The sequence below is a fragment of the Ureibacillus chungkukjangi genome (genome assembly GCF_044795995.1).
Taxonomy (GTDB): Bacteria; Bacillota; Bacilli; order Bacillales_A; family Planococcaceae; genus Ureibacillus; species Ureibacillus chungkukjangi.
Genome location: NZ_CP085009.1, coordinates 2,321,513 through 2,436,855, shown reverse-complemented (window position 1 = coordinate 2,436,855; position 115,343 = coordinate 2,321,513). Strand labels below are relative to the sequence as shown.

118 protein-coding genes, 2 pseudogenes, 2 riboswitches and 1 other annotated feature (2 of these 123 running past the window's edge) are annotated in these 115,343 nt (G+C 36.2%); of the genes and pseudogenes, 98 read left to right on the top strand and 22 right to left on the bottom strand.

The window, feature by feature from the left end:
* The 24 genes from lepA to recO form a co-directional block, all read left to right on the top strand.
* A protein-coding gene (lepA, locus tag LG296_RS12100) for a translation elongation factor 4 (protein WP_107935390.1) crosses the window boundary here: on the top strand, window positions 1-1,244 show its 3' portion. Its footprint begins 595 nt before the window's first position; only the last 1,244 of its 1,839 coding nucleotides appear in the window; the start codon falls outside the window, past its left edge; its stop codon occupies window positions 1,242-1,244.
* A gap of 431 nt (window positions 1,245-1,675) precedes the next feature.
* Window positions 1,676-2,002 (top strand): hypothetical protein, encoded by a 327-nt coding sequence (locus LG296_RS12095; protein ID WP_107935391.1) that lies wholly within the window; start codon window positions 1,676-1,678, stop codon window positions 2,000-2,002.
* Window positions 2,003-2,160: 158 nt separating this feature from the next.
* Window positions 2,161-3,303, top strand: a complete 1,143-nt coding sequence (gene hemW / locus LG296_RS12090) for a radical SAM family heme chaperone HemW (RefSeq protein WP_107935392.1) — start codon at window positions 2,161-2,163, stop codon at window positions 3,301-3,303.
* A gap of 93 nt (window positions 3,304-3,396) precedes the next feature.
* The gene (gene hrcA, locus LG296_RS12085) at window positions 3,397-4,431 is read left to right on the top strand and encodes a heat-inducible transcriptional repressor HrcA (RefSeq protein WP_107935393.1); all 1,035 of its coding nucleotides are present in this window, start codon (window positions 3,397-3,399) and stop codon (window positions 4,429-4,431) included.
* A 13-nt stretch (window positions 4,432-4,444) separates the two neighbouring features.
* On the top strand, window positions 4,445-5,014 hold the full coding sequence (gene grpE, locus LG296_RS12080) for a nucleotide exchange factor GrpE (protein ID WP_107935394.1): 570 nt from the start codon (window positions 4,445-4,447) through the stop codon (window positions 5,012-5,014).
* A gap of 66 nt (window positions 5,015-5,080) precedes the next feature.
* Complete coding sequence (gene dnaK / locus LG296_RS12075) at window positions 5,081-6,913, top strand: molecular chaperone DnaK (RefSeq protein ID WP_107935395.1); 1,833 nt, start codon at window positions 5,081-5,083, stop codon at window positions 6,911-6,913.
* Window positions 6,914-7,167: 254 nt separating this feature from the next.
* The gene (dnaJ, locus tag LG296_RS12070) at window positions 7,168-8,286 is read left to right on the top strand and encodes a molecular chaperone DnaJ (RefSeq protein WP_107935396.1); all 1,119 of its coding nucleotides are present in this window, start codon (window positions 7,168-7,170) and stop codon (window positions 8,284-8,286) included.
* An 85-nt stretch (window positions 8,287-8,371) separates the two neighbouring features.
* The gene (gene prmA / locus LG296_RS12065) at window positions 8,372-9,310 is read left to right on the top strand and encodes a 50S ribosomal protein L11 methyltransferase (RefSeq protein ID WP_107935462.1); all 939 of its coding nucleotides are present in this window, start codon (window positions 8,372-8,374) and stop codon (window positions 9,308-9,310) included.
* A 67-nt stretch (window positions 9,311-9,377) separates the two neighbouring features.
* Window positions 9,378-10,121, top strand: coding sequence for a 16S rRNA (uracil(1498)-N(3))-methyltransferase (locus LG296_RS12060; protein WP_107935397.1), 744 nt, complete (start codon window positions 9,378-9,380; stop codon window positions 10,119-10,121).
* A gap of 15 nt (window positions 10,122-10,136) precedes the next feature.
* On the top strand, window positions 10,137-11,474 hold the full coding sequence (gene mtaB, locus LG296_RS12055; RefSeq protein WP_107935398.1) for a tRNA (N(6)-L-threonylcarbamoyladenosine(37)-C(2))-methylthiotransferase MtaB: 1,338 nt from the start codon (window positions 10,137-10,139) through the stop codon (window positions 11,472-11,474).
* 230 nt (window positions 11,475-11,704) lie between these two features.
* Window positions 11,705-12,373, top strand: coding sequence for a deoxyribose-phosphate aldolase (gene deoC, locus LG296_RS12050; RefSeq protein ID WP_107935399.1), 669 nt, complete (start codon window positions 11,705-11,707; stop codon window positions 12,371-12,373).
* A 110-nt stretch (window positions 12,374-12,483) separates the two neighbouring features.
* Complete coding sequence (gene rpsU / locus LG296_RS12045; protein ID WP_004227078.1) at window positions 12,484-12,657, top strand: 30S ribosomal protein S21; 174 nt, start codon at window positions 12,484-12,486, stop codon at window positions 12,655-12,657.
* A 395-nt stretch (window positions 12,658-13,052) separates the two neighbouring features.
* Window positions 13,053-14,384: a nodulation protein NfeD gene (locus tag LG296_RS12040; RefSeq protein WP_107935400.1), complete on the top strand. Its 1,332-nt coding sequence runs from the start codon at window positions 13,053-13,055 to the stop codon at window positions 14,382-14,384.
* Window positions 14,381-15,379 carry a flotillin-like protein FloA gene (gene floA / locus LG296_RS12035; protein ID WP_107935401.1) on the top strand — a complete coding sequence of 333 codons (999 nt, stop codon included), beginning with the start codon at window positions 14,381-14,383 and terminating at the stop codon, window positions 15,377-15,379. The genes LG296_RS12040 and floA overlap by 4 nt, the downstream gene beginning before the upstream one ends.
* Before the next feature lie 40 nt (window positions 15,380-15,419).
* Entirely contained in the window at window positions 15,420-15,911 is a 492-nt protein-coding gene (locus LG296_RS12030) for a hypothetical protein (protein ID WP_107935402.1), read from the top strand.
* A 98-nt stretch (window positions 15,912-16,009) separates the two neighbouring features.
* Window positions 16,010-16,252, top strand: coding sequence for a hypothetical protein (locus LG296_RS12025; RefSeq protein ID WP_107935403.1), 243 nt, complete (start codon window positions 16,010-16,012; stop codon window positions 16,250-16,252).
* Window positions 16,252-17,376 carry a sporulation protein YqfD gene (locus LG296_RS12020; protein ID WP_107935404.1) on the top strand — a complete coding sequence of 375 codons (1,125 nt, stop codon included), beginning with the start codon at window positions 16,252-16,254 and terminating at the stop codon, window positions 17,374-17,376. Before LG296_RS12025 ends, LG296_RS12020 begins: the two co-directional genes overlap by 1 nt.
* A gap of 3 nt (window positions 17,377-17,379) precedes the next feature.
* Window positions 17,380-18,336 carry a PhoH family protein gene (locus LG296_RS12015; RefSeq protein WP_107935405.1) on the top strand — a complete coding sequence of 319 codons (957 nt, stop codon included), beginning with the start codon at window positions 17,380-17,382 and terminating at the stop codon, window positions 18,334-18,336.
* Between the two features lie 146 nt (window positions 18,337-18,482).
* Window positions 18,483-20,606, top strand: coding sequence for an HD family phosphohydrolase (locus LG296_RS12010; protein ID WP_404426998.1), 2,124 nt, complete (start codon window positions 18,483-18,485; stop codon window positions 20,604-20,606).
* 15 nt (window positions 20,607-20,621) lie between these two features.
* Window positions 20,622-21,107 carry an rRNA maturation RNase YbeY gene (ybeY, locus tag LG296_RS12005; RefSeq protein ID WP_107935406.1) on the top strand — a complete coding sequence of 162 codons (486 nt, stop codon included), beginning with the start codon at window positions 20,622-20,624 and terminating at the stop codon, window positions 21,105-21,107.
* Window positions 21,094-21,444, top strand: a complete 351-nt coding sequence (locus LG296_RS12000; protein WP_107935407.1) for a diacylglycerol kinase family protein — start codon at window positions 21,094-21,096, stop codon at window positions 21,442-21,444. Before ybeY ends, LG296_RS12000 begins: the two co-directional genes overlap by 14 nt.
* Window positions 21,445-21,553: 109 nt before the next feature.
* Window positions 21,554-21,976, top strand: a complete 423-nt coding sequence (locus LG296_RS11995; protein ID WP_181418080.1) for a cytidine deaminase — start codon at window positions 21,554-21,556, stop codon at window positions 21,974-21,976.
* Window positions 21,954-22,868, top strand: a complete 915-nt coding sequence (gene era / locus LG296_RS11990) for a GTPase Era (protein ID WP_107935408.1) — start codon at window positions 21,954-21,956, stop codon at window positions 22,866-22,868. Before LG296_RS11995 ends, era begins: the two co-directional genes overlap by 23 nt.
* Before the next feature lie 183 nt (window positions 22,869-23,051).
* Window positions 23,052-23,831: a DNA repair protein RecO gene (gene recO / locus LG296_RS11985; protein ID WP_107935409.1), complete on the top strand. Its 780-nt coding sequence runs from the start codon at window positions 23,052-23,054 to the stop codon at window positions 23,829-23,831.
* Between the two features lie 2 nt (window positions 23,832-23,833).
* Here the strand turns inward: recO and LG296_RS11980 are convergent, their stop codons facing one another.
* Complete coding sequence (locus LG296_RS11980) at window positions 23,834-24,307, bottom strand: hypothetical protein (protein ID WP_107935410.1); 474 nt, start codon at window positions 24,305-24,307, stop codon at window positions 23,834-23,836.
* 692 nt (window positions 24,308-24,999) lie between these two features.
* The gene (locus LG296_RS11975; protein ID WP_107935411.1) at window positions 25,000-26,388 is read right to left on the bottom strand and encodes a glycine--tRNA ligase; all 1,389 of its coding nucleotides are present in this window, start codon (window positions 26,386-26,388) and stop codon (window positions 25,000-25,002) included.
* A gap of 399 nt (window positions 26,389-26,787) precedes the next feature.
* On the opposite strand from LG296_RS11975, the gene LG296_RS11970 reads away from it, so the two are divergent.
* The 10 genes and pseudogenes from LG296_RS11970 to LG296_RS11925 all read left to right on the top strand — a co-directional run bounded on the left by LG296_RS11970 (window position 26,788) and on the right by LG296_RS11925 (window position 35,332).
* Window positions 26,788-27,426 carry a helix-turn-helix transcriptional regulator gene (locus tag LG296_RS11970; protein ID WP_107935465.1) on the top strand — a complete coding sequence of 213 codons (639 nt, stop codon included), beginning with the start codon at window positions 26,788-26,790 and terminating at the stop codon, window positions 27,424-27,426.
* A gap of 11 nt (window positions 27,427-27,437) precedes the next feature.
* Window positions 27,438-28,253: a pyruvate, water dikinase regulatory protein gene (locus tag LG296_RS11965; protein WP_107935412.1), complete on the top strand. Its 816-nt coding sequence runs from the start codon at window positions 27,438-27,440 to the stop codon at window positions 28,251-28,253.
* A gap of 319 nt (window positions 28,254-28,572) precedes the next feature.
* The gene (gene dnaG, locus LG296_RS11960) at window positions 28,573-30,393 is read left to right on the top strand and encodes a DNA primase (RefSeq protein ID WP_107935413.1); all 1,821 of its coding nucleotides are present in this window, start codon (window positions 28,573-28,575) and stop codon (window positions 30,391-30,393) included.
* Window positions 30,394-30,425: 32 nt separating this feature from the next.
* A complete protein-coding gene (rpoD, locus tag LG296_RS11955) occupies window positions 30,426-31,553 on the top strand; it encodes an RNA polymerase sigma factor RpoD (RefSeq protein WP_107935414.1) in 1,128 nt (375 codons plus the stop codon).
* Window positions 31,554-31,745: 192 nt separating this feature from the next.
* Window positions 31,746-32,306: a hypothetical protein gene (locus LG296_RS11950; protein ID WP_107935415.1), complete on the top strand. Its 561-nt coding sequence runs from the start codon at window positions 31,746-31,748 to the stop codon at window positions 32,304-32,306.
* A gap of 2 nt (window positions 32,307-32,308) precedes the next feature.
* Window positions 32,309-32,621 (top strand): annotated as a pseudogene (locus tag LG296_RS11945) (acyl-CoA dehydrogenase family protein); the annotation flags it as partial.
* Window positions 32,622-32,767: 146 nt separating this feature from the next.
* Window positions 32,768-33,133 carry a c-type cytochrome gene (locus LG296_RS11940; protein WP_404426997.1) on the top strand — a complete coding sequence of 122 codons (366 nt, stop codon included), beginning with the start codon at window positions 32,768-32,770 and terminating at the stop codon, window positions 33,131-33,133.
* A gap of 149 nt (window positions 33,134-33,282) precedes the next feature.
* Window positions 33,283-33,990, top strand: coding sequence for a tRNA (adenine(22)-N(1))-methyltransferase TrmK (locus LG296_RS11935; protein ID WP_251399118.1), 708 nt, complete (start codon window positions 33,283-33,285; stop codon window positions 33,988-33,990).
* Window positions 33,977-35,098: a Nif3-like dinuclear metal center hexameric protein gene (locus LG296_RS11930; RefSeq protein ID WP_404426996.1), complete on the top strand. Its 1,122-nt coding sequence runs from the start codon at window positions 33,977-33,979 to the stop codon at window positions 35,096-35,098. The genes LG296_RS11935 and LG296_RS11930 overlap by 14 nt, the downstream gene beginning before the upstream one ends.
* A gap of 30 nt (window positions 35,099-35,128) precedes the next feature.
* A complete protein-coding gene (locus tag LG296_RS11925; RefSeq protein ID WP_404426995.1) occupies window positions 35,129-35,332 on the top strand; it encodes a hypothetical protein in 204 nt (67 codons plus the stop codon).
* 602 nt (window positions 35,333-35,934) lie between these two features.
* On the opposite strand, the gene LG296_RS11920 is transcribed toward LG296_RS11925, so the two are convergent.
* Together LG296_RS11920 and LG296_RS11915 are read right to left on the bottom strand one after the other, a co-directional pair.
* Entirely contained in the window at window positions 35,935-37,191 is a 1,257-nt protein-coding gene (locus tag LG296_RS11920; RefSeq protein WP_251399110.1) for a dicarboxylate/amino acid:cation symporter, read from the bottom strand.
* Between the two features lie 288 nt (window positions 37,192-37,479).
* Window positions 37,480-38,505, bottom strand: a complete 1,026-nt coding sequence (locus tag LG296_RS11915) for a DctP family TRAP transporter solute-binding subunit (protein ID WP_181418081.1) — start codon at window positions 38,503-38,505, stop codon at window positions 37,480-37,482.
* A gap of 110 nt (window positions 38,506-38,615) precedes the next feature.
* On the opposite strand from LG296_RS11915, the gene LG296_RS11910 reads away from it, so the two are divergent.
* The 7 genes from LG296_RS11910 (at window position 38,616) to dacB (ending at window position 47,569) form a co-directional block, all read left to right on the top strand.
* Entirely contained in the window at window positions 38,616-40,214 is a 1,599-nt protein-coding gene (locus tag LG296_RS11910) for a sensor histidine kinase (RefSeq protein ID WP_107935423.1), read from the top strand.
* 14 nt (window positions 40,215-40,228) lie between these two features.
* Window positions 40,229-40,930 carry a response regulator gene (locus tag LG296_RS11905; protein WP_107935424.1) on the top strand — a complete coding sequence of 234 codons (702 nt, stop codon included), beginning with the start codon at window positions 40,229-40,231 and terminating at the stop codon, window positions 40,928-40,930.
* Between the two features lie 215 nt (window positions 40,931-41,145).
* Window positions 41,146-41,805, top strand: coding sequence for a YqfQ family protein (locus tag LG296_RS11900; protein ID WP_248283779.1), 660 nt, complete (start codon window positions 41,146-41,148; stop codon window positions 41,803-41,805).
* A gap of 84 nt (window positions 41,806-41,889) precedes the next feature.
* A complete protein-coding gene (locus tag LG296_RS11895) occupies window positions 41,890-42,858 on the top strand; it encodes a 4-hydroxy-3-methylbut-2-enyl diphosphate reductase (protein WP_107935425.1) in 969 nt (322 codons plus the stop codon).
* 268 nt (window positions 42,859-43,126) lie between these two features.
* Entirely contained in the window at window positions 43,127-44,425 is a 1,299-nt protein-coding gene (locus LG296_RS11890) for a DEAD/DEAH box helicase (RefSeq protein ID WP_107935426.1), read from the top strand.
* Between the two features lie 127 nt (window positions 44,426-44,552).
* On the top strand, window positions 44,553-45,440 hold the full coding sequence (locus tag LG296_RS11885; RefSeq protein WP_107935427.1) for a deoxyribonuclease IV: 888 nt from the start codon (window positions 44,553-44,555) through the stop codon (window positions 45,438-45,440).
* A gap of 695 nt (window positions 45,441-46,135) precedes the next feature.
* Window positions 46,136-47,569 (top strand): D-alanyl-D-alanine carboxypeptidase/D-alanyl-D-alanine-endopeptidase, encoded by a 1,434-nt coding sequence (gene dacB / locus LG296_RS11880; protein WP_107935428.1) that lies wholly within the window; start codon window positions 46,136-46,138, stop codon window positions 47,567-47,569.
* A gap of 94 nt (window positions 47,570-47,663) precedes the next feature.
* Here dacB and LG296_RS11875 read toward each other — a convergent pair whose 3' ends face one another.
* Complete coding sequence (locus LG296_RS11875; RefSeq protein WP_107935429.1) at window positions 47,664-47,906, bottom strand: endonuclease IV; 243 nt, start codon at window positions 47,904-47,906, stop codon at window positions 47,664-47,666.
* Window positions 47,907-48,051: 145 nt separating this feature from the next.
* On the opposite strand from LG296_RS11875, the gene LG296_RS11870 reads away from it, so the two are divergent.
* From LG296_RS11870 to LG296_RS11820, 11 genes are all read left to right on the top strand, one after another.
* Entirely contained in the window at window positions 48,052-48,798 is a 747-nt protein-coding gene (locus LG296_RS11870; protein ID WP_107935430.1) for a metal ABC transporter ATP-binding protein, read from the top strand.
* Between the two features lie 15 nt (window positions 48,799-48,813).
* Window positions 48,814-49,677 carry a metal ABC transporter permease gene (locus LG296_RS11865; protein ID WP_107935431.1) on the top strand — a complete coding sequence of 288 codons (864 nt, stop codon included), beginning with the start codon at window positions 48,814-48,816 and terminating at the stop codon, window positions 49,675-49,677.
* Complete coding sequence (locus LG296_RS11860; protein WP_107935432.1) at window positions 49,674-50,084, top strand: Fur family transcriptional regulator; 411 nt, start codon at window positions 49,674-49,676, stop codon at window positions 50,082-50,084. Before LG296_RS11865 ends, LG296_RS11860 begins: the two co-directional genes overlap by 4 nt.
* Window positions 50,085-50,156: 72 nt before the next feature.
* Window positions 50,157-50,334: riboswitch (cobalamin riboswitch) on the top strand.
* Between the two features lie 160 nt (window positions 50,335-50,494).
* Complete coding sequence (locus LG296_RS11855; RefSeq protein WP_107935467.1) at window positions 50,495-51,046, top strand: hypothetical protein; 552 nt, start codon at window positions 50,495-50,497, stop codon at window positions 51,044-51,046.
* Window positions 51,043-51,984 (top strand): ABC transporter substrate-binding protein, encoded by a 942-nt coding sequence (locus LG296_RS11850; RefSeq protein WP_107935433.1) that lies wholly within the window; start codon window positions 51,043-51,045, stop codon window positions 51,982-51,984. Before LG296_RS11855 ends, LG296_RS11850 begins: the two co-directional genes overlap by 4 nt.
* Before the next feature lie 66 nt (window positions 51,985-52,050).
* Window positions 52,051-52,617 carry a bifunctional adenosylcobinamide kinase/adenosylcobinamide-phosphate guanylyltransferase gene (locus LG296_RS11845; RefSeq protein ID WP_107935434.1) on the top strand — a complete coding sequence of 189 codons (567 nt, stop codon included), beginning with the start codon at window positions 52,051-52,053 and terminating at the stop codon, window positions 52,615-52,617.
* Between the two features lie 11 nt (window positions 52,618-52,628).
* Window positions 52,629-53,402 (top strand): adenosylcobinamide-GDP ribazoletransferase, encoded by a 774-nt coding sequence (cobS, locus tag LG296_RS11840; RefSeq protein WP_107935435.1) that lies wholly within the window; start codon window positions 52,629-52,631, stop codon window positions 53,400-53,402.
* Window positions 53,375-53,974 carry a histidine phosphatase family protein gene (locus tag LG296_RS11835; protein WP_107935436.1) on the top strand — a complete coding sequence of 200 codons (600 nt, stop codon included), beginning with the start codon at window positions 53,375-53,377 and terminating at the stop codon, window positions 53,972-53,974. The genes cobS and LG296_RS11835 overlap by 28 nt, the downstream gene beginning before the upstream one ends.
* Window positions 53,926-54,345: a bifunctional adenosylcobinamide kinase/adenosylcobinamide-phosphate guanylyltransferase gene (locus LG296_RS11830; protein ID WP_107935437.1), complete on the top strand. Its 420-nt coding sequence runs from the start codon at window positions 53,926-53,928 to the stop codon at window positions 54,343-54,345. Before LG296_RS11835 ends, LG296_RS11830 begins: the two co-directional genes overlap by 49 nt.
* Complete coding sequence (locus LG296_RS11825) at window positions 54,346-54,840, top strand: ECF transporter S component (protein ID WP_107935438.1); 495 nt, start codon at window positions 54,346-54,348, stop codon at window positions 54,838-54,840.
* Window positions 54,837-55,514, top strand: coding sequence for a hypothetical protein (locus LG296_RS11820; RefSeq protein WP_107935439.1), 678 nt, complete (start codon window positions 54,837-54,839; stop codon window positions 55,512-55,514). The genes LG296_RS11825 and LG296_RS11820 overlap by 4 nt, the downstream gene beginning before the upstream one ends.
* Window positions 55,515-55,581: 67 nt before the next feature.
* Here the strand turns inward: LG296_RS11820 and LG296_RS11815 are convergent, their stop codons facing one another.
* Window positions 55,582-56,193, bottom strand: coding sequence for a hypothetical protein (locus tag LG296_RS11815; protein ID WP_107935440.1), 612 nt, complete (start codon window positions 56,191-56,193; stop codon window positions 55,582-55,584).
* A gap of 211 nt (window positions 56,194-56,404) precedes the next feature.
* Window positions 56,405-57,787: an L-cystine transporter gene (locus LG296_RS11810; RefSeq protein WP_107935441.1), complete on the bottom strand. Its 1,383-nt coding sequence runs from the start codon at window positions 57,785-57,787 to the stop codon at window positions 56,405-56,407.
* Window positions 57,788-58,052: 265 nt separating this feature from the next.
* On the opposite strand from LG296_RS11810, the gene LG296_RS11805 reads away from it, so the two are divergent.
* On the top strand, window positions 58,053-58,703 hold the full coding sequence (locus LG296_RS11805) for an alpha/beta hydrolase (protein ID WP_107935442.1): 651 nt from the start codon (window positions 58,053-58,055) through the stop codon (window positions 58,701-58,703).
* A gap of 36 nt (window positions 58,704-58,739) precedes the next feature.
* Here LG296_RS11805 and LG296_RS11800 read toward each other — a convergent pair whose 3' ends face one another.
* The 5 genes from LG296_RS11800 to LG296_RS11780 form a co-directional block, all read right to left on the bottom strand.
* Window positions 58,740-60,914 carry a GGDEF domain-containing phosphodiesterase gene (locus LG296_RS11800; protein ID WP_107935443.1) on the bottom strand — a complete coding sequence of 725 codons (2,175 nt, stop codon included), beginning with the start codon at window positions 60,912-60,914 and terminating at the stop codon, window positions 58,740-58,742.
* A gap of 596 nt (window positions 60,915-61,510) precedes the next feature.
* Window positions 61,511-62,089 (bottom strand): hypothetical protein, encoded by a 579-nt coding sequence (locus tag LG296_RS11795; protein WP_107935444.1) that lies wholly within the window; start codon window positions 62,087-62,089, stop codon window positions 61,511-61,513.
* A gap of 17 nt (window positions 62,090-62,106) precedes the next feature.
* The gene (gene ispG, locus LG296_RS11790; RefSeq protein ID WP_107935445.1) at window positions 62,107-63,216 is read right to left on the bottom strand and encodes a flavodoxin-dependent (E)-4-hydroxy-3-methylbut-2-enyl-diphosphate synthase; all 1,110 of its coding nucleotides are present in this window, start codon (window positions 63,214-63,216) and stop codon (window positions 62,107-62,109) included.
* A gap of 110 nt (window positions 63,217-63,326) precedes the next feature.
* Complete coding sequence (locus LG296_RS11785) at window positions 63,327-63,662, bottom strand: hypothetical protein (protein ID WP_107935446.1); 336 nt, start codon at window positions 63,660-63,662, stop codon at window positions 63,327-63,329.
* A gap of 49 nt (window positions 63,663-63,711) precedes the next feature.
* Entirely contained in the window at window positions 63,712-64,224 is a 513-nt protein-coding gene (locus tag LG296_RS11780) for a DUF1189 family protein (protein WP_107935447.1), read from the bottom strand.
* A gap of 152 nt (window positions 64,225-64,376) precedes the next feature.
* Here LG296_RS11780 and LG296_RS11775 point away from each other — a divergent pair, with 152 nt between their 5' ends.
* From LG296_RS11775 to LG296_RS11690, 18 genes are all read left to right on the top strand, one after another.
* Window positions 64,377-64,856 (top strand): DUF456 domain-containing protein, encoded by a 480-nt coding sequence (locus LG296_RS11775; RefSeq protein ID WP_107935448.1) that lies wholly within the window; start codon window positions 64,377-64,379, stop codon window positions 64,854-64,856.
* A gap of 150 nt (window positions 64,857-65,006) precedes the next feature.
* Window positions 65,007-65,612, top strand: coding sequence for a superoxide dismutase (locus LG296_RS11770; protein ID WP_107935449.1), 606 nt, complete (start codon window positions 65,007-65,009; stop codon window positions 65,610-65,612).
* 224 nt (window positions 65,613-65,836) lie between these two features.
* Complete coding sequence (locus tag LG296_RS11765) at window positions 65,837-66,388, top strand: hypothetical protein (protein ID WP_107935450.1); 552 nt, start codon at window positions 65,837-65,839, stop codon at window positions 66,386-66,388.
* Between the two features lie 87 nt (window positions 66,389-66,475).
* Window positions 66,476-66,664 carry a hypothetical protein gene (locus LG296_RS11760; RefSeq protein ID WP_107935451.1) on the top strand — a complete coding sequence of 63 codons (189 nt, stop codon included), beginning with the start codon at window positions 66,476-66,478 and terminating at the stop codon, window positions 66,662-66,664.
* Between the two features lie 179 nt (window positions 66,665-66,843).
* Window positions 66,844-67,725, top strand: a complete 882-nt coding sequence (locus tag LG296_RS11755) for a patatin-like phospholipase family protein (RefSeq protein WP_251401788.1) — start codon at window positions 66,844-66,846, stop codon at window positions 67,723-67,725.
* Between the two features lie 217 nt (window positions 67,726-67,942).
* Window positions 67,943-69,280, top strand: coding sequence for a M48 family metallopeptidase (locus tag LG296_RS11750; protein WP_404426994.1), 1,338 nt, complete (start codon window positions 67,943-67,945; stop codon window positions 69,278-69,280).
* 275 nt (window positions 69,281-69,555) lie between these two features.
* A complete protein-coding gene (locus tag LG296_RS11745; protein WP_251401781.1) occupies window positions 69,556-70,653 on the top strand; it encodes a 5-methyltetrahydropteroyltriglutamate--homocysteine S-methyltransferase in 1,098 nt (365 codons plus the stop codon).
* Window positions 70,654-70,901: 248 nt separating this feature from the next.
* Window positions 70,902-73,115 carry a peptidoglycan D,D-transpeptidase FtsI family protein gene (locus LG296_RS11740; RefSeq protein WP_404426993.1) on the top strand — a complete coding sequence of 738 codons (2,214 nt, stop codon included), beginning with the start codon at window positions 70,902-70,904 and terminating at the stop codon, window positions 73,113-73,115.
* Between the two features lie 230 nt (window positions 73,116-73,345).
* Window positions 73,346-74,326 carry a PstS family phosphate ABC transporter substrate-binding protein gene (locus LG296_RS11735; protein WP_251401779.1) on the top strand — a complete coding sequence of 327 codons (981 nt, stop codon included), beginning with the start codon at window positions 73,346-73,348 and terminating at the stop codon, window positions 74,324-74,326.
* A 92-nt stretch (window positions 74,327-74,418) separates the two neighbouring features.
* Window positions 74,419-75,366: a phosphate ABC transporter permease subunit PstC gene (gene pstC, locus LG296_RS11730; RefSeq protein WP_107935458.1), complete on the top strand. Its 948-nt coding sequence runs from the start codon at window positions 74,419-74,421 to the stop codon at window positions 75,364-75,366.
* 1 nt (window position 75,367) lies between these two features.
* Complete coding sequence (pstA, locus tag LG296_RS11725) at window positions 75,368-76,246, top strand: phosphate ABC transporter permease PstA (RefSeq protein WP_251401777.1); 879 nt, start codon at window positions 75,368-75,370, stop codon at window positions 76,244-76,246.
* Between the two features lie 106 nt (window positions 76,247-76,352).
* The gene (pstB, locus tag LG296_RS11720) at window positions 76,353-77,117 is read left to right on the top strand and encodes a phosphate ABC transporter ATP-binding protein PstB (protein WP_404427987.1); all 765 of its coding nucleotides are present in this window, start codon (window positions 76,353-76,355) and stop codon (window positions 77,115-77,117) included.
* A 20-nt stretch (window positions 77,118-77,137) separates the two neighbouring features.
* Window positions 77,138-77,815 (top strand): phosphate signaling complex protein PhoU, encoded by a 678-nt coding sequence (gene phoU, locus LG296_RS11715; RefSeq protein WP_404426992.1) that lies wholly within the window; start codon window positions 77,138-77,140, stop codon window positions 77,813-77,815.
* Window positions 77,816-77,920: 105 nt separating this feature from the next.
* Window positions 77,921-78,141 (top strand) — a binding site (T-box leader).
* A gap of 97 nt (window positions 78,142-78,238) precedes the next feature.
* Complete coding sequence (gene trpE / locus LG296_RS11710) at window positions 78,239-79,627, top strand: anthranilate synthase component I (RefSeq protein WP_404426991.1); 1,389 nt, start codon at window positions 78,239-78,241, stop codon at window positions 79,625-79,627.
* Window positions 79,624-80,208, top strand: coding sequence for an anthranilate synthase component II (locus LG296_RS11705; protein WP_404426990.1), 585 nt, complete (start codon window positions 79,624-79,626; stop codon window positions 80,206-80,208). Before trpE ends, LG296_RS11705 begins: the two co-directional genes overlap by 4 nt.
* A 26-nt stretch (window positions 80,209-80,234) precedes the next feature.
* The gene (locus tag LG296_RS11700; RefSeq protein WP_181418097.1) at window positions 80,235-80,591 is read left to right on the top strand and encodes a DUF5071 domain-containing protein; all 357 of its coding nucleotides are present in this window, start codon (window positions 80,235-80,237) and stop codon (window positions 80,589-80,591) included.
* Window positions 80,592-80,686: 95 nt separating this feature from the next.
* Window positions 80,687-81,112: a sigma-70 family RNA polymerase sigma factor gene (locus tag LG296_RS11695; protein ID WP_235867691.1), complete on the top strand. Its 426-nt coding sequence runs from the start codon at window positions 80,687-80,689 to the stop codon at window positions 81,110-81,112.
* An 82-nt stretch (window positions 81,113-81,194) separates the two neighbouring features.
* Window positions 81,195-82,064, top strand: a complete 870-nt coding sequence (locus LG296_RS11690; RefSeq protein WP_107934802.1) for a hypothetical protein — start codon at window positions 81,195-81,197, stop codon at window positions 82,062-82,064.
* Window positions 82,065-82,157: 93 nt separating this feature from the next.
* Here LG296_RS11690 and LG296_RS11685 read toward each other — a convergent pair whose 3' ends face one another.
* Complete coding sequence (locus LG296_RS11685; protein WP_107934803.1) at window positions 82,158-82,628, bottom strand: glutathione peroxidase; 471 nt, start codon at window positions 82,626-82,628, stop codon at window positions 82,158-82,160.
* The gene (locus LG296_RS11680; protein ID WP_107934804.1) at window positions 82,625-83,860 is read right to left on the bottom strand and encodes an MFS transporter; all 1,236 of its coding nucleotides are present in this window, start codon (window positions 83,858-83,860) and stop codon (window positions 82,625-82,627) included. Before LG296_RS11680 ends, LG296_RS11685 begins: the two co-directional genes overlap by 4 nt.
* A 130-nt stretch (window positions 83,861-83,990) precedes the next feature.
* On the opposite strand from LG296_RS11680, the gene LG296_RS11675 reads away from it, so the two are divergent.
* Entirely contained in the window at window positions 83,991-84,890 is a 900-nt protein-coding gene (locus LG296_RS11675) for a LysR family transcriptional regulator (protein ID WP_107934805.1), read from the top strand.
* Window positions 84,891-84,946: 56 nt separating this feature from the next.
* On the opposite strand, the gene LG296_RS11670 is transcribed toward LG296_RS11675, so the two are convergent.
* Window positions 84,947-85,462: a hypothetical protein gene (locus LG296_RS11670; protein WP_107934806.1), complete on the bottom strand. Its 516-nt coding sequence runs from the start codon at window positions 85,460-85,462 to the stop codon at window positions 84,947-84,949.
* Entirely contained in the window at window positions 85,459-85,884 is a 426-nt protein-coding gene (locus LG296_RS11665; RefSeq protein WP_107934807.1) for a hypothetical protein, read from the bottom strand. The genes LG296_RS11670 and LG296_RS11665 overlap by 4 nt, the downstream gene beginning before the upstream one ends.
* Window positions 85,885-86,044: 160 nt before the next feature.
* On the opposite strand from LG296_RS11665, the gene rpmG reads away from it, so the two are divergent.
* The 4 genes from rpmG (at window position 86,045) to LG296_RS11645 (ending at window position 89,362) form a co-directional block, all read left to right on the top strand.
* Window positions 86,045-86,194: a 50S ribosomal protein L33 gene (rpmG, locus tag LG296_RS11660; RefSeq protein WP_008408521.1), complete on the top strand. Its 150-nt coding sequence runs from the start codon at window positions 86,045-86,047 to the stop codon at window positions 86,192-86,194.
* A 77-nt stretch (window positions 86,195-86,271) separates the two neighbouring features.
* Window positions 86,272-86,859, top strand: a complete 588-nt coding sequence (locus tag LG296_RS11655) for a 5-formyltetrahydrofolate cyclo-ligase (RefSeq protein WP_107934808.1) — start codon at window positions 86,272-86,274, stop codon at window positions 86,857-86,859.
* The gene (locus LG296_RS11650) at window positions 86,856-87,068 is read left to right on the top strand and encodes a YqgQ family protein (protein WP_107934809.1); all 213 of its coding nucleotides are present in this window, start codon (window positions 86,856-86,858) and stop codon (window positions 87,066-87,068) included. The genes LG296_RS11655 and LG296_RS11650 overlap by 4 nt, the downstream gene beginning before the upstream one ends.
* A gap of 386 nt (window positions 87,069-87,454) precedes the next feature.
* Window positions 87,455-89,362, top strand: a complete 1,908-nt coding sequence (locus LG296_RS11645; RefSeq protein WP_107934810.1) for an LTA synthase family protein — start codon at window positions 87,455-87,457, stop codon at window positions 89,360-89,362.
* Window positions 89,363-89,460: 98 nt separating this feature from the next.
* On the opposite strand, the gene LG296_RS11640 is transcribed toward LG296_RS11645, so the two are convergent.
* Window positions 89,461-89,643 (bottom strand): DUF2759 domain-containing protein, encoded by a 183-nt coding sequence (locus LG296_RS11640; RefSeq protein ID WP_107934811.1) that lies wholly within the window; start codon window positions 89,641-89,643, stop codon window positions 89,461-89,463.
* A 166-nt stretch (window positions 89,644-89,809) separates the two neighbouring features.
* Here LG296_RS11640 and LG296_RS11635 point away from each other — a divergent pair, with 166 nt between their 5' ends.
* Window positions 89,810-90,454 carry an MBL fold metallo-hydrolase gene (locus LG296_RS11635; protein WP_107934812.1) on the top strand — a complete coding sequence of 215 codons (645 nt, stop codon included), beginning with the start codon at window positions 89,810-89,812 and terminating at the stop codon, window positions 90,452-90,454.
* Window positions 90,455-90,550: 96 nt separating this feature from the next.
* Here the strand turns inward: LG296_RS11635 and LG296_RS11630 are convergent, their stop codons facing one another.
* The gene (locus LG296_RS11630; protein WP_107934813.1) at window positions 90,551-90,793 is read right to left on the bottom strand and encodes a DUF2626 family protein; all 243 of its coding nucleotides are present in this window, start codon (window positions 90,791-90,793) and stop codon (window positions 90,551-90,553) included.
* 116 nt (window positions 90,794-90,909) lie between these two features.
* Complete coding sequence (locus LG296_RS11625; RefSeq protein WP_107934814.1) at window positions 90,910-91,617, bottom strand: metalloregulator ArsR/SmtB family transcription factor; 708 nt, start codon at window positions 91,615-91,617, stop codon at window positions 90,910-90,912.
* 291 nt (window positions 91,618-91,908) lie between these two features.
* Between LG296_RS11625 and comGA the strand changes: the two genes are divergently transcribed.
* The 10 genes from comGA to gcvPB all read left to right on the top strand — a co-directional run bounded on the left by comGA (window position 91,909) and on the right by gcvPB (window position 100,665).
* Complete coding sequence (gene comGA / locus LG296_RS11620) at window positions 91,909-92,922, top strand: competence type IV pilus ATPase ComGA (protein WP_107934815.1); 1,014 nt, start codon at window positions 91,909-91,911, stop codon at window positions 92,920-92,922.
* The gene (gene comGB, locus LG296_RS11615; RefSeq protein WP_107934816.1) at window positions 92,903-93,970 is read left to right on the top strand and encodes a competence type IV pilus assembly protein ComGB; all 1,068 of its coding nucleotides are present in this window, start codon (window positions 92,903-92,905) and stop codon (window positions 93,968-93,970) included. The genes comGA and comGB overlap by 20 nt, the downstream gene beginning before the upstream one ends.
* 55 nt (window positions 93,971-94,025) lie before the next feature.
* Window positions 94,026-94,313 (top strand): competence type IV pilus major pilin ComGC, encoded by a 288-nt coding sequence (gene comGC / locus LG296_RS11610; protein ID WP_404427986.1) that lies wholly within the window; start codon window positions 94,026-94,028, stop codon window positions 94,311-94,313.
* Entirely contained in the window at window positions 94,303-94,779 is a 477-nt protein-coding gene (locus LG296_RS11605; RefSeq protein WP_146223225.1) for a prepilin-type N-terminal cleavage/methylation domain-containing protein, read from the top strand. Before comGC ends, LG296_RS11605 begins: the two co-directional genes overlap by 11 nt.
* A 25-nt stretch (window positions 94,780-94,804) precedes the next feature.
* Window positions 94,805-95,077 carry a hypothetical protein gene (locus LG296_RS11600; RefSeq protein ID WP_215534993.1) on the top strand — a complete coding sequence of 91 codons (273 nt, stop codon included), beginning with the start codon at window positions 94,805-94,807 and terminating at the stop codon, window positions 95,075-95,077.
* A complete protein-coding gene (comGF, locus tag LG296_RS11595) occupies window positions 95,053-95,511 on the top strand; it encodes a competence type IV pilus minor pilin ComGF (protein ID WP_107934820.1) in 459 nt (152 codons plus the stop codon). Before LG296_RS11600 ends, comGF begins: the two co-directional genes overlap by 25 nt.
* 204 nt (window positions 95,512-95,715) lie before the next feature.
* Complete coding sequence (locus LG296_RS11590) at window positions 95,716-96,228, top strand: shikimate kinase (protein ID WP_107934822.1); 513 nt, start codon at window positions 95,716-95,718, stop codon at window positions 96,226-96,228.
* Window positions 96,229-96,360: 132 nt separating this feature from the next.
* A riboswitch (glycine riboswitch) is annotated at window positions 96,361-96,454 on the top strand.
* A 275-nt stretch (window positions 96,455-96,729) separates the two neighbouring features.
* On the top strand, window positions 96,730-97,833 hold the full coding sequence (gene gcvT / locus LG296_RS11585; RefSeq protein ID WP_107934823.1) for a glycine cleavage system aminomethyltransferase GcvT: 1,104 nt from the start codon (window positions 96,730-96,732) through the stop codon (window positions 97,831-97,833).
* A gap of 23 nt (window positions 97,834-97,856) precedes the next feature.
* Complete coding sequence (gene gcvPA / locus LG296_RS11580) at window positions 97,857-99,203, top strand: aminomethyl-transferring glycine dehydrogenase subunit GcvPA (protein WP_107934824.1); 1,347 nt, start codon at window positions 97,857-97,859, stop codon at window positions 99,201-99,203.
* Window positions 99,196-100,665: an aminomethyl-transferring glycine dehydrogenase subunit GcvPB gene (gene gcvPB / locus LG296_RS11575; protein WP_107934825.1), complete on the top strand. Its 1,470-nt coding sequence runs from the start codon at window positions 99,196-99,198 to the stop codon at window positions 100,663-100,665. The genes gcvPA and gcvPB overlap by 8 nt, the downstream gene beginning before the upstream one ends.
* Window positions 100,666-101,030: 365 nt before the next feature.
* Here the strand turns inward: gcvPB and LG296_RS11570 are convergent, their stop codons facing one another.
* Window positions 101,031-101,414 (bottom strand): rhodanese-like domain-containing protein, encoded by a 384-nt coding sequence (locus LG296_RS11570; protein WP_107934826.1) that lies wholly within the window; start codon window positions 101,412-101,414, stop codon window positions 101,031-101,033.
* Window positions 101,415-101,520: 106 nt separating this feature from the next.
* Between LG296_RS11570 and LG296_RS11565 the strand changes: the two genes are divergently transcribed.
* The 7 genes and pseudogenes from LG296_RS11565 to LG296_RS11535 all read left to right on the top strand — a co-directional run bounded on the left by LG296_RS11565 (window position 101,521) and on the right by LG296_RS11535 (window position 110,497).
* Complete coding sequence (locus LG296_RS11565; protein ID WP_107934827.1) at window positions 101,521-102,354, top strand: biotin/lipoate A/B protein ligase family protein; 834 nt, start codon at window positions 101,521-101,523, stop codon at window positions 102,352-102,354.
* 239 nt (window positions 102,355-102,593) lie between these two features.
* Complete coding sequence (locus LG296_RS11560) at window positions 102,594-105,167, top strand: vitamin B12-dependent ribonucleotide reductase (RefSeq protein ID WP_107934828.1); 2,574 nt, start codon at window positions 102,594-102,596, stop codon at window positions 105,165-105,167.
* A gap of 146 nt (window positions 105,168-105,313) precedes the next feature.
* A pseudogene (locus tag LG296_RS11555) lies at window positions 105,314-105,575 on the top strand (hypothetical protein); the annotation flags it as partial.
* Window positions 105,576-105,850: 275 nt separating this feature from the next.
* Window positions 105,851-107,959: an MMPL family transporter gene (locus tag LG296_RS11550; RefSeq protein WP_107934829.1), complete on the top strand. Its 2,109-nt coding sequence runs from the start codon at window positions 105,851-105,853 to the stop codon at window positions 107,957-107,959.
* A 69-nt stretch (window positions 107,960-108,028) separates the two neighbouring features.
* On the top strand, window positions 108,029-108,700 hold the full coding sequence (locus tag LG296_RS11545; protein WP_107934830.1) for a response regulator transcription factor: 672 nt from the start codon (window positions 108,029-108,031) through the stop codon (window positions 108,698-108,700).
* Window positions 108,697-110,079: a cell wall metabolism sensor histidine kinase WalK gene (locus tag LG296_RS11540; RefSeq protein ID WP_107934831.1), complete on the top strand. Its 1,383-nt coding sequence runs from the start codon at window positions 108,697-108,699 to the stop codon at window positions 110,077-110,079. Before LG296_RS11545 ends, LG296_RS11540 begins: the two co-directional genes overlap by 4 nt.
* A 16-nt stretch (window positions 110,080-110,095) precedes the next feature.
* Window positions 110,096-110,497, top strand: coding sequence for a hypothetical protein (locus LG296_RS11535; RefSeq protein ID WP_107934832.1), 402 nt, complete (start codon window positions 110,096-110,098; stop codon window positions 110,495-110,497).
* Window positions 110,498-110,935: 438 nt separating this feature from the next.
* On the opposite strand, the gene LG296_RS11530 is transcribed toward LG296_RS11535, so the two are convergent.
* Entirely contained in the window at window positions 110,936-111,700 is a 765-nt protein-coding gene (locus LG296_RS11530; RefSeq protein ID WP_107934833.1) for a TSUP family transporter, read from the bottom strand.
* Window positions 111,701-111,828: 128 nt separating this feature from the next.
* Window positions 111,829-112,713: a DUF1385 domain-containing protein gene (locus LG296_RS11525; protein ID WP_181418106.1), complete on the bottom strand. Its 885-nt coding sequence runs from the start codon at window positions 112,711-112,713 to the stop codon at window positions 111,829-111,831.
* 183 nt (window positions 112,714-112,896) lie between these two features.
* On the opposite strand from LG296_RS11525, the gene LG296_RS11520 reads away from it, so the two are divergent.
* From LG296_RS11520 to efp, 4 genes are all read left to right on the top strand, one after another.
* Window positions 112,897-113,349: a hypothetical protein gene (locus LG296_RS11520; RefSeq protein ID WP_107934837.1), complete on the top strand. Its 453-nt coding sequence runs from the start codon at window positions 112,897-112,899 to the stop codon at window positions 113,347-113,349.
* A 120-nt stretch (window positions 113,350-113,469) separates the two neighbouring features.
* Window positions 113,470-113,898 (top strand): type II 3-dehydroquinate dehydratase, encoded by a 429-nt coding sequence (gene aroQ, locus LG296_RS11515; protein WP_107934838.1) that lies wholly within the window; start codon window positions 113,470-113,472, stop codon window positions 113,896-113,898.
* A gap of 15 nt (window positions 113,899-113,913) precedes the next feature.
* The gene (locus LG296_RS11510; protein ID WP_107934839.1) at window positions 113,914-114,975 is read left to right on the top strand and encodes a Xaa-Pro peptidase family protein; all 1,062 of its coding nucleotides are present in this window, start codon (window positions 113,914-113,916) and stop codon (window positions 114,973-114,975) included.
* A gap of 15 nt (window positions 114,976-114,990) precedes the next feature.
* A protein-coding gene (gene efp / locus LG296_RS11505) for an elongation factor P (protein ID WP_107934840.1) crosses the window boundary here: on the top strand, window positions 114,991-115,343 show its 5' portion. The gene runs 205 nt beyond the window's last position; the window shows 353 of its 558 coding nt (coding positions 1-353); it begins with the start codon at window positions 114,991-114,993; its stop codon lies off the right edge, out of view.

The following is a 115,343-nucleotide window of genomic DNA, read 5'->3' as shown; positions in this document are numbered from 1 at the left end:
CATTGCAAGCGCTAATTTTTGACTCTGTTTATGATGCCTATAAAGGTGTAATCATTTCAATTCGTATTGTAAATGGAACAGTAAAACCTGGTGATAAAATTCGCATGATGGCAACAGGAGCCGAGTTTGAAGTTATTGAAGTTGGAGTGCATACACCGAAATCAGTACCTCAAGCTGAGCTTACTGTAGGGGATGTAGGTTATTTAACTGCCTCTATCAAAAATGTTGGAGATACACGAGTAGGGGATACAGTAACATTTGCTAGCCGACCTGCCGAAACTCCGCTAGAAGGGTATCGTAAGTTAAACCCTATGGTATATTGCGGTCTTTATCCAATTGATACTGCTCGCTATAACGATTTACGCGAAGCATTAGAGAAATTGGAGCTTAATGACTCTGCATTGCAATATGAACCAGAAACGTCTCAAGCACTAGGCTTCGGTTTCCGTTGTGGATTCTTAGGACTTCTGCATATGGAAATCATTCAAGAGCGTATTGAGCGAGAATTTAATATTGACCTAATTACAACTGCTCCCTCTGTTATTTATGATGTTCACTTAACAGATGGAGAGATTATTAAAGTGGACAACCCTTCAATGATGCCAGATCCACAAAAAATTGACCGCATTGAAGAGCCTTATGTAAAAGCAACGATTATGGTGCCAAATGATTACGTAGGGGCGGTAATGGAGCTTTGCCAAATGAAACGTGGTAACTTCATGACAATGGATTATATTGATACAAGTCGTGTAAGTATTATTTATGAAATGCCACTTTCGGAAATTGTTTACGATTTCTTCGACTACTTAAAATCAAATACAAAGGGCTATGCTTCATTTGATTATGAGTTAATCGGCTATAAACCATCTAAGCTAGTGAAGATGGACATTCTATTAAATGCAGAGCAAGTAGATGCATTAAGCTTTATCGTACACCGTGACTTTGCATATGAGCGTGGTAAAGTAATCGTTGAGAAGTTAAAGGAGTTAATTCCTCGTCAACAATTCGAGGTACCAATTCAAGCTGCAATCGGTCAAAAAATCGTGGCACGTTCAACGATTAAAGCGATGCGTAAAAATGTACTTGCGAAATGTTACGGCGGTGACATCTCACGTAAGCGTAAACTTCTTGATAAGCAAAAAGAAGGTAAAAAGCGTATGAAGCAAGTAGGTTCTGTAGAGGTTCCTCAAGAAGCCTTCATGGCCGTATTGAAAATGGATGATAATAACAACAACAAGAAATAACTGATAGTGAAAAGATGAGTTGCAACTAATTACAGTGCAACTCGTTTTTTTTTACATATTAGAAGTTGGAAGTTGCGACTCTAAAGGACGTGAAAAATATATACAATAATTGTATGTTATATGTTAATATGGGTTAAAATAACAATATTTAAATTAATTTACAAAGGTAAAAAGTTGTATAAAAGTTAAATATTACCAACTTTACAGATTATCTTCTTTTTTAGAGGATAATCTGTTTTTTATTGCAACAATATTTCATATATTGCAAAGAAACTGAAAAAAACGTTTAATTATTGCTCTTTGAGAATCGTAAAACCCATAGTAGAATTTATCTAATAAATCTAATCGAGCCACCTTTATTTGTTAATTATTGGTATTTATATCAAGGGTTTAAGCTTCATATGAAAAACAGCGAAGGAGATGTATTTTAAATGAACAATATAGTAGAGGTAGCAATTCCTGAATGGTTTGAGTATGATGAATTAGTTGCACTGTCAACCATTATTAATGAACAAGATGCAACCGTTGGGGTATTATTAGCAGGAGATAATTTGGATATGCAAAGACCGTATAGTCCGGTTGTAAGAGTTTACTTAATAACATTACAAAACGGAAAATATGAGTTTGCAAAGGAAATGAGTGCACTATCGTTCCATTCGAAGGAAGAAGCTATTAGCTTTACTACGAAGTTTTCAAATTACTCAGCAATTGAACTATTTGTAGATTTATATAAACAACAAATAAATATTGCCATTTAAAAAAAATTTTTGAGGTCTGGTCTAAATCAGGTCTCTTTTTTTGTTCCTAATATTCAGGAAGTCTCTTATTTCTCATAATTAGTACCCTAAAATTGAATTTTTACTATGAAAGGGTACAATAGAGAGATACGATATTTCTTAAGAAAGAAGGGATTTTAATGGCTCGAGGTGTCTACATACATATTCCTTTCTGTCATCAAATTTGTAATTATTGTGATTTCAATAAAGTTTATTTTAAAAATCAACCAGTAGATGAATATATAGAAGCAGTTGGCAGGGAAATTGAAATGGCTGTTAGAAAAACGCCTGAACAATTCCAAAACCTTGAAACCATCTTTTTAGGTGGTGGGACACCAACTGCACTTACTGCAAATCAGATAACAAGGCTTTTACATCACATAAATACCCTATTACCAACGAAGCAGCTTGTGGAATTTAGCTCTGAAGCTAACCCTGATGAATTATCAGTAGATAAACTAGAGGCTTTGAGGAGCGGCGGAGTCAATCGTTTAAGCATGGGTGTCCAATCTTTTGACCAGAAGCTTCTAGAAAAAATAGGACGAACTCATACAAATGAACATGTTTTCCAAACCATTCAACAAGCAAAAAGAGTTGGCTTTGACAATATTAGCATTGACCTGATGTACGGGCTGCCAGGTCAAACGATGGAACAATGGGAAGACACTTTAGAAAAAGCTTTAGAGTTAGATCTTCCTCACTATTCAGCTTACTCTCTTATTGTTGAACCAAAAACTATTTTTTACATTCAGTATGCAAAGGGAAAACTAAACTTACCTACTGAAGATCTTGAAGCGGATATGTACGATCTTTTGATGCGCCGAATGAAAGAAAAAGAAAAGATACAATATGAAATAAGTAATTTTGCGATAGATGGCCACAACTCAACACATAATAAAATTTATTGGGATAATGATGAGTACGCGGGCTTTGGAGCGGGTGCACATGGTTACATGTCAGGGATACGTTATTCAAATCATGCACCTATTAAAAAATACATTGAAACGATTAATAATAATGATCAGCCTATCCTTCATAAACACGAGGTAACAAACGAAGAAAAATGTGAAGAGCAAATGTTTTTGGGCTTACGAAAAAATGAAGGGGTATCCTTTGAAACGTTTGAAACAAAGTTTGGAGTCTCTATGAAAGAGCTTTATGGGAAAGAAATAGCTAAGCTTGCTTTAGAAGGTCTGATTATCGAGGATGAAAAAGGTGTAAGACTAAGTCGCAAGGGTCGCTTTGTTGGCAATGAAATATTTCAACAATTTTTATTAGGATAATAGAGCGATTCCGTTGACATCATATTTGAGATTTGATAATTTATTAATAGTATTAGCACTCCCTCTTAATGAGTGCTAACAGAGGTGATGACAATGTTAACGAATCGACAGTTACAAATATTGCAAGTAATCGTTGATGATTTTGTTACTTCAGCTCAACCAGTAGGATCACGCCAAATTTCAAAAAAGGAATGGATAACAACTAGTCCAGCTACAATCCGAAATGAGATGGCTGATTTAGAGGAGCTTGGTTTTATAGAAAAAACACATACCTCTTCAGGGCGTGTCCCATCTGAGAAGGGATATCGATTTTATGTGGATCATTTACTACAACCGATCTCTATGTCTGCCCGAGAAATTGGCTTATTTCAATCTGTTTTTAAAAATCAAATTGTAGAAATGGAACAAGTAATACGTGAATCTGCTAACATTTTGTCTGACTTAACTTCTTATACAACGATTTTACTTGGACCAAATGTAAGTAAACATCGCGTTAAAAGATTTCAAATTGTTCCTCTATCTGAACAAACAGCAGTAGCAATTATTGTTACGGATAATGGACATGTAGAGAATCGAACAATTACACTCCCACAAGGCTTTGTTCCATCGGATATTGAAAAAACAATAAATATTTTAAACGAACGTTTAGTGGGTGTTTCATTATTAGAGCTACAAAGTAGGCTAGAATTAGAAACGTTTAACGTTTTAAGGCAGCATGTAAACACAGCAGATTCTTTTATCCAATCCTTGAGAAATGTTGCTACCTTCCAAAATGAAGGGAAAATTTATTTTGGTGGAAAAACAAATATGTTCAACCAACCAGAATTCCATGATTTAAATAAAGTTCGTGCACTTATGGAAATGATGGAAAAGGAAAGCCAAGTAATTTCTTTGTTCCAGCATGAAGACGCAGGGATTCATATTCGAATTGGTTCAGAAAATAACCATTTAGTAATGGATGATTTAAGTGTAATTACAGCGTCCTACTCTATTGGGAATGATCAAGAGGGATCAATTGCAATTATTGGTCCTAAAAGAATGGATTATCAGCGTGTTGTGTCGCTTATTGATGTGATGCGAAGTGGGCTTTCAGGTGCACTTTCAAATAAAGTAAATGATGGGTTATAAGGAGGAAACAAACGTGTCTGAAACTACAGAAAACAAAGAGCAACTAGAAGAAGTAAATGAGCAAGCAAATGAAGCAGAAACGAACGGCACAGAAACAAACGAGCAGGTAGAGCTTTCCGTAGAAGAGCAGTTAAATGTGAAGGTTTCGGAGCTTGAAGCAAAGTTGCAAGAAGAAGAGAGTCGTTACTTACGTCTACGTGCAGACTTCGATAATATGCGACGTCGCGCCCAATTAGATCGTGAAGCGGCTGAAAAATATCGAGCTCAAAAGCTTCTAACAGAACTTTTACCTGTTATCGACAATTTAGACCGTGCACTACAGGTTGAAGTAAATTCAGATGATGCTGTTTCTCTATATAAAGGTATTGAAATGGTTTACAAAACGCTGATTGAGGCAACAAAACAAGAGGGCTTAGAACTAATCCCTGCAGAAGGGGAAGTATTCGACCCGAATGTACATCAAGCTGTAATGCAAGAAGCGGATTCTGAAAAAGAAACTGGAATTGTGTTAAGAGAGCTTCAAAAAGGCTATAAATTAAAAGATCGCGTATTACGACCATCAATGGTTTCAGTAAACGAATAAAACAAAAAATTAATTAGTGAAAAACACCCTTTACGTGTTTTAAATAATTAGGAGGCAAAATTTAAAATGAGCAAAATTATTGGTATTGACTTAGGTACAACAAACTCTTGTGTAGCAGTCCTAGAAGGCGGCGAACCAAAAGTAATTCCAAATCCTGAAGGTAACCGTACAACTCCTTCAGTGGTTTCATTTAAAAATGGTGAAAAACAAGTAGGGGAAGTGGCAAAACGCCAATCAATTACTAACCCTAATACTATTTTATCTATTAAATCTAAAATGGGTACTTCAGAAAAAGTAACTGTTGAAGGTAAAGATTACACACCTCAAGAAGTATCGGCGATGATTTTACAATACTTAAAGGGATATGCAGAAGATTACTTAGGAGAAACAGTAACTAAGGCTGTAATTACAGTTCCAGCTTACTTTAACGATGCTCAACGTCAAGCAACAAAAGACGCTGGTAAAATTGCTGGTCTAGAGGTTGAACGTATTATTAACGAACCAACAGCTGCTGCTCTTGCTTATGGTTTAGACAAACAAGACCAAGACCAAAAAATTCTAGTATTTGACCTTGGTGGTGGTACTTTCGACGTTTCGATCCTTGAATTAGGTGATGGAGTATTTGAAGTACTTGCAACTGCTGGTGATAACAAGCTTGGTGGAGATGACTTCGACCAAAAGGTTATCGATTTCTTAGTAGAAGAGTTCAGAAAAGAAAACGGTGTTGATTTATCAAAAGATAAAATGGCAATGCAACGTTTAAAAGATGCAGCTGAGAAAGCGAAAAAAGATTTATCGGGTGTTACATCAACTCAAATTTCATTACCATTCATTACTGCAGGAGCAGATGGTCCTCTTCACTTAGAGGTTAACTTGTCTCGTGCAAAATTCGATGAAATCACACGTGATTTAGTAGAACGTACGATTATCCCAACTCGTCAAGCTCTTAAGGATGCTGGTCTAAGTGCATCTGAATTAGATAAAGTAATTCTTGTTGGTGGTTCAACTCGTATTCCAGCAGTACAAGATGCTGTGAAAAAAGAAACAAACCAAGATCCACACCGTGGAGTTAACCCTGATGAAGTAGTAGCTATGGGTGCTGCAGTTCAAGGTGGTGTATTAACAGGTGATGTGAAAGATATCGTATTACTTGATGTAACACCTCTATCACTTGGTATTGAAACAATGGGTAGCGTGTTTACAAAACTTATCGAACGTAACACAACAATTCCAACTTCAAAATCACAAGTGTTCTCAACTGCTGCAGATAACCAACCTGCTGTAGACATTCACGTTTTACAAGGTGAGCGTCCAATGGCTGCAGATAACAAAACTTTAGGTCGTTTCCAATTAGCAGATATTCCACCAGCACCACGTGGTGTACCTCAAATCGAAGTAACATTCGATATTGATAAAAATGGTATCGTATCTGTTAAAGCAAAAGACTTAGGAACTCAAAAAGAACAAACAATCGTAATCCAATCTGACTCTGGGTTAACAGATGAAGATATCGATCGTATGGTTAAAGAGGCAGAAGCAAATGCTGAGGCCGATGCTAAACGTAAAGAAGAAGCAGAACTTCGTAATGAAGCAGACCAATTAGTTTTCCAAGTCGATAAAACAATCACTGATCTTGGTGAGCAAATCAGTGAAGATGAGAAAAAATCAGTAGAAGATGCTAAAGAAGAATTGAAAAAGGCATTAGAAGCTGGTGAAATCGAAGGAATTAAAACTTCTAAAGAAAAACTAGAAGGTGTTTTACAGCCTTTAGTTATGAAAGTATATGAGCAAGCTGCAGCTGCTGCACAAGCTGCTCAAGGTGAAGCAGAAGCAGGTCCAGATAAAAAAGATGACGGCGTTGTAGATGCTGACTTTGAAGAAGTAAAAGACGATAAATAAGATTTAACAATCGTTTATAAAAGAAACATGAAAAAGTCAAAGCCGAACATTACGGACTTTGACTTTTTCAGCGAATAGGAATATAAGTTCTAAATATATTCATCAAAAGATATACATCAACTCGACCTATTTGAGTCGGGTTGTGTTTTTCTAACAACGACAATTGTAAAAGTCAGTTAAATAATTAAACTTCATATACAGTATTATGCGAACATGCTAAAATATACGTTATGAAAAAGAGCGGAGTGTGACCGATGAGTAAACGCGATTACTATGAAGTGCTTGGCGTAAGTAAAAGCGCAAGCAAAGATGAAATAAAGAAAGCCTATCGCAAACTTTCTAAGCAGTATCATCCGGATATTAATAAAGAAGCTGGGGCGGATGATAAATTTAAAGAGATTGCAGAGGCCTATGAAGTCCTTAGCGATGATTCAAAACGTTCACAATACGATCAATTCGGTCATGAAGGACCAAACCAAGGTGGATTTGGTGGCTTCGGCGGATCTGGTTTTGGCGGCTTTGAAGATATTTTCAGCTCATTCTTTGGAGGCGGTGGACGTCGTTCTGATCCGAATGCACCAAGAAAAGGTGATGATCTTCAGTACAGAATGAATATCTCTTTTGAGGATGCTGTTTTTGGTAAGCAAACAGAAATTGAAATACCAAAGGACGAAACTTGTGATACTTGTAGCGGATCAGGGGCTAAGCCTGGCACAAGCTCAAAAACATGTACTACATGTAATGGTGTAGGTGAAGTCAATCAAGCTGTAGAAACACCATTTGGGCGTATGGTAAACCGTCGTACATGTAACACTTGTCGCGGTACTGGTAAAATCATTCCAGAAAAATGTAATACATGTCACGGAACTGGTACGGTACAAAAACGCAAGAAAATTAAAGTAACGATACCAGCAGGTGTTGACGATGGTCAGCAATTACGTGTGACAGGTCAAGGTGAACCAGGCATCAATGGGGGTCCAGCAGGGGATTTATATATCGTCTTTAATGTAAAAAATCATGAATACTTCGAACGTGATGGCGATGATATTTACTATGAGCTTAAGTTAACATTCCCGCAGGCAGCTCTTGGTGATGATATTGAAGTCCCGACAATTCATGGAAAAGTTAAGCTGAAAATTCCGGCAGGTACACAATCAGGTGCTCAATTCCGTATTAAAGACAAAGGTGTTAAGAATGTTCATGGTTACGGTACAGGTCATCAATATGTCATTGTTAAAGTAATGACACCTTCTAAGCTAACAGAGAAACAAAAGCAACTATTACGTGATTTTGCAGAAATTAGTGGCGATATTCCAGAAGAACAAAGTAGTTCATTATTTGATAAAATCAAAAAGACATTAAAAGGTGAGTAATTTAACAATAGAGTCCGCATTTATGGACACTAACACTAATATTATTTGAACCTTGGTAACAAAATTTTAGAGGAGCTGATTGCAAGTGAAATGGACAGAATTGTCGGTTTTAACAACAAACGAAGCGGTTGAAGCGATTTCAAATATTTATCACGAAGCTGGCGCAAGTGGTGTTGTCATAGAAGATTCAACAGAAATGGAGAAAGAAAGAGTAGATCAATTTGGTGAAATTTATGATTTGAACCCAAATGATTTTCCGAAAAGTGGGGTAATCGTAAAAGCATATTTACCGGTATCTAGTTTTTTAGCAGAAACTGTTGAAGAAATTAAACTTGCAATCGCGAATCTAGAAAATTTTGATATTAATGTTGGTGAAAATGTATTCACAATGTCTGAGGTGCACGAGGAAGACTGGGCAACTGCTTGGAAGCAATACTATCATCCGGTGAAAATTTCGGAAAGATTTACAATTGTTCCTACTTGGGAAGAATACACTCCGGTAAACACTGACGAGCTGATTATTGAGCTAGATCCAGGTATGGCATTCGGTACTGGTACACATCCTACAACTGTCATGTGTTTACAAGCATTAGAAAAGGTTGTCAAAGAAGGTAATTCAGTCGTGGATGTTGGAACCGGCTCTGGTGTACTAGCTATTGCTGCTGCAATGCTAGGCGCTGAGAAAGTACATGCTCTTGATTTAGATGCAGTTGCAGTGAAATCTGCATTTGAAAACATTGTACATAACAAAGTACAAGATATCGCAACGGTACATCAAGGGAATCTACTCGACACAGTTTCAGAACCAGCGGATGTAGTCGTAGCGAATATTTTAGCAGAGATTATTATGACCTTTACAGATGATGCCTTTTCAATCGTTAAACCCGGAGGACTTTATGTAACTTCTGGTATAATTAATGCGAAAAAAGAGGATGTAAAAAAAGCGCTAGTGGGTTCAGGCTTTATTATTGAAGAAGTATTAATGATGGAGGATTGGGTTGCCATCATTGCACGACGACCATAAACAAGAAGGAGTTGTCCCAATAATCAGGGGCAACTCCTTGTCTTTTATAAAAATTTGGAGGTACATTATGCAACGATATTTTGTACATGAACCCTTTAATGAATTAAGTGAATTAACAATTTCAGGAGAAAACGCACGTCATATTTCTAAAGTAATGCGCATGGACAGTGGTGATCAAATTGTCGTTGTTCATGCTGATACAGCCTTTATATGTCAAATCGTTTCAGTTGGACAAGAGGTAATTGTCAAACAAACTGGAGAAACAATTCCATCTTCTGAAATGCCTATCAAAGTAGACATTGCTTGCGGATTACCGAAAGGGGATAAGCTGGAGTTAATCTCCCAAAAAGGAACCGAGCTAGGTATGCACGCACTGATTCCATTTACTGCAGAACGTTCGATTGTCAAATGGGACGAAAAAAAGGGTGAAAAAAAGACGGAGCGATTACAAAAAATTGCACAAGAGGCCGCAGAACAATCGCATAGAACTCATGTTCCTGAAATTTCTAATCCTAAAAGCTTTAAACAGTTACTTTCAATTGTTTCAAACTACGATGCTGTATATATTGCTGATGAAGAAGATGCAAAGCAAGAAAATCGCACAAGATTTGCAGATAAATTAAAAAAAGTGTATGATAATGAATCGAAGTCGATTTTATTAATTTTCGGTCCTGAGGGCGGTATTTCAAGGAACGAAGCTCAAAGCCTACTCGAGGCTGGAGCAGAAACAATGTCTCTTGGACCAAGAATATTACGAGCAGAAACAGCGCCATTATATGCGTTAGCTGCTATATCATATGAATTTGAATGAAAGAGGTGTTAGCCAGTGTCAACGGTGGCTTTTCATACTTTAGGCTGTAAAGTAAACCATTATGAAACTGAAAGTATTTGGCAGCTTTTTAAAGAACAAGGATATGAACGTACTGAATTTGAAAAACAAGCAGATGTTTATGTAATAAATACATGTACAGTAACGAACACAGGTGATAAGAAATCTCGCCAGGTGATTCGTCGTGCAGTTCGTCAAAATCCAGATGCAGTAATTTGTGTTACAGGATGCTATGCACAAACATCGCCAGCTGAAATAATGGCGATTCCAGGTGTTGATATTGTTGTAGGAACACAAGATCGTCAAAAAATGTTGGGATACATCGAACAATATAAAGTGGAGCGACAGCCGATTAATGCGGTAGGAAACATTATGAAAAATCGTGTTTACGAGGAATTAGATGTTCCTTACTTCACAGATCGTACGCGTGCTTCCTTAAAAATTCAAGAAGGCTGTAATAACTTCTGTACCTTCTGTATTATTCCTTGGGCTCGTGGTTTAATGCGTTCACGTGATCCACAAGAGGTTATTCGTCAAGCTCAAAAACTAGTAGATGCTGGGTATCTAGAAATTGTGTTAACTGGTATTCATACAGGTGGATATGGACAAGATTTCAAAGATTACAATTTAGCACAGTTACTGCGTGACCTTGAAGCCAATGTAAAAGGGTTAAAGAGATTACGTATTTCTTCAATTGAAGCTTCACAATTAACTGATGAAGTAATTGAAGTTCTAAAAAACTCGAATATAGTGGTACGTCATTTACATATTCCGATTCAATCTGGGTCAGATACAGTGTTAAAGCGTATGCGCCGTAAATATACTATGGACTTCTTTGCAGAACGTCTAGAACGTTTAAACGAGGCACTTCCTGACCTAGCGATTACATCAGATGTAATTGTAGGGTTCCCAGGTGAAACAGAAGAAGAATTCATGGAAACTTATAACTTTATTGCAAAACATAAATTTGCAGAGCTACATGTTTTCCCATATTCGAAACGTACTGGTACACCAGCAGCAAGAATGGAAGATCAGGTTGATGAAGACGTTAAAAACGAACGTGTACATCGATTAATTACTTTAAACGACCAACTAGCTAAAGAATATGCTTCTCGTTTTGAAGGAGAAGTACTAGAGGTTATCCCAGAAGAACACTACAGAGAAGAATCAGAAAAGGAAAATCTGATTGTAGGATACAGTGATAATTATTTACGTGTTGTGTTTGAAGGTACTGAAGAAATGATCGGTAAACTTGTAAAAGTAAAAGTACAAAAAGTGGGCTATCCATATAATGAGGGCCAATTTGTACGTGTATTAGAAGAACAAGTTCAATAATGGAAAAAACGGCAGAATCTTTGATGGTTTTGTCGTTTTTTTATATTTTAAATTACTAGAAAAAGTTGAGAACGTTAATATGTGAATAAAAAGTATAAAGCAAGGAAAAGTAATGTGTAATGCTTGTTAGTTGATAGTTTGTTGAAATTATCTGTCATTTCACAATATTTTACTTTAATGGTATTATGGAAGAGGTACGTACAACTAAAGAAGAAGAAGGAGTAATTTTCATGACTCAAAATTACGCTGCAATGATTGATCATACTTTATTAAAAGCTGAAACAACAAAAGCTCAAATTGAAAAAATTTGTGAGGAAGCACTAAAGTACGAATTCGCTTCTGTTTGTGTTAATCCAACCTGGGTTAAAAATGCAAGTGAATTATTAACTGGTTCTAAAGTTAAAGTTTGTACAGTTATTGGTTTCCCATTAGGCGCAACTACTCCACAAGTTAAAGCATTCGAAACAACAAATGCTATTGAAAACGGCGCTGGAGAAATCGATATGGTTATCAATATTGGTGCATTAAAGGATGCTAATTATGATTTAGTTCTAGAAGATATTAAAGCAGTTGTAACAGCTGCAAATGGTACTTTAGTAAAAGTAATTATTGAAGCTTCTCTTTTAACTGATGAGGAAAAAGTAAAAGCTTGTGAATTATCTGTACAAGCTGGAGCTGACTTCGTTAAAACTTCAACTGGATTTTCAACAGGTGGCGCAACTGCCGAGGATATAGCATTAATGAGAAAAACAGTAGGGCCAGAAATTGGTGTAAAAGCTTCTGGTGGTGTTAGAAGTCTTGAGGATATGCAACAAATGGTTGAAGCAGGAGCAACGCGTATTGGTGCAAGTTCTGGTGTAGCAATTATGAATGGATTAATTTCAGATTCCAATTATTAATTTTAATAAATTCTATTGACTGTACTTGTACAATACGATATAATTCTTTAGTACACAACTAACATATGTTGATTGTGTATTGACGTGTGTTCGGAGGGAGGGAAAGAGAGATGTCAAAAACTGTCGTTAGAAAAAACGAATCGCTTGAAGATGCTCTTCGCCGCTTCAAACGTACTGTATCTAAAAGTGGTACTATTCAGGAAGTAAGAAAACGCGAATTTTACGAAAAACCAAGCGTAAAACGTAAAAAGAAATCAGAAGCTGCACGTAAACGTAAGTGGTAATTTCCTAACAAATCCCTACGTTCATAACACGCAATTTTATGATTCATCAAGGTAAAAACTGATATACCCTAGTATTTGCTTAGCAAATACTAGGGTATTTTGCATTTCATCCTAAAAACAATCTAGAGATATTATGGACAATAAGTACGTTTTTATTAATAGAATTTTCAGGAGTATTTTTTTATACGGGTATGTTGTTCTTCATGAGCTTAAGTAGCTTAATTGAAAATGTATTACTGCATCAGTCCTATTTAATGTGAATTTTGTGTAAAATAAAAATATGTAAAAATTATCGTTTTTTTGAAACTTTATCATTACTCATCCGTAAATTAATTAGAACTTTATTCAGGTAAGGTTTATACCTAAAATCAATTGCCACAAAAAGGAGGATAGAGATGAGAAAAACGAAAACATTCAGCTGGATCCTTTTATGTTTGATTTCCTTTTTGTTGCTTTTGCCGAGTCTTTCAGCAGTAGCAAGTGGAAAGGTGTATCATATTCCACTTGAAAATGAAGTGGAGGATGGGTTAAAGGCGTTTATTGAAAGAGCTTTTGAGGAGGCTACGGAAGAAGGCGCTAAGACCATTATTTTAGAAATACATACACCAGGCGGTTATGTTACATCAGCACAAGAAATTGGTAAAATAATTGCTAATTCGCCAATTGAAGTTATTGCCTTCGTAAATTCGAAAGCGTTATCAGCTGGAGCCTACTTAGCTTTAAACGCGAACAAAATTTATATGGTACCAAGTGCTACAATAGGAGCAGCAGCGATTATTGATAGTACTGGGAATGCAGCAGATGAAAAAAGTAATAGTTACTGGATTGCTGCTATGGAAGCTGCAGCAGAATCTCATGGAAAAAATCCCAAATACGCAAGAGCTATGGCTGATAAAACAGTCGATTTGCCAGAATATCGAGCGCCAGAAGGGAAATTGCTTACATTATCTGCACAAGAAGCATTAGAAGTTAAATATTCAAATGGGACTGTTTCGAATTTGAATGAACTGCTCGAAGAACTTCAGCTATCAAATAACGAAGTTGTTTCAATGGAACCGACAATTGCAGAAAAGCTTGCACGTTTTATCACCAATCCAATGGTGGTAACGCTACTTTTATCAATTGGTTTATTTGGATTAGTATTGGAATTGTTTTCTCCTGGATTTGGAATACCGGGGCTCATTGGACTATCTTCATTTGGATTATTTTTCTTTGGTCATACAGTAGCTGGCTTTGCCGGATATGAATCTGTATTGTTCTTTATAATTGGTTTGGCTTTACTTATTGCTGAATTGTTTGTGCCGGGAGGAATAGTAGGTATAATTGGTGGTGCGCTAATGATAATCGGTTTATTATTTGCTGGGGAAAGTGTGGTGCATATGGCTTATTCCATTTTAATCGCTGTATTTATTGCAATAATAGGAATGGTGATCTTGATGAAATTCTTTGGAAAAAATCTTCACGTCTTTAATAAGCTGATTTTACGAGATGCTACGACAACTGAAGAAGGCTACGTTTCAAATGTGAATCGTATTGAGTTATTAGGTAAAATAGGCGATACTATTACGCCACTACGCCCATCAGGAACAATTATTGTGGGTAATGAAAGAATTGATGCAGTTTCAGAGGGAAGCTACATTGAGGCTAATAAGAAAGTAGAAGTAATTCAAGTAGAAGGATCACGAATCATTGTGAGAGAAACGAAAAAAGGAGTGGAACAAATATGATTTTTGATGCAGCAGCTATTAGTTTAATCGTAACAATTGTTTTAATCATTATCGTATTATCGGTAATTTTAACAATTGTACCAGTAGCGCTATGGATTAGTGCTATTGCAGCAGGTGTACGCGTTAGTATCTTCACGTTAATTGGGATGAGATTACGTCGAGTTATACCTGCTCGAATTGTGAATCCTTTAATAAAGGCGCACAAAGCAGGTTTAGATGTTTCAATCAATCAGCTAGAGTCTCACTATTTAGCTGGCGGTAATGTTGACCGAGTTGTAAATGCATTAATCGCGGCTCAGCGTGCAAATATCGAGTTATCATTTGAACGCGCAGCAGCAATTGATTTAGCAGGACGTGACGTTTTAGAGGCAGTACAAATGTCTGTAAATCCAAAGGTAATCGAAACACCATTTATCGCTGGTGTTGCCATTAACGGTATTGAAGTAAAAGCGAAAGCTAGAATTACAGTACGTGCTAACCTAGATCGTTTAGTTGGTGGTGCTGGTGAAGATACGATTATTGCTCGTGTAGGTGAGGGGATTGTATCTACAATCGGTTCTTCTGAGAGCCATTCTAAAGTATTAGAAAACCCAGATCTTATTTCTCAAACAGTTCTTTCAAAAGGATTAGACTCAGGTACTGCCTTTGAAATCCTATCGATTGATATCGCGGATGTAGATGTGGGTAAAAACATTGGGGCTGAATTACAAATTGAACAGGCACAGGCCGATAAAAATATTGCGCAAGCAAAAGCTGAAGAACGCCGCGCAATGGCCGTAGCCAATGAGCAAGAAATGGTTGCAAAAGTCCAAGAGATGAAAGCGAAAGTTGTAGAGGCTGAGGCTGAAGTACCTTTAGCGATGGCTGAAGCACTACGTAACGGAAACTTCGGTATTATGGACTATATGAACTATAATAACCTTAAAGCTGATACTTCAATGAGAGATTCAATCGCAAAGGTTACAACTGATAAACCAGATTCAAACCAAAAATAATTGCGGGGTACACACCTGAAGAAGGGAGTGTGAAGCTGGGATGGAAGGTATAATCATGATGGCGGTTTTGTTTATCATTAGTTCCATTTTAAATGGTGCTAAAAAGAAACAACAAAATTCAAAAGAAATGCCGCCATTTAATAATCAACCAACAAAGCAAAAATTTGAGTTGCCAAAACAAACTGAAATTAGAAAATCACTTGAGGACTTTGCGAGTGAAGTGTTTCAGCAATTAAATGATAAAGCTCAACCCATTCAAACAACTCCTCCTAAAGATCCGGAGCCTAAAAAGGTAGCCGAACATATCAAAGAGGAAGTTGTAGCCGAACGAGCAACACTGAATACGAGACCAATCTTTGATGGTAATCGATCTTCTAATCGTGGTTCAGCTATCAAAACTAAGTCTTCAAAACCATCCGATGAAATCACGCAAGGTGAAATCGGAAGTATCGTACCGACAACTAGAAGTGCATTAGTGCAGGCAATTATAACAACTGAAATACTAGGTCCTCCAAAAGCAAAGCAAAGGTAAACGACCTAGTGAAAATAGTTTTATAAAAACTGCATTGAAATTTATACATGCCCTCCTTTCTCAAAGCATATACTTTGGCGAAAGGGGGGCATTTTTAATTGAAAAAATTATTCCAAGCAGATCCATTAATTGAAATAGTAAATAGCAGTCAGCTAAGATTAATTGGAACATATAAATTTTTAGAAGCGTCAGAACAACATTGTTCCTTTATATATGAAGACTTTTCAATTTTAATAAAAGCAAATCGTGTACATATAGATGTATTGAAAGAGGTAGAATTTATAATACATGTAGAAACTTTGTTATCAATTGAAATGAAAAGACAGGTGAATGATCGATAATGAAAAATTTTGATAATCGCCCTGTTGAAATTCATATAAGCCGAACTAGTGGAGCCCATGCCTTTATACAAAGCCTGCATTCAAAAGGTGTGAAGATTAAAAACCTTAAACACCTCGAAAATGAAATTCGATTTGAAATGGTAAGAAAAGATTTAAAAGTATTAAGAGAGATTCGAAAAAAATACCGCGTAAAAGTAAAAATTCGTTACCTGCAGGTGTCTCGAATCTTTCAGAAGAACAGTTGGACAGCTATTGGACTACTGTTACTTATTTTAATCCCTGTTATCTCCTCGCAATTTGTTTGGGATATAGATGTAGAAGCAGAAACTCCTGAACTAAGGGTTGCGGTTGAAAAAGTAATCAAGGAAAAACTTTCCTTAGATAAACCTACGATGAAAGGGCGTGTGCAATCTGATTTTGAGATACGACAATCAATAATGGAGGAGTTAAGAGATTTATCTTGGGTGCATATACTAAAAACAGGTAGTAGTATGACAATTGTACCTCAGCTTGCCCCGATTACCGATAACAAGGATAATACGACAGATGCAAAGAATCATTTAATTGCCACAAAGAGCGGAGTAATTACCAATTTCGAAATTTCTAGTGGGGAACGTCGTGTTTTACCGAATACAACAGTATATAAAGGGGATACACTTGTATCAGGAGTAATCACAGTTGGCGAACGGTCGGTTGTGGTAGGTGCTGCTGGAGAAGTGTTTGCTGACTACTGGCTCGAAACAGAATTTTCTATTCCAAAGAAAATTCAATTGGTTTCAGCAAGTAGTAGGGAATGGACATTTGATTTCAAAATAAATGATGAAAAGGAGCAAGGAAAATCGTTTCAAAAGGTCGATTTACCGGAGTGGCTTTCAAGATTTATCGAAATCAAAAAGACTCAAAAGTACATCACGGTTACGGAAGAGATCTCAGAAGAACAAATCGAGTCGTTTATCTTGCCTCTATTGCACGAAAAAATCTTAAAATCTTTGCCTCCCAAAACCATTATAAAAAAGGAAAACATTTTGCACGTTTCATTCGATGATGATAAAGTGAAAGGGAAAGTCCTATTTTTGGTAAATGAAAATATTGCAAAAAACTACCCAATTGACCAAGGAGACTGATTTATGTCAGAACAATTATCAGAATTACAAGTTGAAAATCCAAATGAAGCAGTAATGCTACTTGGAATGAGCGATGCTAATTTAAAGCTAATTGAAGAAACATTTAACGTTCAAATTATCACTCGTGGTGAAGTGATTCAAATTGCAGGTAGCGAACCACAAAAACAACATGCAAAAGATTTAGTGCATGCTCTTTTAAAAGTGATACGTAAAGGTGTTAATATCGATTTGCGTGATGTAGCTACAGCAATTGAAATGGTGAATAAAGGGACTATTGAATATTTTGCAGAGTTATATGAAGAAGAAATAGCAAGAAATTATAAAGGTAAGCCGATTCGCGCAAAAACGATTGGACAACGAGAGTACATAAGAGCCATTCGTCATCAAGATCTCGTGTTCGGTATCGGTCCTGCAGGGACAGGGAAAACGTATATTGCGGTTGTCATGGCAACACAAGCATTAAAGAATGGTCATGTAAAACGAATCATTTTAACAAGACCAGCTGTAGAGGCTGGAGAATCTTTAGGATTTTTACCGGGAGATTTAAAGGAAAAGGTTGACCCTTACCTAAGACCGCTTTATGATGCGTTGCATGATATTTACGGACAAGAACAAACGCAAAGACTCATCGAGCGTGGAACAATTGAAATTGCGCCTCTTGCATACATGCGTGGGCGAACGTTAGATGATGCTTTTGTCATTTTAGACGAAGCTCAAAATACAACGCATATGCAGATGAAAATGTTCTTAACTCGTTTAGGCTTTGGTTCTAAAATGGTTATCACAGGTGACAAAACTCAAATAGATTTACCAAAAAATACGGAATCAGGGTTAATTATTGCTGAACGTAGCTTGAAATATTTAAAAGATATTCATTTCCAAATTCTTGAGGCTGGTGACGTTGTTCGTCATCCACTTGTTGCTAAAATTATTCAGTCTTATACTGATCAAGAACTATAAGTTTTCGCTTGGAAATTCTATTTATAGTGTGAAAATATGTAAATGTGTACGTTTAACGTGCACATTTTTTATTTTTTAGTAAGATTTCATGAAATAATATTCATAAATTGGTAAACTAGTACATATAGACATTTGGGGGTGCGCAAGTGGAAAAGCACTTTAATAATTTACTTAACATGATTAGTTTTCGAACTTTATTAATAGTTGTTTTATTAATTACTGGTTTTCTGCAATTCTTTTTAATGCTTGGAAACATACGAAGTACTACATATGATATTCAAGCTTTCCAACTCGCTCCAGAAACAATTCGTGCAGTGAAGACAATTGAGGATACCGTGAAAACTGAACAGGAACGGGATCAGGCAGAAAATGCCGTTGAATCTGTTTATTTGTTCAATGAAGAAACCGCGGAGCATCGTTCTGCACTGGTAACATCGATTTTTGATATTATTCGGGACGTTCGGAAGGAAGTAAAGCTTAATGAAGAACAAACGCCTGTAACTATCGAGAATCATATCAGTCAATTACGAGAAAAACTAAAAGATATAATGGAAAGTCAAACACTGCTAATTTTTACAAATAGCCAGCTACAATCCATGCTAGTAGCAACTGATGCAGAATTAAAGGCGGCTGAAAGCTTTCTAGTTAAAGAAATAAAAACTATGCTAGAGGAGCCTATCCGAACAGAAAATGTAGCTATAAAGCGTGCTGAGATTGAAACGCAAATTCGTCAGCAAAGTTCCATTGATGAAGAAATTTTAAGTGCAATTATTATAATTGGACGAGCTGCTATAATAGAAACGGAAGTTTTAGACGAGATTCGTACAAGAGAGCAGGTTCTAAAAGCTCGTGAAGAGGTAGATCCTACTCGTATTTTACAAGGTCAAATTATTGTTCAAGAAGGAGAGCTTATTGACCGTGAAGTATTTAGACAATTAGAGCTCCTTGGATTATTAAATAACCAGACATCGACTAAGCCTGTAATAGGGCTAACAATTCTAGTGATTCTACAAATGGCCTTTATGTACATTCTTTTTAATTTTTCGGAGATGGAGCTGCAAAATAAGCGCAAGGCTCTATTTGTAACAGCTATTGTTTATTCCTTTGCAATTATACTCATGAAGGTCATCAGCTTGCTTTCAGATCAGTTTGATGCAACTATTGCTTTTTTATATCCGACTGCACTAGCAACGATGCTAGTACGTCTTTTAGCAAATGAAAAAGCGGCAGTTTTAGTTACGATTTTAACAGCAGCTTCAGCGGGAGTGATTTTCCATGAAGGCTATTCAGCTGTGCTGCAAATGGATATTGTGCTGTATATAATCTTTGGTGGACTTTCTAGTGTCTTCTTTATGAGAAGCATGGAAAAAAGATCCCATCTGCTTAAAGCTTGTGGTATAGTGTCCATTTTCAACTTATTATTTATCGCGTTTTATTTATTAATGTCACAAACGAATTATGACCTATTTGAATTGTTATTTTATGCTGTAGCTGGAATTGCGTCTGGTATTTTATCGGGTGCTTTAACAATGGGATTATTGCCATTCTTTGAATCAGCATTTGGATTATTGTCGACAATGAGACTAATCGAATTATCAAATCCCAACCATCCATTATTGAAGAAATTATTAACCGAGACACCGGGTACTTATCATCATAGTGTTATGGTAGCAAATCTAGCAGAAGCTGGCTGTGAAGCAATCGGCGCAGATGGTTTACTAGCGAGAGTTGCTTGTTATTATCACGATATTGGGAAAACACGAAGACCAGCCTTTTTCATAGAAAACCAAATGTCTGGCATCAACCCACATGATTCCTTACCCCCTGAAAGAAGTGCGGAAATTATCATCGCACATACTACCGATGGGGCTCAGTTATTAGAGAAACACAAAATGCCAAAGGAAATTGTGGACATCACTTTACAGCATCACGGTACAAGCACTTTGAAATTCTTTCTTCATAAGGCAAAGGAAGATGGGAAAGAAGTGGATGAGAAGGTATTTAGTTACCCAGGGCCGAAGCCGCAAACTAAAGAGGCAGCTGTAATAAGTATTGCAGATAGTGTAGAAGCAGCTGTTCGTTCAATGAAGCAGCCGAACTCGGAAAAAATTCAACAGTTGGTACACTCTATCATTCAAAGCCGTGTACAAGAACATCAATTTGATGAGTGTGACGTCTCGATTAAAGAGTTGAAAATTATTGAAAAGGTTCTTTGTGAGACTTTAAACGGAATCTTTCATTCAAGAATTGAATATCCAAAAGAAGGATAAATATAGGAGGCACTAATGCTTAATATTGATTTTTTAGACGAAACAAACGAAGTGAAGGATACACATCTTGAATTAGTTGAAAAGCTACTACAACATGCTGCTAGCCATCTTGAAATTGAGGACAGTAGTGAAGTATCCATTACCTTTGTAACAAATGAAAAAATTCACGAAATCAATCGAGAATATCGAGATAAAGACCAACCTACGGACGTAATTTCCTTTGCTCTTGAGGAATTGGGAGAAGGAGAGATTGAAATTGTGGGAGAAGGAATCCCTAGAATTTTAGGAGATATCATCATTTCAACTGATCGTACTAAAGAACAAGCTGCTGATTTTGGGCACTCCTTTGAAAGAGAATTAGGATTTTTAGCTGTTCATGGATTTTTACACTTATTAGGCTACGATCATATGACAGAAGAGGATGAGAAAGTCATGTTTGGAAAACAAGACGACATTCTAACTTCTTTTGGCTTAGGTCGTGATTCAAATGGACGTCCATAGATTACTCAAATCCTTTGGGTATGCTTTTTATGGAATATGGACTGCATTAAGAGAGCAAAATATGCGCATCCATTTTATAAGTGCACTGATTGTCATTATTGCAGCCCTGCTTACAGGTCTCACATTAGGTGAATGGTTAATAATAATAATGGCCATTACGCTTGTTATTGGGACCGAAATGATTAACACTGCGATTGAAACTTTAGTTGATCTAGCTTCTCCAGATATTCATCCTCTTGCTAAGCAAGCGAAGGATGTAGCAGCAGGTGCAGTACTTGTATTTGCGATAGCAAGTGTTATAATCGGATTACTTATTTTTCTACCAAAATGGTTCTAGATTATCTAGTAAATCTTAAATTACTATGATGTAATCATGATTTAGACATAAACAGCCATACATGAAGGTTGAAATCATTAAGGGATTTTTTGAAGGAGTGAAGTATTTTATGACAGTGAATATGAAGGATTTAATTGAACAATCAAAGGTTGCAAGAGAGACTGCTTATGTACCGTATTCTAAATTTCAAGTAGGTGCAGCTTTACTTACTGAGGATGGTAAAGTCTATCATGGTTGCAACATTGAAAATTCTAGCTTTGGACTAACGAACTGTGCAGAAAGAACGGCTATTTTTAAAGCGGTTTCTGAAGGCAATAAGAAGTTCAAAGCCATTGCTGTGGTTGCTGATACGGTAGGTCCTTGTTCACCTTGTGGAGCATGCAGACAGGTTATTTCAGAATTCTGTGCACCAGATATGCCAGTATACCTAACAAACCTAAATGGAGATGTACAACAAACGACAGTGCGCGAGCTTTTACCAGGCGCCTTTACACCGGAGGATTTAGATAATGCAGGAAAACAAAAGCTTTAAATCAGGATTTATCTCAATTATTGGACGACCTAATGTAGGAAAGTCAACTTTCTTGAACCGTGTGATTGGTCAAAAAATAGCAATTATGTCAGATAAACCACAAACAACACGTAATAAAATACAGGGCGTTTTAACTCGTGATGCCTCTCAAATGGTTTTCATCGATACTCCAGGTATTCATAAGCCGAAGCATAAATTAGGCGAATTCATGATTAAAGTATCTAAAAACACATTACGTGAAGTGGATATCATAATGTTCATGGTAAATGCTGAACAAGGAATAGGGAAGGGTGACGAGTTCATTTTAGAGCTTTTAGAGGGTACGAAAACACCTGTATTCCTAGTTGTTAATAAGATTGATCAAATTCATCCTGATGAATTAATTCAAACAATTGATTCATATAAAGGGAAATTCCCGTTTGCTGAAATTGTTCCAATTTCTGCTCTGCAAGGAAATAACGTTGACCAGCTGCTAGAAACAATTGATAAATATTTACCAGAAGGTCCACAATATTATCCAGCTGATCAGGTAACGGATCATCCAGAGCGATTTATCATCTCTGAAATGATTCGTGAAAAAGTACTTCACCTAACAAGAGAAGAAATTCCTCATTCAATTGCGGTAGTAATCGATAAGATTAAACGTGATGAAGAAAACGAAAATATGATTCGCGTACAAGCAACGATTATGGTAGAGCGTGATTCACAAAAAGGTATCGTTATCGGCAAGCGTGGCGCCCTACTAAAAGAAGTAGGTACACAGGCGCGTAAGGATATCGAAATGCTTCTTGGCTCTAAAGTATTCTTAGAGCTTTGGGTAAAGGTACAAAAGGATTGGCGCAACAAATCTGCTCACCTACGTGACTTTGGCTATCGTGAAGATGAATATTAAATAAGTGAAAAGACAAGCTGTTTGAGTGCAGTTTGTCTTTTTTTTAGAAGTGTTAAAATCCCGAGTGGTCTTCATGACGATTAAATACTATTTTATTTCTGTTAAAGCGATCAATAGCGTAAATCTTAAACGGGTAATGTATAATAGAACCATAGTAAAAAGTTGAAGGAAGTGCAGTGCCAAATGTTAAATAAATGGGAAGGCATTGTTTTAAAGTCTCGGGCCTACGGGGAGTCAAATAAAATTGTTACCCTTATGACGAGAGAAGCCGGGAAGGTAACTGTAATGGCTAGGGGGGCGAAAAAGCCAACAAGTCGTTTAGCGGGAGTTACTCAAACCTTTATGCATGGTATGTACATGGTGCAAAGATCGTCTGGCATGGGGACGCTCCAGCAAGGGGAGCATTTAGCCTCGATGCGCCATATTCAAACAGATATAATTGCGACAGCTTATGCAAGCTATATAGTAGAGCTTGTTGATAGACTAGTAGATGAGGGACCAGAACCATTCGCATTTGAGGTGCTTTTACAAGCGCTTAATGCTATTGAGGAAGAACATGATCCAGAAGCCATTAGCTTATTTGTGGACTGGAAGCTGCTACCTTATGCAGGAGTTCAACCAATTTTAAATGCTTGTTCATCATGCGGTTCCTTTGATGGGGAGTTTGCATTTTCCTTTTCGCAGGGTGGTTTCTTATGCCATCGTTGCTTCCACCAGGATCCGTATATCATCCGATTATCACCTACACAGTTAAAGCTAATTCGAATGTTTTATACAGTGCCGATTGACCAAATCGGTAAGCTGGATTTAAAAAAGGGGACAAAACAGTTTATTAAAAAGATAGTGACCACTATTTATGAAGAGCAAACAGGTATCCGTTTAAAATCCCGCTCTTTTATTGAACAATTGGAAAGAACCCCGTTATTGACGAGAAGAACAAATAGTGATGAACCTACAGATTAAGGCTATAAAATTTTTCGGATAATACTCAACACGTCTTCTTTAACGGCCTGCCAAAATAATTGGGAGGATTGATTGGAAAATCGTCCTTCCTTAAATAATACATAGTTTTCGTGGATATAATGGATTTCTTCATAATGAAAGTGAAGTCGGTGGTTCATTTGAGTCATATCGATATTTAACTCCATATAGCCATCTACAAGAGCTTGCAGGTCGCTTGCTTGTTTACGCAACTGGTCGTGAGTTTGTGAGTGAAATTGGCCCAGCTTTAACTGTAGGTTTCCCTGAGTTCTATGCCATTCTAGGGCGCTATTAAGGGATTCGAGTTTAGTGTTTGCTGTATATAAAATATGGTGTTGTGAGTAGTGTGCGGGCAATTCTTTATTCAATAATTCACGTACGAGGATTAACAGCTTTTCTGCAGGGCAAATTTCTAGCTTTTCCTTCTTGGGTTGTTTAAATAAAACCTGAAAGAACATCAATCCCACCTCGATTTTTCCTTTAATTATAATCTAAATTTTCTAATAAATCATCTGTGGAATGACCGAAATGAACAAAAAAGACAAAAATATACTTATACATCTCTTAAATACGCTCGCACTTTTATTTGTGTGGGTTTTTTTATATTTCGAACTATAGTTAAATAGCTAAGAAAGATTTTGCGTAGGTGCATGCAGAAAATTAGCTTTTTTGATTGAAAATTAATAATGTTTTTTTTAGTTTTTTTGAAGTGGCTAGATTATTGAAGAAAGTGGCTAGATTCTTAAAACAAACATAAAAAGGGGATACTCCAAAAATCAGTAAAACTGCTTTTGGAGTATCCCTTTGTATTTTTTGCTTTGAAGTTGCTTTTCGATATATTGCTATTACGCCAGTCTAAAGACTTGCACCTGACGCAAGCTTTCGGCACAGAGCCCGTATATTTTCTTGATTAATTTAATTTAGAATTGTAAGTGCTTTTCGATATAAGCTTTTACGTCAGTGATAGGCATACGGACTTGCACCTGTCGCAAGCTTTCGGCACAGAGTCCGTATATTTTCTTGATTAATTTAATTTAGAATTGAATGTGTTTTTCGATATAAGATTTTACGTCTGCGATAGGCATACGGACTTGCACCTGTCGCAAGCTTTCGGTGCAGAACTCGCATATCTTTTGAAAAGTATACTTTCTTAGAACTGTAGATGTTTTTCAATATAAGCTTTAACTTCTGCGATAGGCATGCGAGTTTGCTCCATGCTGTCGCGGTGGCGTACTGTTACTTGGCCGTCTTCTTTTGAATCGAAATCGTATGTGATGCAGAATGGTGTACCGATTTCGTCTTGGCGGCGGTAGCGTTTACCGATTGATTGCGACTCATCATAATCAACAGGGAAGGATTTGCGTAATTCAGCCCATACTTCGCCTGCATCGTCTGCCAATTTTTTAGATAATGGTAATACTGCTGCTTTAAATGGTGCTAGAGCAGGGTGGAAGCGTAATACTGTACGAGAGTCGCCACCTTCAAGCTCTTCTTCATCATAAGCATCACATAAGAATGCTAATGTTACTCGGTCAGCTCCTAGTGATGGTTCGATACAATATGGTACATAACGTTCGTTAGTAAGTGGATCGATGTATGTGAAGTCTTCACCAGAGTGTTCCATATGCTGTTTTAAATCAAAATCTGTACGGTCTGCAATACCCCATAGCTCACCCCAGCCGAATGGGAAGCGGAATTCGATATCAGAAGTTGCATTAGAATAGTGTGATAACTCATCATCTTCGTGGTCGCGTAGACGCATGCTATCTTCTTTCATGCCTAAGTTTAATAACCAATTTTTACAGAATTCTTTCCAATATTGATGCCATTCTAAATCTTCACCTGGCTTACAGAAGAATTCTAATTCCATTTGCTCGAATTCACGAGTACGAAATGTAAAGTTACCTGGTGTAATTTCGTTACGGAATGATTTCCCGATTTGTGCTATACCAAATGGAGTACGTTTACGCATTGAACGTTGTACATTTTTAAAGTTAACGAAAATACCCTGTGCTGTTTCTGGACGAAGGAAAATTTCATTTGTTGAGCTTTCTGTTACACCTTGGAATGTTTTAAACATAAGGTTGAATTGACGGATATCTGTAAAGTCGTTTTTACCACATTCTGGACAAGTTACAGATAGTTCCTCCATTTTAGCTTTCATTTGATCGAAGCTCATACCATCGACGATAATTTCTTTACCTGTTTTTTCTAATGAAGCATCTTCAATTAGTTTATCTGCACGGTGGCGTGCTTTACATGATTTACAGTCAATCATAGGATCGTTGAAGTTTCCAACGTGTCCAGAAGCTACCCATGCACGAGGATTCATAAGGATTGCTGCGTCAAGACCAACATTGTGTTCAGATTCTTGAACGAATTTTAACCACCATGCTTTTTTTACGTTGTTTTTTAGTTCCACACCAAGGGGACCATAATCCCAAGTGTTTGCAAGTCCTCCGTAGATTTCAGAGCCAGGGAAGACAAATCCGCGGTGTTTTGCTAAGCTTACGATTGTTTCCATAGATTTTTCTGCCATATAAATTCCTCCTAATGTAAATAAAAATATAAAAGCACCCGTCTCCGGGCTTTGTGCCCGGGGACGAGTGCGTATGTATACACCCGCGGTTCCACCCCGCTTGATTGTCGGCTAAAGTAAAGCGCATCATTTTGCGTCGCTAACTGTTAACTAACAATCCTCTTTTAGAAAATTGGCTCAAGGGTGCCGTTTCTCTTTTCGTGTAGGCTTTCACCATTTCCTACTCGCTTTTTTGAAAAGATACTTATTTTTCCTCTCATTGCCTATATGAACTTCTATCGATATTTTATGCTATTCACTCGAACTGTGTCAATATTGTAGCTTTTCATTCATTTCTTCGCAAATGTTCTGAAATTAGTATATAATATTTAAAGAAAAGTATAACACTATTTGAAGCGGGTGAGTCCAATCGAACTCAATAAACGTCAAGACACGATTCTGCAAATCGTAAAAGAAAATGGCCCAATCACAGGTGAACAAATTGCAGAGCGTTTAAATTTGACTCGGGCTACTCTACGTCCAGATTTAGCAATCTTAACGATGGCTGGATTTTTAGATGCTAGGCCACGTGTTGGATACTTCTATTCAGGGAAAAAAACAATGACTACGGCAAGTGAATCTATGATGAACTTGAAGGTAGGGGATTTCCAATCACTGCCTGTAGTAGTAGCAGAAAATATGACGGTATATGATGCCATTGTCCAATTGTTCTTAGAGGATGTTGGAACTTTATTTGTTGTTGATGAAAAGTCGCATCTCCAGGGAGTTTTATCTAGAAAAGATTTGTTAAGAACAAGTATTGGTACACAAGAACTGACAAAAATACCAGTGCATATTATAATGTCAAGAATGCCTAACATAGTATATTGTAAAAAATCAGATTCACTAATCGGGGCTGCAAAGAAATTAATTGACCGTCAAGTTGATTCTCTCCCAGTTGTAAATGAGACAGAGAATGGTTTAGAGATAGTTGGGCGTTTAACAAAAACAAGCGTAACGAAAGCGTTTATTTCATTAGCTGAGACCCATGATTTATAAGGAGTGCTATTTTGAAAAATTTAAAAGTATTCGTTGTATCTGATTCAGTAGGGGAAACAGGTGAACAGGTTGTTAAAGCAGCAGTTTCTCAATTTCGTCCAAACTTTGATAATACTGTAATTCGAAAGTTTCCTAATATTGAAAATAACGATCATATTGAAAAAATTGTTGAAATTGCTAAAGAACAAGATGCAATTATTGTTTTTACGTTAGTTGAAGAAAAAATGAGAAATTTTATGATGGATAGCTGTAAACAAGTTGGGGTCCAATGGATTGATTTGTTAGGTCCGATTATTAATCTTTTTGAAGAAAAGATTGGTGAACAGCCGAGGGAAGAACCAGGGTTAGTTCATAAGCTTGATGCGGATTATTTTAAAAAAATTGAGGCTGTAGAATTTGCAGTGAAGTATGATGATGGACGAGATCCTCGAGGATTACTATTAGCTGATGTAGTATTAGTAGGTGTATCCCGAACATCAAAAACACCTCTTTCACAATACTTAGCCCATAAACGTTATAAAGTGGCAAATGTTCCTCTAGTGCCAGAAATTAATCCACCTGAGGAATTATTCTTGGTTGATCCCAAAAAATGCTTTGGTTTAGTAATCTCTACAGATAAACTAAATGTTATTCGAAAGGAAAGACTTATAGCATTAGGCTTAAATGATGATGCGATTTATGCCAAGCCTTCTCGAATTGAACAGGAGATCGAACATTTTAATAAAGTGGTCGAAAGAATAGGATGTTCAGTAGTTGATGTAACAAATAAAGCTGTTGAAGAAACAGCAAATGTTATTATGGAAAAAATTGAACAAAACAAGAACTAATAAAGAGCCACCTCTGCTAAAAATTATGTAGAGGAGGTTTTTTTTCGTGGTCTTTGTGAATACATATTAGAGGTTAGTAAATTTTTTGTGAAAAAACACCGTATTCTTAAAGGGAAGTCTCCTAAAATGGATAATAAAGCATTTTTTTTTAATAAAAAAGTGGAAATTTTCGTCTATTTGTTTTATAATGAGAAAATTGTGGTAAAAATATTAACAAGAGAAATCTTTGAGCAAAAAAACAATTTTTTTGTCGGAAAATAGAGGATTTTTTAAATTTATCTCGAATTGTGTTATTTAGCAACTGAAGTTGGTGATTTATATGACCGGGAAAATACCTGAAGAGATGATAGAACAAATTCGTTCTCAATCCGATATAGTCGATGTAATTAGCGATTATATGCAGCTAACAAAAAGAGGACGTAACTGGTTTGGATTATGTCCATTTCACGGTGAAAATACTCCTTCGTTTTCAGTGTCTCAGGATAAGCAAATTTTTCATTGTTTTGGGTGTAAAGCAGGTGGTAATGCAATTACCTTTGTAATGGATATAGAAAACATTACATTTCCTGATGCTGTAGTTAAACTTGGAAACCGCGTTGGAATCAATTTAGATTTCCAAAGCAACAGTATATCCAAGGAAAACCAAGCTTATTCCAAAAAAGAAGAAAAAATGCTTGAGGCGCACGAATTTACTGCCGATTATTTCCATCATGTATTGATGAATACAGAAGAAGGGGAAGAGGCATTAAATTACTTGCTAAAAAGAGGATTTACAAAGGAACATATCGAAACGAATGGTATAGGATGGTCTTTACCAGGGTGGGATACTTTGTCAGTTTTGCTAAAAAGAAAAGGGTTTGATTTAGAGGAAATGGCTGAATGCGGACTCATCATAAAGCGCGAAAATGACCATACTTATTTTGATCGTTTTCGAGGAAGAGTCATGTTTCCAATACGGGACGAAAATGGAAAGGTAATTGCATTTTCAGGACGTATTATTGATTCGGTAGATGAAGCGAAGTATTTAAACAGTCCAGAATCACCTATTTTTCACAAAAGCCAAATACTTTTTAATTTGGACAAGGCAAGAACCGTTATCCGAAAAAAACGTCAAGTAATTTTGATGGAAGGATTTATGGATGTACTTGCAGCAAATCAAGCTGGTGTATTCAACGCAGTTGCGACAATGGGAACTTCCTTAACCCCACAGCACATCACAAAGCTAAAGCGCTTAAGTGATCAAATTATTTTATGTTATGACGGTGATAATGCTGGGTGGGAAGCTGCTAAACGTGCCTCTGAAATGTTGTATGCCGAAAATTTGAAAGTTGAAATTGCTGTATTACCAGAAAAATTAGATCCAGATGAGTATATAAAAAAATATGGTTCGGATTCCTTTGTGCAGCAAATTTTAGAAAAGCCACATGCATACATTGCTTTTATGATGATGCATGCGAGGAAAAACAAAAACTTTCAATTTGAGAATGACGTGTTGCAATATACCCAGGAAGTACTTGAGCAACTTGTTGGTCGATCTTCACCTATCGAAAGAGACCTTTATATAAAACAGATTGCAAGTGAAACAAATATTTCTGAGGAAGCAATTTATGCTCAATATCGAAAATTAGAAGCTGATAATGCTAAGAATTTTAACCGAGCAGACAACATAAAGCAAACGAAAAAAGTTGAATTACAGTCAAAAAAACCTTTATCTGCAACCGAACGAGCAGAGCGGTTACTTTTATCGCATATGCTAACCAATGTTGATGTTGTAGATAGGATATTAAAAGGCGAGGAACCTGAGCCCTTCGTAAGAGATGAATATAGTGCGGTTTTCGTACGATTAATAGGGTTTTATGAGGAGCATGGTTCCGCGGATTATCAAAGGTTTTTAGAAATACTCGAGGATTCAGAGCTAAGGAAAATTGTAATGGAGGCAGCCCTTCTAGAGCATGATCCTGAACAGGCTGAAGCTGAGATTACAGATTGTTTAAGGCAGTTAAAAAAACATCGGATTGAATTAGAGATAAAAAAATTACTTCATGAGTCACAAGAAGCGGAGAAAATGCATGAACACAAACGTGCTTTGGAAATCGCAATGAACATCATTCAATTGAGGAAATCACTATCAACAATTTAGCCCGATTTGCGTTGTTAGAAGGAGGAAGGTTTATGGCGGACAAGTCAGAACAATCAAAAGAAGTTGTCAATGGACAGACGATTGACGAAGTTAAAGCACTTTTACAAGAGAAAGCAAAAAAATCTAATGAAATTTCAATGCAGGAAATTTCAAGCAAACTCACTCCATTTGAATTAGAAAATGAAGAAATCTTCCATTTTGCAGAGGACATTGAAAAAAGCTTTGGCATTGAGGTAGATGGAAAAGAAGAGTTTGAAGAAGAAGTTTTAGCAAAACAAGAAGAGAGCGAAGAAGCGTTTGATTTAAATGACTTGAGTGTTCCTCCTGGCGTAAAAATTAATGACCCTGTTCGAATGTATCTAAAAGAAATTGGCCGTGTAGATCTGCTTTCTGCAGCAGAGGAAATTAAACTTGCAGAAAGAATCGAACAAGGTGATGAAGAGGCTCGTAAACGTTTAGCTGAAGCCAACTTACGTTTAGTAGTATCGATTGCAAAACGTTATGTGGGCCGCGGAATGTTGTTCCTTGATTTAATTCAAGAAGGAAATATGGGGCTTATAAAAGCAGTTGAAAAATTTGATTATCGTAAAGGATTTAAGTTTTCAACATACGCAACTTGGTGGATTCGTCAGGCAATTACACGTGCTATTGCCGACCAGGCGCGTACAATACGTATTCCTGTTCATATGGTTGAAACAATTAATAAACTAATTCGTGTACAGAGACAATTATTGCAAGACCTAGGACGCGAACCATCTCCAGAAGAAATCGGAGAAGAAATGGATTTAACTCCAGAAAAAGTTCGTGAAATTTTAAAGATTGCTCAAGAGCCAGTTTCTTTAGAGACGCCGATTGGTGAAGAGGATGATTCACATTTAGGTGATTTCATCGAAGACCATGAAGCACAATCACCTTCTGATCATGCTGCATATGAGTTATTAAAAGAACAGCTAGAGGATGTACTTGATACATTAACAGATCGTGAAGAAAATGTTCTACGTTTGCGCTTTGGATTGGATGACGGCCGTACTCGTACTTTAGAGGAAGTAGGTAAGGTCTTCGGAGTAACGCGTGAGCGTATTCGTCAAATCGAGGCAAAAGCCTTGAGAAAGCTGCGCCACCCATCTAGAAGTAAACGTTTAAAAGACTTCTTAGAATAGTAAATAGCATTTCAAATATTTAAGTTGGTTTTGTTAATAGTGATTGTTAACTTTCCTTCTTCGTAAAAAGGCATCCTAATAAGGGGTGCTTTTTTATTTGGTACATATCATTTTCTTTTTTCCATGTCATCTAACGAAAAAATAAGATAGAATAATTACATACAATAATCAGTAAGCTTGGAGATATCATCTATGGCAAATTCAAAAAAAACCATTATTATGAATGAAATTTTGTTTTGGAAACAAAATAAATTATTACCTGATCACTATTGTGACTTCCTCATGACCCTATACTCAGAAGGCAATGAAATCGAGCTAGAAGAAGAGGTTGGTCATAAAAATTCTGTCATAGCTCGAGAAAAACGAAAGAAAATTCTTTTGTTTTCAATCATTTCCATAATTTCCATATGCTTATTAGTGGCCTTATTTATGGTATCTGAATTAGTTTGGCTTATTGGGCTTGCAGTTGGAATTGTAGCAATACTATTTATGGTATTAGCATATCGATTCGCCAAGAAAAATGAAATATTGGTACCTATTTTACATATAGGCTCTGCTTTAATGCTTTTTGGTTTATCCGTTAAAATTAGTGTGGAATACTTTCCGACAAACCAATTCGTATTATACGGTTTACTTATTATAAATTGCTTTATGTGGCTGTTTACCGGCTTTAAATTTAAATTAATGTACTTTACTGTATCTGGTGCTCTCGGGATTATAGTTTTAATAGGCTATCAAATCATGAATTTTTAACATTTTTTGCAATTCAATTTAAGCTTGCTGACATGGCTGTGAAAATTAAGTTAGCCCGAAATATGGTATACAAAGCAGCTTGGTTAAAGGACCACAGCAAACCCTTCAGCAAAGAGGCGTCGATAGCTAAAGATTGAGCATTAGAAATAGCAGTTGAAGTTTGTGAAGAAGCAAAACAAATTCATGGCGGTTATGGGTATATGAAAGAGTATGAAGTGGAAAGATATCTAATAGATGCAAAATTATTAGAAATCAAAAGAGGGGACGTCAGCAATACAGAAGCTAAACATAGCCAGACACATCTTTCAGCAGTAAGTTATTATTGTCGAATTTGTGTCTACCCTATCAAAAGTTGACGTTTAGGTCTTTTCGTTTTTCAAATAATGCAGTACAATAATTAGTGTTGACTAGATTCTATATTAATAGATGTAGAAAAATTAAACTAAAGGGAGGTTATCCTAATGAAAAACAATCCTATTATTCCTTATATTCTAATTATGGCATTCGGTATTGGACTTATTTTCTTTATGTCATTAGAAGGTGCAGGAAATAAAGAAGAAATCGCTGCAGGTCATGGCGAAGAAGAAGCAGCTGAAGAAGGTGCAACAGCTTCTGAAGGTGCTGGTGGTGAAGAATTAGTAAGCTCTTGTATCGGTTGTCACGGTGGTGACTTAACTGGTGGTATGGGTCCTAAAATTGCTGGTTTAGATGCTGAACATATCGTAGACGTGTTAGCTAACGGTATCGAAGGTTCTCCAATGACACCTGGTTTAAAAACTGGATCAGAAGCAGAAGCAATTGCTGAGTACATTTCTTCATTAGAATAATAATGAAAACGAGAGGCTACCTTATAAGGATTCTTATAAGGTAGCCCTTTTATTTTAGCAAGCAACGATTCATTAATGACCTAGAAGGACAAGCCCTTCAAATTTATATATAATAATACATAGAAATTAGAAAAAGGCGGTTTACTTACATGAACGCACAAAAATTATCCAAACGATTAGAAACTGTAGCATCCTTTGTGCCAACTGGAGCGGTTGTAGCAGATATAGGAAGTGACCATGCATATCTACCTTGCTATTTGGTATATAACGGTGTCGTGACTAGAGCGATTGCAGGAGAGGTAGTGAAGGGTCCGTTTGACTCTGCTTTAAAACAGGTTAAATTAGAAGGATTAGAAGATAATATTACTGTTCGCCTTGCCGATGGATTAAAGGCAATCGAGGAAAGTGATAACGTAGATACAATTACCATTGCAGGTATGGGTGGTCCTTTAATCGTCTCAATTTTAGAAAAGAATCCACATGCCTTAAAAACAGTAACACGACTTATTTTACAGCCCAATATCCATGCGAAAGTGATTAGACAATGGGCGATTCGAAATCAATGGGCTATTTTAGAGGAAGTAATTTTAAAAGAGGATGAAAAAATATACGAGGTTTTAGTTTTACAGCGCGGGGAAATGGAGCTTACAGAGCAAGAAATACTATTAGGTAAACATTTAATGGCTAGTAAAACGGATGTCTTCATCGAAAAATGGTCAAAAGAAATCGATAACTGGAAACGGATTTTAGAATCGATTGAACGTGCTGAAGACACAAGTGATATAGTGAAGAAACGTGAAGACGTGACACATAAAATTCAGCTTGTTGAGGAGGCATTAAACCATGAAGAACGCTAATGGTCATGAAATCATCCAACTATTTGAGAGCTGGTCACCAAAAAAACTGGCTTGTATGGATAATGATCCGATTGGGTTAGCGATTGGTACTTTAAACAAAGAGGTTACAAAGGTATTAGTGACACTTGATGTCAATGATAAAGTTGCAGATGAGGCGATTGCAAAGGGGTGCCAATTAATTATTGCACACCATCCACCGATTTTTCGAAAGCTATCAAATTTAAGAACAGATACACCAGCTGGCAAGCTCTATGAAAAGTTAATCAAGAATGACATTGCTGTCTATGCCGCGCACACCAATTTAGATGTGGCTGATGGTGGGGTAAATGATTTATTAGCAGAGGCATTACTGCTTGAAAATATTGAAATACTTGAAAAAACATATCATGAAAATCTGATGAAGCTTGCTTTATTTGTACCGGATGAATATGCAGAAAAAGTACGTCATGCACTAGCAAAGGCTGGAGCAGGAAGCATCGGAAATTATGACAGCTGTAGCTTTTCAACAAATGGACAAGGGCGTTTTAGAGCATTAGAGGGTGCGAACCCATTCATTGGGGATATCGGTGAAATGGAAAAGACAGATGAAGAAAAAATTGAGGTTGTATTTACTCAATCCATCAAAAATAAAGTACTTAAGGCGATGTTAAATGCTCACCCATATGAGGAACCAGCGTATGATTTATATACATTAGCTGTAGAAACGAATGAAATGGGCTTAGGACGTGTTGGAAAACTAAAAGAGCCAATGACATTAGAAAGCTTTGCAGAGCACGTTAAAAGCCAATTAGACGTTCCTAGAGTTCGTGTTGTTGGAGATACAAGCACACTTATTTCAAAAGTAGCAGTAGTAGGTGGGGACGGCAATAAATATATTCACACTGCTAAACGTTCAGGTGCTGATGTCTTCGTTACTGGCGATATCGGGTTTCATATCGCTCAGGACGCTGAAAGTATTGGTTTAAATATAGTAGATCCTGGACACCACGTAGAAAAAGTAATGATTAAGGGTGTAGCAGAGAAAATGGATGGTTTATGCTCGCAAGCTAAGCTATCTGTAGAATTTGTTCAATCGGAAATCGATACTGAACCATTTACATTTATATAGGGCACCATTATAGAAAGTAGGCAGTAAATTATGGGGAATAGTGCCCGCGTATGGGTAATCATTGGTGCCATCATGGTTTTAATCGGGATAGTTTTTGCAGGGTTAACCTCGTATTTTTTAGAAAACAAAATCGATCAACTAGTTGCTACGTGTGAGAAGGAAGGCGGTAAAGCTATAGTCGACAGAGGTGGCTTTATCGTCACGACATCCTTTGAATACGAGTGTAAACAATAAGATAGATGAAAGGCATTCAGAAATAACTTGATTCTGAATGCTTTTTTATTTGCTGGAGGGTTCTTCATTACCCCGAAAGGTATCAAAGTGGTGGAACCGGGAAGAGAGTAAGCATCTCATTGCCCCGAACAGGATGATAATTGTGGAACGGGGAAGAGAGGAAGCATCTCATTACTCCGAAAAGAACAAAAGTAGTGGAACCGGGAAGAGAGGAAGCATCTCATTACTCCGAAAAGAACAAAAGTAGTGGAACCGGGAAGAGAGGGAGCTTCTCATTACCCCGAAAAGTAAGAAAATAGTGGAACGGGGAAGAGAGGAAGCATCTCATTACTCCGAAAAGAACAAAAGCTTCAAGACCGAGAAGAGAGAAACCTTCTCATTACCCCGAAAAGAACAAAAGTAGTGGAACCGGAAAGAGAGGGAGCTCCTCATTGCCCCAAAAAGCACAAACGCTCCACAATCGGGAAGAGAGAAAGCATCTCATTACCCCAAAAAGCACAACGCCCCATAACCGGAAAGAGAGCCCCGACAATCCCCAATAACAAAAAAACTGTAGCAAGCTCAAATTCTTGAGCTTACTACAGCGTAAAAGTGCAAATTATTTAAGCACGTGCTTGTGCTTGTTTTAACTCTGCATTCATAGCTTCGTCAAATTCTTTTTCTGATTTAGAAACCACTACAGTTGCAACACCGTTACCAATTAAGTTCGTTACGGCACGAGCTTCTGACATGAAACGGTCAACCCCGATTAGTAACGCGATTCCTTCAACTGGAATCATTGGGAAGGCAGCTAAAGTAGCAGCTAAAGTGATAAATCCAGATCCAGTTACACCAGCAGCACCTTTAGAGGTAATCATTAATATACCTAGTAAAGTAAGAATTTGAATCCAAGTCAAATCTACACCATAAGCCTGTGCGATGAATAATGCAGCCATTGATAAGTAGATTGCAGTACCATCTAAGTTGAATGAGTAGCCAGTTGGCACAACTAATCCAACTACTTGTTTTGAACATCCAAATTTTTCTAGCTTGCGCATCATGGATGGTAGGGCAGATTCAGATGAAGATGTACCAATAACTAAGAAAATTTCGTCCTTAATGTAAGCGATAAATTTGAAAATATTAAAGCCGTAGAATTTCGCGATAGATCCTAAAATTAAAATAAGGAATAGCGCCATCGTAATATATACTGCAGCCATTAATAATCCTAAGTTTCCAAGAGATGCTAAACCAAAGTTACCGATTGTATAAGCCATTGCACCGAATGCACCAATAGGAGAGAACTTCATAACCATACCAACAATTTTAAAGAAAATCTCTGAAACCTGTTCAAAGAAAGTAATAACTGGTCTTGATCTTTCGCCAAGTGAAGCAGCAGCCATACCGAATAATACAGCAGCAAATAATGTAGGTAATAATTCACCATTAGCAAGAGCACCAACAAAGTTAGATGGAATAATACTAGCGATGAAAGCTCCAATTCCGTGTTCCTGATTTGCAGCAGCTTCAGTGTATTGTGAAACGTCAGCACCAGAAGCTGAATTTGTATTGATACCTTCACCAGCATTAACTAGTAGGGCAACAGCGATACCGATTGCAAGTGCGATCGTTGAAACGATTTCAAAGTAAATTAACGCCTTACCACCGATTTTACCAACCTTTTTCATATCTCCCATTGCACCGATACCGATTGCGACTGTTAAGAAGATAATTGGAGTAATTAACATTTTAATTAATTTGATAAATAAATCCGCTAAAATTTTTAAGCTTGCCCCAAACTCTGGCCAGATTGCCCCAACAATAACACCTAAAATGATTGCAATAATAACTTGAACTGTTAGGTTCTTAAGGAATTTCATTTCTCTTACATCCTCCTTATAAATTAAGAAACTTAAATGACATCGCTTTCAATATCTGAAACTATAATAACGTATAGTTTTCTAAAAAAACTGTTTAGTTTTTAATGGTTATATCGTTCATTTTGTTCAAGACTTTGTGAAATCACTCACAAATAGCTATATATCAACGTTTTTACTGTTATAATACTATCTTCAGTTTTCGTTTTATTGTTATAGTACAAAGTTTGGGAAAATAAAAAAAGCTACCTATTTTGCAAGGTAGCGGTATATTGTTCATTTTGTTCATTATTAATCTATCTGTTTTATTTCATTTATAAGATCATCTAGATAATGACCATTAATGTTTTTCTCGTAATGTGAATAGATAGGAGACAATTTTTCTTTCCATTCGATTTTGTTTTGCACATTTAATTCATAAATCTCGACACTTGGTATTGCTTTTAAATAATTTAAGTTTTCATCATTAAATTGCTCTGCACGGTCAAATTGCCAGCTCTGCATTTGGGTAAGGGAATCGGTAATGATCTTTTGAATATCCTCATCAAGGCTATTCCAAAAATCTTCATTCATCATGACTGCATAGGCTAAAATTCCATGATTTGAAAGGGTAATATGGCTTTCCATCGTATGAAATTGTTTCGAATATATATTTGAAATGGTATTTTCTTGTGCATCTACAATGTTTTGCTGTAAGCCGGAATATACATCGCCAAATGAAGTAGCAATTGGTTTTGCTCCTAGTAGCTCAAATTGTTCGTGAAGTATATCACTAGTCATCATACGAACACGTTTATCCTTAAAGTCCATGACTTCAATTATCGGTGTTGTAGCTGCTATTTGTTTAAAGCCATTATTCCAAAATGTTAACCCTTTAACATTAATGCTATCAAGCTCCAGTAAGAGGGATTTACTAGTCTCGCCCTTTAAAACCTTCTTTAACTGATTATTATCTTCTATAATGAAGGGAAGATCTAGAACCTGCCAGTTTGATAATGTCTTTGTCACCTTAGAAATTGTCGGAGCAATCATCTGTATTTTGTTTTCTCTCAGCGCATCTAATTCATTTTCATCATTATAGAGCATGCCGTTCGGGTAAAGCTGGACTACTACTTTACCATTGCTTTTTTCTTCTACGAGCTCTTTAAATTTTTCAGCTGCAATTCCTTTTGGTGTGTTTTCTGCAACGACATGGCTAAAATGAATCGTTATTTGTTCATTTAACCCCTGCTGCTCGTCATCAAGAGGAAGGCTGGTAGTAGAAAAAATATTTTGACGATAGCTAAATAGTGCGATTAATATAATGATAGTAATCAAAGAACCGGTTAGAAAGTATTTCATTTTTTTCACCACAATTACACATTTTTATAGATAATTATAAGCGTTAAAAATGTAATGTAACAGTTTTATTTGAAGGAGAGACAATAATGTTTTTCAGAAAATTATCGATGAATAAAAAACTAATGATGTTAACCTTTTTCATTATTGTCTTTTCTTTTTTAATCGCCGGTACCTTTGTAATGGGGAGCCTATTAAAAGAAAGAGAAGAGGATATCGGGCAAGAAGCAATGCTTGTAGCACGTACTGTGGCCAATTTACCTGAGATTAAATCACTGCTACAGAGCACCGATTTCGATACAGCTTCAGATACAATCAACGAAACGGTAGAAGAAATTCGTTTTATTAATCAAGCGGACTATATTGTCATCATGAATACTGATCGTGTTAAATACTCTCATCCCTCCATCAAAGAAATCGGTCAAGTGAGCAAGTCAACGGATATGGATGCTGCTTTTGCAGAGCATTATTATTTATCGAAGGCAAATGGTGAACAAGGAGCTACTATACGGGCGTTTGTACCGATTATGAATGAGTTCAACAATCAGATTGGGGTAGCCCTAGTTGGCTTCTTGCTGCCATCACCATTTCAAATTTTTATGGACTATCAAAATGAAATTTTAATTACAATCGCTATCTCTGTACTATTTAGTATGTGGGGAGCTCATACCTTGGGGAGACATATAAAGCTGCAAATGTTTGGACTGGAGCCCCATGAAATCTCGAAAATGTATGTTGAAAGAACGGAAACCTTTAACTCGATGCATGAGGGTATTATTGCTGTTGACAAGGATTTAAATATTACCATTTTCAATAAGAAGGCAAGTGAAATTTTAGGTGTAGAGAAGGAGCCGTTCTATTATTTAGGAAAGAATATCTATGAAGTGTTACCTGATACGAGATTACCGGAAATTGTGCTAACGGGTAAGCCTGTATATGACCAAGAAATTTATGTAAACGAACGCAGTATTTTAAGTAATCGAATTCCAATACTTGTGAATGGAAACAAGGTGGGAGCAGTTGCTGTCTTTAAGGATTTAACTGCATTTAAACAGCTGGCTGAAGAGCTAACAGGTGTTAAGGCGTTTGTACAGGCTTTAAGAGTGCAGACCCACGAATATAAAAATAAGCTACATACCATTTCAGGGCTTATACATTTAGGGCACATCAAACAGGCATTAGAATATTTATCGCAAGTTCAAGATGAACATGACAATGTAACAAAATTTCTCAATGAACGTATTTACAATGAAAATATATCAGGCTTATTATTAAGTAAAATAAGCCGAGGAAAAGAGCTTGGTATAACTGTTACTATTGATAAGGAAAGTAGATTTACAAAATTCCCTGAAAAAATAGATCATCATGATTTTGTAGTCTTATTTGGGAATTTAATTGAAAATGCCTTTGATTCATTTGTGGGGATGGACCAAGCAGAAAAAGAAATTAATATTTCCATTGATGATAATGATGGTATGCTAGCTATTTTGGTAAGCGATAACGGAATGGGAATGTCAGAGGATATTCAAGCTCGTATATATGATAGTGGGTTCTCCACAAAAGACAATGAAGGCCGTGGAATTGGTTTATATTTAGTAAATGAAATTGTTCAAAAAGGTAATGGTACAATGGAAGTAACGAGTGAAGTTAATAAAGGGACAACATTTATAATTACTTTTGAAATTTAAAGGGGGAATCATCGTTGGATACGATCAATGTGTTACTCGTAGAAGATGACCCAATGGTAAGGGAAGTAAACAGGCAATTTATCGAACGTGTGAATGGATTTAAAGTAGTTGGTATGTGTAGTAATGGGATACAGGGCTATAACCAAATTGTCGAGCTTAAGCCACATCTAGTGATTATGGATATTTTTATGCCAGAACAAGATGGTCTAATCACCCTTCGAAAAATTCGTAATGCCAATTTACCTGTCGATGTGATCACTGTCACTGCGGCAAATGATATGCAAACAATTCAGCAAATCCTGCATTTGGGTGTTTACGATTACATCATGAAGCCATTTACTTTTGAAAGAATCCAGCAAACTTTATTAAATTATTTTAACTTTAAGTTGAAGACATTTGGACTTCAAGATATTACACAAAACGAATTGGATGAGATGATTCATCCCTATCGTGAGCTAGAAGAAGTAGCTGGAAATGAATCGCCGATCTTGACAGAGCTGCCAAAGGGCTTTAACCGTACTACCTTGGACAAGGTACTTCATTTTGTAAAACTTTCAAAAGAGGGCGTCTCTGCCGATGAAGTTGCTGCTGCTATTGGAGTTGCTCGTGTAACAGCAAGAAGGTATTTAGACTTTTTGGAAAAACAAAGCTTTATTCATGTCGATGTGCATTATGGCGGTGTAGGAAGACCGATAAATCATTATTTTGTAAAGTAATTAGTAGTCATTTCCGTATAGAGGAAATGGCTATTTTTTTTATGGAAAGGAAAATTTTTAAATGAAATTTTCTTAAGAAAACATCAACTCGCACCTTTTAATCAATTTGTGTTTTTCTAAAGTATTTCTATTCTATTAAACAGTACACTTAAATGCCTAACTGCATATGATACCTTTAGAACAACTTCGTCTAAGTATGAAGAAAGGAGATTTTTATGCGCCCTCAAAGTTTTCATAACCAAATGCCACCAGGTCGCCCTTTTAACCAGTTCCAAGGACCAAGAGGCAACTTTGGAGGTAGACCACCTCGGTTTCCACAACCTGGAATGATGCCGCCACCTGGTAGAGGACCAGCTCCGGGACCTGGAATGGGACCTGGAATTGGCCCAGGAGGAGGTTCACCAAAATTACAATCGTTTATGGATACTGCCAATAGATTTTTAGCAACTGCTCAAGGTTTTCAGCCATTAATACAACAAGCAACACCTATGTTCCGTAATTTACCTGCACTTTGGAGATTATATAAGGGCTTCCAGGGCTTACCAAAAACAGATGGTCCAACTGAACATGGTCATGGAGAACCCTTTAGTCTAGAGGATAGCTCAGAAATTCCAGAGAACTTTGGAAGACCAGATGGACACGAGAGAGCTGATTTTCATGAAAGACCAGAAGGACCAGTAAGACATGAAAGACATGAAGCACCAGTAAGGCAAGGAATGTTTGCAAGACCTTCCAGACCAGGAAGAAGAGAAAGCTTGGAAGAATATAATATTTCTGAATCACCTACTTATACCGAAAAAGTAAAGCCGAAAAAAGTGTCTACACGTCCTTCAGTTCCGAGAATTTTCCAGCCACCATATTATTTTGATGAATAGATTTTGAAAAGCTAGAAGGAAGTTTTGAATTAAGCGTGTCGCTCCGTTATAATAGGTCTATGTACCACAAAAGGAGTTGACATGATGCAAGTCATTAAAATAAATCCAAGAGGCTATTGCTATGGTGTAGTGGATGCAATGGTTATTGCACGAAATGCCTCATTAGATAAATCATTACCGAGACCGATTTATATATTAGGTATGATTGTTCACAATAAACATGTAACAGATGCTTTTGAAAAAGATGGGATCATTACATTAGATGGTGAAAACCGTAAAGAAATTATTGAAAAGGTTGATAAAGGAACAGTAATCTTTACAGCTCACGGTGTTTCACCTGAAATTCGAGAGATTGCTAGAAAAAAAGGACTTGTTTCAATTGATGCAACATGTCCTGATGTAACGGTGACACATGATCTAATCCGTGAGAAATCAGCAGAAGGCTATGATATTATTTACATCGGTAAAAAGGGACATCCAGAACCAGAAGGAGCAATTGGTGTTGCACCTGACCATGTCCATTTAGTACAAAGTGCAGAGGATATCGATGAATTACAACTGGATAACGATAAATTGCTTGTAACAAACCAAACGACAATGAGTCAATGGGATGTTAAAATAGCAATGGATTATTTAAAAGAAAAATATCCACATATTCAAATTCATGAAGAAATTTGTCTTGCTACTCAGGTTCGCCAAGAAGCAGTTGCTGAGCAAGCAGGCAAAGCGCAATTACTAATTGTAGTAGGAGATCCGAAATCGAATAACTCTAATCGCTTAACACAGGTGTCTGAGGAAATTGCTAATACACCTTCACACCGTATTGCAGATATATCAGAGTTAAAGATTGAGTGGTTAGATGGCATTCAAAATGTTGCTGTAACAGCTGGTGCTTCTACACCAACACCAATCGTTAAAGAGGTCATTACATTCTTGGAGAAATTTGACCCTCAAGATCCGGCTACACATGTTATAAATCGAACAGTTACAATCGATAAAATTTTACCAAAAATTAAAGAACCAAAACCGGTAGAAAAAATCATGCCATATTAAATTACCGGGTAAAATAAAAAATCAGGAGCATCTCCTGGTTTTTTTATTTTGGCATCAAGTGGGCGTATTCATTTGTAAAAGTTTCGACTTAAATTCGGTATCAACGAACAATTTAAATCAATAATTGTTTTTTAAGGGGATTATTTCATTTGATGGAATAGACTTAATATTCTAAAAGCCTTGATATGCCTTGATTTTGACACTTGTTTAGTTGTTCTTTGTTCACGATAGATGGTACAATATAAAAACATATTAGGAGGTACGAAAAATGTCGAAGTACTCAGATTACGATTTAAAGCCATTTTTAAAAGATGCTATTGCAAAACTAGGCTTTGAAGAACCAACACCGATTCAAAAAGAAATGATTCCACTTATATTAAAAGGGAAAAGTGCGATTGGACAAGCGCATACAGGGACAGGGAAAACACATAGTTTTCTATTGCCGATTGTTCAACGTATTAACGAAGAAAAGCAAGAAGTTCAAGCAGTTATCACGTCTCCAACGAGAGAGCTTGCACAACAAATTTTCGATGCACTTGGCCAATTACTTGAAGAAACAGAAATTCAAGCAAAATTGTTCATTGGTGGAACTGATAAACAAAGAACAATTGATAAGCTTAAAACTCAACCACAAATTGTAGTAGGAACACCTGGACGAATTCGTGATTTAGTAAAAGAAGGTGCATTGCTTGTTCACACTGCACAAATTTTAGTAGTTGACGAAGCTGATCTTGCTTTTGATATGGGATTCATCGAAGAAATCGATGGTTTTGCCTCTCATATGCCAGAAAAGCTTGAGATGTTTGTCTTCTCTGCAACAATTCCGGAGAAATTACAACCATTCTTAAAAAAATATATGGATGCTCCAGTCCATATCCATATGAATGATAAAAAACCAGTGGCAGAAGGAATCGATTTCGTTTTAGTGCCGGTACGCTCTAAATCAAGAAATCGCCGACTGGTTGAAGTAATGGAAGCTATTAATCCATTTTTAGCTGTTATTTTCTGTAATACAAGAAAAAATGCTGAAGCAGTAGCAGGCTACTTAGCAGAGCAAGGTATTCGTGTAGGACAAATTCATGGGGATTTAAGTCCTCGTGACCGTAAAAAAATGATGAAGCAGGTTCGAGATCTAGAATTCCAATATATCGTGGCGACTGATTTAGCAGCGCGTGGTATTGACATTCAAGGGATTTCTCATGTTATTAACTACGAGATTCCAGAAGATCTAGAATTCTTTATTCACCGTGTAGGCCGTACTGCACGTGCTGGTAACAAAGGGACAGCTATTACATTATTTGAGCCAGAAGATGAAGATGCAGTGGTTCGTGTAGAAAAAATGGGTATTCCATTTGTTCAAAAAGATGTGAAAAACGGTGAATGGATTGAGTTAAAGGAACGTCACTCAAGACAAAATCGTGCAAAGCATGAAAATGAAATTGACGTGATTGCAAAATCAAAGGTACGTAAACCGAAAAAGGTTAAGCCAGGGTATAAGCGTAATATGCGCTGGGAAATGGAAAAGATTAAAAAGAAAGAAAGACGAAAGAAAAATCGTCAAAAATAAATTCAAATTGAGTTAAGAATAAGTTACGGATAAGAGGGCTCAAAACTTTCTTATCCGCATTTGTGTTATTAAGGCTAATCTAAAAGGCTTGGCAATAAGCCTAGTTTTCTAATAGGAGGACTTGAAAATGTTGTTAGGTTCACATGTTTCCATGAGTGGAAAAGAAATGCTTCTAGGCTCAAGTAAAGAAGCCGCTTCATATGGAGCATCCACGTTTATGATTTATACTGGCGCACCGCAAAATACGCGTCGTAAACCAATTGAAGAGTTAAATATCGCAGCAGGGTTATTACATATGAAAGAAAATGGTCTTTCGAATATTGTAGTTCATGCTCCTTATATAATTAATATTGCAAATACCACAAAACCCGAAACCTTTGCTCTAGGAGTCGACTTCCTTCAAAAGGAAATCGAACGTACTGCTGCAATCGGAGCAACCCAAATTGTACTACATCCAGGTGCGCATGTAGGTGCAGGAGTTGAGGCTGGTATTGCGAAAATTATTGAAGGCTTAAACGAAGTATTATCTACCGATTATCCTGTCCAAATTGCTCTTGAGACAATGGCAGGAAAGGGCTCAGAGGTTGGTAGATCCTTTGAAGAGCTGGCTCAAATCTTTGACGGCGTAAAAAATAATGACCGTCTATCAGTATGCTTTGATACATGCCATACCCATGACGCTGGTTACGACATTATCAACGATTTTGACGGCGTCCTAGCGAAATTCGATCAGCTAATTGGTATCGACCGAATCAAGGTAGTTCATGTAAATGATAGTAAAAATGTTTGTGGAGCTGGAAAGGACCGCCATGAAAACATTGGCTTTGGACATATCGGCTTTGAAGCACTTAAATCAATTGTTCACCATGAGGCTTTCGTAAATGTACCAAAAATCCTTGAAACACCATGGGTAGGCACTGACGCCAAAAACAAAAAAGCACCATACAAATTCGAAATAGAAATGCTGAAAACTGGTGACTACAAGCCATCAGAAATCGAAGCATTGCTAGTTTAATATAAGCTGCGAGACACCAAGCAAATTATAATTGCGTGGTGTTTTTTTGTTTATGGAAATTATGAAGTCAAGATTGTTGGTACCTCTCTGATAGAGTAAATTATATGTTTTCTAATTTTGATAGCTCTGATTTTTCGTCGTATTGGGCGATCTCATAAGAGGAGAAATTCCCGCTAATGTAGAGATAGAGCCTTAAAAAGCAAATATAAGCGAAAGATTTCCCGTTAACTGCCTTTAATTAGAGGAATTTCTTGGATTTTACCACTATAACAGGAAAATCTTTCTTTATTTTTAAGGAAATATAGAGATTTATCAAATTAAGCGGAATTTTTCCTTTTATTTATAATAAGCAAATCTAATTCTCCGCTTTGTGGATAGCTTTCTATAAAAGTTAAAGCCCTTGAACATTTTTGTTCAAAGCTTTTGAGTAGAGTGGAGAACCCGATAAAACTCTTGTTCTACCTTCATGCTCCAAGCAAAATATCTAGTCTTCGCATTTTCCCTGTATATAAACCTCCTTAAATTTACCCTACATACCAGATATATGGAATTTATCCCATAGAGTAACATAGTATAAACTGATCAGACAGTTTTCGTAGTATTTTAGTGCTTATTTTTAAGATTGAAAATTGACTAGCTTAAGGAACTAAAAAGTGGTAAATACTATACTCATCTTAAATCTCTTGGAGGAATTAATGAAAACGAGGCTAATTCTTTCTATTGTTATATTGTTTTTGATCGCTGGCCCGTTGCAAATTGTACAAGCTACAACGGATATAGAAAATACTATTCAGACACAGTTGGGAAATCAAAATATTAGCGTGTCATTACGTGATGTGGACAGTGGCGAGTTGATCTATATGAAAAACGGTGATGTGGCTATGAAGCCGGCTTCTACTTTAAAGCTATTAACAGCTTCTGCTGCACTCGAAATGCTTGGACCGGACTATCGCTTCCAAACCAAGCTCTATATCGATGGAGAAGTTGAAGGGAAAGTGCTAAACGGTGATATCTATGTTAAAGGTGGGGGCGATCCAACTTTACAAAAGAAGGATTTCACTTTTATGGCCGATATTTTAATGTTCTATGGAATTCAGCAAATTAATGGAAATCTATATGGGGATGAGTCTTTATTTTTAGGAGAGCAGCTTACACCAGGAATTGCAAAGGATGACGAAAGCTATTATTTTGCAGCAAGAACATCAGCTTTATCGATGTCACCAGATAATGATTACGATGCAGGGACCATTATTATAAATGTAAACGCTGCTTCCAATGTTGGTGGTCGACCAACCTTCAGTGCTGAACCGAGTTTGAGCGGAATGATTATAAATAATCTTGCGGTAACTGTTAACAAAGGCCAAAAAAATAGCATTGAAATATTACGTGAGCATCGAACAAATCGAATTACAATCACTGGAAATATCCCTTTAAACACAAGCTTTAAGGATTGGGTCACTTTAAATGACCCTACCATCAATACTTTGCATGCTATTAGAGAGTCCTTTGAGGCGTCTGGACTAGCCTTTGCAGATACTATGAAAATCGACAGAGGTATCGTTCCAAAGGGCGCAAATTCAATTTATACAAAGTATTCCCTGCCTTTAAAGTCATTAATGTATCCATTTTTAAAGCTTAGCAACAATAGTATGGCGGATATCTTCATCAAAACAATGGGAAGGGAATTCAATGGGAAAGGGGATACGATTGAAGGACTAGCAGCCTTAAAGGAGCATGGCATTTCTATCGGTTTAAATATGGAAAACTGGAGCTTTGAGGATGGCTCAGGTATGTCCCACGCTAACAAAGTGACTGCTAATGAACTCTCTCTGCTATTGACCAAAATAGATGAAAGTCCTTCATTTAAATTCCTTCACTCAAGCTTACCAATTGGTGGACAAACCGATCGAATTATTGGGGGATCATTAAAAAATCGTTTTACTCAAGAAAATTACAAAAATCGAGTGATTGCAAAAACAGGTCATATTTCAGGAGTCTATACATTAGCAGGCTATGTAAAGGCAAACAGCGGAAGGACTTTTGCTTTTACTATTATGACTCAAAACCAGACATCTGTTCGATTGAACGCTATTGATGAAGTCGTGAAAAAAATAATTTTACAATATTAAAAAGAGGTTTCTTCTCAAAGAAGCCTCTTTTTTGCAGCTAAGTATAATGGTTAAGGTCTTAATGAAAGTCCGAGTTTTCTAGTGAATCTCATTTTTAATAGCTCTCTAAATATTTTAGTAGCTTTTTTAGTTTCTTTTTTCCAATAATCGTTTCTACATCTCTTAAAAATGAATTGGGTATGCCAGTAAATAACCAAGTGATGGAGGCACGCTGAGATAAGGGTCTTAAACGTTGTACCTCTTCAATCGTTAAATCAATCCCATATTCTCTTGAAAACTTCACAATTTCTCGATCTGATTTAGAAAGAAATTGTTCAATAAACTCGATCTGTTTCAAAAATATAACATCCTTTCAAGGCGCTTTACAAAAATCTTCAAGCTTTACATAAAAACTAAGTAAACTTACTTTACTTTTGGCTAGGAATGAACTATACTAACAAGTTGTAAATCGTAATGATTATGAATTAGAAAGAAGAGAAAATATGAGTCAAACATTAATTGATATGAAGAACGTTTCCTTTCAATATGAATATACACAAGTTTTAAAAAACATTTCGTTAAAGGTCGAGGAAGGAGATTTCCTTGCCATCCTTGGTCCAAATGGTTCAGGTAAGTCGACTTTGTTAAAGCTATTACTAGGATTATTAAAGCCGATGACAGGAGAAGTTCAGCTTTTTGGCCAAACAAATGAAACATTCCATAATAGAGAGTGGATTGGCTATGTTTCTCAAAAATCCAATGCATTCAACTCAGGCTTTCCAGCAACTGTTGAAGAGGTTGTTAAAAGTGGTTTAACAAAAAAAATTGGCCTATTTAAAAGAATGCCAAAGGATGTTAATAGTAAAGTGATAGCGGCGCTAAGCTCAGTTGGTATGGAGCAATTCCTAACTCGTAATATTGGTCAGCTATCAGGTGGACAGCAGCAAAGGGTGTTTATCGCGCGTGCTCTTATTTCAGATCCTAAGGTATTGATTTTAGATGAGCCAACTGTAGGAATCGATCACGAAAATGTCCAATCATTTTATGATATGCTTGCAAAGCTTAACGAGGAACAAAATAAGACAATTATTTTAGTTACTCATGATGTTGATACGGTATCCAACCGAATCAGTCATGTTGCCTGCTTAAATCAAACGATTCATTTCCATGGCTTTAAAAAGGAGTTTGATACAATTTCTCAAACTCAATTAGACAATTGGTATGGACATTCCGTTAGAAAGATTCATTAATGAGGAGAAGGCAAAATGATTGAAGCAATTTTAAACTATGAATTTTTACAAAATGCCTTTATCTCTGGGCTAATTATTGGAGTTATTGCACCGTTACTAGGTGTATTTATAGTAGTAAGAAGAATGTCACTAATCGCAGACGCGTTATCTCATGTTACGTTAGCAGGGATAGCGGGAAGCTTATACTTAAGTCAGAGCTTCTCAGCATTAATACTTTTAAATCCAATTTATTTAGGAATTGTTGCTGCAGTTAGCGGCTCTATATTAATCGAGCGATTGCGTCGACTTTACAAGCATTATGAAGAGCTCGCGATTCCGATTATTATGTCGGCAGGGATTGGTTTGACTGCGATTTTTGTTTCATTGGCAAGCGGCTTTAACACGGATTTAATGAGCTATTTATTTGGTTCGGTTTCAGCTGTCTCGAGGCAAGACCTATGGGTTGTAGTAAGTATTGCCATTGTGGTCATTATATTTATCTTTTTATTCTTTAAAGAAATGTTTGTCTTAGCCTTTGATGAAGAATATGCCCATGCAAGTGGGCTACCAGCAAAATGGATTCATTTCTTATTCATGCTTGTAGTGGCATTAGTGATTGCTGCAAGTATGCGAATTGTTGGGATTTTATTGGTTTCATCATTAATCACTTTACCTGTTGCAGCGAGTATGCGAATTGCAAAAGGATTTAAACAAACGATTATCTATTCGATTCTTTTCGGGGAAGCGGCTGTTATAATAGGGTTAATAAGTGCGTATTATTTGAACCTCGCACCGGGGGGAACAATCGTAGTAACATCAATTATAATTTTATTGATTGTGATCCTCGTTAAAAAGCTTTTACTTAAAACAAATGCAAAAGAAAGGGGAGCAGTTAAGTGAATTTAACAAAAGCATGGGAAATATTAAAGGATAATGGTTATAAAAAAACAGATAAACGAGAGTTAATATTGAATATGTTCGAAGAAACTGAAAAATATTTAACTGCAAAGGATCTCTTATCTGTTTTGAAAAAAGATTTTCCTGGCATGAGCTTTGATACAATATATCGTAATTTATCTACATTTGTTGATCTTGGTATTTTAGAAGAAACAGAGTTGAATGGTGAAAGAAATTTCCGTATGCAATGTGAATCTGATCACCACCATCATCACTTTATTTGCATGGAATGCGGGAATGTAAAGGAAATTTCAATTTGTCCAATGGAAATGCTAAATGAAAAGCTTCCAGGATATACAATTGAAGCCCATAAATTCGAAATCTATGGAAAATGCACAAGCTGCAATTAGTCATAAGTAATGTTTAGTTATAAATTTAAATACTATTATTTTGAAAAATATGTTATATTGCTTTTAAGTGAATATTGTTTGCAGGAAAAAGATGCGTATTAACGCTTAATTGGGAATTCGGTTAAATGCCGAAGCTGTATCCGCAACTGTATGTGTTAGTTTTGAAGAATAAGCCACTGTCTCAGGATGGGAAGGCTCTTTGAAATGCTATGCACAAGCCAGGAGACCTATCCTTTTCTGATCGTAACAAACCTCTTCGGAAATAAAGGGAATGTACGGCATAATTGAATGAATCTATTTGTATAAGTTTGTTCTGTAATCTTTTGCCATCCGTTATTTGGGTGGCTTTTTATATTCTCTGAAATCTGAATTGGTCATTCACTAATCAAAATTTCATGGAGGTGAGGATAATTCGAAAGGATATTCGCTATAGCTGCTATCCGTTTATGCGTGAAAAAGGAAGTTTGGTTGATTATGAAATTCGAACAGATTCACTTACAACTAGAGTCGGAGCGATTTTGCCAATGTTAAATACAGATGAAGCATGCAAAGATGTGTATGAGGATTTACAAGTCATCCAGCCACTATGCTATCATTTGAACGGCTCTGTACGTGGGAAATTGGCGATTTCACAGGAAGATTTACAATGGTTGAGTAGTCGCTATGATTATTATGTTGAAGAGGTAGGAGAAGTGATTAAGCAATTTTTATTGCCTCAAGGTAGTGAAGTGGGTTCCTTGCTTCATATCTGTCGTAGCGAAGCAAAAAAATCCTACCGTGCGCTACATAAAGTAAGCGAAGAACGTGATGTACCTGAAATATTGTTCGATTACTTGGGGTTACTTGCAAACGTATTTTTTGTAATGGCTGTCTATTCAAATCAAAAGCATGAAGTAAAGGAAATTCCATTTATAAGTAAATCTTACCCAACAAAGAAAAAAAGAAAAGAGGAAATACGATGAAAGCTATAAACAAAAAATGGCTAGCACCTCTAGCTATTTCATTATTATTAGTTGGTTGTTCAACTTCAGTTGAGCCAGCCAAAAAAGATGATGCGAGCACTACAGAAGAATCTGGTGCTTATACAGTGATTGATGATCGTGGAGTGGAAGTGACGTTTGAGGAAGTACCAAAAACAATCGTATCCTTACAACCAAGTAATACTGAAATTTTATTTGAATTAGGGGTAGGCGAGCAAATAATCGGTGCAACGGAATTTGATACATACCCTGAAGAAGCACTTGAAATTGAACGTATTTCAGATTCTATGACTATTAATACCGAAAGAGTAGTTGAATTGCAGCCTGACGTAATATTTGCATATACAGTTGGGGAAGAAACACATATCGAACAATTAGATAATGCTGGGCTGAAGGTATTTGTTATTCAAACTGCTTCAACTATCGAAGATGTTTATGGAGATATTGAGCAAATTGCAGAAGTATTAAAAGTTGAAGAAAAAGCAGATGAAATTGTTACTGGAATCGAAAATCAAATTGAAGCGGTTCAAGAAAAAACGGTCTCTCTAGATAAAAAGGAAAAAGTTTACTTTGAAATCTCGCCATCGCCTGATATTTGGTCAGTTGGCTCTGGTACTTTCCAGCAAGAGCTAATTGAAGCTGCTGGAGTTGAAAACATTTATGCCGATCAGCAAAGCTGGTTTGCAGTATCAGAAGAAGATTTAATTATTCGTAATCCAGAAGCGATTATAACTACTGTAAATTATAGTGAGGATCCAAAAGGCGAAATTTTAGCACGTGAAGGATGGTCAAATATTACGGCTGTTCAAAATGAAGAGGTTTATGAACTGAACGCTGATATCTTAGATCGTCCAGGACCACGAATCGGGGAAGCGATTGAACTAATTGCTTCAACCATTTATCCGGAAATTTTTAACTAAGTGAAATGTAAGGAGCAAATTCTTAAGTTGAATTTGCTCTTTTCGAATTTTAAGGAGAAGGTACAAATGAGTAAACTCATCTTTATAACTGGTGGCGTTCGAAGTGGTAAAAGTGCTTTCGCTGAGGATTATGCCAAGGAGCTCTATCAGAAATTTGAACGCAAAAATTTATATTATATAGCGTCAGGTGTTGCTTTTGATAGAGAAATGACTGAGCGTATCAAACGGCATCAGGCTGATCGTAAAAAGGCGGCTATCCAGTGGAAAACAATAGAAATTCAAGATGAAGTGGTGTTTAGTGAAGTAATTTATCCAGCTAATTCTGTAATTCTATGGGAGTGTATAACAACCTGGTTAAGTAATGTGTTATACAAAACAGAGCAGCTTGACAGTATCGAACGCATAATTGAAATCGAAAAGTATATTAAAACTTTAAAAAAACAGCTACTTCAATGGACCAAGGATGGCGCAATTGTAATACTTGTATCCAACGAAATTTTTGATGAGCAGAGTTCAACCTACTCAGAAGTGAATTACTATCGTTCTCTTTTAGGCATACTTCATCAATGGATTGTACATCACAGTGACGAGGCCTATGAAATGGATTATAGTAAGATTAAACGTTGGAAATAGAGGTGCTTATTTTGAAAAATAGCTTTATTGGATTCCTTTTATCCTTTCAGTTTTTCTCTTCATTGCCCATTCGAAAGCAATTGCCTATGAATCAGAAAACTGTAAGTGCAATGTATGCAATGCTACCAGCTTTAGGGATTTTAATGGGTGGTACGATTAGTGTCCTTTATTTAGTAAATGAACAATATCTACAACTTACGAATTTATTATTTGCTATATTAGTTGTTATTGCCGGTATTGTTATGACCGGGGGCTTACACTTAGATGGATGGATTGATATGGGAGATGCTTATTTCTCATATCAGGACAAAGCGCGTCGTCTTGAAATTTTGGAGGATCCTCGAGTGGGTGCCTTTGGTGCTATTAGTTTAGTAGTGTTGGTGTTATTAAAAATAGGCTTTGTTTTTGAACTACTACATAATGATTCAGAAGGGATCATTATATTTTTCATAGCTGTTCCTCTATTAAGTCGATTAGGACTACTAGTCTACTTTGTTACTACGCATACGATTAAAGAAAAAGGGTTAGCTGCTTACTTTAAATCGCAGGTTAACCCGCAGAAGATATGGACTGCATTCACTATATATACGCTTTTATTTGCTATAATTACATATTTCTACATAGGTATAGTTAGTTACGTATTAGTTACATGCCTACTAGTGTTTGTTACTTTATATCGTAAGTGGACAATTAAGAATTTTGGCGGGATGACTGGAGATTTAGCAGGAGCACTTAACGAAGTGCTGGAGGTGTTCCTATGGGGAATAATTGTATTGTTCATTTAATAAGGCATGAACAAACGGCTGCCAATATAAAAAGAAAATACATTGGCTGGACAGATGAATCAATACTTTCAAAAGAAAATTACTTTGACGTTCCGATAAGAGCAAATGTGGTTTATGGGAGTGATTTAAAGAGGTGTAAAGAAACAGCAGAGCTTTACTTTCCAGCTGCGACTTATTCAGCGAATTCACAACTGCGAGAATTGAATTTTGGAGATTTTGAAATGAAAACCTATGAGGAGCTTCAAGATATTTCGCAGTATCGGCAATGGATTGAGGATCCACAAAATAATACTCCTCCTAATGGCGAAGCCTATCAAGTATTTGTAAAGAGAGTACTTTCTTGTTTTCATCAAATTATTTCAGAGAATAAGGAATATACATTTATCGTTCACGGTGGTGTTATAAGAGCAATACTAGCAAGCTTTGCTCCTGTTGAAGAAGAGTTTCGAAAAATAAAAGCTTCTCACAGAATGATTTATACACTTAAGTGGTGTGATTTTTCATATGTAAGGGAGGGGAAACGATGCAGGTTATTATTGGAGGAGCCAATAATGGCAAAAGAAAATTTGTAAAACAACAATTAATGCAGCACCCATCTGGGAAAATTCATTTCTTCGAGGGTGAATTGCCAAAAAAAGATTCGTTCTCAACAGAGGACATCTTAGTCATAGGGAACTTTAAAAATATAATTCTTCCAAAAGTTCATTTAGATGAAGTGGTGATAGCAGAGGAAATTTTTAATAGACTTATTGAGTTGAATAAACAAGCACGTGTTATTTGTATTTGTACGGATATTGGCAGAGGTGTTGTACCCATGGAAAAGGAAGAAAGAAAATTGCGTGATGCCTGTGGTCGATTATATCAAAATCTCATTAGTGAAAGTGAAGATGTAATTCGAATTTGGTATGGGCTACCGGAAGTATTAAAGGGTGAGGGATTGTAGATGAGCACTTCAAAATTAAGGTTAATGATATTGACAGCTTTAGTTGCTGCGATTTGTGTGATAGGTAGCTTTATAAAGGTACCGGGAATCCTGACAACGGCCGCCCTGGATTCAGCACCAGCATTTATAAGCGTTGCTTTTTTACCTCCACTTTTTTCAGGTATCGCTGGAGCATTAGGACATTTAGCGACTGCCTTAACGTCAGGCTTTCCATCAGGACCATTCCATATCTTAATTGCCTTTGAAATGCTGATTGTCACAGCTGTATTTAATATTTTACATAAAAAAGGCTATAAAATTTTGAAGTGGATTTTTCTAATACTTGGTAATGGTGTCCTCGCAGCCATACCTTTTTATTTTCTTATCTCGCCAGCGTTTTTTATAGCTGCAGTTCCGAGCTTACTAATTGCAACAATCATTAATGCGCTAATTACGGCTATTGTGCTTCCTATAATGGGAAAAGTATTTAGTGAGGGGAAAGTGTCGAATCTATGAGAAATGCCGTTAAAATAGATGCTAGTACGGTTATAACAGTAGATAATTCAGGCTGTATTGGTGAAAAGGCTTTAGATGCTGTACATGTACCAAATGAATTAACAGCATACTATTCTGCGCGAGTTGTTTTGTTAGAGCAATGGTGTGCGGGTGCGGAGCCAACTAATATCTTCTTATCGAACTTTACTGGGGAGGTTGCCTGGAAGGATTATATTAAGGGAATTGAAAAGGCATTTGACGAGATTGGTTTAGCTGTACCGCCAATTAACGGATCAACTGAATCAAATTTTAATTCATTGCAATCGGGTATAAGTTTAGTAGTGGTTGGAAAAGTGCAATATGAGATATCTAAAGAAAACCTTCAATGGTTTGTAATTGGGAAGCCATTAGTCGGTCAAGAGGTAATTGAAGAAACTCAACATGTTGCAAAGCTAAATGAACTTTATAATTTAGTAAAATTAAAAATCGTAAAACAAATTTGGCCAGTTGGCTCGAAAGGGATATTAGCAGAACTGGAAAGAATCCTACCAGGAGGTAAATTTGAATGCTCATTAGATTTGGAGAAAACAAGTGGTCCAGCAACCGCAGTTATTGTAGGTATACCACAGATGGATCTAGGGGAGTTTGAAAAGCAAATTTCGACTTGCTATGAGCCGGTCAGAGTATTTATATAGACTTTATATAGAAGACAAACAAAGCCCAGTAGCCATTGCTACTGGGCTTGAAATCGTTATGGATTATCTATTTTTTGTCCTGACCGATTGAGGACAGGTATTGATCTACATATAAAAAATACGCCTTGTCACAATATTTTTTTATCATTTGTGAAAAAGACCCCTCACGTATTTCAAGAACAGCTGCTTTTACAAACTGTGATTGATCCTCAAGAAACGTTTGAATTTGCTCCTTTGTACCATCCAATGCATTGAAATATCTTTGATACCTTGCTCGCTGGATGATGTCCTGTAATTGGTACTTTTCCAGCACATTTAAAATCCATTCGTTTAAGCCAGTCGCTAAATATAATGAGGATAGATAAAATAATTCTGGTGTGGAATCATTTCTTTCTTTTAAATTTTGGAAATGGCTATCTTCCTTAAAGGCATTATGAATCAAAATATTCGCAGTATAATACAGTGAAGACTCGTCTGTTTTAATAATTAGGTCGTCATCATCCGGCAATAATAAAAGCCAAATATTAAAGGCCATAATCCAGCTATCCATTTTACTTAGAGCACCATTTTTTACAAGGTGGGAATAGTTGTCCATTTTAGCTGCCCATTGTTTAAAAGTGTCAACATGATGCGGTTCAATGTATAAAATACTGTTTTCTATAGTAATCTTCTCATACATCAATAAACACCTCTTATATTAGGATATCAGATTATGTATACAAATACCGATTATTTTAAGTTTAAGGAAATTATCTAATAATAACAATTGGAAAGTAAAGAAAGTCGATAAAATAAGTAAAAGATACCAGGAAAAGTATATAGACTAGATATTTATACGTAAACAGGTATAAAAATACTCCTTCTAATTCGTAAATTAGAAGGAGTGAGTATTACGATTCACCTAGTTCTTTCATTGTCGGATTATTATAGATAGTTTTATCTAGGTCACCTGTAATTCTTGCTGTCGTTACACCAGCTGTCATAGAACCACTTACATTTAAAGCGGTACGTCCCATATCAATTAATGGTTCAACAGAGATTAAAACACCTGCAAGGGCAACTGGTAAATCAAGTGCAGATAATACAATGATGGCAGCGAATGTGGCACCACCACCTACGCCTGCAACTCCAAAGGAACTAATTGCAACGATTACGATGACAGTAGCGATAAATCTAATATCTAGTGGATTAATACCAACAGTTGGTGCAATCATAACTGCTAACATGGCTGGGTAAACACCAGCACATCCATTCTGACCAATTGAAAGACCAAAGGAACCAGCGAAGTTTGCGATTCCATCAGGAACACCTAGTCGCTCTTCCTGTGTTTTAAGGTTTAATGGAAGTGTACCCGCACTAGATCTAGATGTGAATGCGAATAGTAATGTTTCACTTGCCTTTTTAACATACATTAACGGACTTAATCCTGTCAGAGAGATAATGATTAAGTGAATTAGGAAAACAGCGATTAACGCTACATAAGAAGCGATGACGAATTTCCCTAAGTTATAAATTGCTGCAAAATCACTTGTTGCAACAGTACGAGCCATGATTGCTAAAATTCCGTAAGGTGTAAGTCTTAATACGATTGTTACAACACCCATTACTAAGGAATAAATAGCATCAATACCTTTGTTAATCATTTTTGCAGTGTCTTCATTTTTACGTACAATTCTCAAGTATGAGAAGCCTAAAAAGGCTGCAAAAATTACAACTGCAATTGTTGAAGTAGAACGGGCTCCAGTTAAATCTAAGAATGGATTTGCTGGGAACAGCTCAATAATTTGTTCTGGTAACGATTTTACTTCAGCCGTTTTTTCTTCTAAAGAAGCACCTCGTTCAATCTCTGCATCGCCTTGCACTAATTGAGTGGCATCAAGGTCAAAGATAGTAGCGGATAGGATTCCTACTCCTGCAGAAACTGCTGTAGTACCAACAAGAATGAGTAGAATAAGACCGGCAATTTTCCCTAGATTATTACCAAGCTTCATTTTTGTAAAGGCTGCAAGTATTGATATGAATACCAACGGCATCGCAATCATTTGAAGAAGCTTTACATAGCCTGACCCAATAATGTTATACCACGGGACAGTATTTGTTACTACATCCGAAGTAGCTCCAAAAATTAATTGAAGAGCTAAACCTAAAAGAATACCTAAGCCTAATCCTGCAAAAACACGGTTGGAAAACTTAACATGCTTTTTATTTAAGAAGCGTAAGAATGCCATTAGTGCGATTAATACGGCGACATTAATTATAGTTATTATTGTCATATAGTTTCACCTCGAAAAGTAGTATACCAGATTTATAAAATATATTGGAGTAAAATGTTTATTTTTTTGATAGGAATTGTATGTTTTAAAAGTTATTAAAGAAAAAGCTGCACTTTTCTCTCGACCTATTTTGCTCTAGTTATGTGTTTCTAATGCATTTAAGAAGAAAATCCATCTAGAAGGACTACAATTGTAAACATTTTCTTTAAATTTTGTTACAATACAAGTTATTCAAGGCTTGAAGCATTAGAAAGGAATTAAAAACATGAAATCACCTTATACGTTTAAGCATATCCCACCAACAAATATTAGCGGTGAACTTCAAGGAGCTATTTTTTTATTTCATGGCTTAGGAAGTAATGAAGAGGATTTACTGCAGTTGGTAGAGGAATTTAAAGGACAATGTCATATCTTTAGTTTAAGAGGACCAATCACACACGCACCTGGTTTTGCTTTTTATACCTTTGAAGAAGAAGGAAAACCTACAAGAGAAGTTTTTGACAAAGTAATTACCTTCAGCCAAAGCTTCATATTAGAAGCAATCGAGGAATTCAATATAGATATCAATAAAATCTTTTTAGTTGGATTTAATCAAGGGGCGGCAGTTGTAGAAACGCTTACTTTAACTCTCGGGAATCTGATTACAGCTACTGTTGCACTTAGTGGTTATTTACCGGAATTCGTTATGAATGAATACAAAAAAGCACCTGTAGATCGAACAAAAATCTTTATTTCCCATGGTGAATATGACTATGACTTCCCAATTCAGTGGGGAGAAGCTAGTAAAAATTATTTTGAAGAGCTGGAAGTACAAGTTACATTTAAAACATATCCAGACGGACATGGCGTTACTCCAGAAAATTTAAAGGATATGGTTGCTTTCATAGCTGAAAATCTAGTAGATAAAGTAAATTAGAAAAACGCCTATACAGAGGTTTCTGTGTAGGCGTTCTTATTTTTCACTTATCGAATCAAGCAAATTTTGTGCTTCTTCAAGTGGCATTGGTTTATGGAAGTAAAATCCTTGTCCAGATTTACAGCCGATTTTCTGTAGTATTGAATATTGCTCAGAGGTCTCTATACCTTCAGCTACAACATGCATTCTTAACTTGTCTGCGAGCTGTACAATCGTTTGCACAACTGCATGCATATCACTATTCTCGATATCGTTTATAAAGCTACGGTCTATTTTAATCTCAGAGAAAGGCAGCTGCTGTAAATAGCTTAAGCTTGAGAAGCCTACACCAAAATCATCAATCGAGCTTTCGTAGCCCAATTTTTTTAACTCCAATAGAATTTCCTTAGCCTTAACAAAGTCAAATAACTCCACACTTTCAGTTACTTCAATTTTAATATAATGCGGTGAAATATGATATTCCGCCACAAGAGAGAGGAAATCATTTATAAAGGATTCACTATAAAAATGGACAGGTGAAATATTGACAGCAATCGGTATCATCTTTAAGCCGTTAGTTTGCCGATGGTTTTGGAAAATTAAAACCTTGCGTAAAATTAAATTGTCTATCTCATTTATTTTGCCGCTTTTTTCGGCTATAGGAATAAATTCGGCAGGGGAGACATTGCCCAATACTGGTGAATTCCATCTAGCCAAAGCCTCAAAGCCTTCGATTTCATTTGTCAAAAGATTGATTTTAGGCTGCAGGTAAACTGTCAATTCCTTATTTTTAATGCCAAATTGTAATTGATTCAAGATATTGAGCTCTCTTTGAATCATTTCATCTGTTCCCATTTCAAAATAAGAAAATGGCGTATTCTGAAGACGAGACTTCGTTAATGCAGTATCTGCTCGGCGAATACTTTCATCGATTGTTAAAAACTCATTAAAGTGTGAGACACCTATTTTCAAGGTGATGAAAATTTCTCTTTCTGCAATTGTAAATGGAACGGCTGTTATTTGTAAGATTTGCTTTATGAATTGTGTCAAATGATCTTTATGCGATTGTTTTACACCAATCATAAAGGAAGAAGTAGAAAATCTGCCGTACACAAATTCTTCCTTTAAATCTTTTATGGAGAGGAAGCGATCAACCATTTGACCGATTAATTCATCCCCAAATTTTCTACCATATAAATCAACAATGCTAGAATATTCATTTGGTTGAATTAGAAGAAGCGAGCCAGTCACTTTTTCATCCATCCACGTAACTAAGCTCGTGTAGAAGCTATTGTAGTTTGGCATTCCTGTGCTCATATCAAAGAAGGCTAACTTTTTTAGCTCCTGTTTTTGTTTCACGTATTTCATTGAGAGAGCAACAATTGGAGAAAGCTTTTTTAAGAAATCTATATCTGCCTGTCTAAGCTGCATTTCTCCTTTTATGTATATTGAGAAATAGCCAAGTAATACTTTTTCGTTTGTGAATATCGGCTTTGACCAACAAGAATTTAAATTATACTTTTTAATAAGCTTGCTTGATTTGTTGTTTTTAATAGTTAAATCATTGATGTAAACAACGCTTTCGTTATATCCAGTTGTGGAGCCACCGATTTCAAGGTGATTCATCGCCTTTATCAAGGAAAGCGGAAGGGAGCCACTAGCAATCGCTTCTAAATTCTGCTCTTGATTTACAACATGGATGCCGCAGAAAATATCACGTATATAATATTTTTCTACTTTTTCTGTTATTAACTGCAAGATATTTTTAAAATCGCCATTTTCTTCTAAATCTATATATACCTCGTGCTCGAGCTTCGAAAGCATTTTACTTAACATTTGCTCGGTAATATCCTTGCAATGAACTAATGCGTATGAGGCTATGCCATCACGATCTTTTATGGGTTGGCAGGTTACATGATTCCAAAAGGCGCTACCATCCTTTTGATAATGTAAGATATTTTTTTCGAAGGGGCTTTTTTTCTTAATACTACAAAACAGCTCCCCAATATGATCCATACTCGTTTTTATACCAGTTAATGAGTTGAAATTTTTTCCAATCAATTCATCTTGTAAATAACCAGTTAACGCTGTAAATGCCTGATTAATATAGACAAAGGGAAAATCACTTTTTTCTAAGCTGATAATGCCGATACCAATATGAAATTGCTCACTAATATTACAAAGAAATGGGAATAACTCATCCTTTGTGAGGGGCATTTTCGTATTATACATGCTAGTTCCCCCGATACAATAAATTGTTTAAAAAAAGTATAACAAAATAAAGAACATTATAGCAGTGTTATTTTTGAATAGTTCTAAAAATTTCGTGTATTGAATAGCGGAAGGATTATTTTATTGCATTGAAAGGGTGATAAACGCTGTTTAAAGCACGATCATAGTTATTTACTGACCTTGAAAGGTATTCTAATTGAAAAGGGATTTATATGGTAATTTTATGTAATTTCTCTAATTTTTCATATTCTAACCTTTATTTACGTAAAATAGTTTCAAGTATTAATCGTTGAAAAATACCAACCAATTTAACTACCATACTGATTTTATTTCAAGCAGGAATATTTTATATGTAAGTTTGATCGCAAAATTTTAACTGAATATTTGCGAGAAGCTACTGTTGTCCAAAAAGAAACGAAGGGAAGTATGGATGAATATTGAGGATACTGTGTTAGAGAAATTAGGGGTCTATTTTGTATATCATGATATTTATAATCGTTATGGGATTCATTTTGAAACATTCGTAGATAGGTGGAAGCGGGGGATTTTAGAATTATAAAAGCAGGCAACAATGTCATTACATGTTGCCTGCTCTACTAGAAGTTTTTTGAAATCCAGAGATTTGCTTCTGTCCAGTTATTAATTCGTATGACATTTTTTGGAATCGATTTTCGATTATATGGCGTATCAAATAATAATACTGGAATATTCAATTCCTCTGCAAGTATTACTGCATTATCGTGTTTGTCCTCAAAGAAGACGTCTACTTTGTGCTTTTTTGCCACAGCTAGCTTATCGTGGCTTCCGATTAACTCAATATGATGGAAGGGGACTTTGTTATTCTTAAACCATTCCTGAGTGATTTCGAATACACTTGTATCACGGGCAGATATATAAATGAGTTCAAAGGTATGCTGCCATGCTTCTAAAATGGTCTGTGCATCCTGTGCGATGGCACTAACTGAATACATATAAGCTTCGTTTTCCTTAAACCATTTTGCAAACTCATTGCGGTCTACTGGATGGGGAAAAGCACTTAAAAAATCATATTCTATGACATCATTTAATACAATGTTGGTTTTGTAGCGTTCATTAATATGAGGGATCAGTGTGTCAGGTGTTGTCACTGTTCCATCTATATCAATCCCGAAACGCGGTTTTTGCTTGGACGTCATAAAATACCTCCTAGCTTCTATTGGACTTGTGCTTCGTTCTTTTCTCGTTCTGCAACCATTTCGGCAGCTAATTTATCAATTTCTTTTTTCAGTTCCTCTACCATTGTTGCCTCAGGTACTTTACGAACTGTTTTACCTTTCATAAATAGAAGGCCTTCTCCACGAGCACCAGCAATACCGATATCTGCTTCACGCGCTTCTCCAGGACCATTTACTGCACATCCAAGTACAGCAACCTTTAAAGGTACATTTAACTTTGAAATATATTCTTCTACTTCGTTTGCAATCGAAATAAGGTCAATCTCTATGCGGCCACATGTCGGGCAAGAGATTAGAGTAGCCATATTGGAAGCTAGACCAAAGGATTTAAGTAATTCACGAGCAACCTTAACTTCTTCAACTGGATCGGCAGATAAAGAAATACGTAAAGTGTTCCCGATACCTTTTGATAGAATTGCTCCAAGACCTGCAGCTGATTTAACTGTCCCTGCAAAAAGAGTTCCTGATTCAGTAATCCCTAAGTGTAATGGGTAGTCAAATGCTTGAGCTGCTTTTTCGTATGCTTCAATCGCAAGGTTTACATCAGAAGCCTTCATCGAAACGATAATATCGTGGAAATCTAAGTCTTCTAAGATTTTAATATGATGTAATGCAGATTCAACCATACCTTCTGCAGTAGGGTAGCCGTATTTTTCTAAAATATGACGTTCCAACGAACCAGCGTTTACTCCAATACGGATTGGGATACCTTTAGCTTTTGCTGCATTAACTACAGCTTCTACTTTTTCACGACGACCGATATTTCCTGGGTTGATACGTACTTTATCAATTCCATTTTCAATCGCCTTTAGAGCAAGCTTATAATCAAAATGAATATCCGCTACTAACGGTATATTAATACGTTTTTTAATATCAGCAATTGCATTAGCAGCACGCTCGTCTGGAACTGCTACACGTACAATCTGACAACCTGCTTCTTCTAAGCGTAGAATTTCTGCGACTGTCGCTTCTACGTCATGTGTTTTTGTTGTACACATACTTTGGATGAATAGTTCATTACTACCACCAATCGTTAAATTACCTACACGTACAGGACGTGTTTTTGAACGGTGAATAAGTTCACTCATGAAGATTCTCTCCTTTTAGAGGTACGTATCTTAATCTGCTCGCACCACACTTCTATTATTTTATCAGTGTAGTGAACGATGGACAAGGAAGAAACGTTACTTTTTAATTATCAGCAATTATTTTCTATTTTATCATAGATTGGTATTTTAATAAGCTCACCTGTTACCATAGCTTGTTTTTGTAAATGGGGATTCAATTTATAGAATTGTGCCATTTTTTCTGGATATGAAATTTCAACCTCAGATGGATAAGCGGCAAGCAAGCTCTGAACCGTATCACCAGCAGTAGTTACTACCGAAAGTGTTTTAATGGAAATTTGTTGCTCACAGGCTTCGACAACATTTTCTTTGTCGAATGCTGCAAGAGGCACAGTACCTTCAGTTAAATCTATTTTAATCACAGCTGCTATAATAAAAAATACAACCGTAAAAATAAGAAATCTCATAAAAAATCCCTCCTTTCTTCCACTATATGAAGAGAAGGAGGATTCATGACTATTTTTTTCTTGGTATTTTTGGATATTTAGTTGAAGCTAAGATTAATATAGAAATAGTAATTAGTATCCCTGGTAAATTAGAGAAGATGCTAGTTATATTTAGTATGGAAAAAAGTACAGTTAATAGTGTAGACCATGTGATTGCCAATGCGGCAGTACGCCACATATGTCTGTATTCTCCTCTACGGTGCATGAGCTTTAGTAGAACCACACCAACATAAGCATAGACACTAATTATTAGAAATAGAAGAATCGTTGAACTTAATGTTAATAGAACTAAAGCAAATGGATAAAGAAGCCATTGTATATCTTTCACATATTCTGTTAAACCTTGAATATTGAATGAAGTCTCTGTAACCCCTGTTAAAAATTGAATATAAGGGTAGATTGTTAAAATAGCGATTAATAGGAATACATATTGAATCGTCTTTCCAATCGTTAATAATCTATAGGCTGCCAATTTTTTAGGATGAATAAGACTATCTATAAAAATTTGTTTGTGTTTAACCATAATTTCTCCTCCAACAGAGAGTTTAACATGAATTTTATAGTTCTATAAAGCTAGAAGTTACAAATTTAATAGAATCAAATATATTTTCAACAATTGAAACCTTTTCGGTTTGGTCTTCGTAATTGAATTAATTAGGAATAGGAGTTGTTTTTTTGGACATAATTGCATGGGTACTAATAATTGCATGCTTCATCATTGCGTTTGTAGGTCTTGTTTATCCGATCATACCATCCGTAATTTTTATTGTATTGGGCTTTATCGTTTATGGATTATTTTATTCGTTTTCTGATTTGGGCTGGTTATTCTGGACGATCGAGATTTTATTTATCATCCTCTTGTTCGTCGCAGATTCGCTGGCAAACCTAATTGGCGTAAAAAAGTTTGGTGGTACAAAAGCGGGGATGTGGGGAAGTACAATTGGATTGCTTGTAGGGCCATTTATCATCCCGGTAGTTGGAATACTTGTAGGACCTTTTTTAGGTGCTGTGATAGGTGAACTTATAGTAACGAAAACAGATTACAAACAAGCATTGAAGGCTGGAGTTGGATCATTAGTAGGCTTTTTAACTTCTGTTGTAACAAAAGGTGCGATTCAAGTAGTAATGATTATTATCTTTATAATCGCTATATAATAATACGAGTTAAAGGTAAAAACATCCAAGCTTTCCGTCAAAAGACTGAAATGTAAATCTTGAGTGTTTATTTATTGAATCGCACAACTAATTTTGATAACCTAGAAAAGTAATCGAGATTACTTTTTAATTTGAGGGAGGAAATATCAAATGGCTTATGAATTACCACAATTAACTTATGCTTATGATGCACTAGAACCAAACATCGATGCGAAAACTATGGAAATCCACCATACTAAACATCACAACACATATGTAACAGGCTTAAACGCTGCAGTAGAAGGAACAGAATTTGCGGGTAAAGATGTATTAGAGCTTATCTCAAATATTGATGCTCTTCCAGCTGACAAACAAACACCAGTACGTAACCATGGTGGTGGACATGCTAACCATACATTATTCTGGGAAATCTTAGCTCCAGGTGGCGCAACTGCTCCAACTGGTGAATTAGCTTCAGCAATCGAAGCTAAGTTCGGTAGCTTCGAAAGCTTCAAAGAAGAATTCGCTAAAGCTGCAGCTACTCGTTTCGGTTCAGGTTGGGCTTGGTTAGTAGTAGATGGTGGCGAAATCGCTATCACTTCAACTCCAAACCAAGACTCTCCAGTAATGGAAGGTAAAACACCAATCCTTGGCTTAGACGTTTGGGAGCACGCTTACTACTTAAACTACCAAAACCGTCGTCCAGACTACATCTCTGCATTCTGGAATGTAGTAAACTGGGATGTTGTAGAAGCTAAATTCCAAGCTGCAAAATAAGCTGAAGCTTAGTTAATAACAAACTTAAAGAAAGGCGTTGTCTCACTAGATTTGTGAGGCAACGCTTTTTTGTATGTTCTTTTTTAAATGATAGAAGTGTCTTTTAGAAAATCAAGCAATCTATTAATAGAATAATAACTCCTATCATCGAATACATTAATCATGACATCATTATTTGTTTTTATTGGTTGATTTGTGATTTGCATAATGAATGGAGTGAATCAGTGGTAGCAATTGTGAGTTCTATTAGTATAGTATTACTTACTTTTGTTCTTGGCTCGGTATTTAGAAGGCAAACTAAAGAAGACCATCTTTCAAGCTGTTTATCGATGTTTGTTACAATGACGAAGAGTACTTTAATCGGTATATTGGTTGGGGTATGGATTTCTGATATAGTTTTTGCAACCGTAATCGCAATTCTTATCAGCTTTTTACTTGTAAGTATAATGACTCATCAGCTTTCACTAAAAATTGTTCTTGAGAGCCTTGGATCACTTTTCATGGGAGCTATGATGGGAGCAATGCTTAGTATTATGGCAACAGATAATCAGCTTCTGAGCATCGTATTCTTTACTATTTTATATTTACTTAGCAGCATAGTAGCAGCTGGACTTTGGAATAGACAAACCTATCCAAATTTCATAAAAGGAATTCCATCTAAAGTAAAAATTAGCTTTGCCGTAATTATTTTATTTTTGGGAGTAACTACTTATTTTGATTTTATGGCTGTTTCTACTAATGGAGAGGAAACAGAACAGCATCATCACCAACATTAATGGAAATGGCATGAAGTTTAAATAGCTTCATGCCATTTCCATTTATAGATAGCATAATTACTGAAGAAAAGGTTCAAATTATGCTATATGGAGGTGAAGAAATTGAGTAAAGATAAGAAGAATACACTTGATCGTGAAGAATATGGACATGGCTATGATTTAAGTCCTGATGATTTTGATGTCATCGGTCAGAATGATGAAGCGAAAAGACGACATCAAAATGAAAATAAAGATAAGCCAGATAATAAGCACAACCCATCTAGATTAAACCTATAAGATAGAAGTATTTGGTTTCGAAAACGAAATGTTTTTGAAGCCAAATACTTTTTTTTTTTTTAGCTTAATGTGCATTTCTAAAACTAAATTTCTCTCTATGTCGAATTATTTTCGACATAAGTTCTAAAATCTCTTCCATTTACTTAAATTGTAACGAGAACAAATAAAGGGGAGTGTACATGCTAATTGATGGAGTGTTCTCGGGTGGTGGAATCAAAGGTTTTGCTTATATTGGGGCAATGCAGGTGTTAGAAGAAAAGAATTACCGTTTTAAACGTGTGGCAGGAACGAGTGCTGGTGCCATAATGGCCTGTTTTATAGCAGCTGGATATACAGCCAAGGAAATTGAAAAAATATTAGATGAACTCCACTTAAAATCACTTCTTGATCCTCCAAAGCCAGCACGTACTCTTCCTTTCTTAAAATGGGTGAATTTATATTTTCGAATGGGGCTATATAAGGGAAAAGCATTAGAAAAATGGTTTTATAAAAAAATGGCAGCTAAAGGTATTATCACATTTAATGATTTGCCAAGAGGCTCTCTTAAGCTTATTGCTTCGGATTTAACAAATGGGCGAATGGTTGTTATACCTGATGATTTGGCATCTTATGGTATTGACTGGCGTACCTTTTCTGTCGCTAAAGCGCTTAGAATGAGCTGCGGTATTCCTTTTTTCTTTGAACCGATTAAATTGGAGGATCGTTCAGGGGAGTGCATATTTGTTGATGGAGGTATTCTTAGTAATTTTCCATTATGGATATTTGAAAATGGCAATAAACAGCGGCCAATTATTGGAATGAAGCTGAGTAATCCACGAGAGGATATGCCCCCACAAAAAATTAATAATGGTTTGAATTTATTTGAGGCGCTTTTTTCAACAATGAAAAATGCCCATGATGAAAGGTATATTTCTAGGAGACATGAACGAAATATTGTGTTCATTCCAGTAGAAAAATATAGTGCTACTCAATTTGATTTAGATGAAGAAACGAAGGATGCCTTAATTGAAATTGGACGAAAACGTACCGCAAAGTTTTTGGAAAAATGGAGACCAATATAAAAAGCTTATACTTAAGGTAGTTATCGATTAGAGGGTAACTGCCTTAATTTTTTGTTTTATAAATTTTATGAATAGATGTTGTCCTTGATAGGGCTATAATTGAGTTGTGATAAGAAAGTCGCAATTTGTGCGTAAAGACCAAAAATAATTAAAATTTGGTTCTATCTTGTCCAATTTTTCTTACACTGAAGTAAGAAGAAGAATTGAGGTGGAAAGCTTGTCAAAGAAATGGAGCATAGCTGCGCTTATATTGTACGTAGTCTACGCTATTGGAATGTATTTTTACATATTTCACGGGCCATCTGGAGGGGTACCAGCTACATTAAAGGGAACTGTAGCTGATCCACAAACCTTCATGACTGAACGTGAACTTTTGTTAAGTGATGATTTTTCAAAAATAAGAAATTATCTCTTTTTTATTATTACACCATTTGAATGGCTCGTTTATTTGCTGATAATGTTTATGGGACTTTCTCGTGTTTTTGAAAAATGGGCAAATTCAAGATGGAAACTAATTAAAAATGGTGCTTATTTATTCCTTCTCTATTTGTTTACAACAATTATCTTTTATCCAATTGATTTATATCGCTATAATTTAAGTAAGGAATATGGCATTAGTACACAGGAATTCTCCTCTTGGATGAAGGACTTTGTCATTGACTTTTGGGTTAATTTTGGGACAACATTACTGGTTGTATTAGTTCTCTATTGGTTAATACAAAAGAGTACAAAGAAATGGTGGTTCCATGCATGGTTACTGACGATTCCGTTTGCAATCTTTATGATGTATATCCAGCCTGTTGTCATCGATCCGTTATATAACGAATTTTATCCATTAAAGGATAAAGAGCTTGAAGCAAAAATTTTATCTCTTGCAGATCAAGCGGACATCCCTTCTGAGCATGTATTTGAAGTGAATATGTCTGAAAAGACGAATGCATTGAATGCATATGTTACCGGGATAGGCGAGAACTCTAGAATTGTTTTATGGGATACGACCTTAAATAGTTTAACTGATGAAGAAATCCTCTTTATAATGGCTCATGAAATGGGGCATTACGTAGAGAAGCATATTTATATTGGAATAGCCTCCTATCTAATTTCAATACTTGTTGGACTTTGGTTAATTGCTAAACTTATGCCGTGGATTATATCGAGGTTTGGATCAGTATTAAAAATAGACAAGGTTGGGGATATCCGTTCGCTTCCATTATTTTTCGTTTTAGTTTCATTTTTACTCTTTGTTTCAAGTCCTCTTTCGAATTATATCTCAAGATATCAGGAGACAAGGGCGGATGAATATGCAATGGAACTGACGGGAAGTGCAGAGGCGGCGGTAAGTACATTTCAAAACCTTGCAAAAGCAGGGTTGAGTGAAGTAAATCCATCATGGCTTGTGAAAATTTTTCGCTATACGCATCCACCGATGTTAGAGCGTATTAATACGATCGCTAGATATGCAGATACAAAAGAAGAGAAGCCAGAGCAAGAGAAAGACACTGACGATGAAACAGAAACTGAGAAAGAAAAACAAACAAAGCCTAAAACTGAATAATCCTTTGCAAAATAGCTGGCATTGTGCAAAACAGTGTTGGCTATTTTTTTAGCAGGGAAAGTTTACAAACAGAAGGAAATCATTCCGAGGACATTTATTGAATCCAAAATAGAGATTTTTGTAATAAAAGACCGATAATTATTGTCGGAATACTTAGTCTTATCTGACGCTTTTATGTTATATTAAGACTTAATAAAAAAGTTAAAAGTAAAGGGATAAGTTTGAAAAAATCTTTTGTCCCGTTAGGTTGCTTTTTATAAAAAGGAGTAAAAGAAATGACACAACAAACAGCACCATTTCGTTATGACCATGTAGGTAGCTTTTTACGACCTCAGTCGTTAAAGGAAGCACGTTCAAAATTCCAAAATAACGAAATTACATATGATCAACTAAAAGAAGTGGAAGATGCAGCGATTATTCGCTTAATAGAAAAACAAAAGGACATCGGTGTTTTATCGATTACTGATGGGGAATTCCGTCGTAGCTGGTGGCATTTTGATTTCTTGGGTGCCCTTGAAGGAATGGAGTATTACGAAAAAGAGCAGGGCTTAAATTTCCATAACTTAGAGACGCGTAAAGAAGGAATCCGAGTAGTTGGGAAAATCGATTTTGGAAATCATCCATTTATTAATCATTTTAAGTTTATTAAAGAGCATGCTGGCGATTCAACGGTCAAATTTACAATTCCAAGTCCTAATATGTTACATGCTCGTGCAGATTTAAACGCAGAAATCTATCCAGATTTAAAAGACTTGATCGAGGATACAATTAAAGCCTATCAAAAAGCAATTCAAGCATTTTATGATGCAGGCTGTCGTTACTTACAACTAGATGACACGTCTTGGGCAAGCTTATTTTCTGATGAAACTCGTGCGAAACTAGTAGCGGAAGGAAAAGACCCACAGCAATTTATGGATACTCTTCAATATGTTATCAATGAATCCATCAAGTATAAACCTAGCGACATGACTATTACTATGCATATTTGCCGTGGTAACTATAAATCAACCTTCCATTCAAGTGGCGGATATAATTTTGCTGCTGAGGTAATCTTTGGTGGGTTAAATGTGGATGGTTTATTTTTAGAGTTTGATGACGAGCGCTCTGGAAGCTTTGAACCATTACAATATGTAAACCGTCCAGATTTAAAGATTGTATTAGGCTTAGTCACATCAAAATTTGGTGAATTAGAGGATAAAGAAGAAATCAAGTCTCGCATTCAACAAGCAGCTAAATATGTTTCTTTAAATCAACTTTGCCTGAGTCCTCAATGTGGCTTCTCCTCAACAGAGGATGGAAATATACTAGAAGAAGAAAACCAATGGCAAAAGCTAACGCTTATTAAGGAAATATCTGAAGAAATTTGGGGATAAACTAATAAAACTTGTACCTGCATTATATTGTTGGTACAAGTTTTTTAATTGTTATTTTTTTATAGTATGTCTTTTTATTTGAAGTGCGAAAAATAATGAATTTATAAGGAACCATTTTCTATTTTTTTCGTCACAAATCTTGGACAATTGGACCTTCAATGCTTTTTAAACAAACGGTCAAATGATATACTAAAATGTATGGATTTAACCTTAAAAAGTTAATATTAAGAAAGGAGGAGTCAATTCAATTGCGAAAAAAAGTTAAAACTCAGCGTGCATCCAGTGTTAAAGCAAAATACAGAGCTAGTTTGTCCTTTCGTATGAACGTCCTTTTCTTTTCTATCTTCGTATTATTTTCCATGCTTATATTTAGACTGGGATATTTACAAATTGTAAAAGGTGAAGATTATGTAAGAGCTCTCGAAAGAACGGAAGAGGTCGCGGTGAATACAAGTGTTCCTCGAGGTAGAATATATGATCGTTACGGTAGAGTTTTAGTGGATAATGAGCCCGAAAATGCTATTACATATACGAAAATGCAAACAACTAAGATGACAGATATGCTTGAAATCGCAGAACAATTAGCGATGTTAATGGAACAACCGATTGATCGAGTGACATTACGCGATAAGCAAGATTTCTGGATTATGAAAAATAAAGATGCTGCATATGAAAAAGTAACGGAAGAAGAACAAAAAAAACTACAAGAAAATGAAGAGCTTGATGACAAAGCTGTTCAATTAGAAATCGACAAATTAGTTCGAGAACGTATTTCTGAGGAGGATTTAGCTCAGTTAACAGCCTTTGATTTAGAGGTGTTGGCGATTTATAGAGAAATGTCCTCAGGGTATAATTTATCGCCTCAAATTATTAAGAGTGAAAATGTGACAGACGAGGAATTTGCTCGTGTATCAGAAAGGTTATCTAACTTACCAGGAGTTAATACTACAACTGACTGGAAGCGAGTAAAGCTATCTTCTTTAGCTATTTTGGGAAGAACAACAATTCCAAGTAAAGGTATACCGAGGTCAATGCTAAATTATTATTTAGCAAGAGATTATTCAAGGAATGACCGTGTAGGTGAAAGTTATTTTGAAGCAAGCTATGAAGAGCTTCTACAAGGTCAAAAATCCGTTGTAAAAAACATTACAAATAAACAAGGTCAGGTAATTGATACAGTCACAACCTATGATGGAGAGCCAGGAAGTGATTTAGTAACAACAATCGATATTGAACTACAGGCAGAGGCTGAACGTATAGTAGAGCAAAAATTGTTGGAGTTAAAATCAATGAGTCAATCACATTTGCTTGATCGAGCATTCTTTGTGATGATGGATCCTAATACCGGAGAATTATTATCAGTAGTAGGGAAAAAGCTGGAAACAGATAAAGAGACAGGTAAACGATACGTTGTAGACTATTCCTATGGATCATTTACAACCGCTTATGAAGTGGGGTCAACTGTTAAAGCAGCAACCCTGTTAATGGGGTATTCAGAAGGGGCGATTGAGCCTGGTCAAGTTTTGATTGACCAACCAATTAAGCTTGCTGGTACAAATGTAAAAAGTTCTATCTTTAACCGAAATGGCCGTATTGCTATGAATGATCAAATGGCTTTAGAACGCTCTTCCAACTCATACATGTTCCAAACAGCTATTAGAATTGCAGGCTCAAACTATAGCTATAATATGCCCTTTAGAATTAAAGAAGGTACCCTGCAAACGATGCGGAATGGGTATGCACAATTTGGATTGGGCGTAAATACAGGTATTGATTTACCAAACGAATTTTCTGGTTTTGCAGGGGAATTAACCGATAATGGTAAAATTCTTAACCTTGCGATAGGGCAGTTTGATACGTATACACCATTACAGATGGTGCAATACATCTCAACTGTTGCAAATGGAGGGTATCGAATTCAACCTCGAATGCTAAAAGAAGTTCGTCAACCATCTGAGGATGGGGAAGTACTTGGTCCTGTTATAGAAGAAGTAACGCCCAAAATATTAAACCGCATTTCAAATCCAACTAATGAAGTTGACAACGTCAAGGAAGGTTTGAGAAGAGTTTATGCTGGAGCTAAAGGATCTGCGCGTTCATACTTCGGTGACGCACCATATACAGCTGCTGGGAAAACAGGTACAGCAGAGGTAGTTTATTATGGTCCTCTACGTGAGAATTGGGCAACGGAAACAATCAATATAGCGCATGTTGGCTTTGCTCCTTATGAAAATCCGGAAATTGCTTATGCGGTAATCTTCCCTTGGGCAACAACAAATTATAATATTTCTTTACCTCATGCGAGTCAAACTGCGAGAGAAATCGTAGATGTTTATTTTGATCTGAAAAAGAAATATGCAGAAGAAGGACGTACATCAAGCTCTGTAAAACAAGAGATTTTACCAGCTACAACTGGTGAAAAAATCGATGAAGATACAGAAGAAGAAACAGTAACTGAATAAGAAACGATACAAATCCCTTAGAAGTTAAACTTTCTAAGGGGTTTTTTTGTATAAAAGCACCTGCAAAAGAGTAACTCAGTACAATTTAATAGTTTTTAAACTATTAAATTTACAATTTTCGATACCGATTTACAATTTCTTTACAATGCATTTATATGGCATCAACAAAATAGATATATAGTTTTACTTGTAAGACAAACTTACTATGAATTTGATGGAGGAAATAAGAGATGAAAAAGTGGAAGTACTTAACAATGACAGCGGCACTAGGCGCAAGCTTAATGTTAGGAGCATGTGGTTCAGATGAAGCAGAAACAGATACACAAGACGATGCTTCAACTGGAAGTGAGACATCTGATACAACTGAATCAGGAACTGCTCAATTAACAGGAACAGTAGTAGGTGACGGTTCGTCAACTGTTGCACCAATCACAGAGGGTCTTGTTGAAGAATATGCAGGCGTACAACCTGATGTAAAAGTGTCTGCAGGTGTGTCGGGTACTGGTGGTGGTTTTGAGAAATTTATCGCTGGAGAAACTGACTTCTCTAACGCATCCCGTCCAATTAAAGAAGAAGAAGCAGCTGAATTAGAAAAAGCTGGTATTGACTATACAGAATTCTTACTTGCTTTTGATGGATTAACAGTTGTTATTAATCCAGAAAACGATTGGGCTACTGAATTAACAGTAGATCAATTAAAACAACTTTGGATTGAAGATGGAACAACTAAAAAATGGTCTGATATTGATCCTTCTTGGCCAGCAGAAGAAGTAGTATTCTACTCACCAGGTACTGACTCAGGTACTTATGACTATTTCGATGAAGTAATCTTAGATGGTTCTGACTTAGTAAAAGCAGCTACTTTATCTGAAGATGACAACGTTTTAGTACAAGGTGTTGCTGGTGACAAAAACGCAATCGGCTTCTTCGGTTATGCTTACTACTTAGAAAACCAAGATAAATTAGTTTCAGCATCAATTGATGGTGTATCTCCAACTAATGAAACAATTGAATCTGGCGAATATTCACCATTATCTCGTCCATTATTCGTTTATGCGAAAAACAGCGCTTTACAAGAAAATGAAGCATTCTATGACTTCATGAAATTCTCTCTAGAAAATGCAGCTGAAATGGCTGAAGCTGTTGGTTATGTAAAATTACCAGATGAAAAGTATGAAGAAGGTTTATCAGCATTAGAAGGCTTAAAATAATTAGCATTACAAAATAAATAAATGTGTGGGAGCCACGCCACTATGCAGGGCATCTCACACATTTTCTCACGTATTTTGAAGGGAGTTTTACAATGGCTTCTCATGGCTTAGGGAAAGAGCAATCGATTCAAGAGATGATTGCAAAATCCCGTAACAAAAAAGGGAAAAAGTTTATAGAAAAATTAATGCCCATTATTTTAGTTATTACTGCACTTATTTCTGTACTTACGACAATTGGTATCGTCTTTACATTAATTTTTGAAACGTTTGAATTTTTTCAGAGGGTATCAATTACTGATTACTTATTCGGTAAAGAGTGGTTACCTTTCTCAGGAAGTGAACCATTATACGGTATATTACCTTTAGTACTTGGTACATTAAAGGTTTCTGTGATTGCAGCAATGGTTGCTGTTCCATTAGGGATTGCTGCTGCGATTTACTTAAGTGAATATGCTTCAGATAAAACACGTCGAACAATTAAACCAATCCTGGAAGTATTAGCTGGTGTGCCGACGATTGTTTATGGTTTCTTTGCTTTATCATTTGTTACACCATTACTTCAACAATTGATACCGTCGCTGAAAATATTCAATGCGCTAAGCCCAGGTATTGTTGTTGGTATTATGATTTTGCCAATGATTGCTTCATTATCTGAGGATGCTATGAGCTCTGTGCCAAACTCCATTAGAGAAGGTGCGTTAGCCTTAGGTGCTACTAAGCTTGAGGTTGCTATAAAGGTTGTATTACCAGCGGCATTATCTGGAATTATTGCCTCAGTTGTACTAGCAGTTTCACGTGCTATTGGAGAAACGATGATCGTCTCACTTGCTGGTGGAGCAACACCAACATTCGATCTTGATGTAACTGGTTCTATCCAAACGATGACTGCCTATATTGTTCAGGTATCTTCTGGTGATGCAGGCTATGGGACTACAATTTATTACTCAATTTATGCTGTTGGCTTCACATTATTTGTATTTACTTTAATCATGAATTTACTCGCACAATACATTTCTAAACGCTTCAGGGAGGAGTATTAACATGAAATATATCGATGATACTGTTGTAATGAAGCGTATGAAATCGCGTTTAAAATATAATGTTGTTTGGAAAACTATATTCTTGCTTGCTACATTACTTGCTTTACTTACTTTAGTTATTTTACTTGTTCGTATCGTTTCACAAGGGTCTGGATATCTAAATTTAGATTTCTTCAATAATTTCGGCTCTCGTTTTGCAGAGAAGGCGGGGATAAAGGCGGCCTTAATTGGTTCGGTTTATTTGATGCTAATCATTGCACCGGTTTCTATGATTTTAGGTGTAGGAACTGCACTTTACCTAGAGGAATATGCGAAGAAAAATAAATTTACTGCGTTTATTCAAATGAATATTTCTAACTTAGCAGGAGTTCCATCTATTGTTTTTGGATTACTAGGCTTAACAATCTTTGTGCGTATGTTAATGCTAGGGAAAAGCTTACTTGCTGCAGGGTTTACAATGAGTTTATTAATATTGCCAGTCATTATCGTTGCTTCACAGGAAGCAATTCGTGCAGTACCAAAAGAGCAACGTGAAGCTTCATATGGTATGGGTGCTACGAAATGGCAAACAATAACTCGTGTAGTATTGCCAGCTGCTGTACCAGGTATTTTAACTGGAAGCATTTTAGCCTTATCTCGTGCTGTTGGTGAAACAGCTCCATTGGTTGTTTTAGGTATTCCTGTAATTTTACAATTCTTACCTGATGGCTTGTTAAGTCAATTTACTACCTTGCCATTGCAAATTTATGACTGGGCAAAACGTCCACAGGAAGCCTTCCAGTTTGTTGCTTCCGCGGGTATTATTGTTCTGATGATTCTCCTTGTGATTATGAACTCTATTGCGATCTTTATTCGTAATAAGTTCCAAAAACGATATTAAGGAAGTGTAAAAAGTGGTAGAGCTAAAAAATGTTAATAATAAAACTAATAATAAAGAAACAGTTAAAATAAAAACTCCGTCACAATTAGTCGTTGAGTCAACTAAAATTGTAGAAAAAAATTCTGTGTTTAATACTAAAAACTTTAATCTTTGGTATGGTGATCACCATGCTTTAAAGGATATTAACTTAGATATCAAAGAAAATGATGTAACAGCTATTATCGGACCATCTGGTTGCGGTAAATCCACATATATTAAAGCGTTAAATCGTATGGTAGAACTAGTACCAATCGTTAAAACAGCAGGTGAAATCAACTATCGTGGACGAAATATTTTAGATTCATCTTATGAAGTAGAAGAACTTCGTACACGTGTAGGTATGGTATTCCAAAAGCCGAATCCATTCCCAAAATCTATCTATGATAATATTGCTTATGGACCACGAATTCATGGCATCAAAAACAAAAAAATTCTTGATGAAATTGTAGAGAAATCTTTACGTGGTGCGGCAATTTGGGATGAGGTTAAGGACCGTTTAAATCAAAATGCATTTGGTTTATCAGGTGGACAGCAGCAACGAATTTGTATCGCGCGTTGTTTGGCAATTGAGCCAGATGTAATTTTAATGGATGAACCGACATCAGCTCTTGACCCAATTTCTACATTAAAAGTAGAAGAGCTTGTACAGGAATTAAAGGACAACTATTCAATTATTATTGTAACGCACAATATGCAGCAGGCAGCACGTATTTCGGATAAAACTGCGTTCTTCCTAAATGGAGAGGTTGTGGAATTTGATCAAACAGATAAAATTTTCTCAACTCCAAAGGATCAACGTACAGAAGATTATATTTCAGGTCGTTTCGGATAAAAGAAAGGATGGGTTTGTTCATGGCAGCTAGAGAGCGTTTTGATCATGAAATTCAGGCCATTCAATTAGAATTATTAAAGCTAAGTAATCTTAGTATTCAGGCTTTAGAAATTTCATTCAATGCATTTATCGAAAAAGATCTTGAAAAAGCACAGGAAATTATCGAACAAGATTCTATTATTAATCGTTTAGAGGAAACCATCAATGACCGAGTAATTCTTGTAATGACGCGTCAACAGCCAGTAGCAAAGGATTTACGTCGTTTAGTTGTATTACTCAAGGCGGCGGCAGATATGGAGCGAGTAGGTGACTATGCCGTAAATATCGCGAAGGAAACCTTGCGTATCGGCAAAGAACGTTTTATAACTTCCGTAGAACTACTTGAAGATATGTGTTATAAAACTACAGATATGCTACATCAAGTAGTCGACGCATTTGTGGAAGAGAATATGAGTAAGGCGAAAGAAATTGCAGAATATGACGACCAAATTGATGAAATGTACGGCAATATCATCACTCAGCTAATGCGTCTAAGCTCTGTTGCACCTGAAAACATCTCTCAAATTACTAATTTATCTTTTATTTGTCGCTATATAGAACGCTGTGCAGATCATGCAACAAATATCGCTGAATACTTACTTTACTTAAAAAAAGGTCAAAGATACGATTTAAACCAAAATAAGAACGGGACTTCATGAAAGCTGTGAAGTCTCTTTTTTTCTTGTCAGTAGGTTGTTGCTAATAAATTCTTAAAATTATTTGAATTGATTAACAATTTGTATTAAAATATTTGTAAGTAAATAATTAAAGCAATGATGAAAAAAAGTAGTATTATGAAGTGGCCTAGAGAGCTAGCGGTTGGTGGAAGCTAGAGCATGACATAGTACGAATGGGCTTTCTAGCTTCTAGTATTGAACCAATAGTAGGTACTAGCGTTATGTTACGTTAAAAACAGTTAAGTGGACTAAAATGTATTTTGCTTTAGTCAATTAAGGTGGCACCACGGCTCTTTTCCGTCCTTTTGTGATGGAAGGGCCTTTTTATATTGTTTAAATACATTTTATATGTGTTTGACAAGTGCAAAGTAGAGCTGAGTTGAGAATAGAAAGGAAGAGCTAGAGATGACTGTTGAAGTAAAGGATTATGTTTTAAAGGAAATACAAGGTGATATGATGACACCGATTTCTATTTTTGAAAGCTTAACAGGTACAAGAAAGGTGTTATTTGAATCCTCTGCAAAGCATGAGGAAAGTGGTAGATATTCCTTTATCGCCTTAAATCCTATAGCCGAATTAAAAGGAAGCAAAGAAAATTACACTTACCAAACGAACGATGAAGAGCCGCAATTTGAAGAGGGAGCTGTGTTAAGTAAATTACGTAATATACTCCCGCTTCAAAGTAAAGCCTATCCTTTTTCCTTTTTTGGAGGGGCAATTGGTTTCTTTGGTTATGATATCGCCTTCTATAATGAAGCGATAGGTGAAACACTTGAAGATGAACTAGCTATGCCGGATGTTCATGTTTATTTTTATGACACATTTATCGTTTTTGATCATCTATCTCAAAAGGTTTCCGTTGTATCAATTGATATATTTAATAGTGGTAAAGCAGAATCTGAAATGGAAAACCAAGTGAATATAATTATAGAAGAAATCAAGCGAGGGTCGACATTTGTTGAAGATTCAGCTGTATCTGTAAAATTCGAGCCAACTATTGAAAAACCTCAATTTATCAAAATGGTAAAAAAAGCAAAAAGCCGTATTGAACGAGGCGATATCTTTCAGGTCGTATTATCTCAAAGATTCAAAGCCGATTTTACAGGGGAGCCATTTTCTCTATATCGGAAATTACGCACGTCCAATCCTTCACCTTATATGTTTTATCTTGAATTTGAAGATTATACACTCCTAGGAACATCGCCAGAGAGCCTGGTAAAGGTAGTTAATCGTAAAGTTACGACAAACCCTATAGCGGGTACGAAGCCAAGAGGGAAGACAAAGGAAGAGGACCTCCATCTTGAGCATTTGCTTATTAATGATGAAAAAGAAATTGCTGAGCATAGAATGCTAGTCGACCTAGGAAGAAATGATATCGGCCGAGTGAGTAAAATTGGAACAGTACAAGTTACAAAATATATGGGTATTGAGAGATATAAGCATGTAATGCACATCGTCTCTGAAGTGACAGGTGTGCTAAATGAAGAGACCGATGTATTAGATGTTTTAACAGCATGCTTACCTGCAGGAACTGTGTCTGGTGCACCAAAAATTCGAGCGATGCAAATCATTAATGAATTAGAGCAATTCAAGCGTGGCGTATATTCCGGGGCAATTGGTTATATATCCTCAAGTGGAAATATGGATTTAGCATTAGCTATTCGCACGATGATTGTAAAGGATGATAAAGCATTTGTGCAGGCTGGTGCTGGAATTGTCTATGACTCGATTCCGGAATCTGAATATGAAGAGACGATAAACAAAGCGAAGGCTCTTTTGGAGGTGCACAGATGATTTTACTAATTGATAATTACGATTCATTTACCTATAATCTATATCAACAAATTTCGAAACTAAATCAGGAGGTAAAAGTAGTCCGAAACGATGCAATTACAATAGAAGAAATCAGGAATTTGAACCCCGAAGCGATTGTATTATCACCTGGTCCGGGAACACCCTCAGAGGCTGGGATTACAGTAGAGGTTGTAAGAGAATTATATAAAGAAATACCGATTTTAGGAATTTGTCTTGGGCACCAGTCAATTGGGGAAGCATTTGGTTGTAAGATTGTAAGAGCAAAGAACATAATGCATGGTAAACTGTCTATTTTAGACTATAAAAAATGTGGATTGTTTGAGTCCTTGGAGGGTGAAATAGAAGTCATGCGCTACCATTCATTAGTTATTGAGCCAAGTAATTTATCAGCAGATTTAGAGGTAATGGCAATTTCGAGGGATGATCGAGAAATCATGGCTATTCAACATAGAAACTTCCCAGTATTCGGCTTGCAATTTCACCCTGAGTCAATTGGTACAGAAGCAGGTACGAGAATGATTGAATCTTTTCTGAAACAAATTGATCTACTAAAAGTTTAATAGGTTACCTGGAGAGGAGCAGACTATTGGAAAAAACAGAAACTTACTTTTTAGGATTAACTAATGAACAACTGCAAAATGAAGTCCCACTAATAGTTCAATTGTTAAATGAAAATAAATTAGTGAAAACACAAGACTTGGCGAAGCTATTGATTAAATTTCCTAACGAGATTACTCCATTTATTTTTGAAGTGTTCGAATCAGCGGAAAAGGATATTAGTATGAAGGAATGGTGCCTGGATTTTCTTGTGCCACAGCTACCTTTTTTCGTGAAAATCGCTCTAGAGGAACAATTGCAAAGAATCGCACATGCTCCTACAATTGAAGAAAAGTCAGCTAATCTTGATGAAAAAGCTTTATCGGTTTTAAATAATTTTATCTAAATCATACTGCAGCACACATTTTATAAATTTGTGTGCTTTTTTTCGTCTAAAATTAATTTATCAACGTCTAATTAATGAGAGGAGGGGGGAACAGTTTGCAACAACATTTAAAAGAAATAATTGATCAATACGGCGATTATTTGCTCCGTATAGCTTATACATATGTTAGGGATGAACGAATTGCACAGGAAATCCTTCAGGATGTCCTTTTTTCATACTACAGGAAACAAAGTCAGTTTAGGGGAGATGCTTCTCTTAAAACCTACTTAACAAAAATGACGATTAACCGCAGTTATGATTATTTAAGGAGCTGGAAAAATAAAAGGGAGCTTGTATTAGAAAAAATTTTTATAAAAGAAAGAACAAAGAGTATAGAAAAAAGCGTAATTGAAGAGGAAGAGAAGACGGAAATAACGAGTGCAGTATTTACTTTAAAGGTAAAGCTTCGTGAGGCTATTTTCTTGTACTACTATGCTGAACATACTACAAAGAAAATTTCAGAGATTCTTGGTGTTCCCTAATCCACTATAAAATCCAGATTGCAGAAGGCTAGAGCTGAGCTAAGAGAGAAGCTTCAAAACTATGAATGGGAGGTGCTAGTCGATGAAAACTCAGAAAGATTTTAAGGGAAGCTGGAAAAGCGAGCTTGAATCAAGCATCAACCTATCTCCAAAAATGAAGGAAGATTTGCTGGATAAGGTAAGCTCTCAACGTGATGTATCAGAAGCGAAGAGGAATTGGATTTACCCAACGGTGCTTACATCATTTGTATTAGGTGCAGCTTTCTTCCTATTACTAATGATTCAATATAACCCGCTAGATCTAACAATGTCTTCTCCAGAAGAAATAAATAATGATATTAATATTTTTGAGCTACTGTCCTCTGAGAAGTTTTACTGGATAGTTGGGGCAATTATTTTAGAAATAATCGTGGTACTTCTATTTTTTGCCGTTATGAAGAAGACGAGGAGATGGGAAAAGACATTTGTTGCTAGGGTTTTGGCAAAACTATTACCAACTAGGCAAAACAGTATTCTAATCCAGAGTTTCTTGTGCGTTGTTATTGGAATGGGAATAGTTTTTTCATCATTGGCTAGTATCAAATATTTAACTGTGTTTTTTGTTTTTCTGTTAAATTATTTAGTTTTATTATGGTCCATTAGGGACTTAAACAGGTCCAGCTGTCCTCACTGTGGTCATCTCTTTTCACGTAAAGATCTTTACAAAATAACATGGGCTCCGTACCGTTTAAAATGCATTCACTGTGAAGAAAATATTTTTCAAACTAAAGCCTCTAGGAATAAAGCCATTATATTCGTTTGGATGCCTTTTGTTAGTCATTATGCATTAGGATTTTTAGGAATCCCTTTTCCAGTAATAGGATTTTCGTTTATCCTTGTTGGTTTATTTTTTAATTTTTATATTAATAATTTCACAACTCGTTATTCTAAAGAGGATGAACCAATGTGGTGAATGTCAGATGTGATACATTACATTTCATTGAACAAAAAATTTTTTATATGCTGCAAAAAAGGACGCTATACTGCTGCGTCCTTTTGCTTTCTATTATAGATACTTTGCTATTTCACTTTCGAATTTTGAAGGTTTGTCTGTTGGGGCGAAGCGTTTAACGACATTGCCATTGCGATCGACTAAAAATTTGGTGAAATTCCATTTTACTTTACTACCCAAAATACCTTTCGTTTCCTCCGTTAAATATTTAAATAAGGGATGGGCGTTTTCTCCATTTACCTTAACAAGCTCATGCATAGGGAAGGAGACTCCATATGTAAGTCGGCAGGCCTCAGCAGCTTCTGTACCAGAACTTAACTCTTGTTTAAACTGATCAGAAGGAAAGCCGAGTATTTCAAATCCTTTTTCATGATAATTTTTATAAAGCTCTTCCAATTCATTAAACTGACCAGCGAGTCCGCATTTAGTGGCAGTGTTTACAATAAGCAAGAGTTTGCCTTCGTATTTGTTTAGTGTATAGGGAATTCCTTCGTCGTTTGTTACTTCAAAGTTATAAATAGTCATTGAAATCCTTCTTTCTTTACAAGTTGGAAGCTGTTTTGACGCTTCTTTGCTTTTTCATTTAATAACACTAGTGTAACAGCAAGTGTGAAGGCTGTAACTAAACAAGCCCCTATAAATGCAATGACGCCATTCCATCCCCATCTAGACCAGAAGAATCCTCCTGTTGTTCCACCAATACTAGAGCCAAAATAATAGGCGAATAGATAAAGGGAAGAGGCTTGTGCTCTGTCCTTTGTAGCCCGGAAGCTGACCCATCCGCTTGCAATGGAATGTGAACCAAAAAAACCAAAAGTAAAGATGACAATCCCGGCAATTTTAATAACAAGGTTGATAGGTAACGTCAGTAGAGCTCCTGTAAACATGATAGCAATCCCAGTGAGCAATACTTTTGGACGTCCAAACTTGTCAGAAAGACTTCCAAACCATGTGGAGCTAAAAGTTCCCACAAGGTAAACGATAAATATCCAACCAACAACGGTACTGCTTAAATGATAAGGAGCGCCAAGTAATTTATAGCTTATATAATTATAAAGTGTGACAAATCCACCCATTAAGGTAAATGAAATTCCGAATAGACAAAGTAAACCTGGATCCTTTATATGATGAAAAAGAGATTTGGATAATGCTTTAAATTCGAGCTTTCGAGGGCTAAAATGCTTTGAGGCAGGTAAAGCCCAAACAAAATATAAACAAATAAGCAAGCTTAGTAATCCTGTAAACACCATGCCGATTTGCCAATTGAAGAAATCTGTCATGGTACCCATAATGATTCTTCCCGATAGCCCACCTATTGAATTACCGCTAATATAGAGACCCATTGCAACTCCAAGACTCTTTGGATCTACCTCTTCAGCCAAATATGCCATTGCTATTGCAGGTACGCCAGCAAAAACAAAGCCTTGAAGCATACGTAATAGTAAAAGTGCTTCAAAGGTGGGGGCAAAGGCTAGTAAGATGGTGAAAATTGAAGCGGCGAAAATGGAAATGGTCATTAACCGTTTACGTCCCCAGGCCTCTGATAATGAGCCAAATAAAATTAGAGTGACCGATAAGACGCCAGTAGAAAGAGAGAGCGATAGACTTGCAGTAGCTGGGGAGACACCAAAGGTTTTAGTGAATTGTGGAAATAAGGGCTGTGTAATATAAAGGTTGGCAAAGGTGATAAAACCCGCAGCAAATAAGGCTAAATTAGCTAAAGTAAATTCTTTCGTTCCTTTTTGTAAATAATTCATGCTGATACGCCTCTTTTTCAAAATTAACATATTTTTGAACTTTAATTTATTATAATGAAGATAGCTATATAATGATAATTCATTGTTTTTATGTGTCTTATAAATTTTAGTCATAAGGGAGAGGGGTAATATGGATTTTAATTCTCTTCAATATTTTGTCTTGGTTGCAAAATATGAAAATATGTCACGTGCTGCAGAAATTTTACATATAACGCAACCTGCCCTCAGTAAATCCATTTCATTATTAGAGGAAAGCTTGGGGGTTACTTTGTTTGAGAGAAATGGTCGCTCCATTAAATTGAATCGTTATGGACAATTTTTTTTAGAACGGTCTGAAAACCTGTTGAAGGATTATGAAATGGCAAAAGAAGACCTCCTAAATCTTGTTTCTCCTGGACAAGGTGTAGTCTCTATAGGATTTATGCATACACTTGGACTCGAAGTAATTCCTCAATTAATGGCTCGAGTACAAAAAGACTATCCACAGCTTAAAATTCAATTGACTCAAAGTAATTCAAGTACGATTTTGCAGAAGCTAGAGGTGGGGGAACTCGATTTATGTTTAATTTCTTCCCTAGATACACATAAGGATTTGGTTTGGGAGAAGCTTTGGGAGGAGGAATTATTTCTCATTGTGCCAAAAAGCCATCCTCTTGCGAGTGCTAATGAAGTTAGCCTTAAGGATTTTGCTGGTGAACCATTTATCTCGATTAAACAAGGAAATACATTACGTAAATCCGTTGACGATTTATATAAACAAGAAGGCTACCAGTTAAATGTAGCCTTTGAGGGTGAAGAGGTTCATACCATCACAGGCTTAGTGGAAAGTGGACTTGGTGTATCGCTTATTCCTTATATAAAGGGACTTGAGCAATATCAAATTCAGCTGCTAAAGGTTAATGCACCAAACTGTAGACGAGAGATTGGTTTAGCTTATATAAATAAGCATTTTAAGAGCGCGGCTACTAAGCTACTTGAAGACTATATACGAACATTTTTTCAAACAACAAAGTTAGGTAAGAGAGATTGAGCCTGCAATAGAAAAAGGGAAGTCCATATGTGAAATAGACTTCCCTTACAGCTCGCTTATCGTAATTTTCCTGTAATAATATTGGCGATTTCTTCTACAGACATAGAAGAATTTAACTCGAATTGTCCTTTTTGAATGGTTGTTGCGTATTCAGGCTGAGCCAAAAACAGCTCCATTTCAACACTATTTTTAATAATGTTCATGTCTTTTAATTTTTGAGCAACCTCTGCAGGAGTTAAGCCAGCATAAACGTAAAGCGTATCTGTCACTGTTTCGTCTTTTACCTCAGGATCACTAGCTACTGGCTTTTCTTCTGATTCAGTTTTTTGTTCTTCAGAAGGCTTGTCTTCTGCTACTGCCTCATTTGTCGGCTCTGTTTGTTCTAGTCCTGTAATTTGTTCGTTTGCATCCTGTAGCTGTTGTTCTAATTGTGAGATTTTACTTTTATACTGTTCTTCAGCTTTCGTTTCTGAAGAAGAAATGAAAGGAATATTAACTTTTTCTGAGAAAGTAATTAGCAAGCCGATTACGAAACAAGCAATGCCAAAGGAACGTAATGAAGATTTTTTCATCGGTTGCCTCCGTTATTTAAAATCGAAAGAATTTGTTCCTTTGACAATGTAGACATTTTACTTATTTCGTCAACAGGATATCCCTGTTTGTTTAACTGGATGACTTGACTTATAAGTATTTCGTTGATTTGTTGGGTGTTATTAGCTGGATTTACTTGTTTTGACTGTGCGACTTGTGCTGCTTGCTTATAGGCCTGTATTGAGCTTTTATTTGTTGCCTTTGGTTTAACAGTAAAATTAGATTCCAACAACAGCTCTTCTTCTATAATTTTTAATCGCTTTTTAAGCGAATTTGTTTCTTGATAGATACTAATCGAGAGGTCTTCGATATCCTGCTCTAATTTTTTTGAAGAATCTCTTAGGAAAAATGATACAACGATACAAAGGATTCCGATGATCATTAAAATTATTGAAAATTCCACTATATTTCCTCCGTTAATAATCGCATTTTAGGTTATTTTACCATAGTAAAAGTTAATTATAAATCATGCTAGATTTTTTTTCAGTTTATGTTATAATGATTTAGTCGTATAAATCATGCTCAAATGATACAAGTCTTGATATAGAGTGGGAGGGTTAATAATGCGCGTAAACATTACTTTAGCTTGCACAGATTGTGGCGAACGTAACTACATTTCTAAAAAGAACAAACGTAACAATCCAGAGCGTCTTGAACTTAAAAAATATTGCTCTCGCGAGAAGAAATACACTCTTCACCGTGAAACAAAGTAAGCATTATTGCCAAAACCACTTGTGGTTTTGGCTTTTTAATTATAGGAACAAATCAATGTCTAAAGGGATGATTTAAATTGGATAAAAAGCTACTAAGAACTCAAGTTAGACACTCCTTACAAAAAATGGACGCTGAGCAATATGAACTTTCATCTCTAAATATTAAAAAGCTTTTGTTTAGAGAGCCTTCTATTATAAAAGGAAAGACGATTGCTATCACGATATCCAATAAACAAGAGGTTGATACGAAAAAGATTATTGAATCTCTTTGGCAGCTTAAAAAAAAAGTAGTAGTGCCAAAGTGCAATTCGAAGGATCGCTCTATGAAATTCTATGAAATAGAGCATTTTAATCAGCTTGAAAACGTATATATGGATTTACAGGAACCGAACCCCGAATGTACACAGCTTGTACATCCAGAGGAAATAGACTGTATCATCGTGCCAGGAATCGTCTTTGATAAGAAAGGGTATCGAATAGGTTATGGCGGAGGCTATTATGACCGATATCTGAGTCGATTTGATGGAATGTTGATTTCACTAGCCTTCAATTTACAAGTGATTGATGATGTCCCTAAGGAAAGCTTTGATATACCAGTAGACTTATTAATTACTGAAACTGAAACAATCGATTGTCTGCAAAATCGAAAGGAGCTTAACTCATGAAATCAATGAAGGATATATATGACTTACTAAAACAATATGGAACATTTATTTATACAAGAGATCGCCAGGGAGATATCCTTTTGATGGAGGACGAGATACGAGAGCTATATAAAGCGAAAGTATTGGAACCGAGTGCTTTTCAAGCTGCGATGTTAATTTTGCGACAAGAAGCCTCGAGAATTGCAAAAGAGGAAAAAAGACTTCAATAGTCTCAATTTTAACTTGGAAATTTTTGATTATTTGGTAAAAATTTAATTTTTGTGATTGAAACAAGTCGTTTATGTTAATAAATGTTAATTATATGTCTAATAAATGAAATGAACCAGCAGTGGATTTTTTCCACTGTTTTCATTTGGGAACCTTTTTGTAAATAAAACGTAATTATTCTTAAGGTATTATAATATTTGACATCATAATCGTTGAATTTTGTAATATTCTGTCGAGCGGTTTTTCTCTACTGTCTATTGCTAAATAAAGTAAAAAAGATTAAGATAAATTTTGTTTATTATTATTAAAATGTTTTTTTATTGTAAATTTCATTTCACTAGAAATGTATTACATTTATATATTAATTTTGTAGAAGGGATGTTTTGGAATGAAATCATTTAAATGGCCTAAACATTCGATATTAGCGATAGCGATTTTCGCGACTTGGCTTAAAACAGTAATTGTGTACCATACAAGCTTCGAGCTGGATATTGAAAATGCGATGCAAGAGTTAATTTTGATTATTAATCCATTAAGCTTTATTCTTTTTGCTTATGGAATTTCTCTATTCTTCAAAACAGAGAAGCTACGAAATCGGTATTTGATTACCGTTAGTGCATTTTTAGCAATCGTACTTTTCGCAAATGTTGGTTTTTACAGATTCTATAATGATTTTATTACCTTCGCAGTGTTATTCCAAACAAGTAATTTCGGTGATTTGGGGAATTCAGTTGCAGATATTATTAGCTTCACAGATATTCTTTACTTTGCTGATTTAATTGTGCTACTTATTGCGATTAAATTTATTCCAAAAAGCGAAGGAATTACACCTGTAAGAATTGAAATGCGTCGTGCGTATTTTGTTCTTTCAATGGCGATTGTATTCTTAAATTTAGGATTATCCGAAACGGAGCGTCCACAGCTTCTAACACGTGCATTCGATCGTGAGCTACTTGTAAAAAACATCGGTACGTATAACTATCATTTATATGACATCTATGTACAGTCAAAGTCAAGTGCACAGCGAGCATTGGCTGATGGTAGTGAGTTGGTTGAAGTAGATAACTATGTGCAAGCAAATCAAGCAGCTGTGAACCCAGAGATGTTTGGGAAGTATAAGGGACGCAACGTGATACTGGTTTCACTAGAATCTCTTCAGAGTTTTGTGATAAACAATGAAATGAATGGGGAAGTAGTTACACCATTTTTAAATAGTCTAACAAACGATAAGGATACGTATTATTTTAATGATTTTTACCACCAAACAGGCTTAGGGAAAACAAGTGATTCTGAGTTTATCGTTGAAAATTCATTATTTGGATTGGGTCGTGGGGCTGTATTCTTTACTCATGGTGGAAATACGTATAATACGATGTCTGAAAAATTAGGTGAGAATGGATACTTTACAAATGTAATGCATTCTAATAATTCATCGTTTTGGAACCGAAATGAAATTTATGAGTCATTTAATATCGATAAATTTTACGATATTGAATCCTATGAAGTAACAGATGAGAATTCTGTAAACTGGGGACTGAAGGATATTCCGTACTTTGAGCAATCAGTGGATCTAATGAAAGAAATGGATCAACCATTTTATTCAAAAATGATAACTTTAACAAATCACTATCCCTTCACTTTGGAAGAAGAGGATATTATGATTCCTGAGTATAATTCAAATTCGGGGACGTTAAATCGTTATTTCCAAACAGTCCGTTATTTAGATGAATCGATTAAAACCTTCTTTGATAAGCTTAAAGAAGAGGGACTTTATGACAACTCAATAATTGTGATGTATGGAGATCACTATGGAATTTCAGAAAATCATAATAAAGCGATGTCGACGTATTTAGGTAAAGAAGAAATTACAGCTTATGATAGTGCTTTACTACAGTCAGTACCATTATTCATTCATGTTCCTGGATCAGGAGATGGGCAAGTAATGGATGAAGCGGCTGGCCAAATCGACCTTCGTCCTACAATCATGCACTTACTTGGAATTGAGACTTCGAATGACATGCAATTAGGGGCAGATTTATTCTCTGAAGAGCATGAGGACTTAGTTATTTTCCGTGACGGTCGATTCATAACAGATGACCTGGTTTACGCTGGTGAAGTATGTTATGACAGAACTACAGGTGAACAAACAGAAATTGAAGCGTGTCAGCCATATATTGAACGTTCTTCGATTGAGTTGGAATACTCTGATCAAATAATAAATGGCGACTTATTGCGTTTCTATGATGAAGCTACAGGTAATTTACTACAGGATGCACTAGAAGTAGAAGAAAAATAAAGAAAAGGGTTATCTCAAGTGCTGAGATAACCCTTTTCTTCTGCTTCGATTGTAGAAAGAGAAAAAACGAGGTATCTAGAAGATACCTCGTTTTTATCTTAGTGATGTAATGCTGGTGGGTAGCCTTGATTTAAAATAGTCATTACTACAAACCAACCAAAAATTGCTGCAGTAGCTAAGCTAAATACTAAAGAAAGAACATTCTTTTCTTTAATCGCTTGGAAAAAGTTCACTACTGCGAAGATTGCTACTAAAGCGAAAATAACCATTAATAAGTTCATTAAAAAAGACACTCCTTTCGACATGTGAAAAAGCATGTCGATAAACAATATTCCTTCTTTATTGTAAATCACCTTATCCCGTTTGTCGAGAAGAAATAATCCAGTTGTTTGACTAGAGAATGTAATTTTCTTCTAAGCGATGTATAATAATCGAGAGGTGAATACAATGTTAAACGTTAAAGCATATAGTCTAGGACCTGTTCAAACAAATTGTTATATCATTAGTAATAAGCAAAAAGAGTGCATACTATTCGACCCAGGGGAAGAATCTTCAAAAATAATGAAAGTAATTCAGTCCAATCAGCTAAAACCAAGAGCTATTTTTTTAACACACGCACATTTTGATCATATAGGTGCTGTAGAGGATTTAAGAGAAGTTTTTGAACTTCCTCTATATATTCATGAAAAAGAAGTGTCCTGGCTATCTGATCCCATGAAAAATGGTTCTGGTAGGTATGCTGAGCTTCCGAATTACATTGTTAACAAACCCGAACAAGAGTATATCATTCGAAAGGAACAGTCCTTTGATATCGCTGACATGAAATTTAAGGCAGTATTTACACCAGGTCATTCTCCTGGCAGTATCTCATATATTTTCGAAGAAGACGGATTTGCAATAGTAGGGGATACTTTATTTGAAGGCAGTATTGGAAGAACTGATTTACTTGGAGGATCGCATGAGGTGCTTCTTAAGTCAATTCATGACAAATTGTTAGTGTTGCCTGAGGATACAATTATTTACCCAGGACACGGTAGTTATACGACTCCAGCTCAGGAAATCGATAGTAATCCTTTTTTAAATGGATTCTAAATTCAAAGAAACGATTCAGTTAAAGTTGAATCGTTTCTTTTCTTTATTATTTTATAAATAAAAAACACCAACTGAAAAAACAGTTGGTGTCGTTTATTAGTGTCCTGCACCTGGTACATGGATAAACGTAGTGTAATACGTGAATCCTGCGAAGAATATTGTTAAATAAGCTCCGAAAATGTACATGTACATGCGTTCTGTTAGGTTTAAGAAGCCTAATAATAAGAATAAAATTGTATTACCAATGAATAATAGCGAAACCTCGTACATATCACCAAGGTAGAACATAACGGCAAAAATACCAGTCCAGAAAGCCATAACTTTATACATGTTACTCATGAAGTATCCCTCCTTTTGCCATACGACACAATAATATCATCTTTTATTATAAATGATTTGAAACTATAATGTAAACTCCTACTTACATTTTGTTTGTGACAATAGAGTAGAAAATGCTAGAGAGCATTATTGCCAATTTCTATTTCGTACTTGCAGTTTTCACAATCATGAACCATGCTTTCTACTTGCTCAAACTCATTTTGAGAAAAAAGAGCATCTATTTGCCCGTTTAAATAGGATTCATGTAATATACATACAATCTCATTATTTGTAGATAATTGTTTTTTAAACGGACAATTATAAATAGAGAAGATAATTTTTTTTCCATTCTCTGTTTCAGTAATTTCTGGTATGTATCCAATTAGTGCAGAAGCTGTTGTTAAGTGATCTATTTTAGCGTTAAAGTCACTAAGTACAATTCCTTTTCCATAGGCTATACTTTGTTTCATTTCTGAATAGCCATCTTCATAGCTTATTTTTTTTGCAACGTCAATTGCCTCTGGCCCCAATTGTTCGATTAGCTTCATAGCCCAATTAATCAAACGACTATCCTCTTTTTTAGGGAAGCTTAACTCAACTCCCTCTTCGGAAGCTTTATACTCTCGCCCAGGTCTGCCACCCTTACCGGATTTGACAAAGTGAGCTGAAATTAAATTGATTTCTGTTAGCTTTGTTAAATGAAGTCTAGCCACATTTGGATGAATATTAAATCGGTCGGCAATCGCTTGTACTGTAAATGATTTTTTTTGTTGAAGCATATATTCATAAATTTGGTAACGTGTTTCATCAGATAAAGTACTTGTTATTTTTAAAGGATGAACCATGAAATCACCTCTCTAGTATTATTTACTTTTTATTACAGTATTATTTTAACTTTTATAATATAGGATTGATATAGAATTTGTCGATGAATTATTACAATTAAAGCAAATTTCATATTTTGGGTTGATTTTACTAATCTAAATGTAGTAATAAGGGGTTGAAAAATGAGATTTGAAGGATAATTTATACTCAAAATTTTATCTTCGGAAAAAGGGTTTTCTAATTTGAAATCTCCAGATATACTGTCATTAATGATTTGCGGTCAGCAAGTATTTTAAAAACAAGGAGGTGTCATTTTGGAGGTAGAATCAGTTGTTGAAAGTAAGAGTATACAATTATTGTTAAAGGCCTTGCACTTTGGTGCTTCTGATATCCATATAGTTCCTGCACAAGACAGTTATTCTATCCATTTCAGGAAATACGGAAAGCTATTTCCAACGAGTAATTTGCCAAATGAGTTAGGCGATAGAATTATTTCTTATTTAAAGTTTTTATCATCTCTAGATATTAGTGAAAAGAGAAAGCCCCAAAGCGGTTCTTTTCAGAAGGAAATTTCTAGTCAATTATATGCATTTCGCGTTTCTACATTGCCCTCGATTTTCAAAAGAGAGAGTCTAGTTATTCGGATACTCGTTCAAAACTCTCGCCTTCCCATCTCGTCAATTTGTTTAAATCCAAGCTCAGCAAACAAATTAGTACAGCTTGTATCAAGTCGCCAAGGATTACTGTTGTTCTGTGGAGCGACCGGGTCAGGAAAAACTACCTCATTATATTCACTAATCAATTACACAAGTGAATCATTAGCTCGTCACGTCATTTCACTTGAGGACCCAGTTGAAAGTAATCAATCAAATTTATTGCAAATACAGGTAAATGAACGTGCAGGTGTTACTTATGCTGCTGGTTTAAAGGCAATTCTCCGCCATTCACCTGACGTTATAATGATAGGTGAGATAAGAGATAGGGAAACTGCTAAGATTGCCATAGAAGCGTCTTTAACAGGTCATTTGGTGTTGTCCACTATTCATGCAAAGGACACAGTAAACTGTATTTACCGGCTTTTAGATCTAAATATTTCTATAGAGGAAATTAGACAGGCTGTCATTGGGATTGTTGCGCAATGCTTAGTGCAGGTTGAGCCAGAAGAGAGAAAGGCGATATACGAAATATTAAGTGACCTGAATCTAATTGATGCAATTGCAACAACAATGCGCGGAGAACAGTATGAATTGCCTCATTCTGAAAAGTTGACAAGTCAGAAATCCTTATTTGAGGTGAGAAAAAGAAATGCTCCTACAACTTCGTAAGTTAAAAAACGTCACAATAAGCCTCGATAAAAAGAATAAGGTTCGGCAGCTGCCATCATTTCTTAACAGAGTTAGTACACTATTAAACGAAGGATACACCTTCTCAGATTCAATCGAAATGCTATTACCTTATCATGTAGATGACCCAAACGCTTGGCGTGTGATGATACTAGAAAAGCTGAAGAATGGGGAAGGTACTACAGAAATATTGGAGTGCTTTCAGATTCCCAAACATTTCCTGGTGGCCATTAAAATTTCTGAGGAAAGTGGAAAGCTTGCCGAAAGCCTACAAACGATTTCTAAGCAATTGGACTTCAACGAAAAAATGCGAAAAAAGCTGCTTAACCTTCTAAGCTATCCTGTGCTACTCAGTGTGTTACTTATAAGCATTTTCATAGCATTCCGCACTTACTTTCTTCCTAACATAACCCAAATTCTAAACACTCGATCTGATGGTGGGAATACAACAGTCTTAATTTCATCAATATTTCTTCGTCTTCCGGATGTCTTGTTTTTTACTTTAATAACAACTATTTGCCTCGTCACCACCGTTATTATCTACATCAAAAGATTAAACGTACAGCAACAATTACCTCTTCTGTTAAAGCTTCCGATTATTAATTACTTTTATAAAATGCATATTACAAATCACCTAGCTAAAACAATGGGGGATTTGTTGTTGGGAGGTTTTTCTCTTCAGCAGGCCTTAACAATCTTACAAGACCAACAATTAAATAAAATTCTGGCCTATGTGTCTAAGGAGATTGAGGGACAAGTCATATTCGGAGAGTCCCTTTCATCGGCTGTCTATAAACTAGGGTGGTTTTCTTCTAAATTTGAAGAGTTTATAAAGCATGGAGAAAATAGCGGTTATCTCGGGAGGCAGTTATTGATTTACAGTGAGTTAATCGATGAAAAAATACAGAACTTGATTAAAAAGGGTGTATCCATCATACAGCCACTTTTCTTTATCATAATCGCCTTAAGTATTATTGCGGCATATTTGAGTATTCTGCTGCCGATGTATGAGCTAATTGAAATAATTTAATAGGAGTGTGTTTTTCTTGAAAAGAATAAATGAAAAAGGATTTACCTTAATAGAGATGTTGATAGTCCTTCTGATCATCTCAGTTTTAGTACTGGTCACAGTACCAAATGTGACGAAGCACTTCGCAACCATTGATAACAAGGGGTGTGAAGCTTATTTGAAAATGGTTCAGGGACAAGTTGAGGCATATAAGCTTGACAATAATACACTACCATCAATAAGTGCTCTGCAAACAGGAGGGTACTTAAATGGAGATGAGGCAGCAAAATGTCCTAACGGTGACTTGATTGAGATTGAAAGTGATGGAAATGTCATTGCAGTGAAAAATACGAGTGGACAATAGTGGCATGGTAGACAAGCTGCATGGCAAAAGAGTAATGAACATGAGGGGCTTTACATTAATTGAAATGCTTCTTGTACTCTTTATTTTGCTACTTACAAGCTCCATAGTTTTTCAAATTACCCTCACACTTTCTGAAAAGTGGGTAGTAAATCAATTTTTTCAGCAGCTAATGCTAGATATTCAGGAGATTCAAGCGTTAGCTATAAAAAATGATGAGGCATTTTATATTCAATTTAATAGTTCGAATAATTATAAAGGGCATGGGATTTTCTCAGGAGAGATATTGTTTGAAAGAGAAATCCCACAAGGTATAAAGGTTGATATGACTAGTAATCTTAAACATTTCATGGTTTACCCGAGTGGTGATGTATCCAATTTTGGTACCATAAAATTTCATACGCCCTTTGGACAAACAAATTTGATTATTTATATAAAGGAAGGGCGGATGAGGTTAGTTGAATTGTAAAGGAATAGCATTTGTTGAAACTTTATTGACGGTAGCTATTATTTTAATCATAGCCGGCTCTTTGATTCCGTTAAGCTACCAGTTGAAGTCTTCTTTATATAACCAAAAATTAGAGCTGCATGCTTCAGAAACAGCATTGGATGCAGCAAAACAAATTAAAGCACAATCGAAAATTGCTGGCAGCAAAACCATAGAACTAAAAGAATTTCATTGGACATATGATGGGGAACAAATTTGTGTCCAATTTGAAAATTTAAGTGGAGAACAAGTTAAATGCATCAATCGAACCGGAGACTAATTGAAAGCAGCCAAGGCTATACACTTATTGAAGCACTCTTTTCCATTACAGTCTTTGTTCTTCTATCTCAAATCATGCTAGCCGTCCTAATTTGGATTGAGCAAATGAACACAACGGAGCTTTCAAATAATCAGGTAGCCTGGGAGCTTTTTGTAAATGACCTCCAGCAATTAGTGCTAAATGTGCGAGAGATAAAATTATCAAATGACACCAAATCCATGGAAATCTTCTACACAAATTCTAGTGGAGTAAAGAAAATAAACCGTAGTGGAGATGTCCTTAGGCTAATAGTTAATAATCAAGGAAATACTCCTTTATTAGTCGGTATTCAAAATGCTTGGTTTACTTGGGATGGCCAATATATGACGATATCAGTAATTTTTAATAATGGTATAGAAAAGGAGAGGAGGTTCTTTGTTCAAAATAGTACGTAATGAGAGTGGTGGAACCTTTATGCTTGCTATAATGTTACTATTCATAACAACTTCTTTTATTACTTTCTATTGTTTATCGTACCAATCGCAAAAATTGGTGTATAATTCATTGGAATTCGCCAATGTTCGTGCTACGATAAACCTACTGAAGGAAATTGGTAGTAAGTAGTAGAAAGATTTTGGAAAGTCAAAGAAGGTGATAGCATGCGAAAAATATATTTAGTAGGCTTCATGGGATGTGGTAAAAGCGCTATCGGACGAAGGCTAAGTTATTTTTTAAGACTACCATATTACGACATGGATCATGAGATTGTTCGTCAGCAAGGAATGTCAATACCTGAGATATTTGAAGTGTACGGGGAAGCTTATTTTAGAGCATTAGAAACAGAATTTCTTCTGAATTTCCGAGATGAAGCATGTATCATTGCAACAGGCGGTGGTGTAGCAATGAGCGAAGAAAATCGCAAAATCATGCGTCATTCCGGATTGGTACTTTTTTTAGATGCAACATTCGAAGACATTTATGTGCGTATCAAAAATGATAAGAATCGACCAATTGTGCAGCGTTCAACTAAAGAAGAGCTAGAGCAGCTGTATCAAACGAGAAGAAAATTCTATAGAGCTGCTAATCATATTCGAGTATTGACAGAGGGACGATCACTACGTCAAATTGTTGAATATATTGGGTTTCAGGTGAATCGTTTAAAAGGCGAATGATTTATATGTTTATTCTTTTGAATGTTCGTTTTTAAAGTTGGATTAAAAAAAGATTGCCTTTTCATAATGACCAATGTTAGGATATAGCCAAGAGATGTTATATTGTACATTGAATTTAGAATATTTGCGCGGATGATTGTGCGGGGAGAGAACGTGAAGAGCGTCGCCGAAGGAGCAAGTAGTGAAGAGCTATGAATCTCTCAGGCAAAAAGACTCGTACAGGACGCATCTCTGGAGAGTGCTGTTTCGATTTTATTTGATTCAGCCACCAAAGGGGAAAGCCAATTATCGATTCAAAAAGTGTATATCGATTTGGTGTAACTTTCAGGTGCAAGGACAGGGGATTCCTCAGGATTAAAGAGGATTCGTCTGTCCTTTTTTTGCGGATTGGAAGTGTTATAAAAGATATCCACGAATAATGTGACAGCAACTTGGCCGATTTGTGTTAAGTTGTGTTTTTCTATTGTGCAAATTATGGATAATACTAGGGGGACATGATGAATGGGAAATGAATTAAAGCGAACGCCATTATTTGATGAGTATGCAAAAAGCGGCGGGAAAACAATTGATTTTGGAGGTTGGGATTTACCAGTCCAATTCTCTTCCATTAAAGATGAGCATGACGCTGTTCGTCATCGCGCGGGCCTTTTCGATGTATCCCATATGGGTGAAATTATTGTAGAAGGTAAAGATGCACTGGCATATTTACAATTTTTACTAACTAATGATATTTCCAAAATTCAAATTGGTGGAGCACAGTATAATGCAATGTGCTATGAAAATGGTGGAGTTGTCGACGATTTATTAGTTTATCGACTTGAAGATGAGAAATTCTTATTGTGCGTGAATGCGGCTAACATTGAGAAAGATTTTGATTGGATGAAAGCTCAGGTTCAAGGTGAAGTAACGGTTACAAACAAATCCGAGGAATATGCACAAATTGCATTACAGGGTCCACTAGCTGAAGAAGTGCTTCAAACATTAACAGATGTAGACCTAAACTCTTTGAAATATTTTAAATTTATAGAAAACGCAGTGATTGCGGGTAACTCCGTATTACTTTCACGTACAGGTTATACAGGGGAAGATGGCTTTGAAATTTACGGTGAGCCTCAAGCAATCGTTGAGCTTTGGACAAAAATTCTAGAAGCTGGAAAAGACAAAGGTGTTGTACCTGCTGGGTTAGGTGCCCGTGATACCTTACGTTTTGAAGCGTGCCTGCCACTTTATGGTCAAGAGCTTTCAAAGGACATTTCACCTCTAGAGGCAGGAATTGGTTTTGCGGTAAAGCTTCAAAAAGAGAGCGACTTTATCGGAAAAGCGGCATTAGTAGCTCAAAAGGGAAATGGCTTAGCTAAAAAGCTTATTGGTGTTGAAATGATTGATAAAGGGATTCCTCGTCATGGCTATAAAGTATTTAAAGATGGCGTTGAAATCGGTGAGATTACTACGGGAACTCAATCGCCATTAACAAAAAGAAACATCGGTTTAGCCTTAATTGATGCAAAATTTGCTCAATTAGATACAGAGCTAGAAATAGAGATTCGCAACAAAAAATTGAAGGCGCACACATGTGCAACTCCTTTTTATAAACGCTCAAAATAAATTGTGAAAAGAGGCTTAATAAAATGGTACATCGTTATCTTCCTATGACAGAACAAGACAGAAAAGATATGCTAGCAACAATTGGTGTGGAAAGTGTTGACGAGTTATTTTCAGATATCCCTGAGAGTGTTAGATTCCAAGGGTTATACAATATTAGAGAAGCAAAATCAGAATCTGCCTTACTAAAAGAGTTAAAACAGCTTGCAGCTAAAAATGAAGACACTGATTCAAATGTTTCCTTCCTTGGTGCTGGTATTTACAATCACTATAAACCTGTTATTGTTGACCATGTTATTTCTCGTTCTGAATTTTATACTGCATACACACCATATCAGCCTGAAATTTCACAAGGGGAATTACAAGCAATTTTTGAATTCCAAACAATGATTGCGGAACTAACTGGAATGGATCTTGCAAACTCATCAATGTATGATGGAGGAACTTCTTTAGCAGAAGCAGGTATGCTGGCAGCAGGTCATACTCGTCGCAAAAAGCTATTAGTTTCTGAAGCAATCCACCCTGAATATCGTGATGTAGTGGCTACATATGCATATGGACAATCAATCGAAATTGTTCTAGTACCAACAAACAATGGAGTAACAGATATCGAGCAATTAAAAGAGCTAATTGACGATAATACAGCAGGCGTTATGGTGCAATATCCTAACTTCTTTGGTCAGGTTGAAGATCTTCAAACGCTGGGTGACATCACTCATGAAGCAAAAGGATTATTTATCGTTTCCGCAAATCCTCTTGCTTTAGGTATCCTTACACCTCCAGGTAAATTAGGAGCAGATATTACCGTTGGGGATGCACAGGTATTTGGAATTCCAGAAAGCTTTGGTGGTCCTTACTGTGGTTATTTCGCTACGACAACGAAACTGATGCGTAAGGTTCCAGGTCGTTTGGTAGGTGAGACGGTCGATCAGGAGGGGCGTCGAGGCTATGTATTAACCTTACAAGCGCGCGAGCAGCATATTCGTCGAGAAAAAGCTACTTCTAATATTTGTTCAAACCAAGCTCTATTAGCTCTTGCAGCATCAGTTGCAATGACAGCTCTTGGTAAAAAAGGTGTTCAAGAAATGGCAAAGCAAAATATTGTGAAAACACGTTATGCGAAAAACGCTTTCGAAGCAGCAGGTTTCACAGTACCTTTCCAGGGTGCCCATTTTAATGAAATTGTAGTGAAAACAAATAAGGCTGTATCGGATATCAATAAACAGCTTATTGAAGATGGAATTATTGGTGGATTTGACTTAGGCAGAACTTATCCTGAGCTGGAAAACCATGTGTTACTAGCAGTTACAGAACTACGTACAAAAGAAGAAATCGACGCATTAGTTGAGAAAATGGGGGCTTACAATGCATAACGAAAATCAATCACTCATTTTTGAATTATCCAAAGAAGGTCGAGTAGGCTATAGCTTACCAGAATTAGATGTGCAGGATTTTGATTTAACAGAACTATTACCAGAAGGTTTTGTCCGTGAAGAAGCTGCTGAATTACCAGAAGTGGCAGAGCTTGATATCATGCGTCACTATACGGCATTATCTCGTCGTAATCACGGTGTAGATTCTGGTTTCTACCCATTAGGCTCTTGTACGATGAAATATAATCCGAAAATAAATGAAAATGTAGCTAGATTATCAGGCTTTGCTAACATACATCCTTTACAAGATGAAGCAACTGTACAAGGTGCAATGGAATTACTCTATGAGCTTCAAACTTCTTTAGTAGAGATTACGGGAATGGATGAAGTGACATTACAGCCAGCAGCAGGAGCACATGGTGAATGGACAGCATTAATGATGATTCGTGCGTTCCATGAAGCAAATGGTGAAGGTCATCGTAATAAAGTAATCGTACCGGACTCTGCTCATGGTACAAATCCAGCTTCAGCTACTGTTGCAGGCTTTGAAACTATCACTGTTAAATCAAACGAAGATGGTTTAGTAGATTTAGACGATTTACGTCGTGTTGTTGGTGAAGATACAGCAGCTTTAATGCTGACAAACCCGAATACTTTAGGGTTATTCGAAGAAAATATTTTAGAAATGGCTGAAATCATTCATGGTGTTGGCGGTAAGGTTTATTATGATGGAGCTAATTTAAATGCTGTTATGAGTAAAGCACGTCCTGGGGATATGGGCTTTGACTGTGTGCATTTAAACCTTCATAAAACATTTACAGGACCTCATGGTGGTGGTGGACCAGGTTCAGGTCCAGTTGGTGTAAAAGCGGATTTAATTCCTTTCTTACCTAAACCAGTACTAGTGAAAAAAGAAGATGGATCATTCCATTTTGACTATGATCGACCTCAAACAATTGGTCGTGTAAAACCTTATTACGGGAATTTTGGTATTAATGTTCGTGCCTATACTTATATCCGTACAATGGGACCGGATGGTTTAAAAGCGGTAACTGAGTATGCTGTACTAAATGCAAACTATATGATGCGTCGTCTAGAGTCTTACTTTGACCTACCATATAATCGCCATTGTAAGCATGAATTCGTTCTTTCTGGCCGTCGTCAAAAGAAATTGGGCGTTCGTACGTTGGATATAGCTAAACGTTTACTAGATTTTGGATACCATCCACCAACAATCTATTTCCCATTGAATGTTGAAGAGGGAATGATGATTGAGCCGACAGAAACAGAATCTAAAGAGACTTTAGATGCTTTCTGTGATGCAATGATTCAAATCGCAAAAGAAACAGAAGAAAATCCTTCAATCGTTCAAGAAGCACCACATACAACAGTAATCAGCCGTTTAGATGAAACGCGTGCCGCTCGTACACCTATTCTTCGTTATACTAAAATCGAAGGCTAATAGAGTTAGACGTCTCGACTAACGAGGCGTCTTTTTCTTTGTTGCTGATAATTATCAAAAAAATGACAGTACACAACATATATTAAAATGCAAATAGTAGGTTTGTATGTTGATTTGAAACACTGGTAACTAATGTGACTATATAATAGGAAGAAACTCGTGTTTTATCTTTGGAGGATAACGCTCTTTTCATCTTTTTGTGGGATAGAAAAATGCTAAATGCGAAGTGAAAAATAAATATTTTGAATCATTTTTTAGGCGAGAAATCTCGCAATTTGAGTTTCCTCAGTTTTTAGAAGGTGAGAAGCAAATATAAAAAACACAACTCGATTATTTATAACCTGAGCTGTGTTTTTCAAATTTGCTTAAGCTTTTGATTTTACTTTACCTGACCAAGTTTTGAAACCGCCTTGTAATTGGAAAACCTGATTATAGCCTTTTTTCTTTAAGAAAAGTGCAGTACGTGCGCTACGACCTGCATTTTGGCAATATAAGTAGACTGGTAGATCTGGACGGACTTCTTTATAGCGTTGGCGAAGTTGAGTTGAAGGGATATTACGTGCACCTAAAATATGCCCCGCTTCAAATTCTTTCACTTCACGCACATCAATTAGCTGTGCTTTTCGATAGCCTTGTATAAATTGATCTTGATCTAAGTTTGTCACTGCTTTTTTAAGACGCAGTGTATTTACTAGAACGTATACGATGATAGCACCTAGTATGATAGCAATTGTATAAAGTACAGTCACTGCAATATTTCTCCTTTCTTTCTTCATATTCCATTATAAAAGAGAAAGTGGCGTTAGTCCAATCAGTTTGATAAAATGATATTTAGTGTCTAAGGGAGATGATGAAATGAAATCAAAATGGTATTTTATAAATTCAGGACCTTGTAGTCCATCATATAATATGGCTTTAGATGAAGCGTTGCTTGATTTACATAGTCAAGGTGAAACTCCTCCGGTAATCCGCTTCTATGAGTGGAATCCTGCAACTCTATCAATTGGTTATTTCCAGAGTGCAGAGAAGGATATCGATTTAGAGATTATAAAAGAACAGAAGCTAGGCTTTGTTAGACGCCCTACAGGTGGACGAGCGGTATTACATGAAAGTGAGTTAACCTACAGTATTATTGTGAATGAGCAATATCCTGATATGCCTGCTGGTGTGACAGAGGCTTATCGAGTACTAAGTGAAGGACTATTACTAGGCTTTCAAAATTTAGGCTTAGATGCTTATTTTAGTATTCCAGATACAGAAGAGAAGCAGCAAGACTTAAAGAAACCAAAAAGCGCGGTCTGCTTTGATGCACCGAGCTGGTACGAATTAGTTGTTGAAGGAAAAAAGGTAGCGGGAAGTGCTCAAACTCGCCAAAAAGGTGTTATTTTACAGCATGGAGCGATACTGCTAGATCTTGATGAAGAAAAGCTTTTATCTGTTTTTAAATTTTCGTCAGCAGAAGCAAAGGAAAAAATGCGTCAGAAGCTCCCAGAAAAGGCTGTTGCGATTAATAGACTGACTGATAAGGAAATTACAATTTCGCAATGTATTGAGGCATTTAAAGAAGGATTTGAGCAGGCATTGGATATTGAGCTAGTTCCATATCAATTAACTGAAGAACAAATGCAATACGTAAAAAATCTCGAAGCAACAAAATATTTAACTGATGAATGGAATTTTAAAAAATAAGAACGTACGTTTCTTGCATACCAGAAAATTTTTTATAGAGTTAAAAGTCTTTAATTTAAAGGAGTTTAACTAGTTTTAAAAAAATCAAGCCCTTGAAATGATATTTTTTATAAGGTAATCTTTTCTAGTGAATAAATTATCTACATCTAGTGTTAATCTATTTTCTCGAGCACTATATGTTGTGGCTCTGAGAAAAGTAGATTATACTAGATGTATTATCTATTAAGGGAGGCTGGCAGATGGTATTGGCAAAAGAAACGAAAACAACCATCCTCGTAAACCAATTAAACAAAGACATCGAGAAATTTCCTCAAGTACATCCGATTACACCGGATATGCAAATTACGCATAAAGGTGTATCAAGATTAGTAATGATTGACCGCTATTCATTTAAGGATACAGAAAAGAAAACATTAAAGCCTGGAGATTTTGTTGTATTAACAATTAAAGAAGATCCAAAATTTCCTGCTCGCGGATTAGGATTTATTCAATCAATTGATTTTGAAGCAAAGAAAGCTGAAATTTTAATCGAAGAAGAATACCGCCATGTTTTAGATAACGCAAAAGAACAAGAATCTGGTGTTATCGTACGTTCCTTAGATGTAATTGAAAAACCTCTTGAAGTTTTCTATGAACAAATTGCAAAACGTAATGCGTTTGGATTAGCTGCTGTTGAAGAGACAGAAGAAAATAGGGAAAAATGGTTTGCGAAGTTCTATGAACAACTCGTATCCTTAAAATTTATCCCTGCCGGCCGAGTGCTATATGGAGCAGGCTCTCAGACAGATGTGACATTCTTTAACTGTTATGTTATGCCTTTTGTAGCAGATAGTCGTGAAGGCATTAGTGATCACCGTAAACAAGTAATGGAAATTATGAGTCGCGGTGGTGGAGTTGGGACAAACGGTTCTACACTTCGTCCGCGTAACACATTGGCGCGCGGCGTAAATGGTAAATCAAGCGGTTCTGTATCTTGGCTTGATGACATTGCAAAGCTGACACATCTTGTTGAACAGGGTGGTAGTCGTCGTGGGGCTCAAATGATAATGCTGGCAGATTGGCATCCGGATATTGTAGAATTTATTATTTCTAAAATGCAAAATCCACGTATTCTTCGTTTCCTAATCGAAAATACGAATGATGAACTAATCTCACTTTTAGCGAATGAAAAACTGAAATTCAAACCTTTAACACAACAAGAAGAAGCAATGTATCAAGGCATTGTTAATTATAAAGCGATTCCTGGTTTAGGTGGGTTCAATGAATCTATCATTAAGGAAGCAGAAACGAAATTACGAGATGGTGGAACTTATAGTGTCCACAATCCAGAGTTCTTAACTGGAGCAAATATCTCTGTCACATTAACAAAAGACTTCATGGAAGCTGTTGAGAATGACGGTGACTATGAATTACGATTCCCGGACGTAGCAAACTACTCTCCAGAAGAAATGGCTATTTACAATGAAAAATGGCATGAAGTAGGGGATGTAAGAGAATGGGAAGCTCTTGGTTATGGAGTTCGCACATATCGAAAAATTAAAGCCCGTGAATTATGGAACTTAATTAATATCTGTGCAACTTATGCAGCAGAGCCAGGTATTTTCTTTATCGACAATGCAAATGACATGACAAACGCACGAAGCTACGGTCAAAAAGTTGTTGCAACAAACCCATGTGGTGAACAACCACTCGCACCGTTTTCTGTGTGTAACCTTGCAGCGGTGAACTTAGCACAGTTTGCTGAAAAAGAAACAAAAACAGTTAATTTCGATGCACTTCGTGAAACAGTTCGTATCGGAGTACGCATGCAAGATAACGTTATTAATGCAACGCCTTATTTCTTAGAAGAAAACCGTAAACAAGCATTAGGAGAACGACGTGTGGGTCTTGGTGTTATGGGACTTGCCGATCTACTTATTTACTGTGAAAAAGAATATGGTTCACCAGAAGGTAACGAGCTTGTTGATAAAATCTTTGAAACAATTGCAGTAGCTGCATACGAAACGTCGACTGAGCTTGGGAAAGAAAGAGGCTGTTTCCCATTCCTAGAAGGTGAAACAGAAGAAGAAACGAGCCGATTACGACAAGCCTTCATTAACACAGGCTATATGCAAAAAATGCCTGAACATGTGCGCCAAGGTATTCTGGAAAACGGTATTCGCAACTCGCATCTTCTAACAGTTGCTCCCACAGGTTCCACTGGGACAATGGTAGGAGTGGCAACAGGCCTTGAACCTTACTTCTCATTCGTTTATTATCGTTCAGGCCGTTTAGGTAAATTTATCGAAGTAAAGGCTGAGATCGTTCAAGAATATTTAGAAACACATCCAGAAGCAGATGAAAATAATCTGCCAGATTGGTTTGTTTCATCAATGGCATTATCAGCAGAAGCGCATGCGGATGTGCAATGTGTTATTCAACGTTGGGTAGATTCATCGATTTCTAAAACAGTAAACGCACCAAAAGGATACACGGTTGAACAGGTTCAAAAAGTGTATGAGCGCCTTTACAAGGGTGGAGCAAAAGGTGGTACAGTTTATGTCGATGGAAGTCGAGATTCACAAGTACTAACATTAAAAGCAGAATCCTCTCATGATGAGCAACTTGCATTTGACGAAGTTCTTGAAGAAGAAGCAAAAGGGAAACAAACAGTAGTATTGGTTGATACAATCGCACCGCTTGCAACTACAAACGTAACAATTGGATCTGAAGTAGGAAATACTTGTCCAGTTTGTCGTCAAGGCACAGTTGAAGAATTGGGTGGCTGTAACACATGTACAGGCTGTGGTGCCCAATTAAAATGTGGACTATAAAAAGCTAGTACAAAAGGCAATTGTGGATTTACAATAAAGTTTGATTTTTACAATAAAGTTCGATACAAAATAACCTCTTTGGTATTCTTTTTTACTAAAGAGGTTATTTTTTTGTCTTTTCAGAAAACGGAAAGGTGAGTAAATGAATGTCTAAAAGAAAACGTTCTTCATCAATTGAAAAGAAGTTGAAGGAAGGTCTTGGACAAATCACAGGTATCGATTATAAGCCGTGGATTAAAATTCAAGATATTCCATCACTAGGTAGTTCAACGCGATTAAAAGGTACTAAAGTACCGAGACAAAGACAATGAATTTCTTTCAGAGTTGGAACGAAACTATTTTTATTTGTTGGGATATTCAAATTTTATTATCGATAATAGAGAGCAGTTTCCGTTGTTCCAAAACGAAACCTGTTAGGAGGGGAGTCTTATATTTTCTTTTTTTCTATAAATTATGTTCTATGAACTTTTTCTTATTAAATGTTTTTCATTAAAGAGAAGTACTTACTTTTTTAGGTAGGACATAGTGAAATGGTATCTTATAAAAATGACTATAAAAACTGGATCAGAAATAAATGTATAAACGAAACATCAGTTTCTCCATAATGTAATCAAAAGTTGATATTAAATTTATATTCTACTAGTACGATCATATACGATAGATATTAAGGGAGGTTCATATTTTTGAGAAAACTGTTATTAACAATTACAGATTGGGTTTCAACCAAACGTGGGATGTGGATTACGATTATCGCTTGGCTAGTCGTGATGGTAGGATTAAGTGCGGGACCAAGGCTTGGAGATTATAAAGTAACTAATTTTCAATCGCTCCCAGATGAAGCACAATCTATATTAGCTGAGAAAAAGACAAAGGAGATATTTCCAAATGAGCAAGGGACACCAGGAATCCTTGTGTTCCATAATGAAAATGGCAACATCAGTACCGATGAGGTCACACAAATACTAAATAGAATAGTAGAAGAAGATATTAAAGGAATTGAGACTATCGTTGACATAGGTGCACTTCCACCTCAAGCGTTAAAGGGCTTTATTTCTCAGGATGGCTCAACGATGATTGTTCCGATGGAATTAGAGCAGGGTCTTGGCAATGGTGAGTATTCCGACATCAATGACAAGGTTTCAGAGATAGGGAATACGATTGCAGAGAAGTTTGAAAATATGTCTTTTTATATTACTGGACCAGCAGGAATTGCTGGGGACACACTCAAGTTATTTGAACAAGCAGACTTTGTATTATTACTTGCAACTATAGTAATTATATTAGTATTACTTATAGCGATTTACCGGTCACCGTTACTTGCATTTATACCTCTACTTGCAACAGTTATTGTCTATCAGGTTGTGAATCAAAGTGTCGCATTACTAGGGGTGGGTGGGTTAGAAATCAATAACTCAACAACCTCAATTATGAGTATTTTGCTTTTTGCTGCAGTGATTGATTATTCACTATTTGTATTCTCCCGTTACCGTGAGGAGCTTAACAAGGTTGAAAGTAAATATGAAGCAATGAAACTTGCAATGCGTGCAATTGGAGAACCTGTATTTTTTGCTGGTGGAACAGTGTTAGCATCAATGTTAGTCTTATTCTTTGCTAATTTCCGTGATTATCAAAACTTTGCCCCGATTTTCGGACTTGCTATGTTCTTTATCATTATAGCGTCGATCACATTGGTACCAGCTTTATTTACGCTATTTGGTCGTAAAGCATTTTGGCCGAAAGTTCCAAAGTACGGACAAGCCAAAGAAGTAAAACACGGAATTTGGGGACCAATTGCTAATTTTGTAGTGAAAAAACCAGTTTTTTCTGGAGGCATTGTTGGTATTTTCCTTCTCATTACTGCTTTTAATATGTTTAATCTGGATTTTGAATTTGATACCGTAAAAAAGTTTCCTGAGGATTTACCATCTCGAGTGGGTTATGAAATTGTAGAGGAAAAATATGACAAAGGGGAACTAGCACCTACCACACTGGTAATTGAAAGTGATGAGTCTTTTGACACAGAAAAGGTTACTGCTGTTACAGACAAACTTCAAGATTATGATGAAGAAATTGCGTCCGTACTTTTGACTGAACAATCTGAAGATTCTAAAGCTATAAAGCTGAATGTAGTTTTAGCAACGAGTCCATATTCCACGCAAGCGATGGATATAATTAAAGATTTACGTGAAGATACACAAGATCTATTAACTGATGCTTCTATCTCTGGAGAAGCATACTATAGCGGAGTGACTGCAAAGCTAGTAGATGAACGAGATGTGAATAGGAAGGATATCTTTACTATTGTGATACTTGAATCATTACTAATACTAATTCTCTTATTCACCCTTACTCGTTCGTTTAAAATGCCGATCTATATGATGGGGACCATTTTACTTTCTTATGTATCTGCTTTAGGGCTTGGGATTTTTCTAGTTGATTTCTTGTTTGGTTATGAAGCTTTAAGTACTCGTGTACCTGTCTATGCTTTCATTTTCTTAGTGGCCTTAGGTATAGATTATAATATTATCCTTGCCTCTAGATTCATTGAAGAGCGGAATACACATCGAGTTAAAGATGCTCTTGAAATTGCAATCCGAAATACCGGTGGTGTCATATCATCTGCGGGTATCATTCTTGCGGCAACTTTTGCAGCGTTGACTACAATACCAATTGCTGACCTTTTCGTCTTTGGATTTATCGTCGCAATTGGAATCTTAATTGATACGTTCCTAGTTCGAGGAATGCTTCTACCAGCTTTGATACTACTATTTGAAAAAGAAAAGCAAGTCTAGCATAATGAACAGTGATAAAAGAATACAAAGGACTTCCTTTGTATTCTCCCTTTTTAGGAGGCTCATATAATGAAGGTTCTTGTTGTAGATGATGATGTCTATATTCAACAACTTGTATCTATACACTTAAGTCGAGAAGGTTATCAAGTATCTAGAGCTAATCATGCGGAAGAAGCCTTGGATATACTGGAAGAAAAAAACTTTGATTTAGCGATTGTCGATGTGATGATGCCAGAGATGGATGGATTTGAATTGACAAAGATATTATCAACTGACTACGATATCCCCGTTATACTGCTGACTGCCAAAGGACAGATTGGTGATAAAGAACAAGGCTTCTTAGCGGGTTCGGATGACTATATCGTTAAGCCATTTGAGGTAAAGGAACTCCTATTTCGAGTTGCTGTTGTTTTACGGCGTGTTGAACGTGCCATGGAAATGGTCTTAAAGGTAGGAAATCTCACGATAGATCGGAAAAACTTTGAATTAATGATCAATCGAGAAACAGTCCTTCCACCACTAAAGGAATTTGAATTATTAAGTTTATTAGCCTCACGCGCAAATAAGATTATACCTAGAGCTTTTTTAGTTGAACAAGTATGGGGAGTTGATTATGAAGGCGGAGAACAAACTCTTAATACGCATATAAACCGAATTAGAGATCGTTTGAAAAAATATCATGCATCGGTGGAAATTCAAACAGTCCGAGGGATTGGCTACAAGCTTGAGGTTACCAAATGAGAACTCTGTATCGGAAATTCATTATTGCAACACTATCGATTTTAATCATAAGTGTCACGATTGGGATGATAGTAGCCAATTTTATTTACATGTCTTCTACAAAGCAGAAGATTGATCAGCAAAATGTAGAAATCGCCCAAACAATTACATTAAATCTTGAAAATATGCATTCGAATCATTCTTCCTTGGAGCCTTTCTTAGATTCGATTGGCAATCTTGGGTATCAAATATATGTGATAAACGAATCAGGGCAAGATGCTTATTTTGGCAATGCTTTTTCAAAGACAGAACTACCTAAAGAAGCCATGAGGGTAATCTTAGACAAAGAAATCTACCATGGCATGAGCCATTTTTCACATAAGTTTTTAATGATGGGACACTTCTCGAATGATGTGAAGAATACTGTCGGTGTGCCATTCACCATGAGTGGAGAGCAATACGGTTTATTCTTACGTCCCAATAATAAACTGCTCTTTTCTGATATTCATATGATTTTAGCATGGTTTTTTGTAGCGGTTACAGTTGTTAGCATTAGTGGGGTAATCCTGTTTGCAAAGCATCTCATTCAACCGATTACCAAATTAACGGAAGCGACCAGAGAGATTACACGTGAGAACTTCCTTTATCCGTTAAAGATTAATCGTAATGATGAGCTTGGACAATTAGCAGAAAGCTTTAACAACATGCAGAGGCAGTTACAGCATAATGATGAAGCTCGAAAATCCTTTATTAATAATGTGTCACATGACTTTCAATCTCCACTAATGAATATTCAAGGTTACGCGGAGCTTCTACTGTCACAAAGTGTAACTGAAACGGAATCAAAAGAGTACCTACAAATTATTGATCAAGAATCAAAGCGGCTTTCCAATCTAACGAAGCAACTGTTGTTATTAACTTCGCTTGATCAGAAAGCGTATCCGATGAAGATTTCAGAGGTTCAATTTGACAAACAAATAAAACAAACCATCCGTAGGTATCAATGGCGACTACAGGAAAAGGAAATTGAAGTTTCTTATAATCTGGCACCTATTCGCATGAAGGCTGATGCCGAACTAATGAGCAACGTCTGGGACAACTTGATAACAAATGCCATAAAATATAATGCTCATGGGGGGAGTATCTGGATAAGCTTATTTAAAAGTGAATCTGTAATCACTATCATGGTGAAAGATTCTGGAATTGGTATGTCTCAGGAAGCTATCACCCAAATCTTTGACCGTTTTTATCGAATAGATTCATCTAGAAAAAGTGACGGTACAGGGTTAGGCTTATCCATTGTTAAACAAATCATTGACTTGCATGGAGGAGAAATCAAAGTTGATAGCAAGGTTGACGAGGGAACAACCTTCACACTCTTATTCCCAAATATAAATTAATTGGAGGATTAAATAGATGGAACAAACTTGGAGTTTAAGGCTAATACGGTTTTCGGCGATTTTCGGAATAATCGGTACTTTTATTGGTTCTCAGATGTCAGGTAATATGGATTATTCAATGAGACCTATCCATGCTCATATTCTATTAGTAGGGTGGCTATCTGTATTTGCTTGGGGAATTTTTTATAAGGTGTATAAAATTAAATACAAAAGACTTGTACCTATTCACAGTATCCTAGGAATTCTTGGTGCTACAGGATTGACCGTTGGAATGTGGATGTATAATTTGAATCCATTAAATCTTGATGAAACCTTTGTAATGGTGTTATTTATTGTGGGTGGAAGCTTCCTTTTAATAGCATTCTTATTATTCGTGCTTATCACCTTTCTAGTTGATAACAGGGAAATTAAAATTTAAATAGTATTCCCAAAGAAATCGACTTAAAATGTCGTGAAGGCTTACAAATCGCCATTCCATTCAATATATCTTTCATAATTGGGAACTACAATACTATGGCTTTAGTGGACTTGAAGATTTTAGAAGGCTCTAGTTTGTTCTTGGAACAAGTGCTTGTGAAAGTGTCTTAATAGTAGTGTTTATATTCTGGATAATAAATTCCTAAAATGAGAACAATTAAGCTAACAGGTGGTTAGTTGAAGAGCGGATTACAGATAATTATCAAACTTTATTGTAAAATTGTATAATACTTCACAAATAATGAACCCGTTTTGATCAATCTTTTTCAAAACGGGTTCTTATTAAGTTACGTAAGACGTGGGTTTGTAAGATGTTTTTAATCAAACTTTATTTCAAACCTACAGCAATTTCCCGAAAAACGGAAATTGCCTTTTTCTTTTAAGCAAACCAATAATCATAAATATTTTTAATAATTAAAACCACAGTCATGATAATAAATAACATTCTCACGAAGCTGGTACCTTTACTTAGTGCAAATTTCGTACCAATGAAAGCTCCTGCAATCATTGAAACCCCCATTATTAAACCATAAGTAAAAACTACTTCTCCCAAAATTAAAAACATAATAAGAGCGGCAATATTACTTATAAAATTCAGTAGCTTAGCGTTTCCGGCTGCCTGCAAAAAATCAAAGCCTGCAATCAAGAAGATGAACATAATAAAGGATCCGGTACCAGGTCCGAAAAATCCGTCATAGAAACCTATCAGAACTATTCCCGCAACAAAAAGTGTACCTTGCTTCCAATCTAAAGGCTTTCTCTCCTCTAGCTGACCCCAATTTTTCTTTAATAATGTATAAACTAAAACAACAATTAGCATGACTATAATCAATGGTCTTAAGAGCTCTGAATCCATTAAATGAACTGTCCAAGCTCCTAGCATTGAAAAGATAAAGACAAAGGGAAGGATGGGTCCGAGCAGCTTAATATCAATTTTTCCTGCTTTAAAAAATGTTAAGGAGCTTGTTAAATTTCCCATTGAAGCTGCAAGTTTATTTGTAGCGATAGCTGCTGAAGGGGGAAGTCCAACTGATAATAAGGCAGGGAGTGTAATTAAACCACCACCGCCTACAGTTGCGTTAATAAAAGCTCCAACAAAACCAAAAAAGATAATAATGATTACTTTGTACAAATCCATTTCCATATTGCAAGACCCCTAATTATTTGTGTAATGGGGTAATCTTATCGAATCTGTCGGAAATTGTAAATAGTGCATTTTAAATAGCATTTAACAAAAAAACGCATTTGGTATGTCTACCAAATGCGGGATAATTAATCGTGATGTAATTGCATTGAAAGGTCAGGATTCTTTTCAACTTCATGTAATTTGTTAAATGAAGCAATAGCTACTTCAACCATCTCATCTTTAGGCTCTTTCGTTGTTAGTAATTGTAGCCATAAGCCTGGGTAACCTAAATACTTTAAGACAGGAATTTCTCGAACGGCATTCGTTGCCTGTAATACCTCAAAGGATATTCCAAGAACTACGGGAATCAAAAGAATACGAATGACTACGCGTAACCAAAGTGGGTCTGTAGGGAAAAAGAAATAGACAAACATACCAATCACTACAGTGAATAGTATAAAGCTTGACCCGCAACGATAGTGAAGTCTAGACTGCTTTTGGACATTTTCTACAGTTATATCCAAGCCGGCTTCATAACAATTGATAACCTTATGCTCGGCACCATGATATTGAAAAACTCGTTTTATTAAAGGTGTCATTGATATGATATATAAATAACTTAAGAGTAGTATAAGCTTGAAAAATGTTTCTAAGAAAATTTGGGGATACTTCCCTGAAATCCATGGGGAGAATAATTCCGCCAAGAATACTGGTACTAAGGTAAAGACAAATTTAGCAAATAAGAAGGAAATTACCCCGACAACTGCTACACCTAAAATCATTTGTAGCTTGGAAGCCTCTTCTTGATTGTCCTCTTCCTCACCTGGATCGATATCATAGCGTTCACTCGCGAATTGGAGATGCTTGGCACCAAGTCCGGATGACTCGATTAACGCAATAACACCTCGAAGAAAAGGGATTTTTTTCAGTTTTTGATAAATCGGTTTTTTCGTTTTCTTTGCATAAAAATATTCAATTGAATCGTCATTTCTACGTACTGCTGTTACGGTATGATCTTTCCCACCGAACATGACACCTTCTAGAAGTGCTTGTCCGCCGTATACAGGTGCTTCATTAGCCAAGGTCTACACCACTCTCTCAAAATATAAAACTTATAACTCGTCTATTGTACTAAATTTTCGACGAAACCTCTACGTTTACGCATACGAATTTTAAATATTGGAGAAACTTACAAAAAAAAAGAGGTGCTGTCTGTGATTTATTTAGCGGTTTTAACAAGTTTGTTTGCTTCTATTTTCTTAACGATTAGCTTAAAGCTCTTATCCCTGTTTAATTTTATCAAATGGAGTCCTGTAGGCTATGCCAAGCGATTAAATGTACTAGAAGCTAGCCATTGGTCAGTGAAATGGCTATTTTTACTGATAATCATTTTTTTAATAACCCTTCTATTATATTTTGCAATGCAATTCGTTGAAATGGTTCCTAGTTTTTTAACTTCACTAATAATTGGGGCAATTTTAGCCTTAATTTGTGAATGGGTCATTTTTGATTTACCAGCAGAGCTATCTTCGTTTAAAAAGCTTTCCATCCCGTTTATGGTGACGATTGTCATTACTGCGCGATTTGTATTTGAGACCGCTGTTTTCCATTATCGAGCTCATAGTGAACGAAATAAGTTGCCGTATAAGGACTCTGTGGTAAAATAAAAGTGGTAATTTCCGCTAGAAAATACAATTTATCTCCAAATGTGTGAAAATTCTATTCTTTCTTGCGAAAACTCCATAATAACTTATCTTTTCCTATCCGTTAAAAAGAGGAGAATGTTGATGAAGGTTTTAGTGTTAAATGGGCCAAATTTGAATCGTTTAGGAAAACGTGAGCCTGAAATTTATGGAAGTGAAACTTTGGATGATGTAAAAGAAAAATGCATCAGCCTAGCCTCACAATTTAATGCTACGATTGATTTTAAACAATCCAATCATGAAGGTGTACTAATCGATTGGATCCACGAAGCAGAAGATACGGATGTTAACGCAATTGTTTTTAACCCTGGCGCCTATACACATACCAGTATTGCGCTAAGGGATGCAATTGCAGCAGTAAATGTGCCGGTCATTGAAGTGCACATTTCTAACATACATAAAAGAGAATCGTTTCGTCATGAATCAAAGCTAGCTGCAGAATGTGTTGGACAAATATGCGGTCTAGGAACTTTTGGCTATGAATTAGCACTAAGAAAGTTTTTAGAACAGTAAACGGGGGAGCTCTAAATGATTAAATTAGAAAAATTACGTAAAGCATTAGTAGAACAAAATGTTGATGGATTACTGATTACAAACGGATTTAATCGTCGTTATATGACTGGTTTTACCGGAACTGCTGGAGTAGCGATTGTATCAAAGGATGATGCGGTCTTTATTACAGACTTCCGCTATACTGAGCAAGCAAATAAGCAAATTCAAAATTTCCGTATCGTTCAGCATGAAGGAAGCATCTTTACTGAGGTTGCTGAACTAGTTGGGAAAATGGGTATCAAAACTTTAGGTTTTGAGAAAGATACAATGACTTATTCGATGTATGAGACATATAAATCGCAGTTAACAGCTGAATTAGTACCGCTTTCTGGATTAATTGAAAAAATTCGCTTGATAAAGACGGAACAAGAGATTAATATTATTAAGGTTGCGTGTGAAATTGCAGATAATGCCTTTTCACATATTTTAGAATTTATTAAGCCAGGTTTAACTGAGCTTGAAGTATCGAATGAATTAGAGTTTTTCATGCGTAAACAAGGGGCAACAGCATCTTCCTTTGACACGATTGTTGCAAGTGGAGTGCGTAGTGCATTGCCACATGGTGTTGCAACAGACAAAGTGATTGAGAAAGGTGATTTTGTCACACTTGATTTCGGTGCATTATATAATGGTTATATTTCAGATATCACTCGTACAATTGCAGTTGGACAACCTTCCGATAAGCTTGTTGAAATGTACAATACGGTTTTAGAGTCACAATTACTTGCATTAGAAAAAGTAGGGCCGGGTATGACGGGGGTTGAAGCAGATAGCTTTGCTCGTGATTATTTAGCATCTAAAGGATATGGTGAAGCCTTTGGACATTCTACAGGACACGGAATTGGCTTAGAAGTACATGAAGGTCCAGCACTTTCATCAAGATCTAGCTCAGTTTTAGAACCTAATATGGTTGTGACAATTGAACCGGGTATTTACTTACCAGGAATTGGCGGAGTTCGTATTGAAGACGATATTTTAATCACAGAAACGGGTAATGAAAAATTAACTCATTCAACTAAAGACTTAATTATTTTATAATGGAGGAACACATCTATGATTTCAGTTAATGATTTCCGAACTGGCCTTACAATTTCAATCGATGGCCAATTATACCGCGTATTGGATTTCCAACACGTTAAACCAGGGAAAGGTGCAGCATTCGTTCGCTCTAAATTACGTAATTTACGTAATGGGAACGTAACAGAAAAGACTTTCCGTGCAGGTGAAAAAGTAGAAAAAGCTCAAATCGACAACCGTAAAATGCAATATTTATATGCACAAGGTGATGCTCACGTATTTATGGATATGGAGTCATACGAGCAAACAGAATTAGCAGGAGTACAAATTGAAGAAGAGTTAAAATATCTTCTTGAAAATATGGAAGTTCACATCCAAACTTACCAAGG

Coding starts and splice junctions, on each gene's coding strand:
- LG296_RS12095 (WP_107935391.1), top strand. CDS start 1,676: ATGAACAATATAGTAGAGGTAGCAATTCCTGAATGGTTTGAGTATGAT.
- hemW (WP_107935392.1), top strand. CDS start 2,161: ATGGCTCGAGGTGTCTACATACATATTCCTTTCTGTCATCAAATTTGT.
- hrcA (WP_107935393.1), top strand. CDS start 3,397: ATGTTAACGAATCGACAGTTACAAATATTGCAAGTAATCGTTGATGAT.
- dnaK (WP_107935395.1), top strand. CDS start 5,081: ATGAGCAAAATTATTGGTATTGACTTAGGTACAACAAACTCTTGTGTA.
- dnaJ (WP_107935396.1), top strand. CDS start 7,168: ATGAGTAAACGCGATTACTATGAAGTGCTTGGCGTAAGTAAAAGCGCA.
- LG296_RS12060 (WP_107935397.1), top strand. CDS start 9,378: ATGCAACGATATTTTGTACATGAACCCTTTAATGAATTAAGTGAATTA.
- deoC (WP_107935399.1), top strand. CDS start 11,705: ATGACTCAAAATTACGCTGCAATGATTGATCATACTTTATTAAAAGCT.
- rpsU (WP_004227078.1), top strand. CDS start 12,484: ATGTCAAAAACTGTCGTTAGAAAAAACGAATCGCTTGAAGATGCTCTT.
- LG296_RS12040 (WP_107935400.1), top strand. CDS start 13,053: ATGAGAAAAACGAAAACATTCAGCTGGATCCTTTTATGTTTGATTTCC.
- floA (WP_107935401.1), top strand. CDS start 14,381: ATGATTTTTGATGCAGCAGCTATTAGTTTAATCGTAACAATTGTTTTA.
- LG296_RS12030 (WP_107935402.1), top strand. CDS start 15,420: ATGGAAGGTATAATCATGATGGCGGTTTTGTTTATCATTAGTTCCATT.
- LG296_RS12020 (WP_107935404.1), top strand. CDS start 16,252: ATGAAAAATTTTGATAATCGCCCTGTTGAAATTCATATAAGCCGAACT.
- LG296_RS12015 (WP_107935405.1), top strand. CDS start 17,380: ATGTCAGAACAATTATCAGAATTACAAGTTGAAAATCCAAATGAAGCA.
- ybeY (WP_107935406.1), top strand. CDS start 20,622: ATGCTTAATATTGATTTTTTAGACGAAACAAACGAAGTGAAGGATACA.
- LG296_RS12000 (WP_107935407.1), top strand. CDS start 21,094: ATGGACGTCCATAGATTACTCAAATCCTTTGGGTATGCTTTTTATGGA.
- LG296_RS11995 (WP_181418080.1), top strand. CDS start 21,554: ATGACAGTGAATATGAAGGATTTAATTGAACAATCAAAGGTTGCAAGA.
- era (WP_107935408.1), top strand. CDS start 21,954: ATGCAGGAAAACAAAAGCTTTAAATCAGGATTTATCTCAATTATTGGA.
- recO (WP_107935409.1), top strand. CDS start 23,052: ATGTTAAATAAATGGGAAGGCATTGTTTTAAAGTCTCGGGCCTACGGG.
- LG296_RS11980 (WP_107935410.1), bottom strand. CDS start 24,307: ATGTTCTTTCAGGTTTTATTTAAACAACCCAAGAAGGAAAAGCTAGAA.
- LG296_RS11975 (WP_107935411.1), bottom strand. CDS start 26,388: ATGGCAGAAAAATCTATGGAAACAATCGTAAGCTTAGCAAAACACCGC.
- dnaG (WP_107935413.1), top strand. CDS start 28,573: ATGACCGGGAAAATACCTGAAGAGATGATAGAACAAATTCGTTCTCAA.
- rpoD (WP_107935414.1), top strand. CDS start 30,426: ATGGCGGACAAGTCAGAACAATCAAAAGAAGTTGTCAATGGACAGACG.
- LG296_RS11950 (WP_107935415.1), top strand. CDS start 31,746: ATGGCAAATTCAAAAAAAACCATTATTATGAATGAAATTTTGTTTTGG.
- LG296_RS11940 (WP_404426997.1), top strand. CDS start 32,768: ATGAAAAACAATCCTATTATTCCTTATATTCTAATTATGGCATTCGGT.
- LG296_RS11935 (WP_251399118.1), top strand. CDS start 33,283: ATGAACGCACAAAAATTATCCAAACGATTAGAAACTGTAGCATCCTTT.
- LG296_RS11930 (WP_404426996.1), top strand. CDS start 33,977: ATGAAGAACGCTAATGGTCATGAAATCATCCAACTATTTGAGAGCTGG.
- LG296_RS11925 (WP_404426995.1), top strand. CDS start 35,129: ATGGGGAATAGTGCCCGCGTATGGGTAATCATTGGTGCCATCATGGTT.
- LG296_RS11920 (WP_251399110.1), bottom strand. CDS start 37,191: ATGAAATTCCTTAAGAACCTAACAGTTCAAGTTATTATTGCAATCATT.
- LG296_RS11910 (WP_107935423.1), top strand. CDS start 38,616: ATGTTTTTCAGAAAATTATCGATGAATAAAAAACTAATGATGTTAACC.
- LG296_RS11900 (WP_248283779.1), top strand. CDS start 41,146: ATGCGCCCTCAAAGTTTTCATAACCAAATGCCACCAGGTCGCCCTTTT.
- LG296_RS11895 (WP_107935425.1), top strand. CDS start 41,890: ATGCAAGTCATTAAAATAAATCCAAGAGGCTATTGCTATGGTGTAGTG.
- LG296_RS11890 (WP_107935426.1), top strand. CDS start 43,127: ATGTCGAAGTACTCAGATTACGATTTAAAGCCATTTTTAAAAGATGCT.
- LG296_RS11885 (WP_107935427.1), top strand. CDS start 44,553: ATGTTGTTAGGTTCACATGTTTCCATGAGTGGAAAAGAAATGCTTCTA.
- dacB (WP_107935428.1), top strand. CDS start 46,136: ATGAAAACGAGGCTAATTCTTTCTATTGTTATATTGTTTTTGATCGCT.
- LG296_RS11870 (WP_107935430.1), top strand. CDS start 48,052: ATGAGTCAAACATTAATTGATATGAAGAACGTTTCCTTTCAATATGAA.
- LG296_RS11865 (WP_107935431.1), top strand. CDS start 48,814: ATGATTGAAGCAATTTTAAACTATGAATTTTTACAAAATGCCTTTATC.
- LG296_RS11850 (WP_107935433.1), top strand. CDS start 51,043: ATGAAAGCTATAAACAAAAAATGGCTAGCACCTCTAGCTATTTCATTA.
- LG296_RS11845 (WP_107935434.1), top strand. CDS start 52,051: ATGAGTAAACTCATCTTTATAACTGGTGGCGTTCGAAGTGGTAAAAGT.
- LG296_RS11835 (WP_107935436.1), top strand. CDS start 53,375: ATGGGGAATAATTGTATTGTTCATTTAATAAGGCATGAACAAACGGCT.
- LG296_RS11830 (WP_107935437.1), top strand. CDS start 53,926: ATGCAGGTTATTATTGGAGGAGCCAATAATGGCAAAAGAAAATTTGTA.
- LG296_RS11825 (WP_107935438.1), top strand. CDS start 54,346: ATGAGCACTTCAAAATTAAGGTTAATGATATTGACAGCTTTAGTTGCT.
- LG296_RS11820 (WP_107935439.1), top strand. CDS start 54,837: ATGAGAAATGCCGTTAAAATAGATGCTAGTACGGTTATAACAGTAGAT.
- LG296_RS11815 (WP_107935440.1), bottom strand. CDS start 56,193: ATGTATGAGAAGATTACTATAGAAAACAGTATTTTATACATTGAACCG.
- LG296_RS11810 (WP_107935441.1), bottom strand. CDS start 57,787: ATGACAATAATAACTATAATTAATGTCGCCGTATTAATCGCACTAATG.
- LG296_RS11805 (WP_107935442.1), top strand. CDS start 58,053: ATGAAATCACCTTATACGTTTAAGCATATCCCACCAACAAATATTAGC.
- LG296_RS11800 (WP_107935443.1), bottom strand. CDS start 60,914: ATGTATAATACGAAAATGCCCCTCACAAAGGATGAGTTATTCCCATTT.
- LG296_RS11795 (WP_107935444.1), bottom strand. CDS start 62,089: ATGACGTCCAAGCAAAAACCGCGTTTCGGGATTGATATAGATGGAACA.
- ispG (WP_107935445.1), bottom strand. CDS start 63,216: ATGAGTGAACTTATTCACCGTTCAAAAACACGTCCTGTACGTGTAGGT.
- LG296_RS11785 (WP_107935446.1), bottom strand. CDS start 63,662: ATGAGATTTCTTATTTTTACGGTTGTATTTTTTATTATAGCAGCTGTG.
- LG296_RS11780 (WP_107935447.1), bottom strand. CDS start 64,224: ATGGTTAAACACAAACAAATTTTTATAGATAGTCTTATTCATCCTAAA.
- LG296_RS11770 (WP_107935449.1), top strand. CDS start 65,007: ATGGCTTATGAATTACCACAATTAACTTATGCTTATGATGCACTAGAA.
- LG296_RS11760 (WP_107935451.1), top strand. CDS start 66,476: ATGGAGGTGAAGAAATTGAGTAAAGATAAGAAGAATACACTTGATCGT.
- LG296_RS11755 (WP_251401788.1), top strand. CDS start 66,844: ATGCTAATTGATGGAGTGTTCTCGGGTGGTGGAATCAAAGGTTTTGCT.
- LG296_RS11745 (WP_251401781.1), top strand. CDS start 69,556: ATGACACAACAAACAGCACCATTTCGTTATGACCATGTAGGTAGCTTT.
- LG296_RS11735 (WP_251401779.1), top strand. CDS start 73,346: ATGAAAAAGTGGAAGTACTTAACAATGACAGCGGCACTAGGCGCAAGC.
- pstC (WP_107935458.1), top strand. CDS start 74,419: ATGGCTTCTCATGGCTTAGGGAAAGAGCAATCGATTCAAGAGATGATT.
- pstA (WP_251401777.1), top strand. CDS start 75,368: ATGAAATATATCGATGATACTGTTGTAATGAAGCGTATGAAATCGCGT.
- phoU (WP_404426992.1), top strand. CDS start 77,138: ATGGCAGCTAGAGAGCGTTTTGATCATGAAATTCAGGCCATTCAATTA.
- trpE (WP_404426991.1), top strand. CDS start 78,239: ATGACTGTTGAAGTAAAGGATTATGTTTTAAAGGAAATACAAGGTGAT.
- LG296_RS11705 (WP_404426990.1), top strand. CDS start 79,624: ATGATTTTACTAATTGATAATTACGATTCATTTACCTATAATCTATAT.
- LG296_RS11690 (WP_107934802.1), top strand. CDS start 81,195: ATGAAAACTCAGAAAGATTTTAAGGGAAGCTGGAAAAGCGAGCTTGAA.
- LG296_RS11685 (WP_107934803.1), bottom strand. CDS start 82,628: ATGACTATTTATAACTTTGAAGTAACAAACGACGAAGGAATTCCCTAT.
- LG296_RS11680 (WP_107934804.1), bottom strand. CDS start 83,860: ATGAATTATTTACAAAAAGGAACGAAAGAATTTACTTTAGCTAATTTA.
- LG296_RS11675 (WP_107934805.1), top strand. CDS start 83,991: ATGGATTTTAATTCTCTTCAATATTTTGTCTTGGTTGCAAAATATGAA.
- LG296_RS11670 (WP_107934806.1), bottom strand. CDS start 85,462: ATGAAAAAATCTTCATTACGTTCCTTTGGCATTGCTTGTTTCGTAATC.
- rpmG (WP_008408521.1), top strand. CDS start 86,045: ATGCGCGTAAACATTACTTTAGCTTGCACAGATTGTGGCGAACGTAAC.
- LG296_RS11650 (WP_107934809.1), top strand. CDS start 86,856: ATGAAATCAATGAAGGATATATATGACTTACTAAAACAATATGGAACA.
- LG296_RS11645 (WP_107934810.1), top strand. CDS start 87,455: ATGAAATCATTTAAATGGCCTAAACATTCGATATTAGCGATAGCGATT.
- LG296_RS11640 (WP_107934811.1), bottom strand. CDS start 89,643: ATGAACTTATTAATGGTTATTTTCGCTTTAGTAGCAATCTTCGCAGTA.
- LG296_RS11635 (WP_107934812.1), top strand. CDS start 89,810: ATGTTAAACGTTAAAGCATATAGTCTAGGACCTGTTCAAACAAATTGT.
- LG296_RS11630 (WP_107934813.1), bottom strand. CDS start 90,793: ATGAGTAACATGTATAAAGTTATGGCTTTCTGGACTGGTATTTTTGCC.
- LG296_RS11625 (WP_107934814.1), bottom strand. CDS start 91,617: ATGGTTCATCCTTTAAAAATAACAAGTACTTTATCTGATGAAACACGT.
- comGB (WP_107934816.1), top strand. CDS start 92,903: ATGCTCCTACAACTTCGTAAGTTAAAAAACGTCACAATAAGCCTCGAT.
- comGC (WP_404427986.1), top strand. CDS start 94,026: ATGTTGATAGTCCTTCTGATCATCTCAGTTTTAGTACTGGTCACAGTA.
- comGF (WP_107934820.1), top strand. CDS start 95,053: ATGCATCAATCGAACCGGAGACTAATTGAAAGCAGCCAAGGCTATACA.
- LG296_RS11590 (WP_107934822.1), top strand. CDS start 95,716: ATGCGAAAAATATATTTAGTAGGCTTCATGGGATGTGGTAAAAGCGCT.
- gcvT (WP_107934823.1), top strand. CDS start 96,730: ATGGGAAATGAATTAAAGCGAACGCCATTATTTGATGAGTATGCAAAA.
- gcvPA (WP_107934824.1), top strand. CDS start 97,857: ATGGTACATCGTTATCTTCCTATGACAGAACAAGACAGAAAAGATATG.
- gcvPB (WP_107934825.1), top strand. CDS start 99,196: ATGCATAACGAAAATCAATCACTCATTTTTGAATTATCCAAAGAAGGT.
- LG296_RS11565 (WP_107934827.1), top strand. CDS start 101,521: ATGAAATCAAAATGGTATTTTATAAATTCAGGACCTTGTAGTCCATCA.
- LG296_RS11560 (WP_107934828.1), top strand. CDS start 102,594: ATGGTATTGGCAAAAGAAACGAAAACAACCATCCTCGTAAACCAATTA.
- LG296_RS11545 (WP_107934830.1), top strand. CDS start 108,029: ATGAAGGTTCTTGTTGTAGATGATGATGTCTATATTCAACAACTTGTA.
- LG296_RS11540 (WP_107934831.1), top strand. CDS start 108,697: ATGAGAACTCTGTATCGGAAATTCATTATTGCAACACTATCGATTTTA.
- LG296_RS11535 (WP_107934832.1), top strand. CDS start 110,096: ATGGAACAAACTTGGAGTTTAAGGCTAATACGGTTTTCGGCGATTTTC.
- LG296_RS11530 (WP_107934833.1), bottom strand. CDS start 111,700: ATGGAAATGGATTTGTACAAAGTAATCATTATTATCTTTTTTGGTTTT.
- LG296_RS11525 (WP_181418106.1), bottom strand. CDS start 112,713: ATGTTCGGTGGGAAAGATCATACCGTAACAGCAGTACGTAGAAATGAC.
- aroQ (WP_107934838.1), top strand. CDS start 113,470: ATGAAGGTTTTAGTGTTAAATGGGCCAAATTTGAATCGTTTAGGAAAA.
- LG296_RS11510 (WP_107934839.1), top strand. CDS start 113,914: ATGATTAAATTAGAAAAATTACGTAAAGCATTAGTAGAACAAAATGTT.